The sequence below is a fragment of the Sodalis sp. dw_96 genome, assembly GCF_018449575.1.
In the GTDB taxonomy this organism is placed as follows: Bacteria; Pseudomonadota; Gammaproteobacteria; order Enterobacterales; family Enterobacteriaceae; genus Acerihabitans.
Window position 1 is genome coordinate 634,387 of record NZ_JAAVUT010000001.1, and the last position, 85,601, is coordinate 719,987.

68 protein-coding genes, 2 tRNA genes, 1 other RNA gene, 4 pseudogenes and 1 other annotated feature (1 of these 76 running past the window's edge) are annotated in these 85,601 nt (G+C 51.0%); of the genes and pseudogenes, 35 read left to right on the top strand and 40 right to left on the bottom strand.

From position 1 onward, the window contains the following. Positions 1 to 588, bottom strand: the 5' portion of a protein-coding gene (locus HB631_RS02765; RefSeq protein WP_213989610.1) for an arabinose ABC transporter substrate-binding protein. 393 nt of this gene lie to the left of the window's left edge; 588 of the gene's 981 nt are visible here — the first part of the coding sequence; it begins with the start codon at positions 586 to 588; its stop codon lies off the left edge, out of view. Between the two features lie 377 nt (positions 589 to 965). On the opposite strand from HB631_RS02765, the gene HB631_RS02770 reads away from it, so the two are divergent. The 12 genes and pseudogenes from HB631_RS02770 (at position 966) to gstA (ending at position 12,112) form a co-directional block, all read left to right on the top strand. Continuing rightward, positions 966 to 2,651 carry a ribulokinase gene (locus HB631_RS02770; protein ID WP_213989611.1) on the top strand — a complete coding sequence of 562 codons (1,686 nt, stop codon included), beginning with the start codon at positions 966 to 968 and terminating at the stop codon, positions 2,649 to 2,651. A gap of 71 nt (positions 2,652 to 2,722) precedes the next feature. After that, positions 2,723 to 4,228 (top strand): L-arabinose isomerase, encoded by a 1,506-nt coding sequence (gene araA / locus HB631_RS02775; RefSeq protein ID WP_213989612.1) that lies wholly within the window; start codon positions 2,723 to 2,725, stop codon positions 4,226 to 4,228. Positions 4,229 to 4,574: 346 nt separating this feature from the next. Then, positions 4,575 to 4,790, top strand: a complete 216-nt coding sequence (gene ydgT / locus HB631_RS02780; RefSeq protein WP_213989613.1) for a transcription modulator YdgT — start codon at positions 4,575 to 4,577, stop codon at positions 4,788 to 4,790. Next, positions 4,772 to 5,242 (top strand): DUF2569 domain-containing protein, encoded by a 471-nt coding sequence (locus HB631_RS02785; protein WP_213989614.1) that lies wholly within the window; start codon positions 4,772 to 4,774, stop codon positions 5,240 to 5,242. Before ydgT ends, HB631_RS02785 begins: the two co-directional genes overlap by 19 nt. Before the next feature lie 152 nt (positions 5,243 to 5,394). Then, on the top strand, positions 5,395 to 5,976 hold the full coding sequence (gene rsxA, locus HB631_RS02790; protein ID WP_213989615.1) for an electron transport complex subunit RsxA: 582 nt from the start codon (positions 5,395 to 5,397) through the stop codon (positions 5,974 to 5,976). Next, positions 5,973 to 6,551 (top strand): electron transport complex subunit RsxB, encoded by a 579-nt coding sequence (rsxB, locus tag HB631_RS02795; RefSeq protein ID WP_213989712.1) that lies wholly within the window; start codon positions 5,973 to 5,975, stop codon positions 6,549 to 6,551. Before rsxA ends, rsxB begins: the two co-directional genes overlap by 4 nt. Then, a pseudogene (gene rsxC, locus HB631_RS02800) lies at positions 6,544 to 8,181 on the top strand (electron transport complex subunit RsxC); the annotation flags it as partial. The gene rsxB and the pseudogene rsxC, both read left to right, overlap by 8 nt. A gap of 30 nt (positions 8,182 to 8,211) precedes the next feature. Next, positions 8,212 to 9,264, top strand: a complete 1,053-nt coding sequence (rsxD, locus tag HB631_RS02805) for an electron transport complex subunit RsxD (RefSeq protein ID WP_213989617.1) — start codon at positions 8,212 to 8,214, stop codon at positions 9,262 to 9,264. Between the two features lie 10 nt (positions 9,265 to 9,274). Further along, positions 9,275 to 9,910: an electron transport complex subunit RsxG gene (gene rsxG, locus HB631_RS02810; protein ID WP_213989618.1), complete on the top strand. Its 636-nt coding sequence runs from the start codon at positions 9,275 to 9,277 to the stop codon at positions 9,908 to 9,910. After that, entirely contained in the window at positions 9,903 to 10,613 is a 711-nt protein-coding gene (locus HB631_RS02815; protein WP_213989619.1) for an electron transport complex subunit E, read from the top strand. The genes rsxG and HB631_RS02815 overlap by 8 nt, the downstream gene beginning before the upstream one ends. Next, the gene (gene nth / locus HB631_RS02820) at positions 10,610 to 11,245 is read left to right on the top strand and encodes an endonuclease III (protein WP_213989620.1); all 636 of its coding nucleotides are present in this window, start codon (positions 10,610 to 10,612) and stop codon (positions 11,243 to 11,245) included. Before HB631_RS02815 ends, nth begins: the two co-directional genes overlap by 4 nt. 246 nt (positions 11,246 to 11,491) lie before the next feature. Further along, a complete protein-coding gene (gstA, locus tag HB631_RS02825; RefSeq protein ID WP_213989621.1) occupies positions 11,492 to 12,112 on the top strand; it encodes a glutathione transferase GstA in 621 nt (206 codons plus the stop codon). A gap of 2 nt (positions 12,113 to 12,114) precedes the next feature. Here gstA and tyrS read toward each other — a convergent pair whose 3' ends face one another. Genes tyrS through anmK form a run of 4 tightly spaced genes read right to left on the bottom strand, consistent with a single transcriptional unit; the run spans position 12,115 to position 15,648 of the window. Further along, a complete protein-coding gene (tyrS, locus tag HB631_RS02830; protein ID WP_213989622.1) occupies positions 12,115 to 13,389 on the bottom strand; it encodes a tyrosine--tRNA ligase in 1,275 nt (424 codons plus the stop codon). A 60-nt stretch (positions 13,390 to 13,449) separates the two neighbouring features. After that, positions 13,450 to 14,100 carry a pyridoxamine 5'-phosphate oxidase gene (gene pdxH / locus HB631_RS02835; protein ID WP_213989623.1) on the bottom strand — a complete coding sequence of 217 codons (651 nt, stop codon included), beginning with the start codon at positions 14,098 to 14,100 and terminating at the stop codon, positions 13,450 to 13,452. Between the two features lie 58 nt (positions 14,101 to 14,158). Beyond that, on the bottom strand, positions 14,159 to 14,500 hold the full coding sequence (locus HB631_RS02840) for an MliC family protein (RefSeq protein WP_213989624.1): 342 nt from the start codon (positions 14,498 to 14,500) through the stop codon (positions 14,159 to 14,161). Positions 14,501 to 14,544: 44 nt separating this feature from the next. After that, the gene (anmK, locus tag HB631_RS02845; RefSeq protein ID WP_213989625.1) at positions 14,545 to 15,648 is read right to left on the bottom strand and encodes an anhydro-N-acetylmuramic acid kinase; all 1,104 of its coding nucleotides are present in this window, start codon (positions 15,646 to 15,648) and stop codon (positions 14,545 to 14,547) included. 328 nt (positions 15,649 to 15,976) lie between these two features. Between anmK and HB631_RS02850 the strand changes: the two genes are divergently transcribed. Further along, a complete protein-coding gene (locus HB631_RS02850) occupies positions 15,977 to 16,444 on the top strand; it encodes a glycine zipper 2TM domain-containing protein (protein WP_213989626.1) in 468 nt (155 codons plus the stop codon). 145 nt (positions 16,445 to 16,589) lie between these two features. Here the strand turns inward: HB631_RS02850 and slyA are convergent, their stop codons facing one another. Beyond that, the gene (gene slyA / locus HB631_RS02855) at positions 16,590 to 17,024 is read right to left on the bottom strand and encodes a transcriptional regulator SlyA (RefSeq protein ID WP_132921588.1); all 435 of its coding nucleotides are present in this window, start codon (positions 17,022 to 17,024) and stop codon (positions 16,590 to 16,592) included. 523 nt (positions 17,025 to 17,547) lie between these two features. Beyond that, positions 17,548 to 17,793 (bottom strand): DUF1289 domain-containing protein, encoded by a 246-nt coding sequence (locus HB631_RS02860; protein WP_213989627.1) that lies wholly within the window; start codon positions 17,791 to 17,793, stop codon positions 17,548 to 17,550. Positions 17,794 to 17,960: 167 nt separating this feature from the next. Here HB631_RS02860 and gloA point away from each other — a divergent pair, with 167 nt between their 5' ends. Together gloA and rnt are read left to right on the top strand one after the other, a co-directional pair. Further along, positions 17,961 to 18,374 (top strand): lactoylglutathione lyase, encoded by a 414-nt coding sequence (gloA, locus tag HB631_RS02865; protein ID WP_213989628.1) that lies wholly within the window; start codon positions 17,961 to 17,963, stop codon positions 18,372 to 18,374. Positions 18,375 to 18,629: 255 nt separating this feature from the next. Further along, positions 18,630 to 19,295, top strand: coding sequence for a ribonuclease T (gene rnt, locus HB631_RS02870; protein WP_213989629.1), 666 nt, complete (start codon positions 18,630 to 18,632; stop codon positions 19,293 to 19,295). A gap of 103 nt (positions 19,296 to 19,398) precedes the next feature. Here rnt and HB631_RS02875 read toward each other — a convergent pair whose 3' ends face one another. Continuing rightward, positions 19,399 to 19,746, bottom strand: a complete 348-nt coding sequence (locus HB631_RS02875) for a Grx4 family monothiol glutaredoxin (protein WP_213989630.1) — start codon at positions 19,744 to 19,746, stop codon at positions 19,399 to 19,401. A gap of 391 nt (positions 19,747 to 20,137) precedes the next feature. On the opposite strand from HB631_RS02875, the gene HB631_RS02880 reads away from it, so the two are divergent. The 3 genes from HB631_RS02880 to cfa all read left to right on the top strand — a co-directional run bounded on the left by HB631_RS02880 (position 20,138) and on the right by cfa (position 23,964). Next, a complete protein-coding gene (locus HB631_RS02880; RefSeq protein WP_213989631.1) occupies positions 20,138 to 21,034 on the top strand; it encodes a C40 family peptidase in 897 nt (298 codons plus the stop codon). 336 nt (positions 21,035 to 21,370) lie between these two features. Further along, complete coding sequence (gene purR, locus HB631_RS02890) at positions 21,371 to 22,387, top strand: HTH-type transcriptional repressor PurR (RefSeq protein WP_213989633.1); 1,017 nt, start codon at positions 21,371 to 21,373, stop codon at positions 22,385 to 22,387. Between the two features lie 425 nt (positions 22,388 to 22,812). After that, positions 22,813 to 23,964: a cyclopropane fatty acyl phospholipid synthase gene (gene cfa / locus HB631_RS02895; protein WP_213989634.1), complete on the top strand. Its 1,152-nt coding sequence runs from the start codon at positions 22,813 to 22,815 to the stop codon at positions 23,962 to 23,964. Positions 23,965 to 24,054: 90 nt separating this feature from the next. Here the strand turns inward: cfa and HB631_RS02900 are convergent, their stop codons facing one another. Then, positions 24,055 to 24,681, bottom strand: a complete 627-nt coding sequence (locus HB631_RS02900; RefSeq protein WP_213989635.1) for a riboflavin synthase subunit alpha — start codon at positions 24,679 to 24,681, stop codon at positions 24,055 to 24,057. Between the two features lie 356 nt (positions 24,682 to 25,037). Here HB631_RS02900 and HB631_RS02905 point away from each other — a divergent pair, with 356 nt between their 5' ends. The 5 genes from HB631_RS02905 to HB631_RS02925 all read left to right on the top strand — a co-directional run bounded on the left by HB631_RS02905 (position 25,038) and on the right by HB631_RS02925 (position 29,315). Further along, positions 25,038 to 26,411 carry an MATE family efflux transporter gene (locus HB631_RS02905; protein ID WP_213989636.1) on the top strand — a complete coding sequence of 458 codons (1,374 nt, stop codon included), beginning with the start codon at positions 25,038 to 25,040 and terminating at the stop codon, positions 26,409 to 26,411. A gap of 166 nt (positions 26,412 to 26,577) precedes the next feature. Further along, a tRNA-Val gene (locus tag HB631_RS02910) sits at positions 26,578 to 26,654 on the top strand. An 8-nt stretch (positions 26,655 to 26,662) separates the two neighbouring features. Further along, positions 26,663 to 26,739, top strand: a tRNA-Val gene (locus HB631_RS02915). Between the two features lie 488 nt (positions 26,740 to 27,227). Further along, the gene (gene pykF, locus HB631_RS02920; protein WP_213989637.1) at positions 27,228 to 28,640 is read left to right on the top strand and encodes a pyruvate kinase PykF; all 1,413 of its coding nucleotides are present in this window, start codon (positions 27,228 to 27,230) and stop codon (positions 28,638 to 28,640) included. A gap of 438 nt (positions 28,641 to 29,078) precedes the next feature. Beyond that, positions 29,079 to 29,315 carry a major outer membrane lipoprotein gene (locus HB631_RS02925; protein WP_213989638.1) on the top strand — a complete coding sequence of 79 codons (237 nt, stop codon included), beginning with the start codon at positions 29,079 to 29,081 and terminating at the stop codon, positions 29,313 to 29,315. A gap of 475 nt (positions 29,316 to 29,790) precedes the next feature. Here HB631_RS02925 and HB631_RS02930 read toward each other — a convergent pair whose 3' ends face one another. The 7 genes from HB631_RS02930 to sufA form a co-directional block, all read right to left on the bottom strand. After that, a complete protein-coding gene (locus tag HB631_RS02930; RefSeq protein ID WP_213989639.1) occupies positions 29,791 to 30,780 on the bottom strand; it encodes a L,D-transpeptidase family protein in 990 nt (329 codons plus the stop codon). 616 nt (positions 30,781 to 31,396) lie between these two features. Then, positions 31,397 to 31,816: a cysteine desulfuration protein SufE gene (gene sufE, locus HB631_RS02935; RefSeq protein ID WP_213989640.1), complete on the bottom strand. Its 420-nt coding sequence runs from the start codon at positions 31,814 to 31,816 to the stop codon at positions 31,397 to 31,399. A 27-nt stretch (positions 31,817 to 31,843) separates the two neighbouring features. Further along, on the bottom strand, positions 31,844 to 33,067 hold the full coding sequence (sufS, locus tag HB631_RS02940; protein ID WP_213989641.1) for a cysteine desulfurase SufS: 1,224 nt from the start codon (positions 33,065 to 33,067) through the stop codon (positions 31,844 to 31,846). Continuing rightward, the gene (sufD, locus tag HB631_RS02945) at positions 33,051 to 34,349 is read right to left on the bottom strand and encodes a Fe-S cluster assembly protein SufD (protein WP_213989642.1); all 1,299 of its coding nucleotides are present in this window, start codon (positions 34,347 to 34,349) and stop codon (positions 33,051 to 33,053) included. Before sufD ends, sufS begins: the two co-directional genes overlap by 17 nt. Beyond that, entirely contained in the window at positions 34,324 to 35,070 is a 747-nt protein-coding gene (gene sufC, locus HB631_RS02950; protein WP_213989643.1) for a Fe-S cluster assembly ATPase SufC, read from the bottom strand. Before sufC ends, sufD begins: the two co-directional genes overlap by 26 nt. A 66-nt stretch (positions 35,071 to 35,136) precedes the next feature. Beyond that, positions 35,137 to 36,663 carry a Fe-S cluster assembly protein SufB gene (gene sufB, locus HB631_RS02955; protein WP_213989644.1) on the bottom strand — a complete coding sequence of 509 codons (1,527 nt, stop codon included), beginning with the start codon at positions 36,661 to 36,663 and terminating at the stop codon, positions 35,137 to 35,139. Positions 36,664 to 36,677: 14 nt separating this feature from the next. After that, complete coding sequence (gene sufA / locus HB631_RS02960) at positions 36,678 to 37,049, bottom strand: Fe-S cluster assembly scaffold SufA (RefSeq protein WP_213989645.1); 372 nt, start codon at positions 37,047 to 37,049, stop codon at positions 36,678 to 36,680. A gap of 905 nt (positions 37,050 to 37,954) precedes the next feature. On the opposite strand from sufA, the gene HB631_RS02965 reads away from it, so the two are divergent. After that, positions 37,955 to 39,166, top strand: a complete 1,212-nt coding sequence (locus HB631_RS02965; RefSeq protein ID WP_213989646.1) for an MFS transporter — start codon at positions 37,955 to 37,957, stop codon at positions 39,164 to 39,166. A 107-nt stretch (positions 39,167 to 39,273) separates the two neighbouring features. On the opposite strand, the gene HB631_RS02970 is transcribed toward HB631_RS02965, so the two are convergent. Both HB631_RS02970 and HB631_RS02975 read right to left on the bottom strand, forming a co-directional pair. Next, complete coding sequence (locus HB631_RS02970; RefSeq protein ID WP_213989713.1) at positions 39,274 to 39,693, bottom strand: hotdog fold thioesterase; 420 nt, start codon at positions 39,691 to 39,693, stop codon at positions 39,274 to 39,276. Next, the gene (locus HB631_RS02975) at positions 39,693 to 42,746 is read right to left on the bottom strand and encodes an FAD-binding and (Fe-S)-binding domain-containing protein (RefSeq protein WP_213989647.1); all 3,054 of its coding nucleotides are present in this window, start codon (positions 42,744 to 42,746) and stop codon (positions 39,693 to 39,695) included. The genes HB631_RS02970 and HB631_RS02975 overlap by 1 nt, the downstream gene beginning before the upstream one ends. 355 nt (positions 42,747 to 43,101) lie before the next feature. Between HB631_RS02975 and ydiK the strand changes: the two genes are divergently transcribed. Then, the gene (ydiK, locus tag HB631_RS02980) at positions 43,102 to 44,202 is read left to right on the top strand and encodes an AI-2E family transporter YdiK (protein ID WP_213989648.1); all 1,101 of its coding nucleotides are present in this window, start codon (positions 43,102 to 43,104) and stop codon (positions 44,200 to 44,202) included. A 340-nt stretch (positions 44,203 to 44,542) separates the two neighbouring features. Beyond that, positions 44,543 to 44,647: antisense sRNA RprA (gene rprA, locus HB631_RS02985), an RNA gene on the top strand. A 166-nt stretch (positions 44,648 to 44,813) separates the two neighbouring features. Here rprA and ppsA read toward each other — a convergent pair. Further along, positions 44,814 to 47,192, bottom strand: a complete 2,379-nt coding sequence (gene ppsA, locus HB631_RS02990; RefSeq protein WP_213989649.1) for a phosphoenolpyruvate synthase — start codon at positions 47,190 to 47,192, stop codon at positions 44,814 to 44,816. Between the two features lie 147 nt (positions 47,193 to 47,339). On the opposite strand from ppsA, the gene HB631_RS02995 reads away from it, so the two are divergent. The 4 genes from HB631_RS02995 (at position 47,340) to HB631_RS03010 (ending at position 61,423) form a co-directional block, all read left to right on the top strand. Continuing rightward, complete coding sequence (locus HB631_RS02995; RefSeq protein WP_213989650.1) at positions 47,340 to 48,161, top strand: pyruvate, water dikinase regulatory protein; 822 nt, start codon at positions 47,340 to 47,342, stop codon at positions 48,159 to 48,161. Between the two features lie 108 nt (positions 48,162 to 48,269). After that, positions 48,270 to 49,316, top strand: coding sequence for a 3-deoxy-7-phosphoheptulonate synthase (locus HB631_RS03000; protein ID WP_213989651.1), 1,047 nt, complete (start codon positions 48,270 to 48,272; stop codon positions 49,314 to 49,316). A gap of 273 nt (positions 49,317 to 49,589) precedes the next feature. Continuing rightward, entirely contained in the window at positions 49,590 to 55,451 is a 5,862-nt protein-coding gene (locus tag HB631_RS03005) for a hypothetical protein (protein ID WP_213989652.1), read from the top strand. Positions 55,452 to 55,513: 62 nt separating this feature from the next. Further along, positions 55,514 to 61,423, top strand: coding sequence for a hypothetical protein (locus tag HB631_RS03010; protein WP_213989653.1), 5,910 nt, complete (start codon positions 55,514 to 55,516; stop codon positions 61,421 to 61,423). An 18-nt stretch (positions 61,424 to 61,441) separates the two neighbouring features. On the opposite strand, the gene HB631_RS03015 is transcribed toward HB631_RS03010, so the two are convergent. The 5 genes from HB631_RS03015 to btuC all read right to left on the bottom strand — a co-directional run bounded on the left by HB631_RS03015 (position 61,442) and on the right by btuC (position 66,077). Continuing rightward, positions 61,442 to 62,893, bottom strand: coding sequence for a protein adenylyltransferase SelO (locus HB631_RS03015; RefSeq protein WP_213989654.1), 1,452 nt, complete (start codon positions 62,891 to 62,893; stop codon positions 61,442 to 61,444). 64 nt (positions 62,894 to 62,957) lie between these two features. Then, a complete protein-coding gene (locus HB631_RS03020) occupies positions 62,958 to 63,428 on the bottom strand; it encodes an NlpC/P60 family protein (RefSeq protein ID WP_213989655.1) in 471 nt (156 codons plus the stop codon). A gap of 174 nt (positions 63,429 to 63,602) precedes the next feature. Continuing rightward, positions 63,603 to 64,394 carry a vitamin B12 ABC transporter ATP-binding protein BtuD gene (gene btuD / locus HB631_RS03025; protein ID WP_213989656.1) on the bottom strand — a complete coding sequence of 264 codons (792 nt, stop codon included), beginning with the start codon at positions 64,392 to 64,394 and terminating at the stop codon, positions 63,603 to 63,605. Between the two features lie 69 nt (positions 64,395 to 64,463). Beyond that, positions 64,464 to 65,015, bottom strand: a complete 552-nt coding sequence (locus HB631_RS03030) for a glutathione peroxidase (RefSeq protein WP_213989657.1) — start codon at positions 65,013 to 65,015, stop codon at positions 64,464 to 64,466. 60 nt (positions 65,016 to 65,075) lie between these two features. Further along, on the bottom strand, positions 65,076 to 66,077 hold the full coding sequence (gene btuC, locus HB631_RS03035) for a vitamin B12 ABC transporter permease BtuC (RefSeq protein ID WP_213989658.1): 1,002 nt from the start codon (positions 66,075 to 66,077) through the stop codon (positions 65,076 to 65,078). A 214-nt stretch (positions 66,078 to 66,291) separates the two neighbouring features. Here btuC and HB631_RS26890 point away from each other — a divergent pair, with 214 nt between their 5' ends. Next, positions 66,292 to 67,194: a hypothetical protein gene (locus HB631_RS26890; RefSeq protein ID WP_255556792.1), complete on the top strand. Its 903-nt coding sequence runs from the start codon at positions 66,292 to 66,294 to the stop codon at positions 67,192 to 67,194. A gap of 12 nt (positions 67,195 to 67,206) precedes the next feature. Here the strand turns inward: HB631_RS26890 and HB631_RS26895 are convergent. The 9 genes and pseudogenes from HB631_RS26895 to thrS form a co-directional block, all read right to left on the bottom strand. Beyond that, a pseudogene (locus tag HB631_RS26895) lies at positions 67,207 to 67,605 on the bottom strand (DUF2502 domain-containing protein); the annotation flags it as partial. A 219-nt stretch (positions 67,606 to 67,824) separates the two neighbouring features. After that, on the bottom strand, positions 67,825 to 68,121 hold the full coding sequence (gene ihfA / locus HB631_RS03045; RefSeq protein WP_011411244.1) for an integration host factor subunit alpha: 297 nt from the start codon (positions 68,119 to 68,121) through the stop codon (positions 67,825 to 67,827). Positions 68,122 to 68,125: 4 nt separating this feature from the next. Next, a complete protein-coding gene (pheT, locus tag HB631_RS03050) occupies positions 68,126 to 70,513 on the bottom strand; it encodes a phenylalanine--tRNA ligase subunit beta (protein WP_213989659.1) in 2,388 nt (795 codons plus the stop codon). 15 nt (positions 70,514 to 70,528) lie between these two features. Beyond that, positions 70,529 to 71,512 (bottom strand): phenylalanine--tRNA ligase subunit alpha, encoded by a 984-nt coding sequence (pheS, locus tag HB631_RS03055; RefSeq protein ID WP_213989660.1) that lies wholly within the window; start codon positions 71,510 to 71,512, stop codon positions 70,529 to 70,531. 96 nt (positions 71,513 to 71,608) lie between these two features. Further along, positions 71,609 to 71,732, bottom strand: a sequence feature (Phe leader region). Continuing rightward, positions 71,683 to 71,727 carry a pheST operon leader peptide PheM gene (pheM, locus tag HB631_RS03060; protein WP_106120997.1) on the bottom strand — a complete coding sequence of 15 codons (45 nt, stop codon included), beginning with the start codon at positions 71,725 to 71,727 and terminating at the stop codon, positions 71,683 to 71,685. (Overlaps the previous feature by 45 nt.) A gap of 106 nt (positions 71,733 to 71,838) precedes the next feature. Next, positions 71,839 to 72,195 (bottom strand): 50S ribosomal protein L20, encoded by a 357-nt coding sequence (gene rplT / locus HB631_RS03065; protein ID WP_213989661.1) that lies wholly within the window; start codon positions 72,193 to 72,195, stop codon positions 71,839 to 71,841. A gap of 42 nt (positions 72,196 to 72,237) precedes the next feature. Continuing rightward, entirely contained in the window at positions 72,238 to 72,435 is a 198-nt protein-coding gene (rpmI, locus tag HB631_RS03070; protein WP_213989662.1) for a 50S ribosomal protein L35, read from the bottom strand. 97 nt (positions 72,436 to 72,532) lie between these two features. Continuing rightward, entirely contained in the window at positions 72,533 to 73,075 is a 543-nt protein-coding gene (gene infC, locus HB631_RS03075; RefSeq protein ID WP_132921627.1) for a translation initiation factor IF-3, read from the bottom strand. Positions 73,076 to 73,078: 3 nt separating this feature from the next. After that, positions 73,079 to 75,007, bottom strand: a complete 1,929-nt coding sequence (gene thrS / locus HB631_RS03080) for a threonine--tRNA ligase (RefSeq protein WP_213989663.1) — start codon at positions 75,005 to 75,007, stop codon at positions 73,079 to 73,081. A gap of 323 nt (positions 75,008 to 75,330) precedes the next feature. Between thrS and HB631_RS03085 the strand changes: the two are divergent. The 3 genes and pseudogenes from HB631_RS03085 to HB631_RS03095 all read left to right on the top strand — a co-directional run bounded on the left by HB631_RS03085 (position 75,331) and on the right by HB631_RS03095 (position 79,003). Next, positions 75,331 to 76,038, top strand: a pseudogene (locus HB631_RS03085) (SOS response-associated peptidase family protein). A gap of 216 nt (positions 76,039 to 76,254) precedes the next feature. After that, a complete protein-coding gene (locus HB631_RS26900) occupies positions 76,255 to 78,468 on the top strand; it encodes a hypothetical protein (RefSeq protein ID WP_255556772.1) in 2,214 nt (737 codons plus the stop codon). A gap of 1 nt (position 78,469) precedes the next feature. Continuing rightward, entirely contained in the window at positions 78,470 to 79,003 is a 534-nt protein-coding gene (locus tag HB631_RS03095; protein WP_213989664.1) for a contact-dependent growth inhibition system immunity protein, read from the top strand. A gap of 41 nt (positions 79,004 to 79,044) precedes the next feature. On the opposite strand, the pseudogene HB631_RS03100 reads toward HB631_RS03095, so the two are convergent. Beyond that, positions 79,045 to 79,665, bottom strand: a pseudogene (locus HB631_RS03100) (DNA polymerase V subunit UmuC); the annotation flags it as partial. A 1-nt stretch (position 79,666) separates the two neighbouring features. Then, positions 79,667 to 80,086 (bottom strand): translesion error-prone DNA polymerase V autoproteolytic subunit, encoded by a 420-nt coding sequence (gene umuD / locus HB631_RS03105; protein ID WP_213989666.1) that lies wholly within the window; start codon positions 80,084 to 80,086, stop codon positions 79,667 to 79,669. 285 nt (positions 80,087 to 80,371) lie between these two features. On the opposite strand from umuD, the gene HB631_RS03110 reads away from it, so the two are divergent. Beyond that, positions 80,372 to 80,842, top strand: coding sequence for a hypothetical protein (locus HB631_RS03110; protein WP_213989667.1), 471 nt, complete (start codon positions 80,372 to 80,374; stop codon positions 80,840 to 80,842). Between the two features lie 134 nt (positions 80,843 to 80,976). On the opposite strand, the gene HB631_RS03115 is transcribed toward HB631_RS03110, so the two are convergent. The 5 genes from HB631_RS03115 to HB631_RS03135 all read right to left on the bottom strand — a co-directional run. Further along, on the bottom strand, positions 80,977 to 81,240 hold the full coding sequence (locus HB631_RS03115; RefSeq protein ID WP_213989668.1) for a helix-turn-helix transcriptional regulator: 264 nt from the start codon (positions 81,238 to 81,240) through the stop codon (positions 80,977 to 80,979). A 149-nt stretch (positions 81,241 to 81,389) separates the two neighbouring features. Then, positions 81,390 to 82,079, bottom strand: a complete 690-nt coding sequence (locus HB631_RS03120; protein ID WP_213989669.1) for a helix-turn-helix transcriptional regulator — start codon at positions 82,077 to 82,079, stop codon at positions 81,390 to 81,392. A gap of 377 nt (positions 82,080 to 82,456) precedes the next feature. Continuing rightward, entirely contained in the window at positions 82,457 to 82,954 is a 498-nt protein-coding gene (locus HB631_RS03125; RefSeq protein WP_213989670.1) for a hypothetical protein, read from the bottom strand. 239 nt (positions 82,955 to 83,193) lie between these two features. Then, entirely contained in the window at positions 83,194 to 83,961 is a 768-nt protein-coding gene (locus HB631_RS03130; RefSeq protein ID WP_213989671.1) for a hypothetical protein, read from the bottom strand. 10 nt (positions 83,962 to 83,971) lie between these two features. Next, on the bottom strand, positions 83,972 to 85,601 hold a 1,630-nt coding region (locus HB631_RS03135), incomplete at its 5' end, for a hypothetical protein (RefSeq protein WP_213989672.1).

Below are 85,601 nucleotides of genomic sequence, written 5' to 3' on the forward strand. Positions count from 1 at the left end.
GGGGACCTGGTAGATTTGTTTATCCGGTATGCCGGCGGCTTTTAACGCGTCCATGGCGCCGGAGGTACGGCGACGGGCGGTATCGAGCTCATTGGCGGTGATGGCCATGACGCCGGTATCGGCCACTTTCCAGCCGCGTTTGGTCATTTCCTTGAATTCTTCCTGACCGGCGCGCTGGCCCAACTGGGTGGCGGCCATCATCACGATGGGAACGTTAACCATGGGTTTGCCTTTGGCGTCGACGAACTGGTCATCCACCGCCATGACTTTCATATCGTAGCTGCGTGCTTTGGCGACAATCGCCGAGCCAAGTTTGGGATCGGGAGTACAAATAACAAACCCTTTGGCACCGCTGGCCGCCAGGCTATCGATCGCATTAAGGGTTTTTTCACCATCGGGTACGGCAATTTTAATCACATCAAAGCCCAAATCTTTGCCGGCTTTGTCAGCAAAACGCCATTCGGTCTGAAACCAGGGTTCTTCAGGTTGTTTCACCAAAAAACCCAACTTCATGTTCTCCGCCATAGCCGAATGAGACATAACAGCGGCAACTGCAATGGCCGCCAGTGCCTTAGTGAATTTATGCATGGAACTCTCCGGTAATTATTATCGCTCTGCTTCAAAATGCTGAAGCGTGTAAGCGTTATCAGTCGGTAAGATTTTACCCGGCGGTACAGCCAGAGGGCGTATATATCGCCATCTCTACGACCAGGCCCTTTAGACGGATGTAGTTTTAACGTTTACGTGTTACCAAAATGTAGAGCGTTATCACAGTTCTCAATAACAGCAGATTTATGCATAGATACAGCAAAATTCATCTGCCTGTGACTTTATGAGGAACATCACATTTCAGTCATTGGCGGCAGGAATGTGCATACTTCCAGCTAACGTCTCCTCACTGCCCGGATAAAACCCCCTTATGGTTATCGACATCATCAGGTTTCGGGTTAACAGGAGATACGAGCATGACTGAAGAGGCCATTAGCCTCGGGCTTGATTTCGGCAGCGATTCAGTGCGCGCCCTGGCGGTTGCCTGTGGCAGCGGTAAAGAACTGGCCACCGAAGTTGTCTGGTACCCGCGATGGCGCGAGGGCCGGTATTGCAAACCCGCGGATAACCAGTTTCGCCATCATCCGTCGGATTACCTGGAATCAATGGAGCAGGCAATCCGGGCCGTGGTGGGACATTTGACACCGGCCCAGCGGGAAAGCATCGTCGGCATCGGCGTGGACACCACCGGCTCGACGCCGGCCCCCATTGACGCAGAAGGCCGGATTCTGGCGCTGCGGCCGGAATTCGCCGACAATCCCAACGCCATGTTTATTTTGTGGAAGGATCATACCTCCATAGAAGAAGCTGAAGCCATTAACCAACTGTGCCGCAGCGGGGAATTCCCCGACTACTCGCGTTATATCGGCGGCGTCTATTCATCCGAATGGTTCTGGGCCAAAATCCTGCATATCACCCGCCGGGACCGTCAGGTGCGTCAGGAAGCGGTCTCATGGATTGAGCTGTGCGACTGGATCCCGGCGGTGTTGTCCGCCACCACCCGGCCACAGGATATCCGGCGCGGCCGCTGCTCCGCCGGACATAAATCCCTTTGGCATCCTGAGTGGGGCGGCGTGCCGCCGAAAGCCTTCCTCCATGCGCTTGACCCGGTATTAACGGAGAATTTGCAATATCCGCTCTTCACTGATACCTATACCGCCGATCTGCCGGTGGGCCTTATCAGCGCCGAATGGGCGCAAAAGCTCGGCTTGCCGGCCACCGTCACCATCGCCGGCGGCGCTTTTGACTGCCATGTCGGCGCGGTGGGCGCCGGCGCCCAGCCCTATACCCTGGTAAAAGTCATCGGCACTTCTACCTGCGATATCCTGATAGCCGATGAACAAAAAGTCGGTGACCGTTCCATTGCCGGTATCTGCGGACAGGTGGACGGCAGCGTTGTTCCCGGTTTTATCGGTCTGGAGGCGGGACAGTCGGCCTTCGGCGACATTTATGCCTGGTACGGCAAGGTCCTGGGCTGGCCGCTGCGCCGGGCCGCACGGCAGAATCCCTCTCTTCAGCCGGCCCTCGAGGCCATTGAAACCGACATGCTGTCGGCGTTGGCCGAGGCCTGGGCCGAGGAACCGTCGCTGGAACATCTGCCGGTGGTGCTGGACTGGTTCAACGGCCGACGCACCCCCTATGCCAACCAGCGCCTGAAAGGCGTTATCACCGGTCTTAACCTGGGTACCGACGCGCCGGCGCTGTTCGGCGGGCTGATTGCCGCCACCGCCTTCGGCGCCCGCGCCATCATGGAGTGCTTCGTCGATCAGGGGATTCCGGTGGAGAACGTTCTGGTGCTGGGGGGCATCGCCCGCAAATCTCCGATCATCATGCAGGTGCTGGCGGATGTCATGAACCGTCCGCTGCAGCTGGTGGCCTCCGACCAATGCTGCGCCCTGGGCGCGGCGATTTTCGGCGCGGTGGCGGCGGGAACCCATGGAGATATCGCCACGGCCCAGCGGTACATGGCCAGTAAAATCGAACGGATCCTTCAGCCTGACCCGAGTAAGGTCCCCTCTTTCCAAGCCCTGTATGAACGCTACCGGCACTGGAGTGAAATCGCTGAACCCGCTTATGCCGTAACGGCTGCCATCGGGCAATAACCAACAAAAACCGGGCCGCGGGTTCACCGCGGCCCGAAACCTCCCTTTGACGGAGACGCACAGGAGTCATTATGGAAAATTTTCAACAACACGAAGTCTGGTTTGTGATCGGCAGCCAACATCTCTACGGTCCAGAAACGTTGCGGCAGGTTACCGAACACGCACAGACCGTGGTCAAAGGCCTGAATGATGAGGCCGGTCTGCCGGTCAAGCTGGTTTTGAAACCGTTGGTCACCTCACCGGATCAGATCCTGGCGTTGTGCCGCGAGGCCAATTACGATACCCATTGCATCGGCCTGCTTACCTGGCTGCACACTTTCTCACCGGCCAAGATGTGGATTGGCGGACTGAGCATCCTCAATAAGCCGCTGCTGCAGTTCCATACCCAGTTTAATGCGCAAATCCCATGGGAAACCATGGATATGGACTTTATGAACCTGAACCAGACCGCCCACGGCGGCCGTGAGTTCGGCTTCATCGGCGCGCGGATGCACCTTAATCACCAGGTGGTGGTGGGTCACTGGCAGGATCCCCAGGCCCATGCAGGCATCGCCAAATGGATGCGCGCCGCGGTGGCTCGTGAAGAGAGCCAGCATTTGGTGGTGGCCCGGTTCGGCGACAATATGCGTGAAGTGGCGGTGACCGAAGGCAATAAGGTCGGTGCGCAAATCCAGTTCGGCTACTCGGTTACCGCCTACGGCCTCGGTGATTTGGTCAGTGTGGTTGATGAAGTCTCGCACGGCGACATCGACGCGCTGGTGGAGGAGTATGAAGCCTCCTATATCCTCACCGACAAAATCAAGCACAATGGCGAAAAACGCCAGAACCTGCTGGATGCGGCCCGTATCGAACTGGGCATGAAACGGTTCCTGGAACAGGCGGGCTGTAAAGCCTTCACCACCAACTTTGAAAACCTGTACGGGTTGAAGCAACTGCCGGGTCTGGCGGTGCAGCGCCTCATGCAGCAAGGTTACGGTTTTGCCGGCGAAGGCGATTGGAAAACCGCGGCGCTGCTGCGCATCCTCAAGGTGATGGCCGCCGGCCTGCCGGGCGGCACCTCGTTTATGGAAGATTATACCTATAACTTCCAGCCGGAAAATAACCTGGCCCTAGGTTCGCATATGCTCGAAGTCTGCCCGAGTATCGCCAAAGAGGAAAAACCGACCCTTGACGTGCAGTTCCTCGGCATCGGCGGCAAAGCGGATCCGGCGCGACTGCTGTTCTCCACCCCGGCCGGCCCGGCGGTTAACGCGTCGGTTATCGATATGGGCGACCGGTTCCGTATGCTGGTGAACGTGGTGGATACCGTCGAACAGCCGCATCCCCTGCCGAAGCTGCCGGTGGCCCGCGCCATCTGGAAGGCCCAGCCGTCCCTTGAAGTGGCGGCGGAAGCCTGGATCCTCGGCGGAGGCGCGCACCATACCGTGTTCAGCCAGGCGCTGAACCTGGATCATATCCGGCTCTATGCGGAAATGAACGATATCGAATTATTGGTTATCGATAATGACACCCGCATTCCCGACTTCAAACAGGCTCTGCGCTGGAATGAGCTCTATTATAAATTAGCGGCAAAATAAGGTTGCTCGTCATACTTCAAGTTGCAGGTGCGTTGGCAATACTCGGCCCTCCATGGGCCTCGCCCCTTCGGGGCCGCTGCAAGCAGCGTTTAAATCTGCTCCAGGCAGATTTGTCCTCGCTCACCCCAGTCACTTACTCGTGTAAGCTCCTGGGGATTCTCTGCGTTGCCGCCTTCCTGCAACTCGAATTATTTTGAGTATATATTCTAACCAGGGCCGGGAGCGCAATCTGCTCCCTGCCCTGAACGCCCCCCGCTTTTTTGGCTTTTTATCGCGGAATATATGGACACCGCAGCCGCACTGAATATACTACTTTGCTTATATTTCCTTCCCTGAATGCTCAACAATGAATGCGCAAGAGTACTTATTAAAATTCCGTAAGGTCAATACCTCTGAAAGCCTGGAAAAGCTGTTCGATCACCTGAATTATTCCCTGGTGGACAACGCTGAAATCATCAATATGTACCGGGCGGCGGATCACCGGCGGGCGGAGCTGGCCTCCGGCGGGCGTTTATTCGATCTCGGGCAGGTGCCGAAATCCGTATGGCGGTATGTGGTTTGAATACCCACCGCGCTCCGGCCGTTGCTCCGGTAGTTTCCCCACCGCGCATCGGCGGCTGGCTGTGGGTCGCGATGTCCTACCTGATAGTGGTGCTCATCAGCGCGAGTCTTATCATCGTTATCTTCCTTCTCGCGCTGATGAACCATTGGGGGGTGCTGTCCCAGACCCTGTTCGGCGCGCAGTGGGCCGCCTCCCTGCTCACCGCCGCCATCATGTGGGGATTTACTTTCTGGACGCTGCGGCTGATGTTAAAACGCTCCCGGCGCTTTCCCAAGGTGTTTATCCTCTGGCTGCTGGCGGGGATAGTATTGGCCCTGAAGGCATTTGCCTTCTCCCCCATTACCGACGAACTGGCTTTACACCAGCTCTATTGGCCGCTGCTGGCCGCAGCCCTCGGTGTGCCTTACATCAAACGCTCGCTGCGGGTAAAACGCACCTTTACCCAGGCGTGATTGGCGATCGGACATGGCCGCGCGGTTGCGCATGGTCAGTCTTGCTATCCACCCTGCCCGGGCAATGGCGGTTAATAACCCTACAGAAACTGTGTTGTCGAAAAGGGAACGATGCCGGATAATAGCCCGCGTCTTTTTAAATGGGTACGGCAATGAATGGTTACCTGTTACTTTTTATCGGCACGGTGCTGGTAAATAATTTCGTTCTGGTTAAATTCCTCGGGTTATGCCCTTTTATGGGGGTATCCAAAAAGCTGGAAACGGCAATGGGTATGGGCATGGCCACCACCTTCGTCATGACGTTGGCGTCTATCTGCGCGTGGCTTATCAATGACTTTATTTTGCAACCCCTGGATCTGGCCTATCTACGTACTCTGTCCTTTATTTTTATTATCGCGGTGGTGGTGCAATTCACCGAACTGGTGGTGCGTAAAACCAGCCCCTCGCTCTACCGCCTGCTGGGCATTTTCCTGCCCCTGATCACCACCAATTGCGCGGTGCTCGGCGTGGCGTTGCTGAACGTCAATCTCGCCCATAATTTCCTGCAGTCCGCGGTGTATGGTTTTAGCGCCGCGGCGGGATTTTCACTGGTGATGGTATTATTCTCCGCCATCCGGGAACGCCTGGCGGTGGCCGACGTACCGGCGCCCTTCAAGGGTTCCTCCATCGCGCTGGTGACCGCCGGGCTGATGTCCCTGGCCTTTATGGGTTTTAGCGGGCTGGTGAAATTCTGATGTTATTGTTCTACGCCATAGGCGCGCTCAGCTTGCTGGCGCTGGTATGCGGAGCGCTGCTGGGGTTCGCCTCCCGTCGCTTCAAGGTAGAAGAAGATCCCGTGGCCAGCCAAATCGATGCCCTGTTGCCGCAAAGCCAATGCGCACAGTGTGGTTATCCCGGCTGCAAGCCTTATGCCGAGGCGGTGGCGGTCCACGGGGCAAAAATCAATAAATGCGCCCCCGGCGGAGAGCAGGTAATGCTGAAAATCGCCGCATTATTAAACGTGGAGCCGCAGCCGCCGGACGACCCCGGCCAGGCGTCCCGCCCCGTCGCCACCGTGGCCTGGATCGACGAGACTAATTGCATCGGCTGCACCAAATGTATCCAGGCGTGCCCGGTGGATGCCATCATCGGTACCACTCGGGCGGTTCATACCGTGGTGAGCGACTTGTGTACCGGCTGTGATTTATGCGTCGCGCCTTGCCCCACCGACTGCATTGAAATGCGTCCGCAGGCGGACACCGTGCAAAACTGGCGGTGGGATCTTTCGCGGATACCGGTGCGGGTCATTTCCCTGGAGCAACATGTTTAATTTAATCGCCGAGCTGCGAAAAGACCGCATCTGGGGGTTTGACGGCGGCATCTCCCCGCCGGAAATGAAGGCGCAGTCCAGCGGTACGCCGCTGCGCTCCGTGCCGTTGCCGGATCGGCTGATTATTCCCCTCAAGCAGCACTTGGGACCGGAGGGAGAGCTGTGCGTCACAGCCGGCGACCGGGTTTTGCGCGGTCAGCCGCTGACCCGTGGCCGGGGACGCACCCTGCCGGTTCATGCCCCCACGTCCGGAATGATTGAGGCCATCACCTTCCATATCACCGCTCATCCTTCGGCGTTAAAGGAACTGTGCGTCATCCTGCGCGCCGACGGCGAGGACCGCTGGTGTCCGTTACAGCCGGCGGCGGATTTTCACCAGCAAAGCGCCGAATGGGTGCTGAATCGGATACATCAGGCCGGCATCGCCGGTTTGGGCGGCGCGGGATTCCCCACCGCCGCCAAAATGACCGGCGGCGGCAACGGCGTCGACACCCTGATTATCAATGCCGCGGAATGCGAGCCTTACATTACCGCCGACGACCGGCTGATGCGGGAGCGGGCGCACGAGATTGTCGCGGGCATTGATGTGGTTGCCCATGCCGTCGCCCCCGGTCGTATTCTCATCGGCATCGAGGACAACAAACCGGCCGCCGCGTCCGCCCTGGCGCAGGCTCTGGCGCAACGGCCGAATTACCTGCTTCGGGTGGTGCCGACAAAATATCCTTCCGGCGGCGCCAAGCAGCTGACGAAAATCCTCACCGGCCGTGAAGTGCCCTTCGGTCATCATTCGGCCTCCATCGGTGTGTTAATGCTGAATGTCGGTACGGTATATGCCATCAAACGGGCGGTGATCGACGGGGAGCCTCTCACCGAAAGGGTGGTGACCCTGTCCGGCGGCGCCTTGAAACAGCCGGGCAATGTCTGGGGACGCATCGGCACCCCGGTGGGCCATCTGCTGCGCCAGGCGGGCTTTAGCCCGGAACCGGAACAACTGGTTATAATGGGCGGGCCGTTGATGGGATTTACCCTGCCGTCCCTGGATGTGCCCATCGTCAAGATCAGTAATTGTATTATGGCGCCCTCAGTCGGGGAAATGGCCAAAGCACAGCCCGAGCAGGCCTGTATCCGTTGCAGCCTGTGCGCCGATGCCTGCCCGGCCGGCCTGTTGCCCCAGCAGCTCTATTGGTTCAGCCGCGGCCAGGAGCATGACAAGGCCCGGCGGCATCACCTGTTCGACTGCATCGAATGCGGTGCCTGCGCCTACGTTTGCCCCAGCAATATCCCGCTGGTGCATTATTACCGCCGGGAAAAAGCGGAAATCCGGGCCCTTGACCTCGAGGCGGAAAAATCGGCCACCGCCAAGGCGCGTTACGAGGCCAAGCTTGCCCGGCGCGAGCGGGAAAAAATAGCCCGGGAATTACGCCACCGGCAGGCGGCGGCGACACTAGACGATAGTGCCTTGCCGCTTGAATCAAAAGAATCGCCCGCGGCCAAAGACACGTCAATAAGTGACAGTGTCTCGGTTACACTCGCCCCGATACCCGCGGTAGAAGCGAACCCGCCGGTGGTGGATGAACGCCAGGCGGCGGTAGCCGCCGCCATTGCCCGGGTAAAAGCCCGCAAAGCGGCGGCGGCCGTAAACCGCTCACAAGAGGAATAAATGGCTTTCAGAATCGCGAGTTCACCTTTTACCCATAACCGGTTAAGCACCGGGCAAATCATGGCGCAGGTTATCGCGGCATGCCTGCCGGGCTTTCTCGCCCTGAGCTATTTTTTCGGTTACGGCACGCTGATTCAAGTACTGTTATCGTGCGTCACCGCGCTGCTGGCCGAGTCGGCGGTGGCGGCGCTGCGCAAGCAGTCGGTGCCGGCGAAACTCACCGACTACTCCGCGCTGCTGACCGCCGTTCTGCTGGGGTTAAGCCTGCCGCCTCTTGGCCCTTGGTGGGTTATCATGCTGGCGACGCTGTGCGCCATTGTTATCGCCAAACAGCTGTATGGCGGATTGGGGCATAATCCGTTCAATCCGGCCATGGTGGGTTATGTCATTGTGCTTATCTCCTTCCCGGTACAAATGACCAGTTGGCTGCCGGAACAGAGCATGCAATTGCACCCTGTTTCCCTGGCGGACAGCCTGGGGCTGATATTTTCCGGCCATACAGGATTAGGCCTGGATTTACAGCAGGTGCGCCAGGGGTTTGACGGTATCACCCAGGCCACCCCGCTGGATAACTTCAAAACCGGCCTGCATGCCGGGCGCGAGGCGGGTACGTTGATGCGACAACCGCTGTATAACGGGTGGCTGGGGGGCTTGGGCTGGCAATGGGTCAATCTCGGTTTCCTGGCCGGGGGTCTGTACCTGCTCCTGCGCAACATCATCAGTTGGCATATTCCCTTCGCCTTTCTGGCAAGCCTGGGCTTTTGCGCCGTTCTCGGGTGGCTGTTGATGCCGCAGGCCGCACCGCCGCCAATGCTGCACCTGTTTTCCGGCGCCACCATGCTAGGGGCTTTTTTTATCGCCACCGATCCGGTGACCGCCTCCACCACCCAGCGCGGACGGCTGGTATTCGGCGCGCTGACCGGGTGTCTGGTGTGGCTTATCCGTACCTATGGCGGTTATCCGGAGGGCGTGGCTTTTGCCGTATTGCTGGCCAACATCTGCGTGCCGCTTATCGATCATTACACCCAGCCCCGCGCCTATGGCCACCCATGAGGAGCACCGGATGTTGACCATCATGCGCAAGCACGGCATTATCCTGGCGCTTTTTGCCGCCCTGTTCACTGCGCTTACCGCCTTGGTTCACTCCCTCACCGAACCCGCCATCCAACAGCAGGCAGTGAACCAGCGGCAGCAATTACTCGATCAAGTGGTACCGCCGGGGCTGCATGATAATGATATGCTGAAGGAGTGTTATCTGGTGACCGACAGCGCGCTGGGTCATTCACAGCCCCACCGGCTCTATCTGGCCCGCAAACAAGGGAAAGCCGTGGCGGCGGCCATAGAAACCACAGCGCCGGACGGTTATTCCGGCTCCATCCAACTTCTGGTGGGAGCGGATTTTGACGGCAATGTTTTGGGCGTCCGGGTCACCGAACAGCATGAGACGCCGGGATTGGGGGATAAGATTGAACTGCGCGTCTCCGATTGGATAACCCATTTCAGCGGCAAAAAGGTCGGCTCGGATCAGGATGCCTTTTGGGGGGTCAAAAAGGACGGCGGTGGTTTCGATCAGTTTACCGGCGCCACCATTACCCCCCGCGCGGTAGTGAACGCGGTGAAACGTACGGTTGTCTATCTGGAAACTCTGCAGGAAGATATGCGGGGCGCGGCTAAATGCGGGAGAGAAAAAAATGAGTGAAGCCAGACGATTGTTGCGTCAGGGTCTGTGGGACAATAACTCCTCCCTGGTGCAGCTGTTGGGCCTTTGTCCGCTACTGGCGGTATCCAATACCGTGACCAATGCACTGGGTCTGGGATTGGCCACCACGCTGGTGCTGACCTGCACCAATGGAGCGGTCTCGGCGCTGCGGCGCTTTGTGCCCGCCGAGATCCGTATTCCGATTTATGTGATGATCATCGCCTCCGTGGTCTCCACGGTGCAGATGCTGATCAATGCCTACGCCTACGGCCTTTATCAGTCGCTGGGCATTTTCATTCCCCTTATCGTCACCAACTGTATTGTCATGGGCCGGGCGGAAGCCTATGCCTCGCAAAATCCGGTGGCGTTATCGGCTCTGGACGGACTGGCGATGGGGCTTGGGTCCACCGGCGCCCTGGTGGTGCTCGGCGGTATCCGTGAGCTGTTGGGCAACGGCACCCTGTTCGACGGCGCCGATCGGCTGCTGGGGCCATGGGCCACGGTGTTGCGTATGGATATTTTGCACCTGCATACCCCGTTCCTGATAGCCATGCTGCCTCCCGGTGCCTTTATCGGACTGGGATTTATGCTGGCGGGAAAATATGTCATCGACCAGAAACTCAAAGCCCGCCAGCTACAGAAGGCGGCCTTGGGACCAACGGCGCCACATGAACAACAAGCACAAGAACAGGCAGGATCATGAATCAAGCTAAACGGCTGACGATATTAAACCGCCTGCGCGATAACAACCCCCACCCCACCACCGAGTTATGCTACCGGTCGCCGTTTGAATTATTGATTGCGGTTTTGCTGTCGGCGCAGGCCACCGATGTCAGCGTCAATAAGGCCACGGCTAAGCTGTTTCCGGTGGCCGACACGCCCTCCGCCATGCTGGCCTTGGGCACCGAGGGGATCAAAAGCTATATCAAATCCATCGGGCTGTTTAACAGCAAGGCGGAAAATATCATTAAAACCTGCCGGCTCCTACTGGACCAGCATCAGGGCCGGATACCTGAAGACCGCGCGGCGCTGGAAGCACTGCCCGGCGTGGGCCGCAAAACCGCCAATGTGGTATTGAATACCGCCTTCGGCTGGCCCACCATTGCCGTGGATACCCATATTTTCCGGGTCTGTAATCGCACTCAATTCGCCCCGGGCAAGGATGTGGCGGCGGTGGAGCAAAAGCTGCTGCGGGTGGTGCCGGCGGAATATCAGGTGGATTGCCACCACTGGCTGATCCTCCATGGACGCTATACCTGCATAGCCCGCAAGCCGCGCTGCGGTTCTTGCCTGATTGAAGATCTCTGCGAGTTCAAGGAAAAAGTCTATCCTTGAAAAACACGGTATCTTCACACCCTGCCTTCAATGAAAAAAACTATTATCAGGATGCACGGCACGTTATCTCGAACGAAATTTGTCCGATATCGCCGTCATACTTCAGGTTGCAGGTAGGTTGGCTTTCCCGCAGACCGAATTATCCAGGGTATGGCATGAAAAAAAAGTGTAACGGCGCAACGATCGCTATCCTGGCGCGGCAGTTGGACGTATTCTGTAATTATGCAATATCGTGGGGGGTCGTTTATGAAGCTTTTTTATATGCCTGGTGCAAGCTCACTGACGGCACACATTGCCCTGCGTGAGGCCGGACTGGATTTCACCATCGAAAAAGTAGATGGCCGCACTAAAAAAACCGAGCACGGCGAGGATTATCTGGCGATAAATCCCAAGGGCAAAGTGCCGGCGCTGTTATTGGACGACGGCACCGTGCTGACCGAGGTGGTGGCTATCGTGCAGTACCTGGCGGACCTGGTGCCCGATCGCCACTTGATTCCGCCGGCGGGAACCCTTTCGCGCTATCAGGCCATGGAATGGCTGAATTATATCGCCAGCGAATTGCATAAGGGGCTCAGCCCGTTATTCGATAAGCAATTGCCGGCGGAATACAAGCAGCAGACCCAGACGCTGATGGAGGGAAAATTGCTGTACCTGGACCGGGAGATGGCCGGGCAGGATTATCTGCTCGGCAGCAGGTTCAGCGTGGCGGATGCCTATCTGTTTACCATGTTGACCTGGGCCGACCGATTGGGATTTGATCTCTACTCCACCCCGACGGTGGGGCATTTTTATCAGCGGATAAAACTCCGCCCCTCCGTGGTTGCGGCGCTGCATGCCGAACGGGCGGAATCCCAGGCTGTCGGGTGAATTTATTTCCAGCTGATCAAACAGTAATTTTTCTTGCCGCGCCGCACCAGCGTGTAGCGATCAAACAGGCGATCGGCGTCGGTAAAGACATACTCCGCCGAGGCCTGCTTTTCACCGTTCACGCTGATGGCTTTGGAGGATATCAGCGATCGGGCCTGGCCGCGTGACGGCACCAAATCCGCATCCACCAGCGCCTGTTGCAGGTCCGCGCCGTTTTGCAGCGTAATCGCCGGCATGCCGTCCTGTGCCAACTGTTGCAAATCATTGGCGGTGAGATCCTGCAACGAGCCGGAGAACAGGCTCTGGGTAATACGCACCGCCGCCGCCAGTCCCGCCTCGCCATGTACCAGACGCGTCACTTTTTCCGCCAGCACATATTGTGCCCGCGGTGACGCACCGCTGTTGCTGTCTTCCGCTTCCAGGGCATTGATCTCTTCAATGGGCATAAAGGTGAAGAATTTCAAAAACCGGTATACGTCGGCATCGGCGGTGTTGATCCAGAACTGGTAAAATTTATAGGGACTGGTTTTCAGGGGATCCAGCCACACCGCGCCCCCTTCCGTTTTGCCGAATTTGGTGCCGTCCGCTTTGGTAATCAACGGCACGGTCAGGCCGAATACCGTATTTTGATGCATCCGCCGGGTCAAATCGATGCCGGAGGTAATATTCCCCCACTGATCGGATCCGCCGATTTGCAACTCAACGCCATACTGCTTGTTCAAACAGGCAAAATCATAGCCCTGTAATAAGTTGTATGAAAACTCGGTAAAGGAAATGCCCACATCGTCACGGTTGAGCCGTTGTTTTACCGCTTCTTTATTGATCATCTGATTGACGGAAAAATGCTTGCCGATATCCCGCAGGAAGGTCAGCACATTCATATTCCCGAACCAGTCGTAATTATTAGCCGCTACGGCGCTATTGTCGCCACAATCAAAATCAAGGAACGGCGATACCTGCCGGCGTATTTTATCCACCCACTCCTGTACCGTCTCGGCGGTATTTAATTTACGTTCAGCCGCCTTGAAGCTCGGATCGCCTATCATCCCGGTGGCGCCCCCCACCAGCGCCACCGGACGGTGGCCGGCCAATTGGAAACGCTTTAAACACAATAGCGGTACCAGATGCCCCAAATGCAAGCTGTCGGCGGTCGGGTCGAAACCGCAATACAACGAGAGCGGTCCCTGTGCCAGCCGCTCGGAAAGCGCGGCTTCATCCGTAACCTGGGCTATGAGGCCCCGCTCTTGCAATTGTTGTATCAGGTTGCTGCTTGCCATCAAAAAAACTCCGTAATAGACAGATTGGATGTGAAAAAATAACTGCTGGTGAATGATTAATTACGGGGCCAGGCGGTCAATGGTCCAACCCGCGTCCTGACGCTGATAGATGAACCGGTCATGCAGCCGGTGTTCACCTCCCTGCCAGAACTCCATGGCGTCAATCACCACGCGATAGCCGCCCCAAAAACTGGGTAACGGTACTTCGCCTTGTTGAAATTTCTGCTTCAATTCGAGGAATTTGCTCTCAAGCACCCCGCGGGTGGAGATGCGGCTGGATTGTTGCGAGACCCAGGCACCGATTTGGCTGTCCTTGGGCCGGCTGTGAAAATATTTCAAGACCTCGAATACCGACAAGCGTTCCGCACGCCCCAGCACCATAACCTGGCGCTCCAGGCTATGCCACGGAAAGTGGAGGCTGATGCGGTTGTTGTGCGCAAGCTGCGTCGCCTTGCGACTGCCGAGGTTGGTATAAAAAATCATGCCGGCGGCGTCGAAGTGCTTGAGCAGCACCATGCGCTGATAGGGTTGTCCGGACTCGTCCACCGTCGCCACGCACATAGCGGTGGGATCGGCGAGCTGCGCTTCGCAGGCCTGTTTCAGCCAGAGCTCGAATAAATCCATCGGTTCCGCAGTTAAATCCGCTCGTCGCAGACCGCCGCGGGTATATTCACGGCGAAGATCGGCGATATCAATTTTCTGTTCAGTCATAATGGTATATTGCGTAAAACCGTGGCGTTATTGTGCGCCGCCGGGCTAAAAATCTCAATCATTTACCGCTCTCCCCGTTCAGGATGCAATCATCAATGATGACGCGCCCGTCGCGCTCGATAAATGCCCTATTTCCTTTCGACCAAAAAACATAGTGGCCGTTATCGTACCGGCCGTTATCTGAAGGGACGTCTGAAGCGGAAACCACCCGCGGCAGGGTTAACTGCTTGCCGTCAAGTATCAGGCTCACCTGCGACAGCCGGTTATTTTGCCGTACCGTCAAGGGTGTGGTGCCGCATTGGTAATGCAATACCTGCACCTCTTCGCCGCGATGCAGGCGGGAACAGGCGCCGGTGGCAAGTACGGTTATAACAGTCAGACAGAATATGACCCTTTTCATTATCACTTCTCCGGTTGGAACCTTTCGACCCGCGTATTCCCTGTTCAGACCGGATAAATCGCTCCGAGCAAGGTCTGCCGGCTGGCGCCGGTAACCGAAGGCAGATTCCCGGGCAAGCCAGACAGCGTGCGAAAGGCCAGCCAGGCGAACGCCAAGGCTTCCATATCGTCGCCGCTCACGCCGAATTTGTCAGTAGGACTTACCTCAATTCCCGGCAGCAGCGCCGACAACCTTGCCATCACCAGCGGATTGCGGGCGCCGCCGCCGCACACCAGCAAATGCTCGCAGCCGCCGGATAACATGACCTGCTGGGCGATGCTCAGGGCGGTGAGCTCAGCCAAAGTCGCCTGAACATCCCTGGCCGTTATCGCCATAAACTGGCTCAACTGCTGATTTAACCAACCCAGATTAAAGTGTTCCCGGCCGGTGCTTTTCGGCGCCGGCTGGGAAAAGTATCTGTCCGCCAGCATCCGCCGCAACAGTTCCTGATGGATTGTCCCACCGGCGGCCCACACCGCGTCAAGGTCGTAAGGCTTGCCCTGCTGGCGCCAGATCCAGGCATCCATCAGTATATTGCCCGGTCCGGTGTCGTAACCCCGGATGGGCTGGCCGGGCAACAGCAAAGATAAGTTGGCGATACCGCCGATATTGAGCACCATCCGCCGTTCGGTGGGATGGGCCAGCAGGGCATGATGGAAGCCCGGCACCAACGGTGCGCCCTGTCCGCCATAGGCCATATCGCGGCGGCGAAAATCGCCCACGGTGGTAATCCCGGTCATGGCGGCGACAATGTTGTTGTCGCCGATTTGCAGCGTACAGGGGAAATCCCCGCCGGGTTGATGCCATACCGTCTGGCCGTGGCAGCCGATGGCGGTGACCTCCCGCGAGGCGACCCCGGCATCACTTAACATTTTTAATACTGCTTCGCCAAACAACCTGCCCAATCGGGTGTCCAATTCTCCTAATTGGGATAAAGTTACCGCCTGCCCCTGGCACATGGAGAGTATCTGCTGTTTGATTTCCAGCGGAATCGGATGCGTGTAACTGGCCTGCTGCGCCACGGTATGCTCATCTATGGCGGCGAGCACCACATCGATGCCGTCGAGGCTGGTTCCTGACATGACTCCCACATAGCGACCTGTTTTCATTGGCCCGGCCTTGTTCCTTATAAAGAGGTTTTTGGTTATCATACTGTAATAACGTTAACATTTTTACCGCATGAGACCATCAAAAGCAGGCAAATAATTAAAGTTGTTACAAAATCATGACGGAATTTTAAAACGCTTAGCATTAAAATCATTGCGAAAATCACAAATTGGCGTCCGTTTATTCGCAGTTTATGGTTTTTCCAATATTATCAACTACAGTAAACTTAATGAGCCTTGTATGGTGCAAAAGCATCCATCAGCGCAGCGATATTAGCATGTGTTACGTCTGGGTTTGCCTTGGACGAACGTCGTACAATAGGAGTTTTGAATGATGAAACGTTTGCTCGTGGTCACCCTGGCCGGTTTGACATTGGCGGGATGCGCCAATAACAACGGCTTATCCGGTGATGTCTATTCTGCCTCGGAAGCCAAAGAAGTTCAAAGCGTGACTTACGGCACCCTGGTTGCGGTTCGTCCGGTGCAGATCCAGGGTGGGGAAGATTCAAACATTATCGGCACCATCGGCGGTGCGGTACTGGGCGGTTTGGTCGGCAATACCATTGGCGGGGGTGCCGGCAGGGGTGTCGCGACCGCCGCCGGTGCGGTAGCGGGCGGTGTGGTCGGGCAGAATGTCGGCAGTGCCATGAACCGTACCCAGGGTGTGGAACTGACCATTCGCGAAGACGACGGCAGAACCATCATTGTCGTGCAAAAACAGGGGCCTACCCGTTTCAGCGTCGGTCAACGCGTGGCCATCGCCGGCAATGGTCGCGGCGTTACCGTTTCGCCAACCTGAAACCGCGGCATGTTGTTTTTTCCCCTATACCGTTTAAAGGGGGGATGAAAATCGACGATCTAACATTATTTCAGTCTTATTATATAAAGAACCGGCAATGTATGCCGGTTTTTTATATGGTACATATGCAACACACCTAAACAGATCAGGATTTATTATAAAGTTCCAGGATATTTTTCTCCAACCTGGCGATCATATTACTCAGAAATTGGATTTCTTGTTCTGAGATACCCGCCAGAATTTCATCTCTGGTACTATTTATAACATGATTAACTTCTTTAATGATAGGCTCGGCGGACTCCGTCAGTTTTATACGTTTCGCCCGCCTATCATTGGCGCAGGTATGCCTGGTGATAAGTTTCTTCTCTTCAAGCTGATCAAGCGTTCGGACCAACGATGGCTGCTCAATGCCAATGGCTTTAGCCAATTGAATTTGCGACTGCTCCGGTGGCAATTGGCAGATATTATGCAGCGTGATCCAATGCGTTTGTGTAAGCTCTAGAGGTTTTAAGCGATGGTCAATCAGTGCGCGCCAAACACGAACAAGTCGCGCCAAATCAGATCCTAATGGCGATTCCAATTCTCTCTCCTTATAATTAAGCCGATTAAGCTTGTTCCCTGGATTCCCATCCATTCTAATGGGTGGAATGGCAAAATACAAATATATATATAAATAAGGCGAAAGTTAAGTTGAGATGGATGTAATATGCATGTTATTCCTTTGATAAAATGGATGTTAACGAAGAGCGCAAATGTTCTTGAAACATCCGAAGAAGCGGATGAATTGACTCTCCTTTCCTCGCATTTTCCCACCTGGTGTAGGGTAATCTATGGAAACGTTCTATAATCCGTTCCTCTTGCGGCTACCGTAACCTGTTCATATTGAGGCAGTTCGTATGCCAAGCGGATTATTCATAACTGTATCACTATTATTGTCATTCAGCGTGATTTATTGTTAATTTAAGTTAAATGAAGACATAACAAATATCAATATTTCATGTATTCGGGCTAATAATGTAGTTTTAATATATAAGTAACTACTAATTAGTTTATGAATTAATAATTATTAATAAGTCTAATATTTTAACTCATGCTTATCATTGTCAAAACAGAGCGGGCTGATCCGGATCGGCCTCAAGGGACTCCCCTGATTTGCCTGCCCGCGCCAAACGCAAATAACGCTGACGACATAACCGCAGCACGTCTTTTTTCTGGCTGTCGTTCATCCCCGTCCAGTCGAATCGTTCTTGCCTGGAGCGAAAGCAGCCCAGGCAGTAGCCTCGAGCGTCCGACTGGCAGACGCCGCGACAGGGGCTGGGGATGGTGAAAAATTCAAGCTGTTCCGGCACAGGCCCTCCTTATTTACTTTCATTGAAGACGTTATTTCCGCGGCTGGCAAGAATTTTTGCCCGCGCCGGCCCGATACCGATGCTGTGAAACCGCTGCGGCCCGGTTTATACTGACCGCTACCCTATCTATGGCGGACGTTCCGCCGTCATGATCCCAAGAGGATATTATGCGCCTGCTTCATACCATGCTACGGGTTGGTGATTTACAAAAATCCATTGATTTTTATACCAAAGTTCTGGAAATGCGCTTATTGCGCACCAGTGAAAATACTGATTATAAATACACCTTGGCGTTTGTCGGCTATACCGAAGAGACTGAAGGCGCGGTAATAGAATTGACCTATAACTGGGGGGTCGACAACTACGATCTTGGCAGCGCTTACGGCCATATCGCCCTGGGCGTGGACAATGTCGCCGCCACCTGCGACCGCATCCGCCAGGCGGGGGGCAAAGTGTCTCGGGAAGCCGGCCCGGTGAAAGGCGGCGCCACCATTATCGCCTTTATCGAAGATCCCGACGGTTATAAAATAGAATTGATTGAGCAGCGCCAGGCCGGTCTGGGTCTGGGTCTGGGACATTAAGCGGTAACATGCGCTGATGACAATATACCCTCAATAATTCGAGTTGCAGGAAGGCGGCAACGCAGCGGCCCCGAAGGGGTGCGGCCCATGGAGGGGCCGAGTATTGCCAACGTACCTGCAACTTGAAGTATGACGGGTATAGCGGGTAATCCGCCCTATCCCGTTCTCTTGCGCCAATGAAAAATTGATTCGCCATGCATACCGGGACAAAATTTGCCATAATGCGGGCTATATTTCCAAATAGTAAGAACAGGCATGGCTGAAATAGACGATGTAAATTCCCTTCGCGGCCGTTTCCGCGGCTTTTATCCGGTTGTCATCGACGTAGAATCCGCTGGCTTTAACGCCGCCACCGACGCCTTGCTCGAAATTGCCGCAATCACCTTGAATATGGATGAACAGGGCTGGCTGGTGCCGGACCAAAGCATGCATTTTCACGTCGAACCTTTCCCCGGTTCATTATTGCAACCGGAAGCGCTGGCTTTTAACGGTATCGATCCGTCCAATCCGCTACGCGGCGCGATAAGTGAATACGAAGCGTTGCATGAGATATTCAAAATGGTGCGCAAAGGCATCAAGGATCAGGGCTGTAACCGCGCCATTATCGTGGCCCATAACGCCGGTTTTGATCACGGCTTCCTGATGGCGGCAGCGGAACGGGCCAATCTGAAACGCAACCCGTTCCACCCGTTCGCCACTTTCGACACCGCCGCGCTGAGCGGACTGGTACTTGGCCAGACCGTATTGGCGAAAGCCTGCGCCGCCGGGGGAATCGAATTCGACAGCCGCCAGGCCCATTCCGCGTTGTATGATACCGAGCGAACCGCCGAGCTGTTTTGCGAATTGGTGAATCGCTGGAAGCGTCTCGGGGGTTGGCCTGTGCCGCCCCTGGAGAATGAAAGAATCGGCGAAACAGACTAACTCAGGTAGCACTGTCTCAGTAGCGGACAAAATAAACGCCAATCCCGGCGATAGGATTGGCGTTTATCTTTGGAGAATGCTCAGGCAAGAAGCCCCTATGCACTCAATTGGACGGCTGATCTTCCTGTGAGCCGTATTTTACCGCGGTCTCTTTGATAAGCGGCTGCAACTCGCCGTGCTGATACATCTCAAGAATGATATCGCAGCCACCAATCAGTTCGCCGTCCACCCATAATTGCGGGAAGGTCGGCCAATTGGCAAATTTCGGCAGTTCTGCCCGAATGTCCGGATTTTGCAGGACATCCACATAAGCGAAACGCTCACCGCAGGCAGACAACGCCTGCACCGCTTGCGCGGAAAAACCGCAACCAGGCAATTTCGGAGAGCCCTTCATATAAAGAAGAATCGGGTTTCCAGCAATCTGCTGCTGAATTTTTTCAATTGTCGTCATTGTCTCGCTTCCTCAAGCCATAAGCTGGCCTTATCTGCTCTGGGGGGATTATGCTCAGAAACACTATTCTAACGATTACCGTATAAATAAATAAATGTTTTTTTGTCCGCCATAGCCCGCACGGACAAAGATTCCCTCTACCTTATTACAGGATAACACCTAAGCCGGGTTTTTACCCGACGATGGGGCAATAGCATCAAACTCTTTTTTAATATCTGAAAAACTGTTGAAATTTACGTCAAATTATGCCGAGGAATGCAGCAAATATGCAGTTGTTCACGTTTATTCACAATATGATGATAATTCATGATGCAATGTAGGGGTAAATAGCTTAAATTCCTTTGAGGCGTTTATAACCCCCGATTTGGGGCCACAGAGGATAGCGTTTATCATGCGTTTATGCTTTACGCTTTTTGTGTTGCTTTTTACTCAGTTATTCTTCAACTTGGCGCACGCGGCGCCCAATGCCGGTATCAACGCCGACCAGCGAAAATCACAGTCCAGCACGGCCAAAACCGGTGACCGACGCAAACGAAAACCTCTTAAAGAGGTGTTGAAGATAACGAAAAAAAGCAAACCGGTGACCGAGCAAAAAATCAGCCGGCATAGCACAATCAAACCAAAAGAGCTTGTTGCTGAAAAAACCAGCAATAAAAAATTACATTCGATGCCCCTCGTCAAAGAAAAAGAGCCGGTTGTCGAAAAACACCACGCCAAAAAATTACATCCAATGCCCTCCGCCAAAAAAATCGCCCGCTTCACCCCGCCAAAAAAAGGCTATAAAAAGGGATACGGCAGGCATCGGATGAATGAAAAAGCCCAGTTGGAGCTCGTTGCCAACGACCAGCCGATTAAAATGAGCGACAGCCACAAGAAACGCTATCAGCATGCCAAATTAACCGCCATGAATAAGCTGATGTCGCAAATGGGCAAACCTTATCGCTGGGGCGGCATGTCACCCAATACCGGATTCGATTGCAGCGGCCTGATTTATTATGCTTATAAGGACGTAGTGCGGATTCATATGCCGCGCACAGCCAACGAAATGTTCCATTTGCGTGATGCGGCTCCGGTGAAGAAGGACGATCTGGAAAGCGGAGATTTGGTGTTCTTCCATATCACCAACCGCGGCGCGGCGGATCATGTGGGGGTCTATCTGGGTAACGGGCGCTTTATTGAATCGCCCCGCACCGGTCGCGATATCCGTATCAGTTATCTGAATGAAGATTATTGGCAGGATCACTATGTCGGCGCCCGCCGGGTAGTGACCCCCAAAAACATCCGCTGAAGCCTGTCTTCGCTAAACACCTATACCAAAAAAGGCGCCAAGGCGCCTTAATTCATCACCGCGGTAAAGCTGAACGCAATGACAACCAATAACGAAAACACCGTGGTTATTAAAGATAGTTTAAAATCGCTGCTCATCACTTCTCCTTATCACTACATCTGTGGCTAAACGGGACGCCTTGGCATCCGTGGGTTGTAAGCAGTGTCGCATAACCCAATCAAAAAAGCTTCCCGGTGATTAACACGCGGGCATATTTATCTTTATCGCTTTCACTTTAGTCCGGAATCAAGGAAAATTGGCGCTTGATTTATTTCGGCGTTCAGGAGTTTTTCACGCATGGCAACTATTAAAGACGTGGCGAAACGCGCCGGGGTATCCACGACCACCGTATCTCATGTCATCAACAAGACGCGATTTGTGGCGCAGGCGACCAAGGTCGCCGTTTTGGAGGCCATCGGGCAATTGCATTACTCGCCCAGCGCGGTGGCGCGCAGCCTTAAAATCAACCGCACCAAATCCATCGGGCTGTTGGCCAGTACCAGTGAGGCGCCCTACTTCGCCGAAATAATCGAGTCCATTGAGCACCACTGTTTTGTTCGGGGATACACCCTGGTACTGTGCAATTCCCATAACGATCTGACTAAACAGAGTGCCTATTTGGCGATGCTGGCGCAAAAACGCGTGGACGGTTTGCTGGTGATGTGCGCCGAATATCCCGAACCCTTGCTGAACATGCTGGAAGAATATCGCCATATCCCCATGGCGGTAATGGATTGGGGCGAGGCCCGCCGGGATTTCACCGATACCATTATCGACAATGCCTTTGCCGGTGGCTACATGGCGACCCGCTATCTTATTTCGCGCGGGCATCGCGATATCGGCGCCATACCCGGTCAGCTGGCGCGCAACACCGGTGGCGGCCGACATCGCGGCTACCTGCATGCCCTGGAGGAGGCCGGCATAGCCATACCTCATCAATGGATTGTTCAGGGAGATTTCGAACCGGAATCCGGTTACCAGGCCATGAAACTCATTCTGTCCCGTCCGCAAAGACCTACGGCGGTGTTTTGCGGCGGCGATGTCATGGCCATGGGGGCAATGTGCGCCATTGATGAAATGGGCATGAAGGTACCCGATGATATTTCAATTATCGGTTATGATAATATTCGCAATTCGTGCTTTTTTACCCCGGCATTAACCACCGTTCATCAGCCCAAGGAAGAGCTGGGTGAGGCCGCGTTAACAATGCTGCTGGACCGTATCATAAGCAAACGGGAAAATGCCAGGATTATTGAAGTGCACCCCTCATTGATAGAACGCCGTTCGGTGGCCGACGGCCCATTTCACTCCTGATAGGCGGCGCAAAGCCCTGCTCTCCCTTTTAAGCGCGGCGTCCCGTGGAGTGTAATAATATATTTCAAACCGCCAAATCTGCCTGTTGGGTTATTGTTTCAGTAGGAAATCATTAACTTATCTCTTAAATACATTATCCTGTTAGCTATTGTCTAATCGGGAATGCAGGCTTATACTCAATATCGTTAACAAATATAACGAGTTGTCTAATAATTTTGCTTTAAAGAATGTCGTGTTTACAACATGGTATCATCCTTTTTATTAAGCGCCCGGCTAACAACCAGTCTTTAGGTGTTTTTTATATTCCTCTGTTTATTGTGGTACATCCGACACCACGGATACCCGTGGATGCTAATAAAAGCCCGCAGGTATAAGCTAAGCTTTTCCTGACGGGGTTGTAACAGAAGAAAGGTGATGGAGAAGCTATGAGTTCCTCGTGTGTTGAAGACCTGAGCTTTCATGATAATGCTTGGTATCGAATCATCCATGAAATGCTTGCTGAGGCAGGTGTAAAGATCAACGGCGCAAGGCCGTTTGATATTCATGTCAAGAACCCGGAATTTTTTAAGCGTGTGCTGGAGGACGGGTCATTGGGTTTGGGTGAAAGTTACATGGACGGCTGGTGGGAATGCGAGCGACTGGATATCTTTTTTCAGCGTGTCTTAAGAGCCGGTTTGGAAAATAAACTTCCCCGTCATTTCAAGGATATTTTGCGGGTTGCCGCCGCGCGTGTTATGAATCTTCAATCCAAAAAGCGGGCTTGGATCGTCGGTAAAGAGCATTATGATCTCGGTAATGACTTGTTCAGTCTGATGCTTGACCCCTTTATGCAGTATTCCTGCGGCTACTGGAAACAGGCCAACACCCTGGAAGAAGCGCAGCAGGATAAGCTCAGGATGATCTGTGAAAAGCTGCAGTTGCGTCCGGGCATGACGTTGCTGGATGTCGGCTGCGGTTGGGGTGGGCTCGCCGCCTATGCGGCCAAGAACTACAATGTATCAGTACAGGGCGTCACCATTTCCGCCGAACAGCAGAAATTGGCGCAGGAACGTTGTGAAGGTTTGGACGTCACTATCTCGTTGCAAGATTACCGTGACCTTAATGTGCAATTCGACCGTATCGTTTCAGTCGGCATGTTTGAACACGTCGGCCCGAAAAATTACGCCACGTATTTCGAGGTTATTGACCGCAATCTAAAACGCGACGGATTGTTCCTGCTGCATACCATCGGTTCCAATCAAACCGATATGAATGTGGATCCCTGGATCGATAAGTATATATTCCCTAACGGGTGCCTCCCTTCCGTGCAGCATATTGCCCGGGCCAGTGAAAAGCATTTTGTTATGGAAGACTGGCATAATTTCGGTACCGATTATGACAAAACGCTAATGGCGTGGTATGAGCGTTTTATTGCCGCCTGGCCGTCATTGTCGGGAAATTATTCTGACCGTTTTTACCGCATGTTCTGTTATTACCTGAATGCCTGTGCCGGTGCTTTCCGCGCCCGGAACATTCATTTGTGGCAAGTCTTGTTCAGCCCGCAAGGGGTTGAAGGCGGAATTCGCGTACCCCGTTAGTCATTTATTTTCCGACCATGGTAATGAATATTATCAAGGACATTTTGCCCGCTCTGGGCAAAATGTCCTACCCCTCCAGACGTATCGACATCAATGAGCAAGAAGGTTTGTGTCACGCTGAGCCAACACGCGCTCAACCGTATCAACCACGGCCTGGGTTTGCGGATCGATTTCAATGTTGACCCGTTGCCCTTGCAGCTTCTCGCCAAGCGTGGTCCTGGTGAGGGTTTCCGGAATCAAATGCACGCAAAATTTATTAGCGGCTATCTCGCCGATGGTCAGGCTGATGCCGTCAATACCGATATAGCCTTTATACAGCACATATTTCATCAGTTCCGCGGGCATTTGGAACCAAATCTGCCGGTTATTTTCCGAGGTGATAATGTTGACTATCTCGGCGCTGCAAATAATATGCCCGGACATGACATGACCGCCAATCTCGGCGTTGAACGTGGCGGCACGCTCTACGTTCACCTTATCGCCGACCCGCAGCTCCCCAAGATTGGTGATGAGCAGCGTTTCTTCCATTAGGTCGAAGCTCGCCACATCTCCCTTTATCGCGCTGACCGTCAGGCAACAGCCATTGTGCGCCACCGATGCGCCGGTCTCCAGCCCGTCCAGCAGCGCCGGCGGCAGTTTTATGAAGTGCGTGCGAAAGTTGGTTTTTTCATCAATTTCCACCACTGACGCGGTGCCCTGAACAATACCCGTAAACATGGACTTGACCTCTTTTAACGAGACCCAAAAACGATTGGGATCATATTGCCCCAATTTTGCGGGAAAACCAAATGCCCGCCCGCCGCGGTGGCGGTATGCACTGAAAATGTGCTTTGTGCACTGGTATTAGGCAGGGAATGCATTACACTATCCTCCAAAAGTAATGCTGCAAAAGTCGTGCTCCACACGCATTGTCGCACGTGTATTGTCACTCTTACTGTCACAGGTATCGCCGCCCTTATTGCCGCCCGTTTCGCCGCAAGAATTGCCAGACGCATTGCCGCATAAATTGATTAATAATCATTTATTTATCTGCATATTGTTTAATTTTAATCCGTAACTATATAGGTGCCTGCGTGCAGAAGTATTTCCTCGAAGCGCGTACATTATTATCTCTGGCTATACCAGTTATTATCGCCCAAATCGCTCAAACCGCGATGGGGGTGGTGGATACGGTGATGTCCGGTTCGGTGAGCGCCACCGATATGGCCGCCGTTGCCGTCGGAACCTCCATCTGGCTGCCCACCATTTTATTCGGCCATGGATTGATCATGGCGCTGACGCCGGTCATTGCCCAATTAAACGGTTCCGGCCGGCGCGATCGCATCGCGTTTCAAGTGCGCCAAGGTTTTTGGCTGGCCTTGTCCGTCTCGCTGTTGATCATGTTCCTGCTGTACCATGCCGGCTTTGTCATCGGCAGGATGCATCATGTGGACCCCGCCCTGGCGCAGAAAGCCGTCGCTTACCTGCAATTTCTGTTGTACGGGGCGCCGGGGTATCTTTTTTTCCAGGTACTGCGCGGCCAATGCGAAGGTTTGGCCAAAACCAAGCCGGGCATGGTGATTGGTTTTCTCGGCTTGGCGACAAACATTCCCGTCAATTATGTGTTTATCTACGGCAAGCTGGGTATGCCGGCGCTGGGAGGCGTGGGTTGCGGCATCGCCACGGCGTCGGTGTACTGGATCATGTTCGGGGTAATGTGGATTTATGTCCGCCGGGCCGGCACCTTCAAGGATTTTCGTCCCGCCATGGCCGTCGTGAAGCCGCACTGGCCTACCCTGCGACGTTTATGCGCGCTGGGATTGCCGGTGGCATCTTCGCTCTTTTTCGAGGTAACGCTGTTTGCCGTGGTGGCCTTGCTGGTGACGCCGCTGGGCATCGTGTCAGTGGCCGGTCATCAAATCGCCCTGAACTTCAGCGCGTTGATGTTTGTCCTGCCCTTGTCCATCGGCGTGGCGGCCACGATCCGCATCGGCTTTCGGTTGGGTGAAAACAAGGTGGATGAGGCACGGGTCGCCGCCTGGACCAGCCTGGGAGCCGGGGTGATGCTGGCCTGCGTGACGGCAATATTGACCTTCCTGTTCCGGGTGCATATCGCCACCTGGTATAACGATACCCCGGCGGTGGTGAACATGGCGGCCCACCTGATGTCGCTGGCGGCGCTCTATCAGATTTCCGATTCCATCCAGGTGATTGGCAACGGCATTCTGCGCGGTTATAAAGATACCCGCTCGATATTCTTTATCACCTTTACCGCTTATTGGCTGTTGGGCCTGCCCTGCGGTTATATTTTGGCCCTGACGGATTATGCGGTCCCCGCCATGGGCCCCAGCGGTTTCTGGATAGGTTTTATTATCGGTTTGACCTCGGCGGCAATCATGATGTCAATGCGCATACGCTGGTTGCAACGGCAGCCGCCGTTACAGATTCTTCACCGGGCGGCTCGCTGATAACACCGTCGGCAAACAGGGCCGGCGCGGCCAAAAAACCGACGTCCTGCACATTACGTCGGCAATTGAATTGTTAAGGGGGGAAAAAACGGTTTTTCCCCTTGCAAGGGTTGATAATGCCCGTTAATATTCGTCCCGCTGTCAGGTTGGCAGCGTTGTTCGATATGCGTTCTTAGCTCAGTTGGTTAGAGCACCACCTTGACATGGTGGGGGTCGATGGTTCGAGTCCATTAGAACGCACCATTTTTTGTGCGTCCGTAGCTCAGCTGGTTAGAGCACCACCTTGACATGGTGGGGGTCGGTGGTTCGAGTCCACTCGGACGCACCATATCGTTTTCCCTTTTTATCTGAATCCCCCCTTCGTTGTGATGCTTCATCAAGCCGCCTGTAGCGGTCTTTTAATATATCTGTAACATAGCTCACAGCGATAAGAGTTAATTCCTTAGTACATATGTACAAGAGTTGATAACAAAAATTTGCATATCTGCCAAAAAAATCGCTTTTTAACGTCTAAAGCATTATTTGTGCTGTTTTTATCTTGTGTCCGCCGCTTCAATAACTATAATACGAAACGTTATTTCAATTGAATGGTTTCAGCCGATTGAATTGTCGAATACTAATTAAAATAGTCTTTCCTGTTAAACGACGGCCTGATTACCGGACGGCTTGTTTACATTTTTTTCATCTCTTTCTCACTTTTGTCACCTATCCTTGAACGTAGGGAACAGGCTCGTCGAGCTGCATATTTTTCGTCGTCGATACTCACCGGCGATACACCAGATTTATCATCCATCACAACTTGCAGATACCATTGTTATGAAAAAGACAAAAATTGTTTGTACCATAGGCCCGAAATCTGAATCCGTAGAGATGCTGACCAAACTGCTGGACGCCGGCATGAACGTTATGCGTCTGAATTTTTCCCACGGCGACTATGAAGAACATGGTCAACGTATCAAGAATCTGCGCTCCATTGTGCAAAACACCGGTAAGAAAGCGGCTATCCTGCTGGATACCAAAGGGCCGGAAATCCGTACAATGAAACTGGAAAACGGCAGCGACATCTCGTTGGTGGCCGGCCAGAGCTTTACCTTTACCACCGATCAAAGCGTTATCGGCAACAAGGAACGCGTTGCGGTTACCTACACCGGTTTCCCGCAGGATTTGTCCGTCGGCAACACCGTTTTGGTAGATGACGGTTTGCTGGGCATGGTTGTGACCGGAAAGACCGATACCACCGTGGTGTGCAAGGTTCTGAACAACGGCGATCTGGGTGAAAACAAAGGGGTTAACCTGCCGGGCGTTTCCATTGCTCTGCCGGCCCTGGCGGAAAAAGACAAACGCGATCTTATTTTTGGCTGCGAACAAGGCGTCGATTTCATCGCCGCGTCGTTTATCCGTAAACGCTCCGATGTACTGGAAATCCGCGAACACCTGAAACAGCATGGCGGCGAACATATCCAAATCATCTCGAAAATTGAAAATCAGGAAGGCCTGAACAATTTCGACGAAATCCTGGAAGCCTCCGACGGTATCATGGTGGCCCGTGGCGACCTGGGTGTGGAAATCCCGGTGGAAGAAGTGATTTTCGCCCAGAAGATGATGATCGAAAAATGTAATCAATCCCGTAAAGTGGTGATTACCGCTACCCAGATGCTCGACTCCATGATTAAAAACCCCCGCCCAACCCGCGCTGAAGCCGGCGACGTGGCGAACGCCATCATCGACGGCACCGATGCGGTCATGCTGTCCGGCGAAAGCGCCAAGGGTAAATATCCCCATGAAGCCGTCAGCATCATGGCCACCATTTGCGATCGTACCGACCGCGTGATGCCCAGCCGTATCGAAAGCATCAACGACAGTCGCAGACTTCGCATCACCGAGGCGGTTTGCCGCGGTGCCGTGGAAACCGCGGAAAAATTGGAAGCTCCGCTGATTGTGGTAGCCACCGAAGGCGGTAAATCCGCCAAAGCGGTGCGTAAATATTTCCCGAAAGCCGAGATCCTGGCGCTGACCACCAACGAGATCACCGCCCGTCAACTACTGTTGACCAAAGGCGTTACCTGCCAGTTGGTGGATAAAATCGCTTCAACCGATGATTTTTACCGTATCGGCAAGACGATGGCCGTGGAATGCGGCTTGGCACGCAAAGGCGACATCATTGTAATGGTGTCCGGTGCCCTGGTGCCGAGCGGCACCACCAATACCGCTTCCGTTCATCAGTTATAAGCTCTATGCTTAAACAGAGCCCCCGCTTGCCGGGGGCTTTTTTTTTTACCGATCGGTCCCGGTGCCGGAATTTCAAGAGCCGTGGTTTGCCTCCGTCACCGCCCTTCGTTTCCCACCGGTATGAACCATCGGTTTGCGCAACTGTTTGCCCGCCGTCTTAATTTTGTTAATTCCAGCGAATTGCACCCGCTCCGGCAATAAAATCAACCCTCATAGCACAAATAAAATGATATTTTTATCGCCTATTTAATCAGAGTTATCTTATGGCAGGCAGATGATAGGGCTCTTTTTTTTAACGTCTCTGTAAAACAAGACGTTTCTTTGAGCATTCGATCGAAATTAAGCGTTTTACGAGTAAATTTATTTCTCTTTCGAAAATAGTTTGTGTAATACTTGTAATGCTACATGGAGATTAACTCAATCTAGAGGGTATTAATAATGAATCGTACTAAACTGGTACTGGGCGCGGTAATTTTGGGTTCCACTCTGCTTGCTGGCTGTTCAAGCAACGCTAAAATCGATCAGCTGTCCTCTGACGTTCAAACTCTGAACGCGAAAGTTGACCAGCTCAGCAACGATGTAACCGCTATTCGTTCTGACGTACAGGCTGCTAAAGACGACGCTGCCCGTGCTAACCAACGTTTAGATAACCAAGCTCACTCTTATCGTAAATAAGAGTTGCCTTGTTTAGAAAATGGCGCACTCTGTGCGCCATTTTTTTTGCACTGGTTTTCACCTCCCCGTTTATCGCCATGGCTCTCCCCTTCTATCGCTACGCCACAAGCCCTCTAATCCCTTCATGGCGCCTTTTAGTACGCCGCCTGACCCCAGCATGCCTTAGAATAATCTTAGTGGCTTAGGTTGCCGTTTATGGCGGTTAACATAACAGTCCCTTTTTTTGCCCATAACAACTTTTACAGAACATAGGGCAACTAACGGTGACCGGTGTCCAAAGCGCCATCGCCACCGATGTGGCCGACGGCCGCGACCGGAGCTTAACGAGACGCCAAGGGCGCAGCGCTATCGGCCGAAACAAGCGTGACGCCAAGGAGGCGGAACTAACGGCCAGAATCCAGCGTGACGCCAAGGAGGCGGGACTCTCGGCCGGAATCCAGCGGGACGCCAGTGAGACGGAACTAACGGCCGGAATCTAGCGGGACACCAGTGAGGCGGGCGCGGGGCTATCCGCCGCAGGCAGGCTGTCCACGGCGATGCCGTTGGAGATCAATATCGGCATACCCGCCCGGCGTGCTATCGCTTCGCCGGCAACGGCTTTATCCGATGCTTTATCGTTAATAAACCTTTTCACCTTTGGCGTGATGGCGATAGGCATGGTCTGCGGATCATCCTTATCGTTGCGGGACAGAGGCTGATGGACTTCCATATAGCGTTTGCCGTCCGGTTCCACCGCCACCTTAATCGGGTCGTTCATCACCTGCACCCGGGTGCCGACGGGCACCTGCTCGAACAATGCCTGAATATCCTCGGGCCGCAACCGGATACATCCGGAGCTGACCCGCATGCCGATGCCGAAATTGGCGTTGGTGCCGTGGATGAGATAAGTACCCCCGCCCGCCGCAAGACGCAGGGCGAACAGTCCCATGGGGTTATCCGGGCCTGCCGGAAACACCGCAGGCAGCGTGATGCCCTGTTCCGCCAGATAATGCCTGCGGATATTGGGGGTCGGCGTCCAGGTCGGATTGGTGATTTTCTTGACAATGGTGGTGGTCATTACCGGCGTAGTACGGCCTAACTGGCCGATGCCTATGGGGTAAACGATCACGCTATTGCCCCCGGGGGGATAATAAAACAGCCTCAGCTCGGCAAGATTGATGACAATGCCTTTGCGGGGAGCATCCGGCAACAGCATTTGCGCCGGTATGGTGAGCTCGGTACCCGGCGTCGGCAGATAGGGATCGGTGCCCGGATTGGCCTCCAGCATTGCCAGTAAGCCTATTTTATATTGCGCGGCAACCGCTTCCAGCGAACCGCCGTTATTGGCCACCGTGGCGACGGTATTCTCCCCGATAAGACGGCTGTTCGGCGGCGGCAGTGGATATTCAGTGGCGTCAGCGCCGCCGATAGCGCCCGCCAGGCAGACGGCCATGGCGAAACCGACAAGGGTTAAGGCTCGTTTCATAATTTCTCCCTACCTGTTTTTTATCATCAAATCCCGTGTCCCTGGCGCAATAGACTCAAACGGGCTGAGCGGTTTATCACCAATAGCAGCAGCTGGCCGTCCTCTGCAATAAGAATTCGCCGATATGAAAGGAATGTTGAACACCGGATGAACATGCCGATTGAGAGGATAGCGAGCTGGACCAAACGTGTTAAAGGGAGAGCGCGCCAATGAGATCGACGCGGGCGTGGTTTTTCCGCCCGCCCGAGCGCCTCATGGTACGCTAGGCCCGCTATCACCGATCGTGCAGCGAGCCTGTTAAAGGGAGAGCGCGCCAATGAGGTCGAAGCGGGCGTGGTTTTTCCGCCCGCCGGAGCGCCTCATGGCACGCTAGGCCCGCTATCACCTGACGTGCAACGAACCTGTTAAAGGGAGAGCGCGCCAATGAGGTCGAAGCGGGCGTGGTTTTTCCGCCCGCCGGAGCGCCTCATGGCACGCTAGGCCCGCTATCACACCGATCGTGCAGCGAGCCTGTTAAAGGGAGAGCGCGCCAATGAGGTCGAAGCGGGCGTGGTTTTTCCGCCCGCCCGAGCGCCTCATGGCACGCTAGGCCCGCTATCACCGATCGTGCAACGGTTTAATGCAATGAGGCGGCTTTTTTACGGATACCGCGCACCATAGCCTCCAATCCCTGTGACCGGGAAGGTGTCAAGTGCTGGGTTAACGCCAGTTCGCTGAAAAACGGCCGCACATCTTCGGCGACAATCTCCGCGGGCGACAGTCCGTGATAAAAAACGAAAACCGTGGCAATCAGGCCTTTTACAATGGCAGCGTCGCTGTCGCCGAAAAATTGGACTTCCCCCGTCCCGGCATCCCGATGCATAACAATCCACACCTGGCTTTGGCAACCGGAAATCAAATTGCCGGCGATCCGGGTTCCCGAGGGCAGAGCATCCAACTGGGCCCCCAGCTCAATGATATACATATACTTCTCTTCCCAATTACCGCAGCGGGAAAAGTTACGCAGTAACTTATTCTTATCCGGCAAATTCGCCATGACTCTTGTTCTCCCCGGCTGACGGATTCAACCCAGCAAACGCCGGACGCGCACCAAACCGGCCACCAGCCGATCGATATCCTCCCGGGTCGTATACAGGGCCAGGGAAGCGCGGCACATACTGGGCACCTGGTAATAGGCCATTAACGGCATGGCGCAATGATGTCCGGTACGAATGGCAATGCCGTACTGGTCGAGGAAGCTCCCCACGTCATAGGCATGGTGTTTGCCCAGGTTAAAGGCTATCACCCCGGCCCGATCCTCGGGACCGTAAAGGATTAAATCCGGCACCTGCCGCAAGGTCTCCAACGCATAATGCATCAGCCCCTGTTCATAGTGTTGGATATTTTCCAGACCCAGGCTGTCCACGTAGTTCAGCGCCGCCCCCAGTCCCATCATTCCGGCGGTATTAGGTGAACCCGCCTCAAAGCGCCAGGGGGGATCAAGGAACGTGGTGCCCTCGCTCAAACTGACGGTTTGGATCATCGAGCCGCCGCCTTCCCAAGGGGGCATGCGGTCTAATAATGCTTTTTTGCCATACAGGATGCCGATGCCTGACGGACCGTAAATCTTATGGCCGGAAAAGGCGTAGAAATCGCAGTCCAGCGCCTGTACATCCACCTTGCCGTGCATGATGCCCTGGGCGCCGTCCACCAGCACCACCAGATCGGCGGCGGCCCGGGCGCGGGCTATCAGGCTTTGCAAAGGGTTAACGGTGCCCAGCACATTGGAGACCTGGGTAATGGCCAGCAGACGCGTGCGGTCATCAATCAGCGCGGGTAATTTTTCTTCATCCAGCGTGCCGTCGGGCAACAGCGGAAGCACCCTGATTTCCACTTGCCGTTCCGCGGCGATGAGTTGCCAGGGGACAATATTGGAGTGATGCTCCATTTCCGTCAGTATCAAATTATCCCCGGGCTGGAAAAAATGCCGCCCGTAGCTGTTGGCCACCAGGTTGATGCCCTCGGTGGTCCCTTTGACAAAAATGATTTCATCATCTGATGCCGCGTTGATGAAGCGCGCGGCCTGGGCGCGCACATCTTCCATCCGGGTGGTGGCTTCCGCGCTCAGGGTATGAATGCCCCGATGCACCGCGGCATAGCCCTGGCGGTAGTAATCCCGTTCGGTATCGATGACGACGTTGGGCTTCTGGGCGCTGGCGGCGCTATCGAGATAGGTGAGCGGCTGTCCGTTAACTTCTCGCGCCAGGATAGGAAAATCCCCGCGCACCAGTTCAATGGGATAAGACATTCACCCCTCCTTGTAAAGCGTCGGCGATGCGGGCCAGCACGGTTTCCCGCACCACCTGGTTATCCATCGCCTCGGTGATTTCGGCGGCAAAAGCATGGATAATCATCTCCTGCGCCTCCTGCCGGGGAATGCCGCGTGAACGCAAATAGAACATTTGCTCTTCGTCTATCCGGCCCACGGTGGCCCCATGGCTGCATTTGACGTCGTCGGCGTAAATTTCCAACTGCGGTTTGGTATCCACCTCGGACAATCTGTCCAGCAACAAATTGTTGTTAGTCATCCGTCCGTCGGTTTTCAACGCGTATTTGGCCACTTTGATCAGGCCGTTGAACACGCCCTTGCCCCGATCGCGAGCAATGATTTTGTGTAACTGGCGGCTAAGACAGTGCCCTTTGTTGTGTTCCAGATAGGTCCGGGTATCAGTCACGTCATTTCCCGAGGGCAACAGCAGGCTGTTAATGGCCAGGTCGGATCCCTCGCCGTTAAGCTGGGCGCTTACCTGGTGACGGGTCAGCCCGGCGCCGAGCAAAAAGCTGTTGCTTCTCACGAAGGCATCGCGACCGATGACCAGATCATCGTGGGCAAAGTGATAGCTGGCGCGGTTTTCGAACGCTAGCTTGATATGGCTGAACCGTGCGTTGTCCCCCACCGTCATGGTCAGGCGGGCGCCGGTAAAATGCCCTTGCCGGTCCAGGCTGGCGAAATGCTCGATCACCTCGCACTGCGTGCCCTGCTCCACGTCGAGATGATGGCGGTAATGCAGGGTATTCAGCTCTTCGTCATCGGCGGCGCCGCTGCTGATATGCAGCAGATAAAGAGGTTTTTCCGCGGTTTTGCCGGCGGACAGCCGGATACGGGTGGTTTCGCGGCTGAGGCTTTCAGTCAAATGAAGAAAGATTTCCGGTTGAATCGGCTCGGGCAGGGTGTTGCGCTCGGCGCCCCGTTCGATGTCGATGCGCCAGGATCCGGTATCGCCGTCGCTCAGGCGCGGGTCGAACCGGCCGTCAACGAACACCAGCCGCACGGCATCCAACGGCAGGCTCAGCTGGTCCCGCTGCGCCGGGGTGACGGACCGCGTTTCCGCCTGGGCGAAACGGTGGGACAATAACCCCTCGAGAGGCGTGTATTTCCACTGCTCGTGCTTGCGCGTCGGCAAACCCAGACGCTCCACGTTTTGCCAGTGGGCATAGGATTGCGCTGAGCGGGACATGCTCTGGCCTTCGAATAAATGATGCCACTGTTGCAGTGTCCGGTCATTATTCTTGTTCGGTAAGCCAGCCATAGCCTTGCTCCTCCAGCTGTTTTACCAGGGCGAAATCACCGGATTTCACGATGCGCCCCTGGTAAAGCACATGGACCTGATCCGGTTTGATGTAATCCAGGATACGCTGGTAATGGGTGACGATAATGAATGAGCGCTGCTGATTACGCAGGGTATTGACCCCGTGCGCCACGATTTTCAGCGCATCGATATCCAACCCGGAATCGGTTTCGTCCAGGATGCAGAGCTCAGGCTCCAGGGCCGCCATCTGCAGAATATCGTTGCGTTTTTTCTCGCCGCCGGAAAAACCGACATTCACCGACCGGGTCAGCAAATCCGCCGGCATTTTCAGCAGGGCGATTTTTTCTTCAATAAAGTCGGCAAAATCAAAACGATCCAACGGCTCCTGACCACGATATTTGCGTACCGCATTCACCGCCGTCTGTAAAAAGAACTGGTTGCTGACCCCCGGTATTTCCACCGGATATTGGAAGGCCATGAAAATCCCTTCCCCGGCGCGCTCCTCGGGATCCAGCGTCAACAGATCCTTGCCTTTGAACAGCACTTCCCCTTCGGTGACCCGGTAATCTTCCCGTCCCGCCAACGTGGCGGACAAGGTACTTTTACCGGAACCGTTCGGCCCCATAATGGCATGCACCTCACCGGGTTTCACTTCCAGGTTAAGACCCTTGAGGATGCTGTTATCTTCCACACTGACGTTCAGATTTCGAACTGTTAACATTTTTTTTCCTTTACCCGACTATACAGACCACCAATCAGGCAGAATACTTCTTGTGTAGTCAATGGCTTAACCCACGCTGTGTTCAAGACTGATGGCTAAAAGTTTCTGCGCTTCAACGGCGAATTCCAACGGCAATTCCGAGAACACGTCCTTGCAGAAGCCGTTAACAATCATGGAAATGGCGTTGTCTTCACTGATGCCGCGCTGGCGGCAATAAAACAATTGATCCTCGCCGATACGCGAAGTGGTGGCTTCATGCTCAAGCTGAGCGGTACTGTTGCGCACTTCCACATAAGGAAAGGTATGCGCGCCGCTTTCGCTGCCGATAAGCATCGAGTCGCACTGCGTGTAATTACGGGCGTTGGTAGCGGTAGGCATGATCTTCACCAGGCCGCGATAGGTGTTTTCGCTTTTACCGGCGGAGATACCCTTGGAGATAATGGTGGAACGGGTATTTTTGCCGATATGAATCATCTTGGTGCCGGTGTCCGCCTGCTGGTTGCCGTTGGTCAAGGCCACTGAGAAAAACTCGCCCACCGAATTATCCCCGCGCAGAATACAACTGGGGTATTTCCAGGTGATGGCCGAACCGGTTTCCGACTGGGTCCAGGACATTTTGGAATTTTCCCCTTCGCACAGCGCCCGTTTGGTGACGAAGTTCAGAATGCCGCCTTCGGTTTCGCTGCCGGCGAACCAGTTCTGCACCGTGGAATATTTCACTTCGGCATTTTTATGGATTATCACTTCCACCACCGCGGCATGCAGCTGATAGCTGTCACGCACCGGCGCCGAGCATCCTTCGATATAACTGACGTAGCTGTCTTCATCGGCAATCAGTATTGTCCGCTCGAACTGACCGGTTTTCGCGGCGTTGATGCGAAAATAGGTGGAAAGCTCCATGGGACAACGCACACCTTTCGGGATATAGACAAACGTACCGTCCGACGCCACGGCGGAATTCAGCGCGGCGAAAAAGTTGTCGTTGGAAGGCACTACGCTGCCAAGATACTGGCGCACCAGATCCGGGTGTTGGTGAATGGCTTCGCCGAAAGAACAAAAAATAATGCCCTCTTTCGCCAGCTTATCGCGATAGGTGGTGGAAACCGATACTGAGTCGAAAATAGCATCCACGGCGACTTCGTTGCCTTCCCGCACCGGCACCCCCAGCTGATTAAACGCCGCTTCCACCTCGGTGGTAAGATAGTTATTCGCCGCGTCGACACCGGGTTGCTGCATCGCCCCTGGCTGGGAGCCGCAGTTATCGTCGCAACTGCCGCAGGAAGGCGCGGAATAATAGCTGTATTCGTTGTAATCCAACGGCTTATAGTACGCTTTCAGCCAATGGGGCTCTTCCATATCCAGCCAGGCGCGATAAGCATTAAGGCGAAACTCCAGCATCCATTCCGGTTCGTTGCGTTTCGCCGAAATTGCCCGCACCACCTCTTCGCTGATACCGAGGGCCAATTCGTCGGTGACCAACTGGGTAAAAAAGCCTTCTTTATAACTTTCGCTTTTTACCCAGGGCTGCGCGGCATTGATCGGTTCGGGCGCGGCATTGATGGGCTCAGGAGTTTCAAATGTGCTTCGTGCCATAATGGTTCATCCGCTCAGAGACCAAAGCTTTCACCACACCCACAGGCATGTTGAGCTTTGGGATTATTGAATTTGAATACGTGATTCAGACCTTCCTGCACATAATCCACTTCCGTGCCGTCAACGAAAGGCATGGCCTTAAGCGGCACGTAGAGGTGAGCCCCATCACGTTCATAAACCAGTTCGCCACCCTCTTGACCGGTAGCCATCTCCACTACATAGCCGAATCCGGCGCAACCCGATTGTTTCACGCCCAGGCGTAACCCTTGCATATCGGCATTCTGCTCCGCCAGGCGACGTATTTGTTTTGCTGCTGCTTCGCTCAGGGTCAGGCCTTGCCAGGTATTATCCTCGAGTGAAAAAGTTTCAACGGTGTCCGTTTGCATAAAACTGACCTCTCAATATTACAAAATGATAAACCGCAATCTCTCTATACCCGTCATCTTTCAAGCTGCAGGTGCGTTGGCTGCGTTCGTTCATCCGAATCACTTACTCTGGTAAGCTCATCGGGTTCTCTCGCTTGCCGCCTGCCTGCAACTCGAAATCTATTGGGTATATGTTAATGATATCAATTACCACTGCAACCTTGCCCTTTGCAGGGGAATAGACAAAAGCTGCGAGAAATGCCGGTCTATTCGGATTGGCGGCGGTACTATAACCAAGCTAGAACGATTTAAGCCGTTATAATTTATGAACTAAATATTTATACTATATTGATTTTAAAGTAGTTTGATAAAAATAAAAACCACAAAATAATTATCAGATCTTTTTTTCCGAGAAATGATAAATAATTCATCGAAAAAAACTATTTTTATGACAGGTGTACCTGAATGATGCCGTTGTGTACATTTTTGTACAAGGACCCATCAGCCGCCGCCAAATATAATTATAGCAGTGGATAAAACAACCTTGGGTTAATTGATAATGATTACCATCATTATTTACCCGTCTGGTTTTTCCCGCTGTACTAAAATAGGCAATAACTCAGCCGGCCAACCATCGTTACTTTACATTACCCTTGATTTCTGTGTTTATAACAAGCAATCCGTGCCATAAACCGGCTGAAATCGACGGGCTTTAGCCATCCGCCTACCCATGCCAGGGTAGCCCGCAAGGGAGGGCGATGCCGTTACAATTATAATACAATTATATCACATTTCCGCCATTTATCCCATGCGGCCACCGGCAGGCGGAAGATAATAAAATATTTATTAGCATCTTTTAAGGAGATAGCCCGGCCTACTCGGGTTATGCTAATGAAAAATAGCCAAACGCCGGATCTCTCACGCTTATGCCTTCGTCAGCGGTTCCCCAGCCCGTCCTCACCACACGCCAGTTAAACAAACGTATCATACCGATAGTCTGTTTTACTTTTATCTGTTATCTGTCCATCGGCCTGCCGTTAGCCATCATTCCCGGATTTACCCATAACCAACTGGGCTTTAATACCGTTATCGCCGGCTTCGCCATCAGCATTCAATATATCGCCACCCTGCTCAGCCGCCCCCATGCGGGACGCTACGCCGATCTGCTGGGGCCCAAAAAAGTGGTCCTGATGGGGTTGAGCTGCTGTAGCCTCAGCGGCCTGATGTATCTCTTCGCCGCTTTAACGGCGGCAACGCCCTGGACCAGCCTCGGCCTGCTGTTCATCGGCAGGCTGGTGTTAGGTATAGGCGAAAGTTTTGCCAGCACCGGTTCCACGCTCTGGGGTATCGCCCGTGTCGGCCAGTTCCATACCGCACGGGTCATATCCTGGAACGGTGTCGCCACTTATGGCGCCATTGCCATCGGCGCCCCCCTCGGGGTCTGGCTCAACTCACTCGGCGGTATCGGGGCGGTGGGATTGTTCGTTTTTTTCGTTGGTCTGGGAGCTTGGGCAGTGGCGTTAGGCAAACCGGCGGTTTCCATCGTTACCGGTAAGCGTATCGCCTTTACCACCGTGGTGGGCAAAATCTGGCCGTACGGCCTTGGCTTGGGACTGGGCACCATCGGCTTCGGGGTGATTATCAGTTTTATCACCCTTTATTTCGCCGATCTCGGCTGGAGCGGCGCGGCGTTTTCCCTGACGCTAATGAGCTGTGCCTTCGTCGGCGTGAGGCTGATATCCGGCAATGCCATTAATCTTTATGGCGGGCTGAATATCTCCCTGCTGTCGTTTATCTGCGAAACGCTGGGGTTATTGTTGATTTGGGTGGCTCCCAGCGCCCTGGTGGCCGATTTGGGCGCTCTGCTGACCGGAGCCGGGTTCTCCCTGGTGTTTCCGGCGCTGGGGGTGGAAGCGGTAAAACAGGTCCCGCCGCAAAATCAGGGCACCGCCCTGGGCACCTATTCCGCCTTTCTCGATCTCGGGCTGAGCCTGGCGGGTCCGGCGGCGGGCTTTATTATGTCCCACCTCGGCATGTCCTATCTCTACCTGTGCGCGGCGATGATGGCCGCCCTCGCCGCATTGCTGATGGTGCGCCTGAAGCTTCGCGTCGCTTCCAGCACACGTCAGCACGGCTAAGAGATCAACCGTAGCATACCAAGACGTCGGCGAGGGCACTTTACAAGGCCATCGTGAACGTGTCGGCAGGACAACGGAAGCGCGCCGGCCTCGTAATGGCTAAGAGATCAACGGGGCTCAAGTACCGCCGTGGTGAGACGGGCGATACAGGTCAATCGCTGCTGTTCGTCATGAATGCGAATATCCCATACTTGATGGGTGCGCCCTATATGGATGGCGCGGCAGACGCCGCGCACGCTGCCCTGCGTGACCCCCTGCAGGTGATTGGCGTTGATTTCAAGCCCCACCACCCGCTGCTCCCCTTCTGTACAGAGGTAACCCGCCACCGACCCGAGGGATTCCGCCAGCACCGCCGAAGCGCCGCCGTGCAGCAGTCCGAACGGTTGGCGCGTACGGTGGTCCACCGGCATCACGCCCTCAAGCTCGTCATCGCCGATACGGGTATAGACAATGCCAAGGTAGGCCACCAGGGTATCCCGGCTATGTTGGTTGATACCCTCCAGGGACGCCGGTCGTTTCCATATCATCACATGATCTCCAGTAAAGCCTGTAAAGGATGGCGAATGCCCTCGCCTTCAATGCGTTTCACCTGGCTGCGGCATGAGTAGCCGGTGGCCAGGCAACGCTTACGGGGCAAACGTTGCAGGGGTTGCTGCCACGAAAGGGCATAGATACCCAGGGAGTTTTCAAGATTGGCGCTCTCATGGCCGTAAGTGCCGGCCATGCCGCAGCAACCGACGCTGACGTTTTCCAGCCGGGCGCCGAAGCGTGAGAAGATGGATGCCCATTGCTGGCTGCTGGCCGGCAGCTCGGTGGATTCAGTGCAGTGGCCGAACAGATACCAGGTATTTTCCGCCGACGGCGTCAAAGACGGGTCCCGCGGCAGGTCCATCAGCCATTCATGCACCAGCAAGACCTTGAAATCCCCAAGCCCGTCACCCAGCGCTTCCCGATATTCATCACGATAACAGAGGACCAGCGCCGGGTCGACGCCCACCATGGGCAAGCCCAGACGTGCGATACGATTAAGAAAATCGGCGGTTTTGGCGGCGGTTTTGGCAAAGCGCTTGAGAAAACCTTTGATATGCTGGGCTTTACCGTTCGGTGAAAAGGGCAGTAAAACCGGTTTATAACCCAGTTTTTCCACCAGTCGGATAAAATCCGTCACCACGCCGGCATCGTAATAACTGGTAAATGGATCCTGCACCACCAGCACATGGCCCTGCCGCTGATGGGGGTTCATGGCTTCCAGTTGCTCAAGGGTAATGTTGACGGCCTGATGCCCCGCCAGCTGCGTGCGCAGCGAGGGGGACGACAGCAGCGGCAAATCCACCATGCCGATACGTTTGCGGCTTAACTCATTGACCCAAGGCTGTTTGAGGAAAAAATTGAAGAATGACGGCGCGCGCGCCATCAAGGGCGCATAGCTTTCCACGCCGGCCACCAGGTGATCCCGCAGGGGACGCAGATAGCGGCTGTGGTAAAGCTGAAGAAAACGCGAACGAAAGCCCGGCACATCTATTTTTATCGGGCATTGGGTGGAACAGGCCTTGCAGGCCAGACAGCCGGACATGGCCACCTTGACCTCATGTGAAAAGTCGTATTCTCCTCCCCCGGCCCGCCGGCTATTGCGCGCCCGTGCCACCAGCGTGCTGAGACTGGCGATGCCGGTGGGCAAGTTTTTTTCCAGCGCCAGCGGATCTACCCCCTGCTCCGCCAATAAGCGCAGCCATTCACGAACCAGCGTCGCCCGGCCTTTGGGCGAATGGATGCGGTCACCGGTGATTTTCATTGAGGGGCACATTGGGCTGCGGGCGTCGAAATTGAAACAGAGTCCGTTGCCGTTACATTCCAGCGCGCCGCGGAAGGAATTCCTGACCACGACGGGAATTTGCCGATCATAAGCGCCCCGTTTCACCCCGTCGACGGTTTTCATCGGCGCGTTGCTCTCCAGCGGCGAACAGATTTTGCCTGGATTGAGGCGGTTATAGGGATCGAAAGCCGATTTTATTCTCCTCAACTCCTGGTAGAGGGTCTCGCCGAAAAATGCCGGGCTGTATTGCGCACGAAACCCCTTGCCGTGCTCACCCCATAATAACCCGCCGTATTTAGCGGTCAGGGCGACTATCTGGTCCGACAGCTGCTTCATCAATACTTCCTGCGCCGGATCGCACATATCCAGCGCAGGCCTTACGTGCAGTACCCCGGCATCCACATGGCCGAACATGCCGTACTGTAAATCATGGCTGTCCAGCAACTGCCGGAACTCGCCGATATAATCCGCCAGATGCCGGGGAGGCACGCAGGTATCCTCGGCAAACGGGATCGGCTTGGCCGGCCCCTTGCTGTTGCCCAGCAACCCCACCGCTTTTTTACGCATGGCATAAATACGTTCGATACCCGTCGCCTGATCGCAGATCTGATAACCGATAACCCCTTCCTGTTGCGCGGCCATCAGTTGATCCAATCGTTGGCACAAGGCGGCCAGCTGGTCGTTGATAAGAGTGAGATCGTCGCCTGCAAACTCGACGATATTCAGCCCCAGCACCTCCCGTCCCGGGACGTCCTGGATCAGTTCTTTCACCGAATGCCAGATAATATCTTCCCGTGCCAGGTTAAGCACCTTGGAGTCAACGGTTTCCACTGACAGCGCATGAGCTTCCAGCATAAAGGGCGCGCTGCGCAGCGCGGAATTGAAGGAGTCATATTTGATATTCACCAGCCGCCGCACTTTCGGCAACGGGGTAATATCCAGCCGGGCCTCGGTGATGAAGGCCAAAGTCCCTTCCGAGCCGGTGAGGATCCGGCCCAAATCGAAGGTCTGCATATCGTCGCTAAAGACATGCCGCAAATCATAACCGGTGAGAAACCGATTCAGCTTGGGAAATTTTTCCAGAATCAACGACCGCTGCTGCCGGCAGCTGTCAAGCACCGTGCGATAAATGCGCCCCGTTATGCCCTCGCGGTCGGCAAGCTCCTCGGCGTCGGCAACGCTCATCGCCCGGGTGACCAATTGATCTCCCCCCAGCAGAACCGCCCGCAGGCCCAGGACATGATCGGACGTTTTACCGTAAACCAGAGATCCCTGGCCGGAAGCATCGGTATTCACCATGCCGCCCAAGGTGGCTCGATTGCTGGTGGATAATTCGGGCGCGAAAAAATAGCCCAGCGGCTTGAGGAAAAAATTCAGTTGATCTTTAATCACCCCGGCTTCCACTCTAACCCAACCCTGCTCGGCATTCACTTCCAGGATACGGTTCATATAACGGGACATATCCACCACGATGCCGGTATTGAGGGACTGGCCGTTAGTGCCGGTACCGCCGCCGCGCGGGGTAAAAGTAAGCGAAGTGAAGCGGGGATGCGCCGCCAGTTTGCCGATAAGCACCACATCATCGGTACTGCGCGGGAATACAACCGCGTCGGGCAGCAATTGATAAATGCTGTTATCGGTGGCCATGGTGAGCCGGTCTGCATAGCTGGTGGCGCTGTCGCCGGTAAAACCGCTGGATTTCAATTCACGGAGAAAATCAATCACCGGTTGGGCAAGCCCCGGCGCCTGGGAAATCTGTGGAATCATTAACGGTGAGCCTGTTTTTCGAGTGTGAGTGGTTTCGGCATTAGGGTTATTTTATTTGCTTGTCGGGGGCCGTCGGACAAAGCGCAAACACTCCCTAACCTGACCGGGTAGGGTTGTTTTATCATATTTCTTTTTACCATGCTTGCTGTGAGGAAAAAATCTTCTTCCCCGGCACCCGTTCAGGTTAGTGCGAAAGGGAAGCTGTGATCTTTGCGTTAAAGTTTTTCACGCAAGCTGTCAAAAAAGCGTGAAATAACGCATCATTAAGGCTGTCGCTGACGGATGGATCTGATTTTTAGCCGCCCACAGTCATATCCCCTTGACCAGCCTGTTAACTGAGGTGAAAAACGCTTACATGGATTACCCGCGTCAACCGATCGATTTGCCAAGAATGCTGTTCAGCGTCGCTTTTCTCGCGCTGATGAGCCTGGCCTGCTTTTGGGTAGTACAACCTTTTATTCTGGGATTCGCCTGGGCCAGCATGGTGGTCATTGCCACCTGGCCGTTGTTGATAAGATTACAAACCCTGTTTTGGGGACGACGTTCACTGGCGGTCTTGGCTATGACCGTGCTGCTGCTGCTGCTGATCGTGCTGCCGGTATCTTTTTTGGTCAGCAGTCTGATTGACAACAGCGCGCCGCTGCTTGCCTGGGCCACGCAGCCGAATCGATTAACCTTGCCGACCTTGCATTGGCTGCATGATATTCCCCTGGTGGGTCACAAGCTTTATGCCGGCTGGCAAGCCATGATTTCCGGCGGCGGCAGCCTGCTGATGAGCAAAGTTCAGCCCTATATCGGCCAATCGGCCACCTGGCTGCTGGCGCAGGTGGCGCAGGTGGGCAGCTTCCTGATCCATTGCGGCCTGATGATCCTGTTTAGCGTATTGCTGTACATTCGCGGCGAGCGGGTGGGAATGGCAGTGCGTCATTTCGCCATCCGCCTGGGGGCCGAACGGGGAGACGCCTCGGTGCTGCTGGCGGCCCAGGCCATCCGCGCGGTGGCGCTGGGCGTGGTGTTAACCGCCATCGTACAGGCGGTGCTGGGAGGAATAGGCCTGGCGGTGGCCGGCATACCTTTCGCCACCATCCTGACCATCGTGATGTTTATCCTTTGTATCGCCCAGCTCGGGCCTTTACTGGTGTTGATTCCCGCCATGATCTGGCTCTATTGGAGCGGTGAAACCACCTGGGGCACCCTGCTGCTGGTATGGAGCTGCGTGGTGGCCACGCTGGATAATTTCCTGCGGCCGGTTTTTATCCGCATGGGCGCGGATCTGCCCATCCTTCTGGTACTGTGCGGTGTTATCGGCGGGTTGCTGGCCTTCGGCATGATCGGACTGTTTATCGGCCCCGTGGTGCTGGCGGTGTCCTATCGACTGTGCTTTGCCTGGGTTCACGAAGCGCCTGCGCCCGGTGAAATTCACGATCCGGGCAAACATCTGCGGGATATTCCGTAAGCCGTAAGCACTACGGCGGTTGCAGCCGCCGATGGCTGTCGGATTGAGGCGGGGAAGATACCCGCCTGCGTTCGGCGCCGGCAATATTTACGCCCGATTCGTTAGCGCAGATTCGTTAGCGCAAAGACCCTTTAATTTATCTGGATTAATACGCCCAATAAAGAGGCCTATTTCAGCCTGGTTATCCCTCCGAACTTCCTATTTTCAGCCCTGTGAAAAATGCCGGGGAATTATTACCGCTATCAGATGAATTTCTTATTACGTGCATAGCAAATCAATGAATATTCAATGATTAGGATGATTCTTAATGACTCAAGCCGCCGTAATTCATATTATTGGAACATCAATTAACTCAACTCTATGATTTTACATCACGGTTTCCCCTGAGTTAAATGAATTGCTGTGTGTAGTCTTTGCCCGTCTCATAGGATGGGCTTTTTTTATTCCGCTAAATAACGTTAATACTCAAATTCATTTATTTTCTTCAAATTCCTTTAACTAAATACAAAGAAGCCGGAATACACCCGGTTTTACAGTGCGGAAAAAATATACCCAATAGATTTCGAGTCGCAGCCAACACAGCTGCGGCTCGAAAGATGACGGGTATAAGGTTATTTTATCTCCGCCAGGCTCAGCCAGGTCTTAACCACCGTATCCGGATTCAGCGATAAACTGTCTATGCCCTGTTCCATGAGCCAGGCGGCGAAATCCTCATGATCCGACGGTCCCTGGCCGCAAATCCCGACATACTTACCCTGTTTTTTGGCGGCGACAATCGCCATGGATAATAATGCTTTCACCGCCTCGTCCCGTTCGTCGAACAGGGCCGATACCAAACCTGAATCCCGATCCAGCCCCAAGGCCAGCTGGGTCATATCATTGGAACCAATGGAAAAACCATCAAAGTATTCAAGGAACTGCTCCGCCAGCAGGGCATTGGATGGAATCTCACACATCATGATGATTTTAAGCCCTTGCTCACCGCGTTTCAGCCCCTGCCGCCCCAGTTCCTCCACCACCGCCTTGGCCTGGGCCACGGTACGGACAAAAGGAATCATGATTTCCACATTGGTCAGCCCCATCTCGTTGCGTACCCGCTTGATGGCGTCGCATTCCATGGCAAAGCAGTCCTTGAAGCTGTCGGCGATATAGCGGCCCGCGCCGCGAAAGCCCAGCATCGGGTTCTCTTCCGAGGGTTCGTACTTGTCTCCCCCCACCAGGTTGGCGTATTCATTGGTTTTAAAATCGGACAGGCGCACGATGACCCGTTTGGGCCAGAACGCCGCCGCCAGGGTCGACACCCCCTCGGTTAATCGGGCAATGTAATACTCCTTCGGACCGGCATAGCCCTGGATCATCCGCCCGATCTCTTCGCGCAGCTGCGGCGTTTGCTGCTCGAACTCCAGCAAGGCCCGGGGATGCACACCTATCATACGGTTGATGATAAACTCCAGCCGCGCCAGCCCCACCCCGTCATTGGGCAGACAGGCAAAATCGAATGCCCGGTCGGGATTGCCGACGTTCATCATAATTTTCAGGGGCAGCGCCGGCATCTCTTCAATTTTGGCGCTGTTAATATCAAAATCCAGAAGTTCATGATAAACGTAGCCGGTGTCCCCCTCCGCGCAGGAAACCGTGACATTATGGCCTTCCGTGACGCGCTCGGTGGCATCGCCGCATCCCACCACCGCCGGAATACCCAATTCTCGGGCGATAATCGCCGCATGGCAGGTGCGTCCGCCGCGGTTGGTGACAATGGCGGCGGCCTTTTTCATGATGGGTTCCCAGTCCGGATCGGTCATGTCGGTGACCAGCACATCGCCGGCTTCCACCCGATCCATTTCGCTGATGTTATGAATAACCTTGACCGGACCGGCGCCGATGCGATGACCGATGGCCCGTCCCTCAATCAATACCTCGCCTCGTGACTTGAGCTGGTAGCGCTCCATCACCTGACCACGGGATCGCACCGTTTCCGGCCGGGCCTGTACAATGAATAATTGACCGGTATGACCGTCCTTGGCCCACTCGATATCCATCGGGCGCTTATAATGCTGTTCGATTTGCAACGCCTGGCGGGCCAAGTCCTGCACTTCATCATCGGTTAGGGCGAAACGACGCCGTTCACTTTCCGGCACATCTTCCGTACGCACCTGTTTGCCGTGTTCCTGACTGCCGGCGTAGACCATACGGATTTTTTTGGAGCCGATATTGCGCCGCACAATAGCCGGTTTCCCGGCCTGCAGCGTAGGTTTATGCACATAAAATTCATCCGGATTCACCGCGCCCTGCACCACCATTTCCCCCAGTCCATAGGCGGCGGTAATAAACACCACCTGATCGAAACCGGATTCTGTATCAATGGTAAACATCACGCCGGAAGCGGCCAGGTCGGATCGCACCATGCGCTGCACGCCGGCGGACAGCGCCACGCCGCGGTGATCGTAACCCTGATGCACCCGGTAGGATATGGCGCGATCGTTAAACAAGGAGGCATAGACATGCTTGATGGCGGTCATCACCGCATCGATTCCCTGCACGTTGAGAAAGGTTTCCTGCTGGCCGGCGAATGACGCGTCGGGCATATCCTCCGCCGTGGCGGAAGAGCGAACGGCAAAAGACGCGTCGCTGTCGTCGGCGGACAACGTTTGGTACGCCGAGGTAATGGCCGCCTGCAATCCAGGCTGAAAAGGCGTGTCGATTATCCATTGCCTGATTTGACTGCCGGCCTGTGACAATTCACCGATATCGTCAGCATCAATTTTGTCCAACAGGTCATAAATACGCTGGTTAATGCCGCTCTGGTTAAGAAAGTTATCAAACGCGTCGGCGGTAGTGGCGAAACCGTTGGGTACCGACACACCCAACCCGGACAAATGGGTTATCATTTCTCCCAGTGAGGCGTTTTTACCCCCGACCCGGTCCACATCATGCATTCCGAGTTGGTTATACCAGAGTATATTATCGGTATCATTGTCAGTTATAGACATCTGCGTCATCCTTTTACTTATAATGAAAGAGTCCGGCTGAAAAAGGGTTATTCAGTGAGGGTAGCATAAAGAGGAATTTGCAAGCCTGGGATGAATCGAGCCAGCGCTAAAATTCAGAGTTTGTCGTATCTGCCACGGGGGTGACTTATGGAAAGAAGCGTATTTTTTATCTCTGACGGTACCGCCATTACCGCAGAAGTGGTGGGCCATGCGGTGTTGTCGCAATTTCCGGTGGACACCACCAGCTATACGTTGCCCTTTGTTGAAACAGAATCCCGTGCTATTGCCGTCAGCGAACAGATTAACGCTATTTACAAACAAAGCGGTGTGCGGCCACTGGTTTTTTATTCCATCGTGTCGCCGGTGATTCGGACCATTGTGGAAGCCAGCGCCGGTTTTTGCCAGGATGTGGTGCAGGCGCTGGTGGCGCCGCTGCAACAGGAACTGGGATTATCGCCGGACCCGGTAGCGCACCGGACCCATGGTTTGACCGCCACCAACCTGACCAAATACGATGCCCGCATCGCGGCGATTGATTACACCCTCGCCCATGACGACGGGATATCCATGCGCAATCTTGATCAGGCCCAGATTATATTGCTCGGCGTTTCCCGCTGCGGAAAAACCCCAACCAGTTTATATCTGGCCATGCAGTACGGCATTCGCGCCGCCAATTATCCGTTTATTGCCGATGATATGGAAAATCTGCGTTTACCCGCGGCATTGAAACCCTTTCATGACAAACTGTTTGGATTGACCATCGATGCGGAACGTCTGGCGGCCATTCGGGATGAGCGGCTCAATAACAGTCAGTACGCTTCATTACGCCAGTGCCGCTTTGAGCTCAACGAGGTTGAGCTGTTGTTCCGGAATAACCAAATCCGCTACTTGAACTCCACCAACCATTCCGTGGAGGAGATAGCCACCAAGATAATGGATTTACTCGGCCTGAGTCGTCGCATGTACTAATCTGTTTGGTCATTATTATTGTTGAATTCATCTGGTTTTGGTTTATTGTGATGACCATCACTTCCCGGTATCTCCACCGTCGCGAAGAAGCCATTTTAGAGATTGTTCATGTTTAACACAGATGAATTGCGCACCAGGCGCATTGGTCGTCTTATTGAGCCGGCGGCATTGGCCGACATGTTACCCCTGGGCAGTGAAGCCGCACAAAACGTCACCGCCGCACGCCATCGTATCGAAGCGATTCTGCACGGTTTGGATCCGCGTCTGTTGGTTATCATTGGCCCCTGCTCCATCCATGATACCGACGCCGCCATCGATTATGCCAGGCAATTAAATACCCTGCGCGTCCGCTATCAGGATCGGCTGGAAATTGTCATGCGCACCTATTTTGAGAAGCCCCGCACAGTTGTCGGCTGGAAAGGCATGATCTCGGATCCCGGCCTCGACGGCAGCTATCGGGTCAACGAGGGACTTGAGCTGGCGCGGCGGCTGCTGCTGGCGGTGAATGAGATAGGATTGCCCACCGCCACCGAGTTTTTGGATATGGTGATCGGCCAGTATATTGCCGATGTCATCAGCTGGGGCGCCATCGGTGCCCGCACTACCGAGAGCCAGATCCACCGGGAGATGGCGTCGGCGCTCTCCTGCCCTGTGGGGTTCAAAAACGGCACCGACGGTAACACGCAAATTGCCATTGACGCCATTCGAGCCGCCCGCGCGCCCCACATGTTTCTTTCGCCCGACAAACAGGGCCAGATGACTATTTACCAAACCTCGGGCAACCCCTACGGCCATATCATCATGCGCGGCGGACGCACCCCAAATTACCATAGCGCCGATGTTCAGCAGGCCTGCGCGAATTTGCGGGAATTTGGCTTGCCGCCGCATTTGCTGGTGGATTTCAGCCATGGCAACAGCCAGAAACAGTATCGCCGCCAATTGGACGTGGCGGAATCAGTCTGCGGGCAGATAGCCGACGGTAGCCGGCGCGTGGTAGGCATCATGGCGGAAAGCTTTTTGGTGGAAGGCAGCCAGGCGCTGATCCCGGGACGGGCTCTAACCTACGGCCAATCCATCACCGACGGCTGCCTGGGTTGGGAAGACAGTGAACGGCTGCTGGCCATGCTGGCGAGCGCCGTGGATAGCCGTTTTTGAAAGTTTCCAAACGCCTTATTTCTGCATAATGAGCCGCCGAAAGGCGGCCTTTTTATTTGTCTCATTAACATAAGCCATAAGACTATAAAATCTACTCTTTCCTCGACCGGAAAAAGTCTCGATAATTTATTGTATCGAGGTATAAGATTAAAAAAACCAAATTATTTCTATTGATACTTACAGAAATAAACTTTAGCTCGAATATTTATAATTCAAACAAATGCAATTCATTATAATCAAAAATTGTAAAACCCCATATACAAGGAAATGCTCATGATTATAGAAAGGATCTTATCGGGTAATAATCATATAAACCATATTAATTTTCATTCAGAACGTGTCGGTAAAAGCGATGTCTCACATCATTATGCCAGCTCTTTGCAAGAAATAAAAAATAACGCTCTTGAATATTCCAGTTTAGCCGCCGATTACGTTAATGATACAGATCCATTTCTAAATGAATCTGGTAATACAATTGAAGAAGAAGAGAAAATTACTTATCTATTCAACTGTGTCAGCGAATTTACTAAAAATATAGAATGTTTATTAAAAACGGGACCCACAAAATACGTTCAGATTGAATTAAATAACAAAAAATTCTTGGTTGCGGTAAAAAACGTTACGCTGCCGAGCGGTAAAAAAATTTTTGCAGGCTACTTCAATAATAGCCTGGTTGTTTCTGATGGCGAGAATTATCATATCCAATATGGTTATCACAAACCGCCGACATTTTTTTCGTCGTTAAGCCTCTTGTTAAGCCACTTTGTCCAAGGCGGAAATTGGCTCGGCACGCGCCTCTGGCCTGATTGGCTGAGAAGCACCGATACCTGGTTTAGCGCAATGGGCGACCCTTTGCTATTTCCGCAATGCGAAGGACTGCCTATTCCGCCCCATGTCTCTCCCCAACGGACAGTTTTACATACTGCGGAGGTTGAATTCTCAGCACGACTGGAACCGGTAAGGCCTAATGAATCCGCTGGAGACATCAATAATAGCATCGTCACCCCCGCCACGTCGGCGCTAAGTGAGAGGGTGTCACCGAAAGCAAATGACAGCATCCACCAACCGGATGGCTATGGGCAACTCACGTTCAGCATAGATGGGCTTGAGTTCCGGCTCTCTCCCGCCAACGAAGAAGCAAAAACGCTTCTGCAAACCAATTTTGAAGACTTTGCTCGGGCAAATAATCCTCCTTTATCCGACTCTTTGACTAATCTTCTGGAGTTCGATAAATTTCTTGGCGAGAAGGTGGCAAGAATATTCCATCAAGGGCTCTACTTAAAACATAAAATCCCATCCATTGATATCATCATTTCCAAAGCCCATATCGAGGATATCATATTCACCTTAGCCAAGTTAGCGGAAAAAAAACCGTCAACGTTGGAAAGATTCGAAAGTCATACAAGCAATAACTTTATGGTGAATAATTTCATTAACAACATGGACAAACAGCTAAAAGAGGCCTCGCGTCATATTGACATCGATATTATAAAGGACATTGTTTCATATATGAAGCATAAAACATTTGATAGAGTCCGTCAGGAAATCATCGAAAAACTCAGCGAGGAAGATCTTGAGAAAAAATTATATTACAAAAATTTGTTACATGTATTTAAATTATTCCATGAAGCCTTTGATGAATACCGTCAACAATTAAATCATGATACCTCCCCTCCCTTGGCCAGGGTGGCTTACATAAATACTCGGCAAATTTACAGTGCACTTATCAATAATGAAAAAAAACATTTAAGAGACAGCTTGATAAAATTGAAATTTTATTCAATTTTCGACTACACGCGTTCAAATGACATCAGCATTTACAGTCTAAATTTTATATTTCCCGGTGAAGTTACTTCTATTGGTGATATATTTTCAATCGACGAAAGAGTATATAATAAAACCGACATGGATAAGTTATTTTCCGATGAATTTTTAAATTTTATTTATCAAAAACCTTCAGGTCATTTATATTTTGAACAGCTGATTGATTTGATTGAATTATCGAAATTGAGTTATTCTGACGATTTAAAAAATCTTCGCTGGCAAAAGAAAAATTTAGCTCCGCTAACCCGAACTTATGAGATTTTGTCAGAAATTATCGAGAGCAATTATAGAGAAAAATATAAATTCACTGAGCACACCGCATGGTATAATGATTTTAAAAATATTATCGATAAAGATAAAAAAATATATATTTTAATCAGCTATTTAATCAATTTGCAAAAAATGTCTATTCACCATATCACCGACTATCTAGATCACAACATTCAACTGACCGCGCGAACGCATGAACAACATATAGTCGCCGCAAAAATCGAAGCTGTTAGAGACAGACCCCGACATTCGCCGGAAGTTCACAGTGATTCTGATTTACTCAACAAATACATCGATTTGGAAAAGGTGGGTGATGTTTCCATAATGATCAGGGCGGCCTCGTTTTGGTTCGTTTCACAGCAGGCAAGACTTGATGATGACTTTCTTTCTTCATCAAATGTACTCTATATTCTGAGACAGTTTGTTTCCGTCCAGCAGCAATTCATCCTCGAATATGATGACCGTCAACAACAATCACACACCAGTGTTTACAGTTTGAAATCATCATTGAACAAAGGATCTCTGGAAGAGTATTACAAACAATTTATCGATTACAAAAAATACCATTCGTTTATAGAAGCCCGGAAGCTTACCCGGCAAGCGTTGGAAAGTGCAACTATTAATTACATTGACGTAATATTCCCCGCAAAAGAGATCTATTGTTATAAGGTCTTTTCTCGGAATTATGTCACAAATAACCTATCCCCGTTCACCTCGGTGTATCTACCGGCTGAAAATATCGGATACGTGATGATTGCAAAATTACACAGTAATCGAACAATATTACTTACAACATTGAATGGATTCTCATTTATTGTCGATGTAGACAGCATTAAGAATGAGAAAGTACTCACTCAGATGAAACACTATTGGCAAAGCAGCCGTACTGATTTTGATTTACGGCATCGTCCACATTTTTCATTAAATGAAACAGCTCTGGCGTCCCTGTTTCCTAATATCGATGCGAATAGCGCTACCTTATCCACAATGATTGATATTTTACTACAGCCCCCGGAAGAAACGCCTATCGGCAGCACTGCTTCGGCATATACCCTGTCGGCGGTTAAAAGTTCAGATATATCTTTAATAATCGAACCTTATCTGTTTAATCGAGCCGGAACATTCGAGCCGATGAACCTTAATCTCCCCTTTATCACTCATATCGATAACTTGAACCAAGCAACGCTCATTTCAATAACCGACAATTTAAAAGAAAAATTACGACATTATAGCTGGCTGGAATATGTTGCTTCATTTATTCCTTTTTTCACTACGCTTTGCCGTCAATGGTATGATGAAGAACACGAAATTGAATTTAGCGAAATAATATTCGATCTTTATGATTTGATCTCGTCCCTGGTTAATATGGCGGGACAGTTTAAAAAAATTTCTGAAAACACGCTAAAACACGCATTATACAAGGCGGTTAAACAAAAGACACATCCCCATTTGATTAGAGCTTTTGTCATTAATGAGGTCATCAGCGCTTCACCGAACATAGGGTTAAAAATGGCGAAGTCTTTTGCCAATGAGATATCATCTTATTATAATATTATCCATCCATCGGGAAAAGTATTATCAATCGCAGATGAAATAATTCCTTATAAAGTCCAAGAAGCATTAACTAGAGCTAACAATGCGATAACATCATCTAATCTATATAAAAAAAATTTTCGCCAGCCATGGAAATCAAATGTTGACAAAAAACAATTGAAAACCCTCCCTACCGGAATACTAGTCCAAAACACAACCATGGCCGAAAAATATTATTTCGTTAATGATAATGATTATTTCCCGGTTTTTTGGGATAAATACCATAATGAATGGAGAATTATCAATTCAAAAGGCGAAAACAGCAAAGATTTCGCCATTCCCATTGCCCGCAGTCACTCCGGTAGCTGGGTAGCGAGCGCGGGTCAAATAGTCGACATGGGGCTTTCATCACTCGGGGCCAATCATATTCATCCAAAAAATTTTGAAGACGCGAAACTTATCCAGATAGAGCCCAGCAAAACATTCGACACAATGACTTTGATAAATAATGATTTGATTAATTTCCATAAAAAAATATTCAGATTTTATCTAGAACGGCATGAAGCCACCCATATTTTCATCACTGGAATTGAAAAGCATCACTTGCTAGTAGATAGTTTTTTCCGATCTTTTTCCCTAAAACAAACAATCTTGACGATGAAAAATCACGACGGATTCGCTTACGACCCGCGATCATGGGAACAAGCCCAGAAAGCATTGGACGATAAAGCGGATGCCAAGGTTTGTTTTCGGGCCGTAAGCGCTTGGCGTAGCGCTCATGACTCGATTGCCGAATTTTATGTGGCCATAAGCATCACTATTGCGCAGCAGCGTTACATTATAGATATCAGCAACGTCCGCTCGTCTTTTGGCCATAATGACATCAGAGATGTGTTTACTGAAAATGAATGGCTAATGATGTTTAACAAACTGGCCACGAACGACATACTCATAAAATTTAAAGATTTCGAATCTTTGCAAGATGCAAAATTTTTTGGCTATCGTGAGGCAATCGCTCCTTATGTTTTCATAAAAAATGGTTTTCTTATCAGGGAACCGTCTTGGTATAGGATGCTATTACTGAAAAATAATTATCCCTTAACAAAGGAAAATGACATCTCGAATACAATGTGCAAGCACGGAATTCACATTCCGGCAAGTTCTCTGCGTCTTGAATCTTATAGCTTAAAATTAAAAGAAGAATTCCCGCTTTTTTCATTATTAAATTGTGGAATACTCGACAGCATAAGGATGATGCAGCTATTAAATATGGTCAATCTTGCTAAAACTGATTCTTCCAATAGCCGTGCAGTGATAAGCAATGAGTACCAAATAGAAACTACCAGAGATTTACTTAAAATAAATAAAGGCAAATTATTGGCGTTTTATAATATTTACAATTGCCTCGAACATCTTCTGTTATCAATGGGTCAAGGGCGGTTTATGGGCTTGGGCAATGACTTGTATGGTTTTACCGTCCACCGGCGGGCTTCGATTGTCCTGGCTGAACAAATGGGCACTTTCAACCGTAGTCTATTGACACTACATAATGATAATGGCGGAAAATCCTTCCATGTCGTGGCCGGCGATGCATTTGGCGCCACGGATGATACACCGGTTCTTGCCGACGATCTTCCCAGCGAGATGAAACCCACGTTTCATGCTGATGGTCGCATTTCGGGATATCAGCGGCAATTCATTCCACGGGAACAGATTCTTTTAGGCAAGGACTGTCATATTTTCCTCTTGCCGGAAAACCAGGAAAGCAAACCGCGCCTGCGCATTAAACATTTTGGCACGCTATTTCATATAAATCATATGGATGCCATCGAGCTGTCCGATATTATTGTAGGGCTGCAATATATTGATGATGCAAAGTTCATATTAAGGAGCATTGCCAGTATTGAGCTGTATTCTTGCTTCAGCGGCTATGGCCATGAGTATTCAACGGCACAGATCCTGGCCGATGAGCTGGGTATTGAAATTAATACTTACCCGCATAAAATAAGCGATGAAATTCGCCAACGAAGACCTGAATGGTTCCACCGCTATCGTCCCGCTGAAACAAAGAGGCTTGACCAAGAAACTAACAGCGAAGCGCTGGTTTCGTATAACCAAACCCGATTTATTGATACGCAGATTATGCAACGTGATCTGCGCGATATCATGGGGGCTGTACGTAATGTCATAAAAAGGTTCTCAACACTTCAAGGCAAGGATTCAGCTACAGAGGCCTTATTCAGCCCGGCTAGCCAACAAATTCCTTTCATCTATATTGATATTTTGCAGCTTTTCTACCCGCCAAACGTTCTTCATCCCCGCACCGTAAGTGATATTGTCTTGACCGAAAAATCTTTACTGCTGCTTGATGATATTTTAGCTGATTATGATATTAGTGGAGATGAGGAGGATGTCATTATCGAACAGGCCTTAATGGATATCATCTTAAGCATTGATGAATTTAAGTATTTATCCGAGCGATTTTATCATATGTCAGCTATGCAATAATTTCACTCATTTTTTCCAATACCGACACCATCGGCGGTGAGCGGATTTATAAGGACAAGATAATGTTAATTGACACTATATCTATCAACAATATTTCATCGTCAAGCTCAGCAAAACACTTAGATAACATTGGAGATATATCTTCATTTAACAGCCGCCCATTAGAATTTATACATGCAGGTAATGTACTTAAACACTTCTCCGCCGTGAAGGATAAGGTCTTTTTTCAGGCATCTGCTGACTTGGATACAGGAATCGAAACAGCGGAAGAAAAAGAACAAGCGGATTACCTGTTTAAGTGCGTCAGCGAACTCATCAACAATCCCGACTGCTTACTCAATTCTGAAGGAACAAAATTCACCCGCATACACGTAGCGGAAAACACATATAATGTTTCCACCGCACGAGTGCTGCTTCCCAGCGGCAACGCCATTTATGCCGGGTTTTTGGGTAACAGGCTCATTGTTTCCCATGGCGACATCTATCATATTGAGACCAGGCTACAGCCAAAGATCACCTTACTGGGTTCAATGGGAAACCTATTGGCTCATTTGACCGGGAGTCATAAATGGGAACATGGTGATCGCTGCCGGCCGGGCTGGATGGACAAGGTATATACATGGTACAAAGGGATGCGGGATCCGCTGGTTTTTCCCGGCGCAAACGGACAAATAATCGAACCGGCAATGAAAGGCCCTTTGGCTGTTCTCTATCAAGCGGCGGCGGAAATCCAAGCGCAATTAGCATTCTCGAATACCACCGAACCCGATGCGGATGGCACATTACCTCAGCACCTGGTATTGGCCTTAAACCAGCCTTTGCAACCGGCAACAACCCTCCCCGGCCCATTGCAAGGGCGTGATAAAATAACATTCAACATCAACGGGCATGAAATGAAACTTGCTCCGGCCAATAAAAACACCATAGCCCTTCTGGCGCAGCTGGATCTGAGACTGTCCGTTGGAAACACCCTCCGGGAGGATTTGTCTTATTTGCTGGAGTTGGATGCCCTTATCGCCGGAAAAATTGCGAAGATATTCTATAATGGCGACTATTTAAAAGATAAAAATCATTGCTTGAATATCATCATCCTAAAATCTTACACAGAGAATATCATATTAAAACTACAACAATTAGTATCTGACAATTTAGAAATACAAAAAAGAATTAATGAGCATTTATCCCTTTATAAAACCTTGAACAGTTATATACCGAAAATTGATACACGAATCGCCGATGCCTATAATTTAATTAATAAAGACATTATCAGTGAAACAATTTTTACACTCAAAAATAATGATTTTGCATCAGCTGAACATAGCATCATCGAGAAAATTCATCACGCCCTATTTTTTGAAAAGACACATTTAAAAAATATTTTACATACACTTTTTCTGTTAAAAGAAGCCCATGACGAATATAGCAAACAGCTGGTCTTTGATGAAATTTCTCTTTTCGAAAAAATAAAATATATTAATTCCGAAAATATTTTTTCCGCTTTGTTACTGGGAGAAAATGAGGAATTGATTGATTGCCTTTTAAAAATGACATTTTATTCTATTTTTGAATATACTCGTACCAATGGCATCAGTATCTACAGTTACAATTTTTTATTACCTGGAGAAATTTCGGAGCATTGGCATTTGTTTTCTGAGAACGAGCAAGAAATAGATTATTCCATCATGGAGCAAAAATTTTCTGCCGATATGTTAAATTATATCTATAGCAAGCATGATGCCCATACATATTTTGACCTGATAGTCAACCTGGTTGAATTATCCCGTATGAATGAAAAGCATCATGACGTCAATCTTAGCTGGCATGAAAAAAACATTATTCCATGGCAAGAAACCCTGACGATTATCGGAGAGATCATTAGAGATAATAATCTTGAAAATAATGATTTTAACCATCATTATTTATGGCGCGAGGATTTAATAAAGCATATACGCCATGATAAAACCGTTTTTGTCTTGCTAGCTTACATTACAAATTTGCAACAAACCTTTATCCAGACCATACAGTATTTTTTTGACAATGACATTATTTTGCAAGCAAATACTGGTGAGCAATTTATTGCCGCTGCAAAAATTGAGGCAATGAAAATCAATCCCGCATCCACAGACAAAAGATACAGAGAGTATGATTTGATGATTGAATATGAACAACGAGCAGCGTCGGGTGATTTTGAACTCATGATCTCGGCTGCCGTTTTCTGGTTTTTTTCAAAGTTTCCTCACTACGACGAGACCTTGTTGAGTTCACTCCATGTCCTTTATGTTATGCGAAAATTTATCGGCGCACAGCAATATTTCTATATGAAATATACATTTCGCCGTCAGGAAGACTATACCAGCGTTTTTGAACTAGAGCCGTCAGATAAAAAAGAGTCGCTGGAAGATTATTATCAGCAATTTTATGATTATAAAAAGCAATATTCTTTGCATGAAGCACAACGCATGGTTATGCAAGCAATTGGCAACTCCACGGTTGACTATATAGATGCTATCTATCCCCCAAAAGAAATTTATAGCTTCAAGGTTTTTTCAAGGAATTATGTTACCAACAGTCTATCGCCGTTCAATTACTTCTCGATGCCTGAAGAAAACTCGGGCTATATGACCGTTGCGAGGCTGTATAGCGGGAAGCTTATTCTTTTATCCACTTTGGCCGGATTTGTGTTTATTAGCGATCTTGATAGATTAGGAAACGATCCGCTATTGTATAATTTAAAAGAGTACTGGATTCAGTGCAATTCGGCGGCCGACATTGCAAACATAGGGTCATTAAGCGTTAACGAAACCGTGCTGGCGCTTCTATTTCCCACCATTGACGCCAATGGTACCCCGCTCACGACCCTACTGGATATTTTACTGAAAGCGCCGGAAGAGGACTCTGTATCACTTCCACAGTCACCCTATTCATTGGTTGCGGCAAAAGGACTGGATATTTTCTCGGCGGTGAAGCCTTATCTTTTTCACGCCGATGATATACATCAACCGTTTCATATAAATACCCCCTTTATAAAAAATATCGACTTTCTTGCTCAAGCGACATTGGTCAGCCTTTCAGACCGGCTAAAGGAAGTCTTGCGTTATTATTCATGGCTTGATTTCGTCGCCTCTACCATCCCCTTTTTTGAAACCCTTTGCCGACATTGGTATGATAAAGAACATACTGTTAAATTTGAAGAGATCATGTTTGACATTTTTGACGTGATTTTGCTTGCTGTGCAATTAGGGGGTAATTTCAAGAAAATTTCAGAAAATACCCTTAAACACGCTTTGCATAGGGCGATAAAACATAATATCCAACGCTCGGCGCTAAAACAATTTATGCTTATGGAACTGCTGGCTCAATCCGCAGATGCCGGTAAGAAAATGACTTGGCTCGCGGTCAAGGAGTTCACCTCCTTTTTATGCCCGCTGCAACCCACCGGATCGCTACTCATCTCGCTGACGCAAAAAGTTCAAAAGAAGGTGCATGATACTATATTAATCGCCAACGGAGCCATAAAATCAGAAGCGAGGCGAAAAAAACTTCTCAGACGACGTTGGAAGGTAAACATTGATTCAAACGCGTTAGAACCCCAGACATCGGGAATTTTAATTGACAAGACATTCCAACCGCCTAATCATTATATAGCCATTGATAATGACTATTTCCGCGTATTCAAAGATAAAGACGGCGGAGAGTGGCGTATTATGAATCACCAAGAGCACCATGAAAAAAACTTTGCCGTTCCGGTCACCCGAAGCGTATCAGGGGGTTGGATAGCCGGCATGAGTGAGTTATCTGGCAGACTTGCGCCATCATTTGATCACTATTTTCCCGCTGATCATATAACCACCGGGCTCGAGTCAATAAAGTCGGAACCAATGCGCGTTATGGCGGATCCGGAACCAGACGGTGGAGATTTGATCAACTTTCACAAAACAATTCTCAAATTTTATCTCTATAAAAATGATTATGTGCGAGAACTGATTGAAAATAAAGCTCATCGTGAACATTTTCTAATGGGTTTTCATCAAACATTCTTCTTTCGCGAGGAGATCCTCTCCTCCATCAAAACGAATGGCTACAGCCACGACGAGAATTTTATGGTTTCCGCCATAAGGGCGCTCAAAAAAAAACAAGAGGGTATAATGCGCTTTCGTGCCGTCTGTGCTTGGCGTAATAAATTCGACGCGTCGCCGGAAAGCTATTTTGCGTTGAGGATTGATATTGGCAAAAACATCTTTATTATAGATCTGAAAGAAATGCGTGAATCATTCGAGACTATGGACAATCGAGATGTGTTTACGGAAAACGAATGGCTTATGATGTTTAACAGCTACCCCTTAGACTTTGAATTGATAAAATTTAAGGACTTTGATTTTTTGGAGGATGCTCAATATTTTACCTATCGAGAAGCCATCTCACCGTCAGTTATAATAAATAATGCTTATTTATTGAAAGAACCCGCATGGTATAAACCATCATTACTCACTAACGAACATTCTAGCCATATGAAAAAATATTCACTTGGCCATGCCGGTGCTCATGAAATCCGTTTCGCTGCAAGAGCATTGCGAATAGAATCCACCCATATCGCATTACCGGAACAATATCCTCTTGACATATTGGTAAAATGTAACAGACTCGAAGAGGACAGTGCCAAGCGATTGCTCAGAATGATAACAGACGCGAAAAAATCAAATCTTAACAGCCAGGCATTCTTAATAAACAAGCAGCGATTATCTACAACAGAGAGCCTGCTGAAAGTCAATGATGGTATATTGGTGGGAATATATAACACCTCAGGATGTCTGGAGCATCTTTTATTGAGCATCAAGCACGGGCGGTTTGTTGGCGTGGGTAATTCTTTTTTTGACTCCGCTTTACCCGCCAGGGCGTCTATTGTGATTGCGGAACAAATGGGCAATTTTCAGGGCGGTTTTTTGAGATTACACGGCAAAGAGCAGAATTTTTTTGTCATAGTAGGCGAAGCATTTGGTTCGACAATATATACCCCCCCCTTGTTGGATGATATTCCACGTGAAACAGTCCCCATCTATCTTAGCGACGGCAGTAAAGCGGGATACCGGGAACAAGCCGTATCGCGCAAAAAACTCTTATTGGGAAAAGATTGCCATATCGAGCTGATAAATGGCGTTGTATCACGCTTGCGGATCAAGCTGCACGGAGCGCCTTTTAACGTTAATCATATGGATGCTATAGAATTTTCCGATATCATTCGAGGGCTGCCCTTTCTTGAAGCGCCGGACTTTGATTTGCATAATTTGGAGAGTATTGACCTCTATTCTTGTTACAGCGGTTTTGGCCGCCGCTATTCCTCGGCACAAATCCTCGCCGATGAGTTGGGTATAAAAGTCAAGGCCTACCCGTTTACCGTCACCGACGGCGGACGAGTGGAACAAAGAAGACCGGAGTGGTTTACCTGGTTCACGCCGGACGAGCGGCGGTGGGGTGCCAGTAGCGTCAGCCCTCAAAATGCGCTGAAATTCAATAGAAAGGAGTATAAACAAACGCAGAAAATACATCGGCGGCTGCATGATATAATGGATTTTGTGCTCAGGATGAACCAAAAATTTTCCTTAACCCGAGAGAAGCGCGAAGACTTGCCTAATGTCACAGAAAAAGTTTTTTCTGATAGCACGCGACAAATTACCGACACTACCGATGTCTGGCCGGTTCCTCTACTCTATTTTGATATATTCCAGTTGTTGTTTAATAAAAGCCCGGATATTCCCAGCGCCGTGGGCGATATCAAGCTGAGCGAGCATTCCCGTCAGGTGTTGCAGAATATTATTTCCGACTACAACCTCGGGGATGAGGAAGAGAGCATTTTTATTCAACAGGCATTTTTGGATATGCTTCTTTCCGTTGACGAATTCAAATATCTCTCCGACTGGTTCACCGTTGCAGCCGAATACGACGTCTCGTCAATAATAGAACCTGATGCGCCCTAATGTCTTATAGTCCTTTTGTCAGCTGGAGCAGGAAATTTCCAGATGCCTGCCCCACTCCGGCGGCAGCGCCGCTAGGTCGTCAAGACCGGGCGCGTCATCAAAGGGACGTCGCAATGCCTGGAGGAGACGGTGTAAAAATGCGGTGTCATTTTGTTCAGCGCCGTCAATGGCCTGCTGGGCCAGATAGTTGCGCAGGATGAATTTGGGATTCTTGGCCCGCATGGCCTGCCGGCGCGTATCGTCGTCCATGCCTTCCCCTTGAAGACGCCGCCGGTATTGTTGATACCAGTGGTCAAAACCCGCCAGGTCTTTCATGTCATCCCGCAGCGGCGAATGGGGATTCGCCGTCTCGGTGTCACTTAACCGACGGAATACCTGGCTATAATCGCTGCCCTCTTTTTCCATCAGGCCAAGCAGACCGATAAGGATGTCGTTATCCTGTTTATCGCGCGTGGTGAAGCCGAGCTTGGCTCGCATTTCTTCGCCATAGGCGTGCATAAGCGCCGGTTCATAGCGGTTCAGCGCCTGCTCCAGGTCGGCTACCGGCATCAGCCCCGACAGGGATTGTGCCAGGCGATGGAGGTTCCACAGAGCCACCGCCGGCTGGTTATCAAAAGCATAACGTCCCTGGTAATCGGTATGGTTGCAAATATAACCCGGCCGATAGGCATCGAGGAAACCATAGGGACCATAATCGATAGTGACGCCCAAAATAGACATGTTGTCGGTATTCATCACCCCATGGGCAAAACCCACTGCCTGCCACTGAGCGATGGTGCGCGCCGTCCGCTCAACCACGTCGGTGAGCCATAAACCATAGGCATCCGCCCGCCCCGTCAACTGCGGCCAATGACGGCTGATAACATAGTCCGCCAGTTGACGGACCTTCTCAGGCTCGCGGCGATAATAAAAGTGTTCAAAATGGCCGAACCGCACATGGCTGTCCGCCACCCGCAGCAGCATGGCCCCCGACTCAGGCTTTTCCCGCCATACCGGCTCGTCGCTGGTGACGATGGTCAGCGCCCTGGTCGTGCCGATACCCAAATGATGAAGCGCCTCAGAGGCCAGGAATTCACGTACCACCGAACGCAGCACCGCCCGGCCATCCCCCATGCGCGAATAAGGGGTTTTACCGGCGCCTTTCAAGTGCCAATCCACTGTCCGCCCATCCGCCAGCTGCTGTTCCCCCAGGAGTATCCCGCGCCCGTCGCCTAATTGCCCGGCCCAAACGCCGAACTGGTGGCCGCTGTAAACCTGTGCCAGCGGCTGCATTCCCGGCAGCAGTTGTTCTCCGCTCCATACGGCGGAATGGGGATCGGTAAACAGGCTGTTATCCAGGGCCAGTTCTCGCGCCAGCTCGCTGTTATGGTAGAGCAGTCGCGCGCCGCTCAGGGGAGTCGGCGCCAGGTCGGTATAAAAACCGGGCAGCTGCCGGTGATAGCTGTTATTGAAGATCGGGGTATTGGCCATAGTGCCTCCTGCTTTCATTGTAGCTGGTCGGGCGGCAACCGGGCTGACGGCAACCGGGTCAGTATCAGATTCGCCTGGCCTGCCAATAGGCTTTGCTCCAGTAAACATTATCCAGCGAGGAACGGATCACCCCGCGACTGGTGGAGGCGTGAATAAATTTATCGCCGGCATCATAGATGCCCACATGCAAACCATTGCCGCCGCTGCCGGTTTTGAAAAACACCAGATCCCCCGGCAACAGATCATCGCGGGATATGCGGGTGCCGACCCTGGTCTGGTCTAGGGTGGAACGCGGCAGCAATATGCCGAAACGATCGCGGAAAGTGCGATAGACAAACCCGGAACAGTCCACGCCGTTTTGATCCAACCCACCATAACGATAAGGAACACCGTACCAATGACGTAACTGATCGTTAAGCTGCGCCCTCACCACCCTGGAATTCGCCAGCCGGGGATCGGGAGGCGGCGCGTGATGACTGCAGCCGGTAAGAATCAAGCTAAACAGGAACAGCCAACAAAAAGATATCCGTCTCATTTTTTGCTCATCAGCATAACGTTGTCCAACCATTGGACAGGCAAATATACCCGTTATATTTCAAGATGCAGATGCGTTGGCTTTCCTCACTCACCCCAGTCACTTACCCGAGTAAGCTCCTGGGGATTCGCTGCGTCGCCGCCTTCCTGCAACTTGAATTATTTAGAGTATGTATCATATCGCTGTCACGGCCGCCGGCGCCAGCCCTGAAGCCACCAGCCACGGCGTATCGCCGGCTGATAACAGTTCAAATTCAACGCCGAATACCGGCGACAGCACCGCCGGCTGCATGACGTCTTGGGGTGAGCCCTGTGCCGCCAGGCGGCCGGCGGACAATAACCAGATTTCCCGCGCGTGGCGCAGGCTATGGTTAAGATCGTGGGCGCAGACCACGATACTCATGCCGGCGGCGATTAGCTCCGCCAGCAGGGCATCAAGGGCCACGCGCTGGGCAATATCCAAACTCGCCGCCGGTTCATCAAGCAGCAGCAGCGAGGCCCGGGGATTGATCGCCGGCCACACCTGCAACAATACCGCCGCCAGGCGAACCCGTTGCCATTCGCCGCCGGAAAGCCGGTTAAGGGGACGCGCCAGTTTGTCCGCCAGGGACAGCGCCTCGGCCAGATACCCCACGGTGCGATCAATGTCCCGTTCGGTGGCGTTGCGAGGTTGATGTAACGTCAGATATTGGAACACCGGCATCACGGCATAGGGTACGTTTTGCTGGCAAAGATACCCCCGATGCAGCGCCAGCTCTGAATTGTGCCACTGCCGCAGCGACCGGCCCAGCAGACTGATTTCTCCTTCGCTGCTCATCACACCGCCAATGGCGGCCAGCAGTGTGCTTTTACCGGCGCCGTTGGGGCCGATAAGATGAACCAGGCTGCCGGCAGTCACCCGCAGCGTGACAGGTTTCAGCCTGTGAGGAACCGCAACCTGCCGCAGGTCGAGAATCAAGTCATCCATTACCGGCGGCTGCCGCCACATCGCGGCGTGCGCATGCGTCCGGAATAAACCGCGGGCCTTTTCGGCATCTTATTTTGCCAGCGCCCGGTTTATTGCTTCGAGAATAATCGGATCATCCGGTTTCATATCCGGGGCAAAACGTTGAATAACCTGACCGTCGCGGCTGACGAGAAATTTTTCGAAGTTCCACAGGATATCCTGCGGATGTTTAGGGGTGCGTCCCTTACCGGCAAGCCGTTCATAAAATCCGCTGCCCTCAGGGGTTATCGCTTCTGGTTGCGCGGCGATTAACGCTTGGTACAGGACATGGCGATGTTCGCCGTTGACCTCGATTTTACTGAACATCGGAAATTCAACGCCGAAAGTACCGCGGCAAAACGCCAGTATTTCATCGTCGCTGCCCGGCTCCTGCCCGGCGAATTCATTGGAGGGAAAGCCCAACACCTCGAAACCCTGTTTATGCTTTTCCTTATAAAGGCTTTCCAACGCCTCGTATTGATCGGTCAATCCGCATTTTGAGGCGACATTCACTATCAAGAGTACCGAACCTTTAAAATTCTCCAGGGTCGTCGTTTCCCCGGTAATGCTCTTAAGCGGCAGAGAATATAAATTATCACTCATCGGAGTGCCCTCCAGGTGTTGCTGGAAATCAGCAGGTTAACTGAAAATAATAGATCTAGCTTAGCCTCTTATCCTGATTAATAGCCAGATAAATATTGGCGAACCAAGGGTCGCGGTCACCACGCCGATGGGCAATTCAGCGGAATAGAGGGCTACCCGCGCGATGACATCCGCCAAGAGTAAAACCCCGGCGCCGGCCAGGGCACAACCCGGCAGCAGCCTCCGGTGATCGGTCAAGCCCGCCAGGCGTAATATATGAGGAATAATCAATCCGATAAAACCGATTGCGCCCGCCAACGCCACGCTTATTCCCACCATGCAACCGAACGCAAGGACAAACAGATTGCGCCAAAGGAATACCGGCAGCCCCAACTGCATGGCCTGCTGCTCCCCGAGCGCCAGCAGATTCATGACCCGTCCCTGAAATAAAACCCAGACAATGAACGGCAGCAGTGACAGCACCAGCCATTTATCGCGCCAATCCACGCCGCCGAACCCTCCCATCATCCAATACAGCAATTGGCGCAAATCGAGACTGGAGCTGAAATAGACCGCCCAAGTCATCACCGCGCTGCATAAAATACCTAATGCCACGCCGATCAATAGAAGGCGGGAGTTGGAAGTGTTATGACGGGCAAACCATAACAATAGCGCGGTGATGGCCAGTGCGCCGCTTACGGCGCACATCCCCAATCCCCATACCGGCACCAGTCCCCTTCCCAAAAAAACCGCCAGCGTTAATGCAACCCCGGCCCCATTTGCCACGCCGAGCAACCCCGGCTCGGCCAACGGATTTTCGAAGATATTTTGCATTGCCGCACCCGCCAACGCCAATGCGGCGCCGACGACGATGACCGCCAACGTGCGCGGCAACCGTAATTGCCAGATAAAAACCTCGGCGGAATCGCTGAACCATTGCGTCGGCCAAAACCAGACGTCACCGGCGCAGAGGCTGATAATCACCGCCATCGCCAGAAACAGGATCAGCCATCGCACCCGGAGGGCATCCCGCTGCTGCTGCCGCTGTTTCAACGCGCTGAAAATCGGACTGTTTGCAGACATATTCCTTTATTCCGCCTTGACCGGAAAATTGGTCTTATCCTACCGGGATTGTCGGTAAAGGGGTAGCACGACAATGCAGGCCTTAATGATGGAAACCACCCGGTTAGCCGTTTGACAAAGAGATAGCCGTTAAAGCCGGTTACGGGAAAAAAAAAACGGTGCCCGGAAGACGTTTCCGAGGCACCGCATTGATAGTCGGCAGAAGCTTTAACCCATGTCAGTTTTGCGGCTTGGGCTTGATGATTTCCCGCTGTCCGCCGCCTTGATGCTGCTGGCCGCCGCCGTGTTCCTGCTGTCCTCCGCCCTGATGCTGCTGGCCGCCGCCGCGTTCCGGCTGACCGCCGCCCTGATGCTGCTGACCGCCGCCCTGATGTTGCTGCTGACCGCCGCCGCGTTCCGGCTGACCACCGCCCTGATGTTGCTGCTGACCGCCGTTGTGTTCCCGCTGGCCGCCGGTCTGGAATACCTGGCCGCCATTGTGCTGCTGGCCGCCATTATGTTCCTGTTGCTGACCGCCGTTGTGCGGTTGACCGCCGGTCTGGAATACCTGACCGCCGTTATGCTGCTGGCCGCCATTATGTTCCTGTTGTTGACCACCGTTATGCTGTTGACCGCCGGTTTGGAACAACTGACCGCCGTTATGCTGCTGGCCGCCGCCCTGGACCGGCTGACCGCCGTTATGCTGCTGGCCGCCGCCCTGGAATGGCTGGCCGCCGTTATGTTGCTGGCCGCCGCCCTGGAATGGCTGACCGCCATTATGTTGCTGGCCGCCGCCCTGGAATGGCTGACCGCCATTATGTTGCTGGCCGCCGCCCTGGAATGGCTGACCGCCATTATGTTGCTGGCCGCCGCCCTGGAATGGCTGACCACCATTATGTTGCTGGCCGCCGCCCTGGAATGGCTGACCGCCGTTGTGCTGCTGGCCGCCGCCGCCGGGGAAAAGCTGTCCGCCATTGCGCTGTGGCCGTCCACCGGGGTGTTGGTACCCAGGGTGACCCTCGCCGCGACCGGGCTGTTGAAAGTGCCGATCGTAATCGCTGGGACGTCGCGGGGACCAATTGCCGTGATCCCAGTAGCGGCCCCGGTTATCCCTGAAACCCTGCGGCAGATAGGGTAACCATTGCCAGCCGTCCCAGAACCAGCCGAATTCGTTACGCTCGCCGTAGTAATTATCCTGATGGCCTTCCCACCATTGCGGCGAACGCCACTCATAACCGTCCCAATACCAGCCGTTAGCGTTTCGTTCACCGAAATCATTGTCCTGGTGATCATCCCACCATTGTTCGGTGCGCCATTGAAAACCGTCCCAATACCAGCCGCGTTCGTTGCGCTCGCCAATATGCCGATCCTGATGGTCGTACCACCAATCAGGGGAACGCCAAGTATCACCGTCCCAGAAGTAACCCTGCTGATCCTGTGCCCCTATCTGAACTATTTCACCTGATGCGCCGGCGGAGAAGTCGTCCGCCATCACGCCCCAGGGCAGTACCAGAGCTATAGCAAGCAATACACTGTTCTTTTTCATCATATGACCTGTTTGGCAGCCATCTAGTGCTGTCGTTATATCAGCCGGTAAAATGCGCCACTATCAGATAAAGATGGTTTACGGTTCCCGAGGAGAAACTTAATGAAATCTTTACATTCATGACGACAGAAAGCCCTAAGGGCTAAAAAATTAATCCGCTGGAATAATGCCCGGCGTCGTGTAAAAAAAAGGCCGCATTACGCGGCCTTTAGCGGAAATGCGTCACTCTTTAGGTGATGCATTCTCAACGCGGCTTTTTAACTTTTGTCCCGGACGAAATGTCACCACCCGGCGGGCGGTGATGGGAATGTCTTCGCCAGTCTTGGGGTTACGGCCCGGGCGCTGGTTTTTGTCGCGCAGATCAAAATTACCAAATCCCGATAATTTAACCTGCTCGCCATTTTCCAGCGCTCGCCGGACTTCCTCAAAAAACAGTTCCACTATTTCTTTGGCATCCCGTTTGCTCAGCCCGAGCTTTTCAAACAGGTATTCTGACATTTCAGCTTTAGTAAGCGCCATAGGTTCAATCCCTCAAGGATGCTTGGAATCGCTGTTTTAATGCCGCCACACATCTGGCAACGGTGGCGGCAATAGCCTCTTCTTCCAGTGTACGAGCGGTATCCTGTAATATCAGGCTGATAGCCAGGCTCTTAAAACCTTCCGCTACGCCCTTCCCGCAGTACACATCAAACAAGTTTACGCCAACTACCTGATTTGCGCCAACTTTCTTGCACTCTGCCATAATTTCTGCTGCTGGGACGTTTTCAGCAACCACTATTGCGATATCGCGACGGTTCGCCGGGAAGCGGGAAATGTCACTGGCTTCAGGCACTTTACGCGTGGCAACCTTATCCCAGAGTAGTTCAAAGACAACGGTTCGGCCATTTAAATCCAGTTTAGATTCCAATTCCGGGTGGATAACGCCAATAAATCCAATATGTTCCCCCGCCAGATACAATGCCGCACTCTGTCCTGGGTGTAAAGCCGGATTCTGTTCGCTGCGAAATTCAATATCGGCAAGTTTACCGGTAAGTTCAAGTATTGATTCAAGATCACCCTTTAAATCATAGAAGTCCACCGGCTGACGCGCCAGATCCCAATGTTCATCATAACGTGGGCCGGTAACGACTCCCGCCAGCATAAGATCCTGCCGAACGCCAAGGTCCGCTTCATTATCAGGAACAAAGCGCAAGCCGCTCTCGAATAGGCGGATACGATTCTGCTGACGGTTTTGATTGTAAATTACCGCGCCCAATAAGCCGGCCCACAGCGACAATCGCATGGCGGACATTTCCGCTGAAATGGGGCTGGGCAGCATCAGCGGCGTCTGGTGAGGATGAAGCAGGCTTTGTATCGCCGGATCGACAAAACTGTAGGTTATGGCTTCCTGATATCCCAGATCCACCAGCATGGTCTTCACCCGGCTCAAAGGCAGCGCCGCTTCCCGGTGGCGGGTCATTTGCAGATTGGCGCGGATCGGGACATTAGGGATAGTGTTATAACCGAACAGTCTGGCCACCTCTTCCACCAGATCCTCTTCAATGGACATATCGAAACGCCAACTGGGCGCAACCGCCCGCCAATGTCCCTCGCCCACGGTGACATCACAGCCAAGGCGAGTGAGTATATCCGTCACGTCCGCATCCGGCACCCCATGGCCTATGAGGCGATCCAGCTTTTCACGCCGCAGGGTAATAGCGGCGCGTTGAGGTAGGGAGGCCTCGTCGGTAACATCCATTACCGGCCCGGGCTGGCCGCCGCAGATAGCCAACAGCAAACCGGTGGCGCGCTCCATTGCCCGGTATTGCAAGGCGGGATCAACACCACGTTCATAACGGTGGGAGGCATCGGTATGCAAACCGTAGCGACGGGCGCGCCCGGTGATGGACAACGGATTGAAATACGCGCATTCCAGCACAACATCCCTGGTGGCGCTGTTGATACCGGAATATTTCCCGCCGAAGATGCCGCCCATCGCAAGGACTTTTTGATGATCGGCAATCACCAGCGTATCCGGATTCAGAGCCGCTTCGGTGCCGTCAAGCAACGTCAGGGATTCGCCTTCACGGGCCAGGCGCACCACGATACCGCCTTCAATACTCTGCATATCAAAAGCGTGCATCGGCTGGCCCAGTTCCAGCAGGACATAGTTGGTAACGTCCACCACCGCGTCCACGGAACGCAGACCGCAGCGACGTAATTTTTCTTTCATCCACAGCGGCGTCGGCGCCGTCACGTCGATAGCCTTTACCACCCGTCCCAGATAGCGGGGACAGGCCTGCGGCGCATCGACACGGATGTCGATGACATCGTTCACCACCGCGGCCACCGGGTCGATTACCGCTTCAGTCAACGGCAGGCGATTCACCGCCGCCACGTCGCGCGCGATACCCAACAGGCCGAGACAGTCCGCCCGGTTCGGCGTTACGCTGATATCGATGATGGTATCGTCGAGCTCAAGATAGCGGCGAATATCGGTACCAACGGGCGCATCGGCGGGAAGTTCGATAATCCCGCTATGATCTTCCGACATACCCAGTTCCCGGAACGAACAGAGCATGCCCTGGGAGGGCTCTCCGCGCAGCTTGGCGGCTTTTATTTTAAAGTCGCCCGGCAACACCGCGCCAATGGTGGCCACCGCCACCTTCAGCCCTTCACGGCAGTTAGGGGCGCCGCAAACGATATCCAGCGGCACATCGCCACCCACGTCCACTTTGGTCACCCGCAATTTATCGGCGTTAGGGTGCTGTTGACAGGCAATTACCCAACCCACCACCACGCCGGTAAAATCACCGGCGACCCTCTCCACCGCGTCCACTTCCAACCCGGCCATGGTGATTTGTTCCGCCAGCACGTCACTGCTGACAGCGGGATTCACCCATTCACGCAGCCAAATTTCACTGAATTTCATGTGTTCATCCCGCCTTTATTTGAATTGTTTAAGAAAACGCAGATCATTTTCGAAGAATGCCCGTAAATCCGTGACACCGTAACGAAGCATTGTCAAGCGCTCCATGCCCATACCGAAAGCGAAGCCGGAGTATTTTTCCGGATCGATACCGACATTACGCAATACGTTCGGGTGGACCATGCCGCAGCCCAATACTTCCAGCCATTTACCGTTTTTACCCATTACGTCCACTTCCGCCGACGGCTCGGTAAAGGGGAAATAAGACGGACGGAAACGCACCTGCAGATCTTCTTCAAAGAAATTGCGCAGGAAATCATGCAGCGTGCCCTTCAGGTTGGTGAAGCTGATATTGGTGTCGATAATCAACCCCTCCATCTGATGAAACATCGGCGTATGGGTCTGATCGTAGTCGTTACGGTATACCCGGCCCGGTGCGATAATGCGGATAGGCGGCTGCTGATTTTTCATGGTGCGAATTTGCACCCCTGAGGTCTGGGTGCGCAACAGTCGGGTGGCATCAAACCAGAAGGTGTCATGATCCGCGCGGGCCGGATGATGGGCGGGAATATTCAGAGCATCGAAGTTATGATAATCGTCTTCAATTTCCGGACCGGTGGCCACTGAAAAGCCCAGTTCGCCAAAAAAGGTTTCAATACGTGAAATCGTCCGGGTTACCGGATGAAGACCGCCATTTCCACTGCGTCGGCCTGGCAGAGAGACATCCAGCGTCTCATCGGCCAACCTGGCGTTGAGCGCCGATAATTCCAGGGACCCTTTGCGATCGTTCAGCGCCTGTTGTATCGCAAGCTTCGCCTGGTTAATCACCGCTCCCGCCGCGGGACGCTCCTCTGCCGGCAAATCGCGAAGAGTCGTCATCTGCTGGGTAAAATGACCTTTTTTGCCGAGATATTCGACGCGCACGCTATCCAGCGCGGCGATATCCTGAGCTTTTTCGATGGCTGCTTTGGCTTGCACAACCAAATCTGCGAGATGTGGCATTGCGTTCCTCTTTTTCCGGCCTCAAATGGCTTAATCGTAAATGGACTGATCGAGCTGTACCGCTCCCCCAGTCTGGTTTTCCAGGCTGGCGACGAGCAAAAAAAAACCTCCACACCGGGAGGCTTTAGCGCTATTTTTCGTTTCTTCTCTTACGCGCAGGCCCCCGTTATTCAGGCGCTAAAGTAAAAAAAGAAACGGAAAATGGCAGCATTCATGCTTGCATTACCTTATGAGTCATACTGTCTAAAAGATTCAATGACGTTATAACAAACGCTGTCGGTCAATCGTTTAAAAAAGAGGGAGTCAAGCTCCCCCTTTCAAAAAGTTTATGCCAGCGCACCTTTCGCTTTTTCCGCCAAGGCAGCAAAAGCCGCTTTGTCGAATACAGCGATATCAGCCAGGATCTTACGGTCGATTTCAATAGAGGCTTTTTTCAGGCCATTAATGAAGCGGCTGTAAGAGATACCGTTCTGACGGGCCGCGGCGTTGATACGCGCGATCCACAGTTGACGGAACTGACGTTTCTTCTGACGACGGTCACGGTAAGCATACTGACCTGCTTTGATAACCGCCTGGAAGGCGACACGATAAACACGCGAACGGGCACCGTAGTAGCCTTTCGCTTTTTTCAAAATCTTTTTGTGACGTGCACGAGCTGTCACACCACGTTTTACGCGAGCCATATGCTCTCCTAAGTCTTATTCGAAAACCGTTAAAAGTGACGCTTATGCGTACGGCAAACACCTGGTAACCAAACCCAGATCGCCTTTGGAGACCATGGATTTAGGACGCAGGTGGCGTTTACGCTTAGTGGCTTTTTTGGTCAGAATATGACGCAGGTTAGCATGCTTACGCTTGAAGCCGCCGGAGGCGGTTTTCTTAAAGCGCTTGGCAGCACCGCGCACTGTCTTGATTTTTGGCATGAATAGATTCTCTACTGCGCATTGTTGATAACATGAACCAATGAGGCGAAGACTGCGCGCCGTTAAACCGCACGACGCGCCGCCCTACTTGTCGGCCTTATTGTTTCTTCTTGGGTGCGAGCACCATAATCATCTGACGTCCTTCGATTTTACTCGGAAAGGACTCAACTACCGCCAGTTCAGTCAAATCGTCGCGAACGCGGTTAAGCACTTCGATGCCGATTTGCTGGTGCGCCATTTCACGTCCGCGAAAACGCAGGGTGATTTTGGCTTTATCGCCGTCTTCCAGAAAACGTATCAGGTTGCGTAGTTTTACCTGATAGTCGCCTTCATCAGTACCAGGCCGGAACTTGATTTCCTTAACCTGAATAACTTTTTGTTTCTTTTTCTGCTCTTTGGTGGACTTGCTCTTCTCATAGAGGAACTTGCCGTAATCCATAATTCGGCAAACCGGCGGCTCGGCGTTTGGACTGATTTCAACTAAATCTACGCCCGCTTCCTCGGCTTTTTCAAGCGCTTCATTGAGGCTGACTATACCAATCTGCTCGCCATCGATACCCGTCAGACGAACCTCTGCGGCGCGGATTTCTCGGTTAATGCGATTGGGACGCGCCGGTTGAACTCGTTTTCCGCCTTTAATACTTTATTCCTCCAGTTGATGAAGATTACGACTGCGTATCTCTTGTCGCAGCTTGTCGATAATCTCGGTAACGTCGATGCTGCCCAGGTCTGTACCACGGCGTGTACGCACGGCAACTTTGCCCGCTTCCACTTCTTTATCTCCGCAGACCAGCATATAGGGAACCCGACGCAAAGTATGTTCGCGGATTTTAAAGCCTATTTTCTCATTTCTCAAGTCTGCTTTTACACGAATGCCGGCTGCGGATAATCTTTCTGTCACTTTTGCGACGTATTCCGATTGATTATCAGTGATATTCATCACCACAACTTGTGTCGGCGCCAGCCATGTCGGGTAAAAACCAGCGTACTCTTCCGTCAGGATGCCGATAAAACGCTCCATCGACCCCAGGATGGCACGGTGAATCATTACCGGGACCAAACGCTCATTGTTTTCACCAATATAAGAAGCGTTTAAACGACCAGGTAATGAAAAGTCCAGCTGTACCGTACCGCATTGCCACATGCGATCCAGGCAATCCAGAAGAGTGAATTCTATTTTAGGACCATAAAATGCGCCTTCGCCCGGCTGAAATTCGAATGCGATGCCGTTTTCCGTTAAGGCGGCCGCCAGGTCTTTTTCCGACCGATCCCAAACTTCATCGCTACCGATGCGTTTCTCGGGTCGGGTCGAAAGTTTAACCAGAATATTCTCGAAGCCAAACGTGCTGTAAATATCATACACCATTTTGATGCAATTGTTTACTTCATCCCGCACCTGCTCCTCGGTGCAGAAAATATGGGCGTCATCCTGGGTAAATCCGCGCACGCGCATTAACCCATGCAGCGATCCCGAGGGCTCGTTGCGATGGCAACTGCCGAATTCGGCCATACGCAACGGCAAATCGCGATAGGATTTCAATCCCTGGTTGAATATCTGCACGTGGCCGGGACAATTCATCGGCTTGATGCAATATTCGCGATTTTCCGATGACGTGGTAAACATATGCTCGGCATAGTTTTCCCAGTGGCCGGTTTTTTCCCATAAAACGCGGTCCATCATAAAAGGACCTTTCACTTCCTGATAGTGGTATTCCCTTAACTTGGTGCGCACAAAGGCTTCCAGCTCGCGAAAAATAATCCAGCCGTCATTGTGCCAGAACACCATGCCGGGGGCTTCTTCCTGCATATGGTAGAGATCCAGTTGCTTGCCGATTTTACGGTGATCGCGCTTGGCGGCCTCTTCCAGGTGCTGCAAATAGGTGCCGAGCTGATTTTTATCGCCCCAGGCGGTGCCGTAAATACGCTGCAGCATCTTGTTTTTGCTGTCGCCGCGCCAGTAAGCGCCGGAAGTTTTCTGTAACTTGAAGTGATGGCAAAAGCGCATGTTCGGCACATGGGGCCCGCGGCACATATCGACATATTCTTCATGGTGATACAAACCGGGGCGATCGTCATGACTGATATTTTCGTCCAGGATCGCCACTTTATACTGCTCGCCGCGGGCGGCAAAAACATCCCGCGCCTGTTGCCAGCTCACTTTTTCCTTGATGACGTCGTAATCTTTATCGGCCAGCTCGTGCATTCGCTTTTCCAGCAGGTCGATATCTTCCTGCGTCAGCGTCCGATCCAGATCGACATCGTAATAAAAGCCTTTATCGATTACCGGGCCGATAGCCATTTTGGTATCGGGCCACAGCTGTTTAATGGCGTGCCCCAATAAATGCGCGCAGGAGTGGCGGATGATTTCCAATCCGGCCTCATCTTTGGCGGTTATGATGGCAAGCTGGGCATCTTCGGTAATCATATCGACGGCATCCGTCAATTCGCCGTTCACCCGTCCGGCGATGCAGGCTTTCGCCAGGCCGGGACCAATATCGCGGGCTACATCAAGGGGGGACACGGGGTGGTCGTAATGACGCTGGCTTCCGTCGGGAAGGGTAATCACTGGCATGGTAGTTTCCTTATTTTGCAGTGGTGATCCACACGCAAGATCACATGCTTTAAAAAATTCTTTTTAGTATCAATCGATTAAAAGTCAATCTTTCCTAAAATTTCTAATTTGGTACACAATTCGGTACACAAATAGCGAAGTCATATTTTTGGCTTGATGCGATTTGAACGTGCATCTTAGCATTTCCTATAATAGATTCACATAACAGGGTTGCTAACTTTCTGATCGCATCCTCTTGATGCAATAGGTTAACGCACCACAGTAAGCCACCTAAATAAAATCCCTCCTATACTTGAATTTCCCCCATGACAAAGATAACTACCATGTGCGGCAGATTCGCTCAATTTGAAACACGCGAGGATTATCTCGAATTCCTGAATGCTGACGTTGAGTTCGTCGGCGCGCTCGATGGCGAGCCCATCGGCCGGTACAACGTTGCTCCAGGCACGCGCGTTCTGCTACTGAACCAACGCGATGACAAATTGCACCTCGATCCGGTCCATTGGGGTTATCAACCAGCGTGGGCGAAAGAATCCGGACGCCCTCCCCTGATTAATGCCCGCGTCGAGACGGCGGCCACTGGCCTGATGTTTAAGCCGTTGTGGAATACCGGGCGAGCCTTGGTCATGGCCGATGGCTGGTACGAGTGGAAGAAAGACCCAGACGACGCGAAGATTAAACAACCCTACTTTATCTATCACAAAAATAAGAAGCCTATCTGCTTTGCAGCCATAAGCCGGTTTCATCCAGACGCCCTGGACGCGCCAGAGGACGACGGCTTTGTTATCGTGACGGCGACCAGTGATAAAGGACTGGTTGATATTCACGACCGGCGGCCATTGGTTATGACGCGATCGGCTTCACTCGAATGGATTTCGCCAGAGACTACGCCAGAACGCGCCTAGGAGCTGGCGCATGATTGCGCTATATCAGCTGAAGAATTTGCGTTTTATCCTATCGGTAAAGCTGTAGGGAATATTCATAACGATGGCGAGTCGATAATTAAACGCATCGACAATCCATTAGTATAGAATATATTACCTTCCTATTATTCATTCGGTAAACGGCCGTTTATCATCCCCCTTCTTCAGCTTGTTCGTTTAATATTTTTTGAGATTCCCTGTGATTAATTAGTTATTGCAATTTATTTTCATTGTGTATATTTCAAGCATCGTTGAATTACCCATTAAAGAATAAATAGCATGAATATGACTCACATTTTAAATTGATTGATCTAGGGAAAGAATATGGACGAGGTTTTAACTGTTTATGCTTATCCACCCGCAGGGACGAAGCCACAATGCGAGAAAAATTCTGATGGTGTATATACGGATGTTGGTGGAAGACTATGCGAAGTTGGTAACACAACTGCCAATAATATAGTATCGAATTATGAGCAACTAAATTCAATTACCAACAATGTCGAAGCATTTAGGAATGAACAGCATACACAAAAACTTATTAATGATGCTCAGGCAGCAACCGCGAAGCTTCTTGCCAATGAATCGGCAAGGCTAAGCTCACAGCAACAGGCAGTAAAACAATTAGTCGAGAGACAAAAAATAAATTTAAACCAATTGCAAGCCCAATCTTTGCAGACAAGGCAATCACTTTCCGCCTTACAAAATAAGGTCCAGGCGGATTTTTCCATTCGACAACAAAGAATCCAACAAAATAGATCGAGCATCACACAACATCATTCAAATATACAAACTCAGTTTCAACAGTCATTAAATAGAATAAATAGCATGCCCAACCCAAATGCCGCAGATCGCGCTAAAGAACTGCAAAAGGAAGCCGAGCGCAAAGCAAAAGCCGAGATGGATAGAATTACTGAAGAGCATAACAGACAAATAGCGGAAATAGAAAACCAGGTCAAAGTCCAAGAAGAAGAAGCCCGTAGGCTTGAACATGAAATATTTAGCGCAGAACATCCCCTTGAAGCTGCACAAGGGTGGGTAAATGATGCAGTTAATCATATCAACGCCATGGAGCATAATAAAAACCACGCTGAGCATTTGGTACGTGAAAGTGAACAACACGTTCAACAAATAACAAATGAATACAATCATCTTAAAGCGAAGGTCGACGGGGTCAGACATAGAGGACGCGGCCCTGGTGGCAGAAAAAAGAGTTTTGTACTAGATGCAATTGGCAACGCAATGTGTATTGCCGATTGGGACCGCCAATTGTACCGGCGAATGGACAATATTGAGGCTGCCCAGGAAGAACTTAATCAGCGAAGAACTCATCTCGATCATTGTCATCACCAGTTGCACGAGGCGCACCAAAATAAGTCTCGCGCCGATGCTAATCTCGGCCATGTCCAAAACACCATTCGGCAACAGCAAGAGGCTCATGCTGCCCATTTAGCGCAACTGGAAGCTCAACGTAAAGCCATTGAAGCAGCCGAGGCACGGCGTCAAGCGGACGCGGCAAAACTGAAAGAGCAGCAAGAGGCACAAAGGAAAACTGAAGAAGCGGCAAAAGTCGTCAAGGCGCTGATCGCTACTAGGGCTGTTGAAAACAATGATCTGGGAAAGGTCACTAATCAATTCAGTTCGTTAAGTGTTTCCCAACAAGAGCAAAGGGTTAAAGAATTAACGACCTGCCAAACTAATGCCTGTAAAGTACAAACCGAAGCTAAATGGTTCATCCAAGGTGCAGACCAATGGTTAAGTTATTCCGGCGGCGTGGCGGCGGGCATCCCTGCCGGAATTGTTGATGGTGTTAAGGGAGTTATGCATGCCGCACAAAATGAAAGAGAAGTCTATGTAGGTCTGAAAGCGCTCGTCAATAGCGGAAATATTTTAGGGACCGTTGCTGACTGCGTAAAACAGTCCTGGATTGCGCACATCGATAATATGGAAGCATCAAAGCAACAAGGCAATGTTGTTGGGTCTTTCCAGGCCGGAATTGAAGGCGGCAAACTAACTGGCGATGTCCTGGGGCTAGTTGCGAGCGGCGCAGGGATAGCTAAGACTGTCATTTCTGTCAATAAATTTGGTAGCTCTTTACCGAAAATCCAAACTGTCAGCCAGGCGGAAACGGGAATGGTTTGGGGTATGGGCATTCAAGGTCAAGGTATGCCTTGGGAATCCTTTGTAGGAAAGCAATTGCCAGCAGGATCTAGATTACCTCAAAACTACAAGACTTTTGATTATTTCGATATTGACACCGGCGTTGCAGTAAGTGTTAAAACCATCGACACGACTACTTCATCAAAAATTGCCAACCCGAAGCAGATTTATACTTCTCTGAAGGGTAACATTGATGCGACAATATCTTTCGATGGATATAGTTTGAGCGGAACCACGATCAAACCAGGCCAAATTACCGCGCGCGAGGTTATTGTAGCCATACCAGAAGCGACTACAAAGGCGCAATGGGAACATATAAACCAAGCTATAAAATACGGCGAAGACAATGGTGTAACATTGAAAATTATAAAGGTTGATTGAAATGAGCGACGTAGATAAAACTCAATGGGCATCAGCTAAAATTAATGATGATTTCATTTGTGTAGAAACTTATTCCGGCTATAGGCTAACTAAGCTTGACCCTAAAGGAGTTCAGCATTTAGCCAAAATTGAAATCGATGATCATGACTTGGGCTTACTTGTTATCGACGCCATTTCACGTAGTCGGTTTGTTTTATCACAACCTAGAAAAGATATATTTATCCCTTCTGATGTCACTTATGATGCTGATCTATATGATTTCCAATCATCTTCTGATAGATATCATAATTGGATATCTGAATTAATGTCAGCATACCGATACAAGAGCAAACAATTGCTTTTCAAGAACATGAAAAGCTGTGACATTGAAGCCAAAAATGGTCAGATTACCTTTTCCCCAACCTGTCACGAAAAAATGGATGCATGGAGTGGAAAGGGAATAAAGCTGACGGATCTCGTTACCCTTCCCGCCGACAGTACCCCCGCTGAAATCGGCGCTGCCTTACGCCTCGCTTTCAGCCGCTGCATAGGCTAAAAATAGTCCCGGCTTCGGTCGGGGCAAGCTATAGGGTGGCTGTCGGCCAACTGTAGGGCGGTAGAGATACCCATGGCATTCAGCTTCTTTGATATCCGCCGGCCAACGCCCCAGATGTCCTCTACAGGCAGTAGGGCCATTAACTTCCGCTGCCTGTCCGGTGATGACAGGTCTACCACTCCGCCTCTTGCAGGCCATGTTTTGGCAGCGTGGTTGGCGAGTTTTGCCAGCGTCTTTGTCGGGGCAATGCCGACGCCAACGGTTAATTTAGTGCGCTGCTTCACCCGCTCGCGGATCTTACGCCCGAACTGTTCAAGGCTCATGCAATTGCTGACGCCTGTGAGGTTCATGAAGGCTTCGTCTATCGAATAGATTTCAGTTTGAGGCGCCATTTCCTCCAGCGTCGTCATAACCCGGTTGGACATGTCGGCATAAAGGGCATAGTTACTGGAAAAGACGGCCACGCGATGCTTTCTAACGATGTCTTTGATCTCGAAAAAAGGATTTCCCGTTTTGAATCCCAGCTTTTTGGCCTCAGTCGAACGCGCTATCACGCATCCATCGTTATTGCTGAGGACTATAACTGGCTTACCCTTCAGGTCTGGCCGGAATACCGTCTCGCAAGAGGCGTAAAAGCTGTTCACATCAGCCAGGGCAAACATATCATGGCGCAGCGTGAATGATGAACGTCACAACGCCGAAAATTTCAACGTTATCGTCAACACGAATCGGGATGGCCTGGTAGGCAGGGTTCATCGGCAGCAGGCGCGGTATCGGGGTAAGTTGGAGTTGTTTAACTGTAAACTCGCCGTCGAAGGCCGCAATGACTATCTGCCCGTGGCGGGCCGTAATGGCGCTGTCAACGACAAGCATGTCGCCCTCGTTAATGAACCCCTCAATCATTGAATCACCCGTCACCCGTACAAAATACGTTGCGGCTGGATGATTGATGCATAACTGATTCAAATCTATCCGATTTTCTATGTAGTCCTGTGCAGGGCTAGGAAACCCTGCGGGAACCCGCGAGGCGAAAAGCGGCAAGGGAATGACTTCGGCAAGTTCAACAGCACGTATAAATCTCATAGCCAATTACTCAAAATATAAACTGTGTATACATACAGCATAAGCAGGCTATGCAGGTCTTGTGAAGCGCCGTTACGGTAGAAAAACGCAGGTCTTTGACATAAGGGATAATTTAGTTATTTAGAATAACATTACATCGTTAGTTTTATTATCATTCTTAATATTGTCAACTGTTGATTTTCAATAAATAACTTTTAAACCGATGACTGACTTTATATAATTTAATTTCTTCAAAAAAGAAGAGCAAAAATTACTTCATGAGTGAATATATTTAAAAGGACTTTTATGATCAAAACAAAATTAGCTTGTTTATTATCTTTTTCCCTTCTATTTGCAGCGCCTGGGATATGTGCCAATCAAACGGATGGAACAAAAGAAGGCGAGGATGTAAGTGCCCCTCACACAGTAAGTAAATTATCTGATGATGAAATAAAAACCGAGATATTACGGGACTATCTGAGGTATCATATTAGAGATCGCGGTCCATGCCCTTGCCCTGAATTGCGGTCCAGTGATAACAAAAGATGCGGAAAACGTAGCGCGTGGAGTAGAAAAGCAAACAAAACTGTGATGTGTTATAAGGACGATGTTACTCAAGATATGATAGATGATTGGAAAGAGCAATTTGCTTTATACGGTCATAAAGAAAATGTTGAACCCAAGACAGCGCGTGCCATTGAAATAGCCGGAAAGGTTGACGAATACCTTGAAAACTATGGCGCTAATGATGAATTTGATAGAAATTATAATAATTAAATATTCTTGCAAATCATTTCCATGTTAAACAATTAATACATTTCGGGCCGAAAGCGGCCCGATTTTTTGATCATGCGATACCGAATCAGACTCATGCGCCACTATTATTAATAAGCGTCAATATTTAGAAATTCCTAATCCTGCTGTCGGCTTTTTCTAATTAGCACACGTCTATCTAACAAATTTTTGTTCATATCGTAATATCTACTCGGCCATATTTCACATGGATGTATATTCAGCTCTTTAGCTATTATATATTCCCCTTTTGGCCAAGGGCGCACCAGTGTATTTGCTAGTGTGCTTGAACTGAGACCGGCCTTTCTGGATGTGGCAGCCAAGGTAGTCCCTTGTTTACGTAACGACGCGATGATGTCGGCATGGTGCCAATCTTTTTTCATTTGATAGTTAATTCCTTAATTAACAGATACCGCCAGATAATTGGTAAACCTGCGAGTAAATTTTTTAAATAAATATTTTATATGTAATAGCCCGCAAAGTACGGGCTATAAAAATAGCTACTGAGACCTCGACGATAAGTAGTTATCTATTAAAACTCCAAATGGTCTGTATGAATAAAGCGCTTAGGTAGATATCTATGATAATCTCTAGATATGCAAAAATTTTTGAAGTCATCGAAGTGATTTACACCTACTTTTTCATATAGCATTTGCATATAACTCTCAACTGTTCGTGGTGATAGATTTATCCTCTCGGCTGTTTCTTTATTTGTCAATCCTTGCAATCGAAAAAACATAATCTCACAGTTTCGCTCTGTAAAGAAATAATCAGGTTTATTCAAAAGCAATGAGCCCGGCATGTGCCCTTTGACAAAATCATTTAATGAATAAACCTCCAAATTTTTGGAATACAAACACAGCCCAACGCACTCATTATCATCGTTATAATATGGAATTTTATTTACGATGTAAGGATAATCTACGGCCAGGGGATGAATTTCAAGGGTAGCAAGCTTACTTTCATGGTCAGTAACTTTCCTGTCTTGCCTAACGAATTCAAGTCCCAAGTCATCTATTTCAGTCAGCCTTGATTTAATTTCAATATCAAGCTTACCTATTACGTCTGACGGAGATTTCAATCCAAATAATGATACTGCGGCCATGTTTACATATACATATCGTGAATCTAAATCTTTAATACCGTACGGATCAGTAAATTGGTCCAGCAGGCTAATCATTGAATTCGATAGTTTTACTTCTGAAACTTTGTTTCCAATCATGATTTTCTCCTTAGGTTAATTTCAAATTACCTTAAGGAGCATATCAACTTCATTTTTTTGCGAGAACTGAACTAAAGTGCAGGTGACATAAATTAAATGCGTAGAATCTACCATTGAATCTGAATCGATTTGCGGCGAATATCGCATATATTAAAATGGGAGTTGCCATGCCGGAAATATCTAATTAATCTTGGAGGCGTAGTAAAACACTCCATTTTATTGTCTTCATCTTTCGGGCCTACCCTGGCCCGCTTTTTTAAGAATCACATAAACGTACAAAGAACCGATGGAATTATAATCGCGTCTAATATTAATCCATCCATGGTTATTAGTAATAATATGAATCGCATAAAATTTAGATTAACCCTGAGACATGGTTACGAATGAATACTTGTATAGTAATCTTCGATAATTTGTCTCGTAATCAAACCTTCTGGATTATTACTACCATCAGTTGCTAACAAATATAGATTACCCCATACTGTTTGATCCCCAACTAAAGCGGAATATCTGGCAGTATCCTCCGTGTCATATTTACCTCCGCCCCCTTGGCTTCCTAGTTCAAAATTGTATGCAATTTTACCATATTTGTCAAAATAGGTCTGATCCTGTACAACTTGGATTATCTGCCCCCTGACTGTTGCTCCTGGAACTCGATTCATAACATTCAAACATTCATCAACTATTGCCTTTGTAATAACCAATTGTTGACTAAATCCAAAATCCGTTGCCCTTCTAAAAAAAAGAACAAAATTATCATTACTACCATTATCTATTGCGTAGTCGGCTGATTCCTCACTATCATAGTAACCACTTAACCAAACATTATCGACTTGCCCAATATAACCCTGAATTTCGTAATAGCTTCTTGGCATAATAAGTATCCTTTTAAGTTTAAACTTTGAAAAAAAATTTAAAACTATAAAAAATTGTGATTCATATCAATAAACAGAAAAAGATATTTTTATCCTTCAGAGTGGAATTTTAATACCCAACTAAATATTACCATCATTTGTCTTAAATTAATTATAGTTGCTGATTACATTTTGGAATAACATAAGACTTTCCAATCATAAAGTGATTTGAATATTTATCTGGACAAATACTATACAATTCAGATAGCTATGCCATCAAAATAGTAATAATTTTGATAAAGCCTGTAAAGAGCTGTAATTTCAGAGTCCGCTAGTACACGGTTAAACACGAGCACGGCTCTGATAAAGCAAGTAACCGTTGTTGTCGCGCCTACAGACGCACCGATTAAGATTTCGCTGGAGGGCATAGCGTAAGCGGCAGCAGTGCCTGTCTGCGCAGCTTCTCCGCCCGTTCTTGGAACATCAATCGTTGCCTGGATAACATTGGAGCCATTATTGTTGGCAGTTCTGCCTACGAGGAATTCGGCCTGTCCCGTTGGAGTCGAGGGGGTTATATTTCCACCGGTACTTGTACCAGCAGAACTGTTCCACCGACAGGTCGCAATGGTCGCTGCACTCCATAAAAGTGAACGCGATTGCTGAGGGGCGGCAGTTTGCAGGCGGCCAACAAGGTTGAATATGCCACCGGGATTCATGGCAATGGCAACAAAGGTGAGGTCAACGCCATTGTAGGCCGAGATATTTAAGCCTGTATCTATATAGGCAGTCTCACTAAATGTAGCGCCCTGAGTTCCCAAGGCTGGAGCGCCAACAACAGTCATTGGCGTAGCACTAACCCGATTTCTCGTTAAGGATGTTGGTGTTGCTGAATCAAAATCGGCTTGTAAAATACAGTTGGCAAATAAAGATGAAACTTTGGTGATATCAGACGGGTAATGAAGATTTATATCGGTAAGATAATTACCCGCCGTAAACACTGCATCGGTATGAATGTCAATCTTAGCCATTTTATTGCCCTTAGAATGTGTGAATAAAAACGATTAAGTCGTTATATAAGTTTTCGCCGCTGATGGGTGACACGTCCGGGCATGAATCCCTTATGCAACCACGGGACCCTGTCTGCGGGCCTGGTGCGGCCGCTCTTGAGCCATAATATGCATAAGAAACGTCTGTTGCCGTTCCTGACTTGGTTATTACAATGCTTGAACCTGAGATTGCAACGGCGCTTATTGTGGAACCGGTTGCTGAAAAGCCATAGTTACCAGGGTCAACAACTCTGCCTGCATCTATAACAATTGGGGAAACACCACCTAACAGAGGAATGGTTATTGTAGAATCGGTCTGGACGATATTGGTCTCGTCGGGACGCAGCGTTAATATTGTTCCGTCGTTTAACCATGCAGCTTTAACGCTTCCGCCAACCTCGCCATCTGTTCGGTATGATTTAGACTTAAGATGGTTAGCATCAATATAGTTACGGGCATATTGCGTTGATGACATGATGAAATTAGCATTATCGCGACAAACTTCGTATTGAGCTTGAGCAATGGTTACGGCGATGGTTGCCCCTGTTGCACCCGCCTGCGCCGCCGCGTTTGAAAATTGCTGAACAAAGCACATCAATGAAAAAGTTGAGTCGCTCATCAATGTTTGAAGATATGATTCGTAATCTGTCCTTAATTTCTGCATCTCAAGCTTATAGGTAGCAATGCTCGTTCCTGCGGACGCATCTTGGTTGCCGTGAATAAGAGTCATGATAGGTTGATATTTCATGCCTAACGACTTGGCTATCTCATAACCTCTTTGTAATGTTAAGCACGTATCGGTGAATGTTAAAGTTCCGTATGATATATTTGCTAATAAAAATCCAGATGCGCCTGTTGCGGAAGCCAGTACGGTATTGCCTGTTTTCTCATATAATTTTGCTGATGCGCCAGAGCATTCTGATTCCCCGCTAGGGTCAACTCCAATGTTTTCAGCTATTGGAACCAAATAAAGCATATCATCGGGAGATAGGCTTATAGATGATGATGCTTGGTCATATTTTGGACCGCCATTAAATGAGAACGCATCATACGGGTACTGCGCTGATAATGTAATTGGGGCTTGAGCGATTGTGGTGCCGGCCACGGATAGAGATTGACCGGTTGTAAAATCGTGTATCAGTATCCCTTTATTATCATCCATTCTATTATGCGCATCTCCAGACATTCTCGCGGCGACAAATGAGCTTCCTTTTTGTTGCGATGCAAATCTGATATAAAATGTTCCATCCCCATTTTCTATTACAACCGGATTTAGATTAGCAAAAGAATCATTGGTTAATTGAGTGATAGCACTCCCATTCTGAATAAGATATATGTTATTGCTATTTTCATAAACTAATGGGTTTGTGCCAGTTGGAGTCGTAATATCAGAAGTTGCGGTCGTTAATATTTCGCCATTATCATACAGCACATAATTTGCATTACCGTTTTTGTCCGCCTCAATATAATTTATACCATCTAATGTAGAGTCATTATTAAAGTAGGTATATACGTTCCCAATTTGGTATGAACCATCATCAAAAAAAGTAGCAACCGACGAATTGTCGGCATTTTTAACGAAACTCAGATAATTTGTACCTCCAACTATTTTCATGGAGTTG

Coding starts and splice junctions, on each gene's coding strand:
- HB631_RS02770 (WP_213989611.1), top strand. CDS start 966: ATGACTGAAGAGGCCATTAGCCTCGGGCTTGATTTCGGCAGCGATTCA.
- araA (WP_213989612.1), top strand. CDS start 2,723: ATGGAAAATTTTCAACAACACGAAGTCTGGTTTGTGATCGGCAGCCAA.
- ydgT (WP_213989613.1), top strand. CDS start 4,575: ATGAATGCGCAAGAGTACTTATTAAAATTCCGTAAGGTCAATACCTCT.
- HB631_RS02785 (WP_213989614.1), top strand. CDS start 4,772: ATGGCGGTATGTGGTTTGAATACCCACCGCGCTCCGGCCGTTGCTCCG.
- rsxA (WP_213989615.1), top strand. CDS start 5,395: ATGAATGGTTACCTGTTACTTTTTATCGGCACGGTGCTGGTAAATAAT.
- rsxD (WP_213989617.1), top strand. CDS start 8,212: ATGGCTTTCAGAATCGCGAGTTCACCTTTTACCCATAACCGGTTAAGC.
- rsxG (WP_213989618.1), top strand. CDS start 9,275: ATGTTGACCATCATGCGCAAGCACGGCATTATCCTGGCGCTTTTTGCC.
- HB631_RS02815 (WP_213989619.1), top strand. CDS start 9,903: ATGAGTGAAGCCAGACGATTGTTGCGTCAGGGTCTGTGGGACAATAAC.
- nth (WP_213989620.1), top strand. CDS start 10,610: ATGAATCAAGCTAAACGGCTGACGATATTAAACCGCCTGCGCGATAAC.
- gstA (WP_213989621.1), top strand. CDS start 11,492: ATGAAGCTTTTTTATATGCCTGGTGCAAGCTCACTGACGGCACACATT.
- tyrS (WP_213989622.1), bottom strand. CDS start 13,389: ATGGCAAGCAGCAACCTGATACAACAATTGCAAGAGCGGGGCCTCATA.
- pdxH (WP_213989623.1), bottom strand. CDS start 14,100: ATGACTGAACAGAAAATTGATATCGCCGATCTTCGCCGTGAATATACC.
- HB631_RS02840 (WP_213989624.1), bottom strand. CDS start 14,500: ATGAAAAGGGTCATATTCTGTCTGACTGTTATAACCGTACTTGCCACC.
- anmK (WP_213989625.1), bottom strand. CDS start 15,648: ATGAAAACAGGTCGCTATGTGGGAGTCATGTCAGGAACCAGCCTCGAC.
- HB631_RS02850 (WP_213989626.1), top strand. CDS start 15,977: ATGATGAAACGTTTGCTCGTGGTCACCCTGGCCGGTTTGACATTGGCG.
- gloA (WP_213989628.1), top strand. CDS start 17,961: ATGCGCCTGCTTCATACCATGCTACGGGTTGGTGATTTACAAAAATCC.
- rnt (WP_213989629.1), top strand. CDS start 18,630: ATGGCTGAAATAGACGATGTAAATTCCCTTCGCGGCCGTTTCCGCGGC.
- HB631_RS02875 (WP_213989630.1), bottom strand. CDS start 19,746: ATGACGACAATTGAAAAAATTCAGCAGCAGATTGCTGGAAACCCGATT.
- HB631_RS02880 (WP_213989631.1), top strand. CDS start 20,138: ATGCGTTTATGCTTTACGCTTTTTGTGTTGCTTTTTACTCAGTTATTC.
- purR (WP_213989633.1), top strand. CDS start 21,371: ATGGCAACTATTAAAGACGTGGCGAAACGCGCCGGGGTATCCACGACC.
- cfa (WP_213989634.1), top strand. CDS start 22,813: ATGAGTTCCTCGTGTGTTGAAGACCTGAGCTTTCATGATAATGCTTGG.
- HB631_RS02900 (WP_213989635.1), bottom strand. CDS start 24,681: ATGTTTACGGGTATTGTTCAGGGCACCGCGTCAGTGGTGGAAATTGAT.
- pykF (WP_213989637.1), top strand. CDS start 27,228: ATGAAAAAGACAAAAATTGTTTGTACCATAGGCCCGAAATCTGAATCC.
- HB631_RS02925 (WP_213989638.1), top strand. CDS start 29,079: ATGAATCGTACTAAACTGGTACTGGGCGCGGTAATTTTGGGTTCCACT.
- HB631_RS02930 (WP_213989639.1), bottom strand. CDS start 30,780: ATGAAACGAGCCTTAACCCTTGTCGGTTTCGCCATGGCCGTCTGCCTG.
- sufE (WP_213989640.1), bottom strand. CDS start 31,816: ATGGCGAATTTGCCGGATAAGAATAAGTTACTGCGTAACTTTTCCCGC.
- sufS (WP_213989641.1), bottom strand. CDS start 33,067: ATGTCTTATCCCATTGAACTGGTGCGCGGGGATTTTCCTATCCTGGCG.
- sufD (WP_213989642.1), bottom strand. CDS start 34,349: ATGGCTGGCTTACCGAACAAGAATAATGACCGGACACTGCAACAGTGG.
- sufC (WP_213989643.1), bottom strand. CDS start 35,070: ATGTTAACAGTTCGAAATCTGAACGTCAGTGTGGAAGATAACAGCATC.
- sufB (WP_213989644.1), bottom strand. CDS start 36,663: ATGGCACGAAGCACATTTGAAACTCCTGAGCCCATCAATGCCGCGCCC.
- sufA (WP_213989645.1), bottom strand. CDS start 37,049: ATGCAAACGGACACCGTTGAAACTTTTTCACTCGAGGATAATACCTGG.
- HB631_RS02965 (WP_213989646.1), top strand. CDS start 37,955: ATGCCTTCGTCAGCGGTTCCCCAGCCCGTCCTCACCACACGCCAGTTA.
- HB631_RS02970 (WP_213989713.1), bottom strand. CDS start 39,693: ATGATATGGAAACGACCGGCGTCCCTGGAGGGTATCAACCAACATAGC.
- HB631_RS02975 (WP_213989647.1), bottom strand. CDS start 42,746: ATGATTCCACAGATTTCCCAGGCGCCGGGGCTTGCCCAACCGGTGATT.
- ydiK (WP_213989648.1), top strand. CDS start 43,102: ATGGATTACCCGCGTCAACCGATCGATTTGCCAAGAATGCTGTTCAGC.
- ppsA (WP_213989649.1), bottom strand. CDS start 47,192: ATGTCTATAACTGACAATGATACCGATAATATACTCTGGTATAACCAA.
- HB631_RS02995 (WP_213989650.1), top strand. CDS start 47,340: ATGGAAAGAAGCGTATTTTTTATCTCTGACGGTACCGCCATTACCGCA.
- HB631_RS03000 (WP_213989651.1), top strand. CDS start 48,270: ATGTTTAACACAGATGAATTGCGCACCAGGCGCATTGGTCGTCTTATT.
- HB631_RS03005 (WP_213989652.1), top strand. CDS start 49,590: ATGATTATAGAAAGGATCTTATCGGGTAATAATCATATAAACCATATT.
- HB631_RS03010 (WP_213989653.1), top strand. CDS start 55,514: ATGTTAATTGACACTATATCTATCAACAATATTTCATCGTCAAGCTCA.
- HB631_RS03015 (WP_213989654.1), bottom strand. CDS start 62,893: ATGGCCAATACCCCGATCTTCAATAACAGCTATCACCGGCAGCTGCCC.
- HB631_RS03020 (WP_213989655.1), bottom strand. CDS start 63,428: ATGAGACGGATATCTTTTTGTTGGCTGTTCCTGTTTAGCTTGATTCTT.
- btuD (WP_213989656.1), bottom strand. CDS start 64,394: ATGGATGACTTGATTCTCGACCTGCGGCAGGTTGCGGTTCCTCACAGG.
- HB631_RS03030 (WP_213989657.1), bottom strand. CDS start 65,015: ATGAGTGATAATTTATATTCTCTGCCGCTTAAGAGCATTACCGGGGAA.
- btuC (WP_213989658.1), bottom strand. CDS start 66,077: ATGTCTGCAAACAGTCCGATTTTCAGCGCGTTGAAACAGCGGCAGCAG.
- HB631_RS26890 (WP_255556792.1), top strand. CDS start 66,292: ATGTCAGTTTTGCGGCTTGGGCTTGATGATTTCCCGCTGTCCGCCGCC.
- ihfA (WP_011411244.1), bottom strand. CDS start 68,121: ATGGCGCTTACTAAAGCTGAAATGTCAGAATACCTGTTTGAAAAGCTC.
- pheT (WP_213989659.1), bottom strand. CDS start 70,513: ATGAAATTCAGTGAAATTTGGCTGCGTGAATGGGTGAATCCCGCTGTC.
- pheS (WP_213989660.1), bottom strand. CDS start 71,512: ATGCCACATCTCGCAGATTTGGTTGTGCAAGCCAAAGCAGCCATCGAA.
- rplT (WP_213989661.1), bottom strand. CDS start 72,195: ATGGCTCGCGTAAAACGTGGTGTGACAGCTCGTGCACGTCACAAAAAG.
- rpmI (WP_213989662.1), bottom strand. CDS start 72,435: ATGCCAAAAATCAAGACAGTGCGCGGTGCTGCCAAGCGCTTTAAGAAA.
- thrS (WP_213989663.1), bottom strand. CDS start 75,007: ATGCCAGTGATTACCCTTCCCGACGGAAGCCAGCGTCATTACGACCAC.
- HB631_RS26900 (WP_255556772.1), top strand. CDS start 76,255: ATGGACGAGGTTTTAACTGTTTATGCTTATCCACCCGCAGGGACGAAG.
- HB631_RS03095 (WP_213989664.1), top strand. CDS start 78,470: ATGAGCGACGTAGATAAAACTCAATGGGCATCAGCTAAAATTAATGAT.
- umuD (WP_213989666.1), bottom strand. CDS start 80,086: ATGAGATTTATACGTGCTGTTGAACTTGCCGAAGTCATTCCCTTGCCG.
- HB631_RS03110 (WP_213989667.1), top strand. CDS start 80,372: ATGATCAAAACAAAATTAGCTTGTTTATTATCTTTTTCCCTTCTATTT.
- HB631_RS03115 (WP_213989668.1), bottom strand. CDS start 81,240: ATGAAAAAAGATTGGCACCATGCCGACATCATCGCGTCGTTACGTAAA.
- HB631_RS03120 (WP_213989669.1), bottom strand. CDS start 82,079: ATGATTGGAAACAAAGTTTCAGAAGTAAAACTATCGAATTCAATGATT.
- HB631_RS03125 (WP_213989670.1), bottom strand. CDS start 82,954: ATGCCAAGAAGCTATTACGAAATTCAGGGTTATATTGGGCAAGTCGAT.
- HB631_RS03130 (WP_213989671.1), bottom strand. CDS start 83,961: ATGGCTAAGATTGACATTCATACCGATGCAGTGTTTACGGCGGGTAAT.